Raw genomic sequence first — 98,564 nt, forward strand, 5'->3', positions numbered from 1 at the left:
CCACCCGCAGAGCATAACCTGCTGACTCGAAAGCAGCAAAACCAGTACCAACAGCTGCTCCGAAAAGAAGTCCATTTAAAAGATATCGATACTTAGAAATATTTATGACGAGTATCAGCGCAAATAACTTACCAGGTTCTTCAACAAGACCAGCGACCGAAGCACCAATCCAGTTGAGCGAAAGAGTACCACTAACCTGAAATAAGAATAATGAAAATATCAGCGATAAAATTCCCCCAAGAAAAACCAGCCGTATTACTTGATAAAGAGAAACATTTTTACGGACATTTGTTTCAAAGAAAAAGATTAATGTAGAAAACGGGACTACAAAGGAGCCAACAACAATTAAACCTGGAATAAGATTAATATTTTTAAATTCTTCCCAAGCCTGAATAAAACCTAAATATACAATTAAAGCACCACAAAGCGTCCGAAAAAAAACCCAAGGTTTCGGCCAATTCGTATCTACATCCATAATATTAGGAGTAGTGGTAGAAGTACCAACTGTGAAGTACTCTTCTACTTCATCTTCAGAGTGCTTTTTCAAAACCTCTGAAAACATTTGTTTCAGACTGAAACCTTTTATTTGTTCAACACCTGCTACCTTTGCAACTCCTTCAGCAACGCTTCCTATAAGATTGTTTGAATCTAATTTCTGATTTTTAACACCAGATTGAGATACTTTTTTACGACCTTGTTTATTTTTGCTAAGGTCGTCTTCTCTATAACCTTTTGGCTGTGGTTCCTGCTCATTCATAGAATGCTGACATTAATATTCTTATACCAACTATTTTGACTTTCAATTACTGACATAACACACCGAAATTTCTCTAATAAATTGGTCTTTAAGTAAAAGTATTTATGTGACTATTACTTTTCGAGAAATCTTACTCGAGCAGAAATATAATTATTGTTATGTAATAATTTCAGCTAAACAAGGATTATTTTACCAACAATGTTAAAAAATAAATCTTGAAATTCAATAAATTTGCTAATCTAAAATAAATTCTAATTTCAAAATCAATAACCAATAATCCAAAAACCCAGACATAATGACTGGGTTTTGATAACTATAGGTGGTTGGGAATATATTTCCCGTGGGTTAAATATAGAGCTTAAATATAAGTAGCTTACGCTGATATTGACTACATAGTCCTTCCCAATAGTTCCAGAAAATATCGAAAAATTTTTAATGGGTACTTACCTAAAAATAATGACAAAATCTTAAAAAAACAAAAACCCAGTCATAATGACCGGGATTTTGGGATGACTATAGGGGGTGGGAATATATTTCCCGTGGGTTAAATATAGAGCTTAAATATAAGTTGCTTACGCTGATATTGACTACATAGTCCTTCCTAATAGTTCCAGAAAATATCAAAAAATTTTTTCTAGTAATTTTTCTAACAAAATAAAAATTAAGAATTCAGTTAATAGTTCCAAAAAACCTTCAACAAGCAAGCTTTTAGGTGTTTGGTATACATCAAGGAGACGCCAAATTATTGTATCTTATGTGTTCAGGATTATTTCTTGTAGATCGTCAGGTGTGCATTTACCACAACATTTATCAGTCCGAGTTTCTATTTAGATGGGCATAGAAAGAGGAGTACTATGACTAGCAGTGGCGATCGCGAATCAAACACAAAAGACTTTCTCATGCAAATGCTGGAAGTTGAGCAGCAGATACAACAAGCTATTTCAGGTATTTCTAACCAAGAAGCGATTTTTGAGGATATTTCTCAGGAAATTCAGTCATCTTTAGGCTTTGACTTGACTAGTATATGGTTAATCGACCCAGAAAATAATATAATCGCTCGAAAATACGAAAATAACATTTCAACTCAAAAACTTACATTTAATTTTAGTAGTAAGTATTACCTGGAAATAAACTCTCATATACAAGATATTCTAGTAGACGTAGTTCAAAACCATCGCACTGAAATTATATGTGGATGGGATAAACGATTTGATAAATGGGTTTACGAAGAGTATAAGCATGAAGAATTAACCCGTATTTTTACTCCCATACTATTAGTACAGGATAAAAATGGAAATATTATTGAAGACTGGTTTAAACACTATAAATGGAAATTTACTAGCGAAGAAAAAACTGGTGATGGTTATCGTGCTGTTATTGATATGTTCCTAATAACTCAAAATAATCAAAATTTGGGTAATATTCGGGTAATTGGTGCTGTAATCTCAGGTTATGCAAAGCGTAATAAACAAATCACTCTAAAACAAGCAGAAGACTTGATCAAACTTGTTGCTCAGCACGCTCTAAGAATCCGTCGTACGCAACTATCTTACATTTTAGAAGTTATTACAGAAAATGCTTATCGTATTTTACAGGCTGATATAGCAGCACTAGATTTTATGTATGAACCGAATCATCAGGATTATGTTTACCAAGTTGGGAAAGGTAAAATAAATGAGAATTATTGGGAAAATTTCACTTATTCTAAACAAGCACTAAGACAAAAAGCCCTAAAAGATAGAAAGACAATATTTACACCAAATATTTATCAAAATCATCCTAATAATTTAGCAAAAATTTTTGAAAAAAAAAGTCAAGCAACAGTGGCTTGTCCACTTTTAATTGATAATAAAGAAGGTCTTTTATACTTAGAATTTAATGATAAGTATGGGTTTACTGAAGATGAAGTATCTTTATTAAATATATTTGGTTATCGTGCAAATAGTGCTATTTTGCACGCTATATCTGAAGCTAAAAATAATTTAAAAAACTCTCAACTTGTTAATCTTCATTTATTTACTCAATCTCTTATCAATGAAACCGAAAAAGAATTTTTAATAAGGCGTATTACATGGAGTATTGGAAATATTATGGGGGCGGATATTGTTATTTTTTATGAGTATATACAGCCTGAAAATAAAGTAATAATACCACCGGAAATTACAGGGCGATTGATCAAAGATAAGAGTAAGTATACAGAGCTTTATCAAAATGATAACTCATTAATGCTTATTAATAATACGACCAACATTTATGAATCATCATTAAATATAAGCAAATTTTTTAAAAATTCAGATTTTGTAAAAAAAGAAGAAATTAAGTCTATTGCTAGTATTTTACTAAAAATTAGAGAAGAAGTTGTTGGTGTCATGTTTATTGCATACCGACGAATTTACAATTTTTCAGAGAATGAGCAAAAGCAAATTGAAACGTTGGCTTCTTCTGCTGCTTATGCTATTAAAAATCAGCGATGGCTGAATTCATGGTTACAAACTTTAAGTGATATTGATCGCAAACTAATTACTACTTTAGAGCAGGAAAAACTTCTCAATCTGATTGTGCAACGAGCAGTAGAGAAAACAAAAGCTGATTTTGGAAGTATAGCTTTGCTACAACCTAACAATTGGGAATTAGAAACAAAAGCCTTATATCCCAAAAATTCAAAGAAAGAAGAAATTGGGATGCGTAAAAAAGTAGAACATGGAATTACTGGGCAAGTGGCAAAAAATCGCCGCGCCGAATTAGTAAATGATGTTCGTCAAGATCCAAACTACAGAGAACTTTTTCCGAATGTACGTTCAGAATTATGTGTACCACTTTTAGATAAAGAAGATAATCTAATTGGGGTACTGAATGTAGAAAGTAGTAAAGTCAATGCATTTGAAGCTAGAGATTTACGATTACTTCAAGAAGTTGCGAACTTAGCCGTAATTGGGATCCGAAACGCAAAGAAGCAGGAACAACTCGCCAAAGCCGAAGTAATGGCTGCTCTTGGGGATATAGCAGGTCCATTAGTACATCGAACAAATAATAACGTTGGTGCTATCCGTGTATTAGCGCAGGATATTTGCGAGGAAGCAGATGATAATATTAAAAGCTTCGCAACTGAGATTTTGTCAAATGCTGAGGAAATTCTCGAATATTCACAGCGTATGAGAAGTTGGATGAAAGATCAGCCTCAAATAATTAGTCTTCGCGACATAATTCAAGAGGCATTGGCTAAAGTTCAGATACCCGACAATATTGAACAAGATATTAATATCGATCTTGATTTATCTCAGGTATATGCAGGGAAACAACAATTAATTAATGTTTTTGATAATCTCATCCAAAATGCCATAAACGCAATGCCTAATGGAGGAAAACTATACATTCAAGGTAGTCATTTAGAAACAGATGCGGGAAACAAGATTAAAGTTGTTATTTGTGATACGGGTGTGGGTATTGCAACAAAAAATCTCCAAAAGATTTTTGAGCCTGGTTACTCAACTAAAGATACTAATAAAAACATGGGTTTTGGATTGTGGTGGACTAAATTCTACATCGAACGTTTAGAAGGAAATGTAGAAGTTGAGAGCGAAGTTGGTAAAGGAAGCCAGTTCACTCTGATACTACCTGTTCACAAACCTCTTGCTTGACGATACATATAAATACCAGGTTTAAAAGATGATAATGAGAGTGATTATAAAATGGCAATTTTAAAAATTCTGCTAGTAGAAGACAATCCATCTTGGCAAAAAATTCTCAAAAGTAGAATTCGTCGTGCTTTAGAAGGTTTAGGCTATAAGGATTCAGATTACACAATAAAAGTTGTTGACACCTTTGATGAGGCTTATCAAGCTCTTCAAGAAAATGATTGGCATTTATTAGTCACTGATATTGAACTTAAAGATTCTCATACGGCAAACGGAAATAAATTAGGAACAGAATTAGTTCCTATTGCTCATAATCAAAATATTCCTACTCTTACAGTCACAGGAGCAACACCATTAATATATCCAAATGAAGGTTATTTTCCTAAAGAAGACTTTGATGGTAAAAAATTTATCAGTCAAGTTCAAGTTCTTTTAAAATAGTAATTATTCGTTCATAGAACAATTATAAATTAGGTACTTAATATAATGTTTCGAATTCTTCTAGTTGAAGATAATGAATCTTGGCAAAATATTCTTAAATTAAAAATAAATAATACCTTAGAAAAAATTAACCATATAAATTACAAAACTCAAGTCATTAATAATTTTCAAGAAGCATTTAAAGCTCTTCAAGAAAGCTCTTGGAATTTAGTAGTAACTGATATTGGTTTGGGAAATGATGACATGAAACCACAGAAATTGGGTAAACAAATAGTTGAACTAGCTCATGAAGAAAAAATTCCAACTATCGTAGTTAGTGCTTATTTAGATCCTCAAGAAGTTGGAAGTCTATTTGAAAATTATAAAATATCAGGTTTTTTCTGGAAAGAAACATTTGATGGGATATATTTTATCAATAAAGTCCAAGAGATATTGCAAAGTCAGCAACAACCAGAAGAAGAAATTTCATCACCAAGTAATAGTTATCAGTTAAGCGATAATGATAAAGAATATCTAATCACAACTATATCTCGCTTGGCGACAAATTCAACCACTTCATCGAAAGAATACTTCAAGGCTTTAGTCAATCAACTGAACTTACCAGAAAAATGGAGAAATAGTATCGCTGATATCTGGACAGGAGATACAAATACAGATACAAGTAAATTGGTGAACTGGGTTGAGCAAAAAAAATCGTATCCAAATGAAAGTGAAAAACCTGGCTATACAGTTTTAGGTAGCCTCATTGAAAAATTACTAGAAGAAACTGGTGACCGCCATTTTCTCGAAATGATTATCAGCTATGAGTTAATTACTGATAAAAGTGTTCTAGATAACCTAAGAAATAATTATTTTGAACAGTAAATAAATAACAGCAGACAAATAACTATAATCTAATTCTAAAATTATATATATATTTATAATTATTATGTCAATTACTATTAAACAAGCTGATATTGATAAGCTTGTAAATGTTTTAGCAGGTTTAGCAGCTACCTCTTTTACTAGTCCCCAAGATTTTTTTCGCGACCTTGTAAGTAGAGCTAATTTACGTCAACAATTGGTTTATAGTCTTGCAGGGGTTTGGACTGGAAACCCAATTCATGATGCACGTAGACTTATCAATTGGGCTTTAGTTAGAGATATAAATCCTAATGATCAACGTTTTACAACTTTAGGTAGTATCCTTCAACCTTTACTCTCAGAAGCAGGATTTAATGATGCTAAACTAATCGTTTCTCTAATTATTATTTATAAGCTTTATAGAGATATAAAACTATTAGAAAACTTACGAATTACTTATCAAGTTCCCCTTTCTGCTACCGATATCACCTCAACAATATCAGACTTTGGACCTGAAATTGATTGGCAAGAACCAGATGAAACAGAACTGCAAAGTTGGTTTAAACCCGAACCTAATTTTCTTGATGTTGGTTTTTTAATGCAGACTATTCAACATGCTACCTCAGTATGTCGTATTGAAATCTCCAACCAAAAAATACTTGGAACTGGTTTTTTAATTGCTTCAAATCTAGTTTTAACTAACTACCACGTTCTTCACTCAGCAACTGCAGATATTCAAATAAATCCCAGCGATATTATTCTCCGCTTTGGTTGTTTTACATCAGCTACCGGTAATGAAAGCGAGGGACAAGTTTTTAAATTAGTTAGCGACCGACCAATTCTGGAATCAAGTCCTACGAACAAGCTTGATTACGTACTGCTTCAGGTAGAAGAAAGCATTACACAAATAGCAGATATTACCCCAGCAAATTGTGATTTTGAAAATCTACCGGCTAAAGGAACGGCTTTGAATATCTTGCAACATCCCGAAGGGTCTTCGATGAAAATAGCCATGAGCAGCAATGCGATCGCAAATATTTCTCCTAATACTGGATTGATGCAATACATCACAAGAACATCGCCAGGTTCAAGCGGTTCACCCTGCTTCAATGAAGATTGGAAGGTAGTTGCATTACACCACGCACAAAAAGCAACGCATTTCGGAAGTATTCGAGAAGGGATTTTGTTGAGTTCAATCTACCAAGAAATCCAACAACATCTACCATCCTCCCTTGGGGGAGGCTAGGAGGGGGTTTACCTTGGGGGAGGCTAGGAGGGGGTTTACCTTGGGGAAGGGAAGGCTAGGAGGGGTTTTGAGGAGTTTTCCCTTGGATTATCAAAGAAAATTTTCTGCTTTTAAAAAACGAAATTTTCAAATGGGAAGAAGGTCAAAATGAGCCGTAGAATCACAACTACACAATATCAGTCTGCATTACCAGCAAAACAAATTGATACTTATTTCGATAAAGTTATCAAATATATTCCAGCAGATATAGTAGGTGCTTGGGTCGCTGTTAATGGATTAATCAAAGGTGCAGATATTACTGAAGTCTCAAAGAATATAGTATTGTGGACAGCTTTTGTAATTGGCATAGTTATCACAGCCCTTTGGACTCACAAACAGACTCAAGAACCTAAAAAAGTAACAGCAATTACCCAAATAGTCATTTCAACTGGTGCATTTATAGTTTGGGTATATGCTTCAGGAGGACCATTTACAACCGCACATTTGTACAATCCTACTTATGGTTCAATTTTGCTCATCTTTTACAGCTTGATTGTGGCACTTATCAATCCTACTGAAGGATAGATTGACATATTTCCCAGCGTAGGTTCAACAATAAGATTAGGATATTTAACCATCCACTGTTCACTGTTCACTGTTCACTGTTCACTGTTCACTGTTCACTGTGAAAAATCAATCATAGTTTGTCGGTAAGCGTTTGGCATACCCGTATCAAAGCTTTTACCTTTAACAACATAACCGGTCATCCCCTCAGCAACTCGCACTCGATCCAAACAGGACGTCAGCTGAAATTCACCCCGTTCTCGAAAATTGTTCTTGATGTGTTCTTCCAAAAAATTAAAGATTTTCGGGGTTAGTGCATATAAACCAAAAATACAAAGAAATTCATCTTCTTTCATTCCTTCCACTCGTAAATTTTGACGAGCATATTCGACAGTTGGTTTTTCGTACACCTGAGTAATTTCAAGGACAGACTTGAACTCTCGCCATGTACCAGTAATGCAACCAGCTTTTTGAATCGTTGGTACTGACATGGTGTCTAAACCAATTACACTGCAGTCACTTTGCTCGTAAACATCCAAAATTTGACGCGCACAAGATTTTTCAGTATTTGAAGCATAAACATGATCCCCCAACATTAATAAAAATGGTTGACTATTAACCCATTCCTTGGCACAAAACACAGCATGACCGTAACCCTCTTGCTCGGATTGCGTTAGAACCGTTATCTTATCACCTAATTCTTGAATATATTCACTGTATTCTCGATTTTGGGGTGACAACTTTTGATAAAGTTCCTTGCTGGGAGGCTTTTGAAAAAAATCTTTAAAGACACCCGTATCTTCTGGTTGGGTGACAATACCAATTTCTTCAACCCCAGCAGCGATCACTTCTTCTACGATCACCTGAATGACCGGTTTAACCTTACCATCCCGATCCATAATCGGAAAAAGTTCTTTCTTCACGACTTTAGTGGCAGGATATAAACGGGTACCAAAACCTGCAGCTGGAATTACGGCTTTTGTGATTTTAGTGTTGGGCATGAATTGTTAATTTCAAACACTGCATTTGAGGGAAATCTCGCTCGATGACTTCAATTAATTTTTGTTGACTTTCTTCATCTTTAACAACAAATTGTGCTGCACCATCTCCTTGAGAACCAACGCCCTTACCACCCCAAATATAGGGTTGAATTGGTTTATGTTTGAGCAATTCATGTAGTTTTGGTGCAGTTAGTTCCTCCGGACAAACAGGGATGAGATATTTATCAAACTTAGCCTGGGCTTTTTGCATCAAATCACCAATTTTTTCCGCATCTCCTTGTTCCAGAGCCTCAATTGCTGCTTGGGTAATTTTATGGTTCATGGAACCGAGGTACTTTTGTACGTCTGCTTGTATTTTGTTTTCAGGGGTAGGATAGCAGTCATTGAGTCGAGCAAGGATTTTTTGCGTGTTTTTCTGAGTTCCCAAATCCACTATTACAAAAAATAAATCTTGGGGTACCTTCAACTCTAAAACATCAAGGTGCTCTCCATCAAATACCATTGCAATTGGATTATTGCCATAAGCACAAGCTTGATCCATTCGTCCGCAGCGAGAAGGAGTAGTAATCTCTCCAAGATAGGCAAATTCCATTTCTCCCCGCAGGGTCATCTTTAAGTCATAAATTTGATTAAATGCCCTTGCAACCAAAACACAGATTGCAGCACTGGAGGATAAGCCCTTTTTGATTGGCAAATCTGTTAAATAATTGTTAATTTCCAGCCCACCCACATGAAACTGGGTCAAGATTTGGTACGCGACTCCAGCTGCATAGCTAAAAAACCCTCCCTTCTGAGCCACAGCCAATAAAACAGGTCTAGACATGGGTAAAGTCAAAATTTGGGGCGTCTGCGTGCCTTGAGATACCCGGAGAATGAATTGTTCGGGATGGGGTGTGACCTCAGCATACAACCCTTGATTGATACCTACCATTAGGGTCAATCCTTTTCCTATTTTTGGATTAACGCGACGGTAGCTACTAGCCCAATCGCTATGTTCGCCAAACAAACATAAACGTCCCGGAAGGAATATTTCCATAATTCTCACCCACTATTATGCCGATATTTTACAGGGAGGATGGGGGTCGGAGATTCGCGACTGGGGATTGGGGATTGGGGATTAGGGATTGGGGATTAGTGATTAGGGGTAAGGATTGAAGTTAGAGATTAAAATGTTATCTTTCCAGTCCTCAGTCGCCAGTCGCCAGTCGCCAGTCGCCAGTCGCCAGTCCCTAGTCGCCAGTCCCCAATTCCCAGTCAGTCACTCTAGTAATTTATTACTAAAACTATTGGCATGCTGTTATACCCTATTGCCACTAGGGTAAAGTAGAATTTCACCGTAAATTAGGTAGATTTCACAAAAAATCTTCATCGCTTTTACTAGTGTCAGTTGACAAACTGTCACTCACCCGATTCCCCGTTATAACCCAGAAAAGATATTCTGTATTTGTGCAAGGAGTGATACCACTTCACCATATGTTTGCCACAGATTAATTTCGCAATTCCTTTGTATAAGGGAAAACAGCGATTATCAAATGTTGCATCAAACTAGTGACTTGGTATACATATATACGGGGGAGCGCTTGGGTGAGCAAAAATCTCAAGCGCTTTTTTGTGTTCGTAATGAGTCATCGGTAGTAGTCAATTACCGTCCCCACTTCGAAAAAAAATATTTAATTAAGAATAATTGTAATTATTGTTACTAATCGCTTTAAAAATATACTTTTCATGAGATAGAAAAATATATCTCAAGTGGATAGATTTCGGTGTTTTGTGGGTGGATTATTGAATGAGGATATTTCGCCCTATAAGTTTGAAGGGCTTTATTCATCTAACGCTGTAATAGCTACCCTGCGTTCGAAGGATAGAGATCTATTTGCCTTAACCTTTATATAAATAATGCTCTCGGATAAAATCCAAAATTCACGCGAAAAGCTGTTATACATTCCGCGATTTATCGGTTAAGAAGCGAATTAAAAATGTAATCCACGCACAAACTAATTTGCGCGAAGCTCAAATTATGCGATTAATGTCAACTAATTATCCGTAACCAGGAGGTCCTCCTCTGCCGTGACCACCCAATATGTGGCTTACTGCGCGCCACAGGTAAGGAGCCAGGAGAGGAAAATCCGGAGGGGGTTCTTCAGGTTGTACGGATAATTTAGTGGACATCGTATTAGTGTGTTTATGTGAGAAAGTGTGATTCGGGGTAATTTAACCAACGACAAAGTTAACTAGTTTGCCGGGAACAACAATTACCTTTTTAATTTGTTTGTCTTCGATATACCGCCTAGCAACTTCTGATTCCCGGGCGTATTTCTCCAAGCCAGCTTTATCGAGTTGTGCTGATACTTGTAATTCACCACGTTTTTTACCATTGATCTGAATTACCAAGGTTATTTCATCAACAACTAAGGCTTTAGGATCGACAGTTGGCCAGCTTTGATCTCCAACAGAAGCAGTATACCCTAATTGATGCCATAATTCTTCTGCAATATGTGGTGCAAATGGTGTTAGTAATTTAACTAAAATACGAACGCCTTCTGCATAAACAAAAGAATCTTTACAACCAGCATCGCTCAGAGCGTTACTTAACTTCATCAATTCCGAAATCGCGGTATTGAATTGGTAATCACCAACCAAATCCTCTGTGACTTCTTTAATGGCAGTGTGAATTGCCCGTCGCAAGTCTTTTTCGGGTTTAGTTAATTTCCCTTGCTTGCTTGCCAACGAAGGATATTTGGGAGCAAAATCTGTGACTACGCGCCAGACTCGGTTCAAGAAGCGGAATTGTCCTTCCACATCTGTATCTTCCCATTCTAAGTCTTTTTCTGGAGGAGCTTTAAACAGAATGAACATTCTTGCTGTATCTGCCCCATATTTGCTAATCACCTCCTCTGGTTTGATGCCGTTGTATTTTGACTTGGACATCTTTTCGTAAAAGACTTGCAGGGATTCGCCGGTGTCTGGATCCTTCGGTTCGCTTGGATCTATCTTAGAAGCAGGAACGTATTTATTAGTTACGGGGTTTTTATAAGTTAAACTTTGTACCATTCCTTGAGTCAAAAGACGTTGGAAGGGTTCGTCAAAGTTCAGTAAACCGCGATCGCGCAATACTTTGGTAAAAAATCGCGAATACAGTAGGTGCAAAATAGCATGTTCAATCCCACCAACATATTGATCTACCGGCATCCAGTCGTTGGTTTTGGCTGAGTCAAAGACTTTCTGCTCGTTTTTGGCGTCAGGATAGCGCAAGAAATACCACGAGGAATCAATAAAGGTATCCATGGTATCTGTTTCTCTTTTCGCTGGAGTAGAACAATTCGGACAAGGTACATTGACCCAGTCTTCCAGCTTGGCTAATGGTGATGGACCACGTCCAGAAAAATCAACGTTTTCTGGTAACTGCACCGGTAAATCTTCATCTGGTACTGGAACTACACCACAATCAGGACAGTGAATTATTGGAATTGGCGTACCCCAATATCTTTGTCGAGAAATTAGCCAATCCCGCAAGCGATATTGTACTCGTGCTTTACCAAAACCTTTATCTTCGGCGTACTCAATAATTGCTTGTTTTGCTGATTCGGACGACATCCCAGTAAATTGACCGGAATTTATGACTATTCCAGCTTCGGTATAGGCTTCGGTGGATTCTACCTGGATCACTTGTTCGCCATCATCTGCTGATGGAGAAATATCTTGCTCGCCAACTGCTTTGGGGTCTGCGATTACGAACTCAATTGGTAAATCATAATTATTGGCAAACTTAAAATCTCGAGCATCATGTGCTGGTACTCCCATTACTGCGCCAGTACCATATTCGTAAAGCACGTAGTCAGCAATCCAAATGGGTACTTCTTCCCCGTTAAATGGGTTAATAGCTTTACCGCCAGTGGCAATTCCTTTTTTCGGTTTGTCTTCAGCAGTACGTTCCAACTCACTTTGGTTGGCAACTTCTTGGACAAATGTTTCTACCGCAGGTCTTCTTTCTTGAGTTGTAACCTTCTCGGTCAAAGGATGTTCTGGTGCGAGTACGACATAGCTAACCCCATAAACCGTATCTGGTCGGGTTGTATAAACACCGATTTTTTCTTCCATTCCCACAATGGGAAATTCCAAATACGCCCCTGTTGATTTACCAATCCAGTTTGCCTGCATCAATTTGACCCGTTCGGGCCATCCTGTTAATTTATCAAGATCGTTAAGTAACTCCTCTGCATAGTCAGTAATCTTGAAAAACCACTGTCGCAATAATTTTCTTTCTACTTGGGCTCCGCTACGCCAAGAACGACCTTGATTATCTACTTGTTCATTCGCCAATACTGTTTGGTCGATTGGATCCCAATTAACTGCTGATTCTTTCTGGTAAGCTAAACCTGCTTCTAAAAATTGCAAAAATATCCATTGGGTCCATTTGTAGTAATCCGGGGAGCAGGTAGCGACCTCACAATCCCAATCAATGGATAAACCCAAAGGTTCCAGTTGCGAGCGCATCTGGACAATATTTTGATAAGTCCACTTCGAAGGATGAACGCCTCGATCTATCGCAGCATTTTCAGCAGGCAAACCAAAAGCATCCCATCCCATCGGATGTAATACTCGATATCCTTGCATGCGTTTGAAACGAGCAATCACATCAGTAATTGTATAGTTACGGACATGACCCATATGTAGGTTACCCGATGGATAAGGAAACATAGAGGTGGCGTAAAACTTTGGCTTATTAAGGTCTGTATCAGTTTTATGTAAGCCAGTTTCTACCCATTTCTTCTGCCACTTTGCCTCAATTTCTGCTGGTCTGTATCGGGAATCCACCAAAAAACTCCTACTGGATATATAATTTTGATTTTGCCTGCCTAAATATTCTAAACGCTAGGCAAAGTAATGTGCTGACTAAACAACTCATGCCTGAATCAGAAGCAAAAATTATATCATCCATCAGAGTTTTTGTCTACGGCACCCTTAAGCCTGGTGAAGGTAACTATCCCAAGTATTGTGCGGGTAAATTAGATAATTGTAATGGTGGAGTGTTACCGGCTTACACTATCGGGGAATTGTTCGACCTAGGTGTAGGTTATCCTGGTATGGCTGTGGGGTCGCGCTTAGTTTATGGCTATTTATTGAGTTTCCAGCAATTGAGGATCTTATCTAAATTGGATGAGTTGGAAGATTATCTTCCTGGGCGAACTCCTTCCGAAAATCTTTATAACCGCCACCAAGTTGAAATTTTTGCTCCCCAAGGAGAAAGTCTCGGTTTAGCTTGGGTTTATTTTATGAGTCTAGATAAAATAGCTAGTTTTAACGGCGTACTGTTACCTGATGGATGGTGGAGTGGATGCGGTTTAAAAATGGAAGATTGTTTTGTTATCTCTTGATGTTGAAATCAGGAGCTAGGAGTTACACTAAACCGTTAATTAACCTCCTTTTAAGAATGAGACGAAGGAGTGTGGGGAGTGTGGGAAGTGTGGGGAGTGTGGGAAGTGTGGGGAGTGTGGGGGGAAATCCCAAAAAATATAAAGTAGTTTTAAAAATTGGATTTGGTATTAGGAGTTGCATACTTTGCAATACTCTTTCTTCACACCTGCTTCAGCCAGGATACAAGAAGGACACAGAAGAGACCCGCAAAAAATCGAAGAGGCGCTGCATTACAACGCCTCCACTAGTTTATAAAAATGTTGATTATTGATTTGCCGATTTAAAAGTCGATCCCCATTGAAATTTTTAACGATAACATGAGAAATTTTCGACCGATTTAATTAAAACCATTGTCGTTAACATCCACATCCCAACCTGGGTTTCCTATTTCTCCTACTGCTTTATCTGGAGATATTTCCGTTTTCGGTATGGGGAAAACCGGTGAGTTGATTGCAACCATTAACGAAGTATCGTTTGGTGATGAAGGTTGCTGCTGTGGTTCCCGGATTGCCATTTGCACGAGCGCACCTTCTCCACCGGAAAGCAAATTGCCCATAGCGCCAATTACACAGGCAGCAATTGCCGCACCACCATAAATTATCGCTTGACGATAGCCACGACTTATACGCTTTGTTACCTGCTTAATAGTCTCTTCTACAGGCTGCTGCTCTGGTACTGGTAGCGTCCGCAAACCTTTTCTCAGTTTAAGCAGACGGACATATAAACGTTGAACCTCAGGTTCATTATCCAACCATTGCTCGATTAATCGACGTTCTGCTGCAGTTACTTCACCGTCGAGGTAAGCACTCAATAGTTCGAAGCGATCGCGCTTCAATATATCCATAGCGCCTGTTGATTGATTGGTGTGTTCTTCCATTCCCTCTGACAATCCTTGAGATCGTGGCAAATTGGAACGGTCTTCAAACTGATACTCTGTAGTCATATTAACATTATTACAAATTCATATACGGGTATAGATACCCAAAAGCATCAGAACTTAATCAATCTTTAGATGCATTCCTGGAAGCACTCCAATTTACTAGGAACAATTCTTAACTTAAATATTTACTTTGCTTACAATTAGAAAATCAAATAATCAGGAAATCAAATTGTTTGCAAATACAAATTAAATTGCTTGCAGTAAAGATTCTTAAACATAATCCACATCGACAACTAGACAAAATATCCTGGGGACAAAGTATCTAGGCATCCAAGTATTTTTGTAATTGTGTTTGTAATCTAGCTCTGGCTCTAGCAATTCTTGATTTTACAGTTCCTAGAGAAACCCCGGTAATTTCTGCGATTTCTTCATATGGCATGCCTTCAATTTCTCGCAGGACAATAGTAGTTCTGAACACTTCTGGCAAATCGGAGATTGCATCCCGTAGTTGCTCATAAAATTCGCGTGTGGTCAATGCTTCTTCTGGACCGGGGGTATCACCTGCGATTTCCCAATCCATTTCACCATCATCCACGGTGCGACGTGCATCCAAGGATAAGGGACTAACGACACGCTTCCGTTTGCGTAGCTCATCATAAAATAGATTAGTCGCAATTCGACTTAACCACCCCCGGAACTTAGCTGGTTCTTGTAAGCGATTAATATTGCGATACACTCTAATCCACACTTCTTGAGCTAAATCAGCCCTGTCAGACCAGTCTGGGGCCAAGTGGTATAAAACTCGATCTACTTGAGATTGATAGCGTTTTAACAACTCTGCAAAAGCAACACGGTCGGGGCGCAGTCCTGTTTGACAACGCAGGATTAGATCGTGGTTTGAGAGTTGGTCAACTTGCACTGAGTTTTCCGGAACTTTGACGCCAACAGTTGACCAGGATACAGGAATTGATTGACTCATAGATTGCACTGGCTTTAAATCATCCCTATCAATTAGACACGTTATTTCTGAAGAAGTTCCAAGCAAAAGTGACGGATTAATTACTGTAACACCGAAGTATATAAGTGTGATTATACTTTGCGTAAATCTTATATAAGAAATATGGCTTTATCCTTCAATAATCAGGACTTTAAGGCTGAATTTCCCTAACTGTATCTTCACCTTGATGCTACTTACGAATATGCAATACTAATAACTGACCATTACCCATTGACATTTACGTGACTACTTAGTAGCTGTATCAATTTTTTTAAGTCTTTGTACAAAAACATTTTCGTTAAAGGGTACCCCAGAAGGCTCATCAGCACCAGTATTGTTTTTGTTAAACGTAGAAAGGTCAATCACAAAATTTAGAGAAAGTGTAATTATAAAAGCTAGAAACAGTTTTTCAAACATGATTTTTCTCACCCACACCACAAAAATACGATCGCGATAGCTTTACCTAAGTTTTAATAGTCCCGAAAATTAGTAGTTCCGAAAATCAATACCCCTGAAAACAGAAAGAACATTTATATTAAATTCAGGTAAGTTCGCAATATCTACATCACTAGTGTGCCCACCCATATCGGCAAATCCGTAAAAAAAATGATAAAAGAATGTAAAATTTCGATATATTATCCTTCAGTAAATATAATCAAATATTAAATTAGATTGACAATTTTCAATAACAGGGATCGCACTGGCAAAGTAAAGAAGTAAGTAAAGGTCGCGCAAATATTTGGATTTTGGGAAATCAAACTGGTAATACTGATGGTAAGAAACGGATATATAGCTAAAACCTTAGTGTTCTTCTGTTTTGGAACTGCAATTTTGTCTTTAATAACAAAATGGTACGTTGACAGTTCGGCGCAATCCAAAACAGCTATGAATCGTCCCCATGAAACATCATCACGGGTCAAGACTTCTGAAGCAAGAACAACAGGAATCGCACGAATCTCACCACAAAACCGGACAGTAGATAACCTGTTTGATTTATTTTCAATCCAAACAGTTCCCCAAAAATCAATAAAATCTAACCCTGCTTCCGGACCTATCAAAGTAACAGTTGATTTAAGCGATCGTCGGGTTTACGTATATCGTGGAAATACAACAATTGCGAGTTATCCCACCGGAATAGGTAAAAAAGGTTGGGAAACTCCTACAGGTTCTTTTCAAGTAAATCAGAAAGTTGTCAATCCTTCCTGGCGTCATCCAATTACTGATAAGGTCTTTCCTCCTGGACCTGATAGCCCTTTGGGACTGAGGTGGATTGGGTTTTGGTCAGATGGTCGAAACTACATAGGTTTCCACGGTACGCCGAATTATGATGTGGTTGGTACGGCTGTATCCCATGGCTGTTTGAGAATGCGTAATGTGGATGTGTTAATGCTTTATAAGCAAGTTACTATGGGTACCCCCGTAGAAGTACGCCAGTGATTCCTGAACTTAAGGAAATTTCTAATAGAAAAAACTATCAACTAAAAATATCACCACAATTTCTACAGGCGCACTTCGGTGCGCCCTAAAAGTAACAATAAAAAACTTTGGGCATGAGTTATTGTTTGGACATACCTAATATTTATACAGGATGCATAGGAAATCATTTTCTCTATGCTCCTGGTTAGTATATTGTGACCTCTGAATCCCAAGTAAATGTTTATTTCTGTTCAAAGTGGGGAGCATAGGCTTGAAGTAAAGTACTAACTTGACGCAGGACTTCATTCCCACTGCTTTTAGCCATTACTGGGGTTCGATCATCGTTTGGTCGATCCAGGTTTCGAGCAATTGCTTCACCGATTTGCTGGAGGATTAGCTCTTGTAATTGCTCCTTTGCATGCTGACGTTGGTAATTAGCACCTTCCTCGGTTGTTGCATACAGAGGTGGTAATCGATTCAGAGCATAAGCCGCAATATCACCCACATCTAAACTGCGCTCGCTAGTGGCTTCGATTTCAGCAACCCGCGCGATCGCCTCGGTCAAAACCAATTCTTCCATAACATTAATAAACTGTTTGCGAGGTACCGCCACTACCTCACCAGTTAGGAGCGCTCCCATTAATCTGTCCAGCGCCATATACTCTTCAATAGAAAGTTCCGAAGCATGGTCGCAAATGCGTCCGACCTCAGCTTCCATGACTGGGGTCAGATAACCATCCTGGAGAGCTTGTTCAACAATTTTTTCGATACTCATAACACTCATATTTTTAAGCCACCCGGGTAAGGAAAGGACGGTACCTATAGCTTGATTTTGCCTGCATAGTCTCCTTAAAAGGAGACTGTAACACAACAGACGTATTAATTACATCTGTATCATTTTATTGCATTATTTCGCCAGGTTACTGGATCTATAGCTTGTCCGTTTACATACAAACCCCAGTGTAAGTGGGGACCAGTAGAAGCGCCAGTAGAACCGATGGTACCAATCAGTTGACCTGGTTTTACCATGTCACCTTCTTTTACTTTTATGCCATTCAAATGCATAAAAATACTGGTTAAACCTTGACCATGGTCGATGCCTACAACATTTCCATGAACTAGGAAACCTGCGGCTTCTTTACCAACCAAAGCGACGCGACCGCCAGCTGGGGCAACTACGGGAGAACCCTGTGCACCTGCGTAGTCAACGCCACGGTGGTAGTAATTATGTGCAAATTTGCCATTGTAGTAGCGACGTACACCATAGATAGTAGAAATACGTGCTTTACTTGGCCTGATAAAAGCACCATCCCAAAATTTATCTGGTGTTGTCAGTGATTTGAATTCTTTAACTCGCTGAAGTTCCATTTTTGTTGCTCTGGTACCTGCTTTTTTCTTTGGTAACCAAATACGTTGGGTGGGAAATCTACGATCACCTATCCATACGGCAAGATTTCGTGTCGGTCCATCACCGTAAACCCGAACAACTCTTCTCCCAGGTTTTTGTAATGGGGTAGTGGGAATAAAAGCCCGGTATTTATTAGGGGCGATAGGAAATACTGGGTAGGTTTCCCCATTACTAACTACCTTTAAATTTCCACCATTAGCTGAATTATCAGGAGTAATTTCAACAGAAATAGACTGACCCAATTTGGGCGAACTAGGGATAATTTCCACCTGCGCAGCTTGAACAGATGAAGCGAAGGCTACAGGTAAAGCAGCAAAGATTCCTATGGCTGCACCTGTTAAAAATTCAAATTTCTTATTATTATTTGGTTGTTTGTTTATTTTTTTGTGACATGAAGTAAATAAATGTTTCAAATAATTACTTGTGTGACTTTCAGCACTCATCGCTTGTGTTGGTTTATTTGTCATTACTTAGATTGTTTTAACCTGGAACTGGAAAAAATTTTCATGCTTTAAATTTTAAAGATTAAAAGTTAAGATTTTTTGTTTCAAGTATGAATATGTCTTTGACAAATATTTTTTTAAGAATAACCACCAGAATAGTAGAAGTAATTCTAGTATTCTGATGGCTGTAAGTTTTATGTGATATGAGTATGTCGCCTTTTTTGGAAGTAGGCAGTAATAAAAGTGGAAAAATTCTGTGATTTCTTTCAATTTGGATAAATCCAAAAAATTGATTTCTAGAAAATTGGCTTACAGAACATTAGGTTGATTAATTTTTTAGTTTTATTAATTTTTTTGATTCTATAAGCAATCTTACTTAACCAACCTGACTCAAATCGGGTGTATTTGCGAGTTTTCCATCTTCCATATGAATAATGCGATCGGCAACATCAAGAATGCGGTTATCATGAGTCACTAGCAAGATTGTACAACCCTGTTCCTTTGCCAGTTTTTGCATCAGGTGAACCACATCTCGACCAGTTTTACTATCAAGAGCTGCGGTTGGTTCGTCTGCAAGTACTATTTTCGGATGACTTACCAAAGCACGAGCGATCGCTACCCGTTGTTTTTGTCCTCCGGATAGGTTTTCGGGATAGTAGTTGATACGTTCTCCTAGTCCCACCATTTCTAACATTTCGATTGATCTCTTTTTTATTTCTTCTGGTGAAATGTTTTCGTGTAATTCCAAGCCCATCTTCACATTTTGGAGTGCAGTCAAACTTTCATGTAAATTATGTGCCTGAAAAATATAGCCATTGTTACGCCGCGCTAAAGTTAATTGCGTTGATGTTGCACCGCATAGTTCTTTTCCCAATACCTGCAAACTACCAGACTGAGCAGAACGCAAACCACCAACTAAAGTTAAAAGCGTAGTTTTACCGGAACCGGAAGGTCCCGTCATAATAATAATTTCACCAGCATTAATATTTAAATTAATATCAAATAATACCTGTTTTTGTAATTGACCTTTACCAAAAAAGTGATTGAGATTTTTAACCGATATTACAGTTTTTATCATTGCTTATTTTTCCCATGCGCTTTTTTGCACAAACTACACCTGTATCTTAATTTGTATTTTGCAAATCTCTATATTCCCATAACGCCATATGCTGTAGGGCGGCGCGTAATGCTTATGGTTAATACCATACTACTGCTAAGGCTAATTCCCAAGACCCAAATCTAAAACATATCTGCGGGGTCAGCTGATTGAACTTTACGAGTAGCAATCATTCCAGAAATCATACACATTACAAAAGTTAATATTAGTACTTGTATCGCCCGTAAAACGGTCATAAATACAGGCAAGTTTGTGGCTTGACGGGTTAAAGCATAAAGCCCGATAGATACACTCATACCCGGTATAAAGCCAGATATAACCAAAATTAAGACTTCTTCAAAGATGACTCCTAGCAAATAGAGATTTCGGTACCCCATTGCCTTGAAGGTAGCGTATTCTTTGATGTGAGCATTCACATCGGTAGAAAGGACTTGGTAAACGATAATTACACCAACTGTGAATCCCATGGCTGTACCTAAGCCAAAGACAAAGCCAATAGGTGAAGCTTTTTGCCAATAATTTTTCTCAAAGACAATAAATTCTTCTTTGGTTAAAACTTGAACGTCACTCTGTGTTAGGTGAGTTTTCAACGCATCCGCAATAACTTTAGGGTCTTTTCCTGGTTTGACCTTGACTACACCCAAACTAACGCTAGCGGCTTCTCTTCTTGGAAATAATCGTAGAAAATTCTGTTCGCTAGTCATTATGTGACCATCAGAACCAAAGGAAGAACCAATGGTGAATAGACCACTGATTGTAACAGTTCGTCTTTCTACTTCAGTAGTAACGCTTTTTCCTTGTTTTACTTGAGAAATAATTTCAGCATATTCACCTTTAGTTTTGGTATCAAATAATAGATTATCTGGTAGTTTCGTCTTGTGTATTTGACTATTAACTGCGGGAATATCAAATATTTTTTGGTCTGGATTAAAGCCAACAATTAATAAATTATTTCTATTTTTAGTTTGGGGGTTTCTCCACTTGATTGTATTTGCATAAACAGCATCTACAGATTTTACTCCTGGTACATTCATTGCTTGATAAAGTCTTCGCCGGGTAAAAGTGGACATATCAGTAAAGTTTCGAGCTTGAGTACTAAAAATTACTATGTCACCCTGTAAAGATTTATGTAGGCGAGTGGCGCTGTTAAATAAAGCAGATTGGAAGCCTAATTGCATAAACATTAGTAAGTCTGCAAAGGCGACTCCAGAAATTGCAACTAAAAAACGACCTTTATGATGAGATAGTTGCAACCATCCGAGGGGTATTCTGCGCCTAATTTTTCCAATAAATCCAATCATAGCTGAATCTCCACTCTGACTTGTAGATTGGTAAAGTTAGCGACTTTCTTACTGGATTCTTCATCGAGTCTGACTCGAGTTTCCACAATTCTGGAATCAATATTGCTGGAAGGATCGGCGTTTATTACATCCTGGCGTTTGACCTGCAAGCCGACTAGTTCTACGGTTCCGGCTAATTCACTATTGAGAGAGTCACTAAAAATTTTTACTTTTTGTCCTGGACGAATTTTTCTAATATCACTTTGATATATTTCTGCTACAGCATACATTTGACTGTTTTGCCCAATTTCAATAATTCCATCGTTTGATACAATTTCTCCAGGGCGGGTATAAATTTCAAATACCTGACCGTCTTGGGGAGAACGGATATAGGATTGCTTTAAATTAGCTTTTGCCCTTATCAGAGAAGCTTTTACACGGTTGAGTTCTGCTTGGGCTGCAGCTACATCTACAGGACGAACTTCCGCAATTCTATCTAACGTTGCCCGACTTTCTATGACTTGTTGCTTCCGTGATGTTTGAATGCGTTTTAAGTTAGCTTGGGCTTCGGTGAGTTGTTGTTGTTTGGATGACTTGATTCGTCTCAAGTTGGCTTTGGCTTCAGCTACTTGCTTTTGGACGGTTGCGTATTCTAAACGTTTGCTGTCACGGGAAGATGCTGATAATGCTCCCTGTTGGTAAAGGTATTGATTGCGTTGATATTCTGTTTTAGCATTGGCTAGCTGTGCTTCTAATCTTTCAATAGTTGCTTGTTGGGCTTGAATTTCTGTTTCTCTTTCGGCTTGAAGTCGATTAATAGTTGCTTGTTGGGCTTGAATTTCTGTTTCTCTTTCGGCTTGAAGTCGATTGATAGTTGCTTGTTGGGCTTGAATTTCACCTTTTTTTGCACCAAGCTTTACTTTTTCCAGGTTTGCTTGGGCGATCGCCACCTGATGTTTGGCTTCTTCTACTGTTGCTGCAAGTTGGTCCCGACTATCTAAAATTGCAACCACTTGTCCTGCTTTAATGCGATCGCCCCGTTTAACTAACAATTGCTCGACCCGATTTCCTTCAAATGATGCAGGTGCAGAAAGTTTAATTGCTTCTCCCTCTGGCTCTAATCTTCCCAAAGCATTAACTGTTGTAATTTCTACTTGAGTTGAAACAGATTCCGAAGACATAGATGTATTAGAAGCACGAAAACGCCCAATCGCATATATGCTTACCCCACCTGCAATTAAGACAGCTATCACGCTTGCGAGTATTGGTATATTTAATACCTTCCTAGTTGAAGAACTTTCGACATTTGAGTTTTGCAACATTAATTATTCCACCCTTCCAACTAAACGGTTTAGTTTCATATATAATATAACTAAACTAAACTGACTAGTTCAAGTTCACTCTTAGCAGTTTCAATTTGTGTAAAAATTTTGGGGCGCTTATGTGGTGTCCCCATTTTCCTTGACAGTTACCAATGCTGAGAATGAGTAATTTATACAAACATAATTAGAGTAAATTTAGTTGTGCTGCATCTTAAGTTTTTGTTGGAAAAGTATTTAGAACAAAATAAGTTGTTCGGAATCCAGTTGTCTTTAATATGCTTTAAGAAGAAAGTTAAATAAAACATAATGGCACATATTCGAGTTCAAGACGTTGAAACAATAGGCTTAAGTAATAAATCTGTAAAAATTCTTCAAGGGGCGATGCAAGAATTTTTAGCCCATGGTTATACTGGTGCAAGCATGGATCGGATTGCTTCTTCTGCTGGTGTTTCAAAGGCGACGGTATACAGTCACTTTCAAGGAAAAGAAGGTTTATTTAAAGCTTTAATAGAAAAAATGACGCGAGAAAAGTTTGTATCAGTGTTTGGTACAGAACCTTTAGAAGGGGAACCAAAAATTGTCTTACGTCAGCTTGCGATCAAAGCATTAGAAGAAATGACATCTAATGATAAATATCGGGATTTTAAGCGATTATTAATTGGAGAATCTGGTCGCTTTCCAGAACTAGCTAAGGTTTGTATTAATTGCATGGTTAAACCGGTATTTGAGACACTGACAAAATACCTGGCTTCCCACCCTGAATTGGACATTCCCGATCCGGAAGCAACAGCAAGAATTATGATTGGTACTCTTGTGCACTATGTAATGACCCAAGAGATGATGCATGCAAAGGATATTATTCCCATGGAAAAAGAACGTATCGTTGATGCTTTAATGCACCTTATTATTAAGTAATAAGTAATGAGTAATAAGTAACAAGTAACAAGTAAAATCCCATCAGCATTATCTGTGAACGGGTGTAAAGTTAATACATGCTCACCTATGATTAAAATATAAAAAATCGGTTCAATTAATAAATCCTCTAACTTAGGACAGAGGTATTACTCACTACTCACTACTCACTCATTACTGTGCGCTTAAGCGCCCCGCTTTGCTAACATTACTCGTTACTTATTACTCATTACTCATCAATCATGGGATACTGTTAACAGCATAATATTTTTTCAACACTAAAAATAAATTAACTATTAACGATCGCAAGATATTGTGTTGACTCGGTGTGTGGAGTGTTCGTATTGCTTGCGTAACAGTAACCGGGGTGGGAAGAAGGCTAATGAGTTCGAATAATAGAGATTTGGTAGCAGAAAATCCTTCTGTTTCGTTTGTCTTACAAGAAGATAGAGATATTTTGATCACCAACGTGGGATCGGTTACGGGACAAGGGGATCTCGCGATGCGTGCAGATGAAGCACGAAATACGTTTAATGTAGATGGTAGTGGTGTAACCATAGGAGTATTGTCCGACAGTTTTAATACCTTAGGTGGAGCCAATGATGATATCGCTAGTGGCGATCTTCCCGGTGCTGGTAATCCTCTAGGTAATACGATTCCAGTAAATGTACTTGAGGAATCAGCTATCATTGCTTCTGATGAAGGACGAGCAATGATTCAGTTAATTCATGATGTCGCTCCTGGTGCTGATTTTATTTTTCATACAGGAGTCTCTAGCCAAGCTGGTTTCGCCGATGCTGTTACTGAATTAGCAGAAGCTGGAGCCGATATCATAGTTGATGACATTCTTTATTTACGGGAACCGATGTTCCAAGATGGAGTAATTGCTCAGGCTGTAGATAAAGTGGTGGCTGATGGGGTATCATACTTTGCTGCAGCGGGAAGCACTGGTCGCGGTTCCTATGAAAGTGCTTTTAACCCTAGCGGTCAGTTTGAAGCAACATCGGGTGGTGAATTTCATGATTTCCAGTCGGGAGCGGTAGTAGATACTTTCCAAAGCATTAATGTTTTTGAGGGTCAAACAATTCGTATTTCCTTTCAATGGGATTCGCCATTTTTCTCAGTAAGTGGTGGATCTGGCTCTCCAAATGACTTGAATATTTTTCTGTATGACAGCACTGGTACCAATATATTAGCTTCAAGTACAGATAGTAATGTTGGTGGCGATCCCGTAGAAGTATTTACCTTCACCAATGATGGTAGTTTTGGTACGAATCAGTTCAATCTTGCTATTACCAAATCGGACGGTCCCAATCCCGAATTAATGAAATATGTCCTGTTTGGGGGTGTGGCAATTGATGAATTTGATACAAATAGCAGCACGGTATACGGACATGCTAATGCTGCTGGAGCGGAAGCTGTGGGGGTCGCATTATACGATCAAACCCCGGAGTTTGGAGTCGTACCACCAAATTTACAATCTTTTTCTTCTGCTGGTCCGACCCCGATTTTATTTGAAACCGATGGAACGCGGACTTTTGAACTGCGTCAGAAACCGGAAATTATTGCTCCCCACGGGACTAACAATACCTTTTTTGGTAACGATACTGACGGTGATGGCTTACCTAATTTCTTCGGAACATCAGCTGGCGCTCCCCATGCAGCTGGAGTTGCGGCTTTGATGTTGGATGCAGTTCCCGATGCAACTCCTGCAGAAATTTATCAAGCTTTGGAAAGTACTGCTTTGGATATGGACGATCCATTTACTCCTGAGTTTGATTCTGGTTTTGATGATGGAAGTGGATTTGGTTTTATTCAAGCAGATTTAGCGATCGCTGAATTATTGGGAAGTGGAGAAGTAAGAAACGGGGGATTTGAGAATGGTGACTTTAATAGCTGGAAAGCTATTGGTAATGCTAGTACCCAAACGGCAGAATTTGGCAGTATTCCAACAGAAGGAAATTTTCAAGCCTTAATAACTACTGCTTTGGGTATTGTCAGCGATACTGAAATCGAAGCTTTTTTGGATTTAAATCTTGGAGCGATCGATTTAATCGATAATGGAGATACAACTGAAGGTTCTGCTTTACAAAAACAAGTTGTGGTTGAAGCTGGAGATATTTTAAGTTTTGATTTTAGTCTATTGACAAATGAAACTGTTTCTGAAGGTGACTCCGGTACATTTAATGATTTTGCTTTTGTTTCTGTCATCCCAAATACTAATCTTGAATCTGGTACTAATATTAAGATTGCAGACATCAGCAGCGCTTCGGTTGTATCTCCAACAAGATTTGAGCTAGAAACTGGCTACGATAATTTTACTTATGAGTTTACAGAAGCTGGTACCTACAAGGTGGGAATTGGGATTGTGGATGCTGGAGATGAAGCTTTTGAGTCGGGTTTGTTGGTGGATGATTTTAAAGTAATTTCACAGGATGGTGGGGTTTTATTTCCTACGGATATGATGACTGTTTCAAGCTGATAATTTACTTTTGACTCTTTTTTATCATAGCCAAGAGGCAGAGCCTCTAAATTGTGATTCCCAGACTGAGTCTGGGAATCAAGTTAATATGCCCTATATATGATGAGATTGTGGATGTTGGAGATGAAGCTTTTGAGTCAGATTTTTTAGTGGATAATTTTAAAGTAATTTCACATGATAAAGGAATTTCAAGAACAAGTATCGCCCGCACCAATAATTTTGAATTACCCCAAATAATCTTTGATTTTTCTGGTATTTACTGAATAAATACAATCTAACTTTTCGACCTATAATAAGGATTAACTTATTAAAAAATTGACAACATCAGATTATCATATACTTTCCATAAAGTGATTTAAAAATATAGTTACAGAAAATATTTCGTAATTTTTGTTTAATTCAAATAATAATAAGAATAAAAAAGTTCGCAAATATTTAGAACCTTGTAGAAGTAATTTGTATTACACTAGTATTAACCAAATAAAAACTGTATATATTAACATTAGGTAATTGTATAGTTCTCTAAGGCTTGCTGATTACTGATATAAATCAATACTACTATTTATAGTCTTCAGTAGAGAAGTATTGCTGATTTCGCAGATATAAAATATATAGGGATTTATGAAGTGTTAATAAAAAATATTTCCCAATATCTAGTAATTATTACAACTATTGTCCTGGTTAATTTAATAATTACATCTTGTCAAAGCAAATGTGAATTTGCGGCGAACCAAGATGCCCAAAAAGAGAGCGTACAATTAAATGATTTTATTTTTAGCCGTGTCTTTGGAAGTAATAGTTGTTCACCTAAAAAGTTATTTCTGAGATTACCAGTCAACGTCAATGTAGAGCTATTAAATAAAGAAAATTTATTATCTGGCAAAGAGTATACACCTAAGATTACAAGTTTTGTTACATTTTCAAGTCAACCTAATACTTTTACAATCAGTCGTATAGATGAATTTAAAAACGGTTTTTTTTACACAAAAAAAGATACTTGTCTAGCCTGGAAATGGTTGAAAATTAAGGGTCAAAATTCGGTTTTAACATTGAGTATGGAAAGAAATTTAAAGATACATGACCAAAATATAAAAAGCGTTATATTTTTAATCTCTCTACCAGTGGAAATGAGAGATGCTAGGAGCGATATAAGTATTGAACGATATGTATGGGAAAAAGAAACATCTAAGGTTGGAAGAATAGAATTTTTCAACTTTAATCAAAAATATCCTATATTGAGAAATTTATTTAGACAAAGAGATAGAGGAAGACTTCAAACAGTGGATGCGTTTAGTGAGGGAAAATCAGTTGACGGAAAGATAATAGAAGAAATTTCAGAGATAAGTGATAGGGGAGGATTACATGTCGACCGCGAGATTGAAGAATTAATAATTTCCAAGTATGAAAAAACGTATTTAGACACAGCAGATTATCCTCCATGTAAGATACCTGAAGATTTGAAAAAATAAAACTTACAAGTATTTACAATATGGAACACTCCATTAAAATGCTAAATTTGTGACCTTAAATGTGGTGCAAAGTTATTTATTAATGATTTTTGATCAATTATAAGAGCTTCAAAGTTTGATTAAAAATTCATCTTATAAATTTTGACTAATTACTTACATGTAGCAATTAGCACCAAGTTGATAAACGTTGGAAATTATTTCTTTAATATTTGTTATTGAGAATTAAATTTATGAACGAAAATAATTATAGTCAGATACAACTGGTTGAACAGGTATATAAAAATTATGTTGAAAATTCACTATATCGCCAAAAACTAGAAAAATGGTACCAACAGCAAAAACTATATCAGTTCACAATTTTTTCGATGTTAGTGTTATTTTTAATCTTGCAAAGTTTTGGACAACTAGCAATATTAGAATATTCTTTCGGCGAAAGATTCGGACTCTCTGTTACTGATAAATTATGGGGATTTCCAATTAAAACTTTAATTGGCTTACTTGTAACAGCATCTCTACCTTTGACTACGTTAATAGATGAATCAGAATTATTAAATAAGAAAATAAAAATATCATTAATTGGTATCAAATTTTCACCAATTGTTTGGATACTACTTCCTGGAGATTTATTATTGACATTTCAAGCTGTCTTGTCAGGAAATCAAAATTTTAATCAAAACTTTATTTTTGTACGTGATTTAATTCCAATCCCTGTTATTGCTTTTAGTGTAGCTGCTGTATCTTCAACTTTTTCATTTTGTCTAAGTAAAGGTATAATTGCTGCTTTCAGTAAATATGTGAAAGCACGCGAAGAATTACAGACGATAAGCATCTATGGTATCAATCCAAGACCATTCTATAAAAATGCAGAACAAATACGCTTAAGAGAAGAATATGAAGAAAAAAGTCAACAAGCGGAAGATGCAAATCGCCAATTGGAAGAAGCTAATCAAAATTTACAATATATAATAAGTGAAAAACAAAATTTAGAAGAACAAAATATACAAGATAGAGAACAGCTTGAGCAACTTGAAATATTAAAAGAAGAACAGCTTCAACTAATACAAAATTTGGAACAACAAAATAATGATTATAAAAACTATTTAACTTCGATAAAACAACTCAAAACTAAATTTAATAATAGTAGAAGACCCATTAAAGACTTAGTAAATAAAGTAAAAGATTTAGCTGGGAAAGATTTCGCTGGTATTGATGAATTTATTAATAACTTCAGCTTCCCTAAACTTGATATGACTCCAAAGAGTAACGACAAAACCGTAGAAATACCAACTTATTACTGGAAATGGCAAAATCCTGACTTCAGTTGGCAAGATATACAATTACCTTCTGAGTTATCTTTTGTTGCTCGTAGACTTCTTAGTATAATGGAGCAGCAAAATGATTTACCTGTACCTCATCATATAACCGGCTACGCACCAAGAAATGATTTAGCACAATGTTTAGTCCTGTATTTTCAACCTTATAGAGTAACTGTATATTGTCGCGATGAACAATTTAAGAGTGATGCTAAAAAGTGGGATAAGGAAGCTGAGAGTATTTTTAAAAACAAGTTAGTTGAAGAGCAGATTAGTGGTTACTGTGTACTTGAAATTACAACAGAAGAAATTATGAGTCATCCTTTGGATGTATTAGAGAGAATAAAAAATGCAATTAGTTCTACTATGCAATGGGAATCTAATTAGTCATGAAAATCAATTTTGCAATTACACCTAAACACAGAAGTGTTTTTCCACCAGAAGAGTTAAATATTAGTTTTGAGCATAACGCTCATGTTTGCAGTTTGGTCGTACATGGAGACCTTCAAAATCCTCAAGTGTACATCATACCTACAGCGCTATTTTCAACCATACCAACTTCAAAATGCTGGTTTTTCATGGATATATCTTGGTCAAAGTTAAATGGCTTTGAGTTTAACCAGTATAGTGACTCAGAAATTAGGGTTCATATTAACTCTACTCCTCTAAGTTCTAGTACGGGTAAATTAAAAGGTGCAGACAAGATACGGATTAATAATGATTTAATTTCTATTACCTTTAAAGCCGAAGTAAATCAGATAGACTTAAGTAATAAAGATCCAAGAATATTTTTAGAAAAATGTAGTGAATATGGAATTAAAATTATTGATGTTGATTTTTCAGAACTTATTAATTTAAATAATATCTGCTGTTCGAATAGTTATTTTTATAATGTTAATTTTCTTGGGTGCAATTTGGAAAATTCTGATTTCAGTAATTCTAATTTTTATCATTTAAGATTTGTTGATTCTAATCTTGAAAGTGTTATTTTTAATAAGTCTTATTTTTCTGATGTAGGATTTTTGCATGTAGTTTTAAAAAAAGCGAGATTTGAGCAATGTCATGTCTATCGTAGTAGAATAAGAATTGAAGAAGATCGAACCCTAATTTTTAATGACTGTGATTTAAGATATTCTAGCTTTATAAAATGTGATATAAGTAGTAAGTTGTATAATTGCGATTTAACAAACGCAGATTTTTCTGAAGGAAAGATTTCAGCAACTAACTTTTATAATTGTCGTTTAAATCAAACAATATTTACTAAGTCTAAATTTGTTTCATTATTAGATGAGATTAACAAATCAAAAGTTAATAAGATAAAAGATTTAGAAGCCGACCAAACTTTGCTGATTCGTTGTTGTATTGGAAATAAATCTGAATTTATAAAGGGTGAACAATATATTAATAATAAAGGAAAAATTCTAAACTGCAAATTCAACAGTGCATTAATGAGTTTTGTTGATATTAGTAATAACATCATTCAAAATACAGACTTTGAAGCAACTGATTTATCGAGAGCAAAGCTTTACAATTGTGAATTTATTAGAAGTAGCTTTCACGGGAGAGAAAATAAAGCTGCTAATCTTTCATTAGCGGATATTTCTTTTAGTAAGTTTCGAGAAGAATGTAATTTAAGTGAAGTAAATTTAACAAAAGCAAGACTAGTAAAAATAAATATAGATAGATGTAATTTTGTGAAAAGTGTTTTCTGCGAAGCTAAACTAATAAATAGTAACTTTAGTCTTAGCGATATGACTGGTTCAGATTTTAGAAGTGCAGACTTAACTGCAGTAAGCATGGATAGATGCAAGCTTCACAGTGCTAATTTTTATAACACTCAAAGAGGAAGCTTTAATTTAAATATAACAAGTGAGCAAAAAAATAGTGAAGAAAAAAAATTAATAAGTAATTGCGATATTGACTTCATTGAGTGGAGTCCGAGCCCAGAGAAATATGGAGAAATTCAAATAACTAAACAAGATTTTTTAAAGATAGTTACGGGACAAATATCTCCGATTGCTGTTATATCTAATCTTTCTAAAGAAAGTGCTTCAATTGTATCGTACATATATAATGATACAAAGGCTGAAGCTACTGCTAAAAGCGCTGCTCAAGATTTAAATGATGCTTCAATCGAGATAGGTGGTGATGTGAATGATAGTGAAATGGACGGAGCCACTATTGAAACTAAAGCTTATGAAGGTTCTGATTCGGATGAAGAAGATATCTCAACAAATGACGAATCTAATACAGATGAATCTTCTACTGAAGAAGATGAACAAGACTAAATTTTATTAATTGAAACGCAGTTGATAAATGAGGTAAAAGCATGGCTAATGAAAATGACGCATCGCTAAAAATTGGTGGTAATGTGAATCACTCAAAAGTTAGAAGTGGAAAAATTAAGACTGTCCAAGGGAAAGATACAGCAAAAAATAATGCCTCTGTGTCTATTGACAAAGATGTAACTGATTCTTCTGAAATAGAAGGTGGTCAAATTGAAATTTCTCAATCAATCGATATCGCTAAATTGAAAGCTGAACTTCGGAAAGAAATTCAGCCATTTATAGAAAAACTCGCTGAATCTTCTATCACTCGAAGCGAAGCTGTAGCCACTGAAGCTATCAAAGAAGAGATTAAGAGTAAACCAACTCTCAAGAAACGATTTCTGAGTGCATTGGAAGCAGGTGGTACGGAAATATTAAAGGAAATATTCAAGCATCCTGTTATTACTATTTCTATTGAGACAGTGAAGGGATTTTTGAAAAGTAGTTAATCTAGTTTGGCATAGATAAAAAATATTAACATTTACCACTACTCCACACCATCGCACAAATGCCTATCTTCCTCACTGAGACTAGCATTATATTTGAGATAATCCCGCGCCCAATTACAACCACTGCTCAGTAAATCATTTAATTCAACATCCTGTGCTTTCATCTTCTCAACATTCCATAGCTTCACCGTCTTATCGTAACTACCAGAGACGATGGTTTTCCCGTCAGGACTAAATGCTACCCCAATGACCTCTGCATCATGTCCCCTGAGGGTTGCAATCAACTGTCCCTGAATATTCCATAATCTTACCGTCCCATCGTTACTTCCAGATGCAACTATTTTCCCGTTGGGACTAAATGCGACACCCCAGACTTCTGCATCATTTTCCTTAAGAATAGTCTCTATCGGTTCGCCTTGACTATTCCACAGCTTCACGGTTCCATCGTTACCAGCAGAAGCAATTGTTGTACCGTCAGGGCTAAATGCTACACCCCATACCCCTGCATTATGTCCCCTCAGAGTTTTAAGCTCAATACCCTGAATATTCCACAGCTTTACGGTTCCATCGTTGCTTGCAGAAGCGATAGTTTTACCGTCAGGACTAAATGCTACACCCCAGACTGGACCGTCATGTCCCTTCAAAGTTTTTAGTAACTGTCCTTCAATACTCCAGAGCTTTACTGTTTTATCGTTACTTACTGAGGCAATAATTTTACCGTCAGGGCTAAATGCTACACCCCAGACTAAATCGTCATGTCCTTCAAGGGTTTTGATTAATTCTCCTTGCATGTTCCACAATTTCACGGTTCTGTCCGAACTGGTAGAAGCAATAATTTTACTGTCAGGACTAAATGCTACGCCCCACACTAAATTGCCATGTCCTTTCAGAGTTGCAATGTTCTGTCCCTGGGTATTCCATAAGTTTACTGTTTTATCATTACTAGCAGAAGCAATGGTTTTGCCGTCAGGGCTAAATGCTACCCCGATCACTGATGCTTGATGTCCCTTGAAAGTTTTACTTTCCTGCTCTTGAATATTCCACAGTTTTATTGTTTTATCATAACTGGTAGAAGCGATGGTCTTCCCATCGGGGCTAAATACTACCCCAATTACACCTCCATCATGCCCTTCAAAAGTTTTAATCTCAATACCTTGCAGATTCCATAATTTCACTGTCCTATCCGAACTACCTGAAGCAATAGTTTTACCGTCGGGGCTAAATGACACATTCCGAACTCTTCCATCGTGACCCCTGAAAGTTCTGATTAGTTCTCCTTGAATATTCCATAATTTTACTGTCTTATCTCTACTACCCGAAGCAATAGTTTTGCCATCGGGACTAAATGCGACTCCTACAACTCCTGCATCATGTCCCCTAAGGGTTTGAATTTCCTGTCCCTGGATATTCCATAGTTTGACGGTTTTATCCGAACTAGCAGAGGCTATGCTATTCCCGTCAGGGCTAAACGCCACTCCAATTACCTCTAATTCATGTCCTCTAAGAGTTTTAAGTAATTCTCCCTGAATATTCCAAAGTTTTATTGTTCTATCTCTACTAGTTGAGGCGATAGTTTCACTGTCGGGGCTGAATACCACCCTAAGAACCGGTGCAGTATGTCCCTTAAGAGTTCTAAGCAATTTTCCCTGGGTATTCCACAACTTTACTGTATTATCTCTACTGGTGGAGGCGATGGTCTTTCCGTCTGAGCTAAATGCTACTCCACTGACTGGTCCCTTATGTCCCCTCAGAGTTCTAATCAATTTTCCTTGATTATTCCACAGCTTCACCGTACTATCGTAACTACTAGAAGCAATGATTTTACCGTCAGGACTAAATGCTACATCTATGACCGGCGCGCTATGCTTTGCTAACCGATTGCGTTCCTCTACTGCATATACGGATGTCTCTAAAGCTGTAAGCTGTCTGGAAGTATTAGCTGTTTTATTTTGTAGTGGTTTTGCCGCTCGTAAACCTTCTATTAGGGCATCTAAATATTTTCCTTGATTGGAAAGTTCTAGTGAATAGTTTGCAAGAGCATTACTTTGTTTGAGCAAGGTCATTTCAGATTGTTGCCATTGTAACCAAGCAAATCCAGAAAGACCTAAAGCTAATACAAAACCACTAGCCAAACTGAAAACAGTCAGCTTTCTTCTACGTTTTTCCTGATTTTTTTGTTGCAGGCGCAATCTTGTACTACTTTTAATAAAGTCTTGTTCGGAAGATGCAAGGTCAAATGGTCGCTGTTTAAGCCTTTCTTGGGCGTCTAACAACATTGCACCTCGTAACAATGCTTCTTCATCCCGCCCACTCTGCTCCCATTGATACATTGCAACACGCAAACGTTCTTGCCAAGCCCGGAAGTTACGGTCAAAATCGATCCATTGTCGCAGTTGACCCCATTCCCGAATTAAGGCTTCATGGACAATTTCTACCGTCTCAACTCGATCGCCTTCATCCCAAGCCGTGACTACCAAACGATAATCAGCTAGACGTTTGACTAGATCCCAATTATATGCATCTACCTCATGACGATTTGCGACCCGTTTAGTGTCTTCCGTACCTTCTCCTGGGCGTACTAGTTGAATAAATATCCGTTCGGCTTGTTGTTTTTCTGTAACGGACAAGATATTTAGGACGGAATCTGCATATTTGGCTAAAGCTTTCTCTAAACCGCCAATTTCTCCATAAGCTTGGTGTGTAAGGTACCATTTATTTGGTTTGTCCCATAGTTGGGTCAGGGTAAACTCTAGTAAAGGTAAACGCCCTGGTTGTTTGCCTAGATCGTCAATTAATTTTGCCGTTAAACCTTTTTCTAATTCCACCTTCATTTTTTCGGCAGGTTTTTCTATTGCTTGGGCTAATTCCTCCCGGTTCATTGAGGTGAGTAATATTGGTGGATATTTCTGCAAGGTTTCACCCATTGGTTGATAATCCAAGGCTTTTCCCATAAAGTCAGCCCTGAGTGTGATAACCAAAGTGAAGAAATTCGGGGCGAATTTTACAGCATATAATAATGCATCTAGAAAAGGTTGACGCTGTGATTCAGTCGCCAAAGTATAAAGTTCTTCAAACTGATCGGCAATTAGTACAAAACTTCCGTGGAGTTTTTGCCCAGCGGAAATAATAATATCTTTAATGAACCCACACAAAGCTTGCTGGTCATATTGCAAATCTACTTCTAATTCCAGTTCCTGCAATCTGCGGCTGTTAGTTTCTATTTCTTTGTCCCTTTGAAACTCAATCAAGGATTGCACGTGGGAATTTAAAGCTATTGCTAAAGCATCAAAGGGATTTTTTCCCGGACGGAAGGATACTATGTGCTCAGTACCAGCAGTTCTCAAACGAGGAACCAAACCAGCAAATACCAAAGAAGATTTTCCACTTCCAGAAGCACCAACCACAGCAGCTAATGGTTTAGTATTTACAGCATCGACCAAATCTGCAATGTATTTATCTCTACCAAAGAACATCGATGTATCTTCTTCCCTGAATGGGGATAACCCTTTGTAAGGAGAATCGGGAAGTTTTCCTGTTAGTCCTCCCAAATCTTCCCAATTGGGAGCTGGATCTGAAGTATTTTGACAAATAATTGGTAACCAATTGACCCCTGGTATTTGCTTTTGAGAATCTTCTTTATTTGTAAGTTCTTGGAGTTTAACCCTTGCATCTCGTACAGAAGCAAATAAAGATTTTCCTTGAGAAAAAGAATGTAAAAAATACTTGAGAAAATCTTGGGCGATTTTATCCGGTACTGGTTCTCGCCAGACAATAACATATGGCAAACCCAAATTTGCTAGTTGTTGTGCTAAACCCAAACCATCGCAAGAATTGAAGATAGCTAACCTTAAACCTTTAACAATCGCCTCGCGGAAAGTATTCCTAATTTCCTCTGGATTTAAGCGATCGCTAGGACTTATTTGTAATGAACCTATTTGACTGTTGCGATCGCTTTCACTGTGACCGCTATAAAACAAGATGTCACAAGGTTCATCCCATAACTTGATAAAGTCTGAGCGCTGTGGTTGGGAGAGAAAAGTTAATTCTGCTCCCTGTTGCTTTAATTTTTCGATTAATTCTCGATCTGTTTCAATATCTATATTTTGGCTGTCACCAAATATACTAGTTATTTTAACTCGCCGAAATACTTGATTTTCAATTGGTTTGACTTTTAATTGAGACTTATTTAAGGATAATCCAACCTCTACACTGGAATTGTCGGGGAAGTAATTCCATTCTCGCCAAGGGAGACGATGTAAAATATCTGACGTCGATTGAGATTTAATTTCCTGAGTATCAACAATAAATATTATTTCAGGATTGGAATCTGATATTACTAATGGTTTTAATTGTGATTTAACGCTATCAAGCCAAGAGTTTAATTGGTTTTGCAAACTTTGAGCAGAATTTTCACATTCCTGATAGCATTCAGACCAGGAAAAATTAGTAGTTTGTTTTTTTTTGAATCCCAATCTCAAAGGACCAACTAAATTGATATACGTACTTTGCCATGTTTGATATAAGGTTGGAATTTCTGGTGCGGGTGGAAGTTGGACTTCTAGTTCTGTAGGTTTCCTCTCAGCACTGATGAAGTGTACTGTGCTTTGATTTCGACTAAATCCTTCCTGAAAGTTACCATCACCAAACTTTAAGCTTACCAGAATCTGCATCTTTACTTATTGGAATTACTTAAGGATATAAGTTCATCAGGTTTTGTAGTCGATTGGATTGAAGAGCATGAGCCCATACTGTGCGACGATGCATAACCCAACAAAGCTCAATAATTTAGGTCACTAGGGTCGTGGAAAAATCGGAAATACTATAAGTTAATACAATAAATTTAGGTTTTTGTTGTTGAACTTATGCATAAAGGATGATGTTGCACTTAATAGGCAAAATGAGCAAATATATACTTGTTGAACATATAACATAATGGTTATAATCGAGATTTTAGCGCTTATACACACTATCGCCTACAAATAATCCGTACGTGATTCCAAATTTCCAATCAATAATGTGATGCGAATAGACTATTGATTGGATTATTAGACTTTCTTGAAAGAAATTAAAAAAGGTTAATCAACTGAATTAAACAACTATCCAGCCTAGGGTTGGGGATTAATTTCACAGAGTCAAGCAAAATAAATAAATAAATATAAAGATAATTAGTGACTCTAAAATAACTGCATAAGAAATATTAGTATCTGTCAAGCAAAAATATTTTTTGTTTTGTTGAGTATAATTCTGTAGATAAAAATTTGCTGACCTCGACAATTCAATTCCATATTAAATTACCGTAATTTAACCAAAATCAGAGAGAATCGGTCAACCATATGAGGATAAAGCTGGAATCAGCTTATAGTATTAAATACATAGTAAAAATATAATTTTGTATAACAAAACAAACTTTAATATAAACAACAAGGTTCAATATAATTATAGATTGGTAACATTTATTTCCCGAACCCTATCCTTAATATCTCATTCCCTATTCCCTAGCATCCACCTTTCAAGGTATATTAAGCTATATTTCAGATGAGTGACAAATTTTCTATCTGGTATCAATTTCTCCGAATTCTACACAGGAGTACATAAAAGTTTGTAGAGTAAGGTTAATACCTCTTAACAGTTCTTAATTAAAATTGTCTTGTGCAGGAAGATTTTAGATTAATAGTCGATCTAGTCTCGGTGCTAGCTGTGGCGGCTAGTGGCGGACTTTTAGCGTCACTGTTGAAACAACCAGTGTTGCTCGGGTATCTCATTGGCGGGATGATTGTGGGACCATCCGGCTTGGGATTAATTAAAGAAGTAATTCAAGTAGAGACATTAGCACAGTTTGGTGTCGCTTTTTTATTATTTGCTCTGGGAGTAGAATTTTCCCTGGCAGAATTGAAAAAAGTCAAAACAATTAGTTTGGGTGGTGGTGGACTACAAATAGTTTTAACAATCCTAGTTACGACCCTGATTTCCGTCGCGGTGGGATGGGTTGAATCCCCAGCCCAAGGTGTATTTTTGGGTTCAATTTTGTCTTTGTCTTCAACTGCGGTTGTTCTCAAATGTTTGATGGAACGCAATGAGACGGAAACTCCCCACGGACAGGTAATGTTGGGGATTTTGGTGGTACAGGATTTAGCATTGGGATTGATGCTAGCAGTGTTACCTGCTCTGAACCAACCAGCGGAGACTATTTGGATCGCGGTATTGTATGCGCTGTTGCGAATAGGTTTATTTGCTGCAGGTGCAGTTGCTGCAGGAATTTGGTTGATACCACCTTTATTGCGGTTATTAGCCCGGACGGAAAGTCGAGAGTTATTTTTGTTGGGAGTTGTGGCGCTGTGTTTGGGAATTGCGCTTCTCACCGAGAGATTGGGACTTTCGATTGAAATGGGGGCTTTTGTCGCCGGTTTGATGATTTCTGAGGTGGAATATGCAGATCAAACTCTAAGCTATGTGGAACCATTACGAGATATTTTCGCTAGTTTGTTTTTCGCTGCGATCGGGATGCTAATCGACCCGTTATTTTTATGGCAAAATCTTGAATTAATTCTGGGGTTAGTAGCGTTAGTACTCGTGGGTAAATTCTTGATTGTTACCCCACTAGTAAAATTATTTCGTTATTCATTAAAAACTTCTTTAATAGTTGGTTTGGGGTTAGCTCAGATTGGGGAATTTTCCTTTGTTCTCGCCAGTGAAGGACAAGTTTTAGGGTTAGTTTCGCGCCGAGTATATTTACTTATTTTAGGAACAACAGCGGTGACATTGGTGGTAACACCCTTCGTACTGCGTTTAATACCATTTTTATTTAACATCATTGAATCAATGCCGTGGCTCAAACCTTATTTTGATGGGGATGGAATGCCACAGGAAATGTCCGAAGAACTACCGATAAGGGACCATGTGGTGGTTTGTGGTTACGGGCGAGTTGGTAAAAATTTAGTTAAATTGTTACTCGCTCATAATTTACCACTAGTTGTAATCGATCAGTCCGAAAGTAGAATTCAACAATTAAGAGACGCGGGAATACCCTACATATACGGTAATTGTGTCAGTTTCCACGTTTTGGAAGCAGCAGGAATTACTAATGCAAAAGGAATGGCGATCGCGCTTCCCGATCCAATGAGTACCCGTCTTAGTTTGAAGCGTGCTTTGGAATTGGATCCAGATTTAAATGTGGTAGTACGGTCTAATAACAATAGAAATATTGAAACTTTCTACCAACTAGGAGCGCGGGAGGTAGTACAACCGGAATTTGAAGCAAGTCTGGAAATGGTAACTTACCTATTAAATGATGTAGGTATATCACCTAATTTAGTACGACGGGAAATTAAGCAAATTCGTAGTCGTCATTATTTAGATTTGCGACCGGAACAATCTCCATCTGAGGTTTCTCGGGAGTTACGACAAGCGACCAGAGAAATGAACTCAAAATGGTATCCCCTCCCTGCAGGTTCACCTCTGATTGGTATGAGTTTAGAACAAGCAGATATGCGCTATGTCACTGGAGTCAGTGTAATGGCTATTCGCCGTAAAGGAGGAGAGGAAATAGACTTTCCCATACCACAAACTAGACTACAAGAAGGTGACAAACTATTAGTGGTGGGTTCTTCCCGAGAAATTGCAGGTTTTAATGAATTTGCAAAAGGTCAAGCGACTATTCCGGGGGAAAATAGTGCTTGTCAGTGGGTAATTGTGAGTGAGAATTGTCCTGTGACAGAAAAAACTTTAAATCATTTAGATCTGCGCAATCGATATAGCGTGGAAATACAAGCTATACGTCGCGGAAGCAAATTTATTCGCTTTCCCCACAGCAATACCAAGTTAAAAGAAAATGACCAAGTGTTACTGTGTGGTAATTTATCGAGTCTGAGTCAGTTGGAAGAGTTACTTTCTCCTACCAGTCAACCGGAGTTGGTATCTATACCAATAGTCCAAGCGGGAGAAGCTGAAGCATTGCGGGATTATTTACCTTTGGATGATTTGCGGGAATAATTGGTAATTGGTAATTGGTAATTGGTAATTGGTAATTGGTAATTGGTAATTGATAATTGGTAATTGGTAATTGGTAATTGGTAATCGTAATATTTTTTTGATTGCTGCTTCTAACCTCCAAATCGCCAATACCCAATCCCTGATCGCCCCTACCTAACCTTCCTTCATATAAACAATTGACTGTTTCCAGATCATAGTTTTTTGTGTATTTTCGCTGGCGAGAAAAACACAATATTGATCTTGCCATAATATTTTTCCGGCTAGTAAGTCTCCTGTCACTAGCTTTAACTCTACTTGTTTTGCTTCTTTGATCGAATTCTGGAGTTGCTTAACGCTTGGTAATGAAGTATCTAATTCAGTAAGCATATTGGTAATGATATATGTATGTGGTTGGTTTATATGGTTAGTGTTTCGGGATTGCTAATCAACTAATAATTAACGATTAACAATCAGTCACTAAAAATCAACAACTAACAATTTCACTACTGTGATAATTCATTAAAACGATAAATGGCAATCGAATTTACTAAGTATCAAGGATTAGGTAACGACTTTATTCTGGTTGATAACCGTTCAAATCCAGAACCTGTAGTAACTCCAGAGCAAGCAGTTAAGATGTGCGATCGCCATTTTGGCATTGGCGCTGATGGTGTAATTTTTGCTCTGCCGGGTGAAAATGTTAGTGATTACACTATGCGGATTTTTAATTCCGATGGTTCGGAACCGGAAATGTGTGGTAATGGTATTCGCTGTCTGGCTGCTTTTCTAGTGGATTTGGAAGGGGATAACAGCAAAAGTAAATATCACATTAATACCTTAGCTGGGGAAATTATTCCTGAAATTATGCCCGACGGTCAAATCAAAGTAGATATGGGTTTTCCTCGATTACTTGCGGGTGAAATTCCTACTACTCTGGCTCCCAAAGATGAGAAGGTTGTGAATCGACCTTTGGAAGTTGCAGGAAAATCTTGGGATGTTACCTGTGTGAGTATGGGTAATCCCCACTGTATTACTTTTGTTGATGATGTTGCGGCGATTGAGTTAGAAAAAATTGGACCTCAATTTGAAACTCACTCGGCTTTTCCCCAGAAAACCAATACCGAATTTATTCAGGTGGTAAGTTCTGACTACGTGAAAATGCGAGTATGGGAACGAGGTGCAGGTATTACTTTAGCTTGTGGTACTGGTGCATGTGCCACATTAGTTGCTGGAGTTTTAGCAGGAAAGTGTGGACGTAAAGCGACGGTAGAACTTCCGGGGGGATGTTTGCAAATTGAATGGTCGGAAGTGGACCAAAAAGTTTATATGACCGGACCCGCGCAAAAGGTGTTTGCTGGGAATATCTAAGGATTTTTTGCTACCTGAAGTTCAATCTAGAGACGTATTATAGTACGTCTCTAATGTGTCAACATCATAGCCGATCATTTCTGATTCTTTTGGAATTCGATAAAATATGCTGTAGAAAACAGTATGATTCCTAACTCAGGAATTTTAGCTCAGAAATTTTTAAGTTGTAAAAGTGGTGAATCCTGAAGCCTATCTGCGATCGCTATGTAAAACTTACGCCCAATGGTGGGATTATTATACCCTCACGGATGTAGTGGGGAAAAAACAGCACGAACGGAAACTGCAATCCCCATTGTTAGACATTGGGTTGATGGTAGAGACGATTGAAGAGCAGAAGGAAAGCAAGGAAAAAAAATCAGAACAAACCGAACGGTTAACTGTTCTAGATGGTCTGCGTAAATATGCTGCTGACCACGTTTTACTGGTAGGTCGTCCGGGTTCGGGAAAATCGACGGCTTTAGTACGGTTGTTGCTCGAAGAAGCACAAAATTATCAAGAAAATAAACAAATCCCCATCCTCGTAGAACTCCGCTTTTACCAAAGCTCAATTATCGACTTAATTCACGATTTCCTCCTACGTCACGATCCTAATTTACCCATCGATGGTAGAGACGTTACATGTAACGTCTCTACATTGTTGCGACAAGGAAAATTTCTGCTGTTAATGGATGGGGTCAACGAATTACCATCAGAAGCAGCGCGACGGGATTTATATAAATTTCGCCAAGACTACCAAAACACTACCCCGATGGTTTTCACCACGCGAGACTTGGGGGTTGGTGGGGATTTGGGTCTTGAGAAAAAGCTGCAAATGCAACCCCTGACTGAAAAACAGATGCGGGAATTTGTATGTGCGTATTTACCACAACAAGGGGAAGATATGCTCAAGCAGTTGGAAGGACGTTTGCGGGAATTTGGAGAAACACCTTTACTGTTATGGATGCTTTGTTCAGTTTTTACTAACAACCAAAATAAAGTACCTGCTAACTTGGGTTCGGTATTTCGTCGTTTCACAGAGATTTATGATAAAAAACTAAAGCAAGATATTCCCGTAACAGATGAATCTCGACGTTGGTGGAAACGGTTACTACAGCATTTAGCTTGGGTGATGACCCAGGGAGAATCAAAAACAGAAATTCTTGTTGCGATTCCTCGACAACAAGCTGAAACGATACTGGCGGAATTTCTCCGACAGCAAGGATATCATCAACATTGGAAAGCAGAAAAATGGTTAGATGATTTACTCAAACATCACCTGATTCAATTAGGAGCAGAAAATCAGATTCAGTTTCGCCACCAACTGCTGCAAGAATATTACACTGCAGAAAGATTATTAGAAGAAATATCTAATTTAAGTGATGATGAATTGCAGTGGGATTATTTGAATTATTTGAAGTGGACTGAACCCATTGCATTGATGATGCAGTTGCTAGATGTAGAGACGCAAAATTTTGCGTCTTTACGTTTGGTGAAATTAGCTTTAGAGGTAGATTTACAATTAGGTGCAAGGTTAGCAGGGGAAGTTAAAGCAGAATTACAAGAAAAGACTGTTAGTTTAGTTGAAAGCTTAGAAATTCCTCCTTTACTCAAAATTCGACTTTTAGAAAAAACAAAGTCTCATACTGTAGTTCCGGAATTAATCAAACTTCTCGAAAATGAACATTCAGATGTACGTTATGGCGCGGCATATGCATTGGGAGAAATCAAATCTGAAACTGCTATTCCAGGATTAATAAAACTTCTCGAACATGAAGACTCAAATGTACGTTATGGCGCGGAATATGCACTGGGAAAAATCAAGTCTGAAGCAGCGATACCAGGTTTACTTAAACTTCTCGAATATGAAGACTCAGACGTACGTTATAGGGTGGGATATATACTGGGAAAAATCAAGTCTGAAACAGTAATACCAGGGTTAATTAAACTTCTTGAATATAAAGACTCAGATGTACGTTATAGAGCGGCGGAAGCACTAGGAAAAATCAAGTCTGAAACAGTAATACCAGGGTTAATTAAACTTCTCGAAGATGAAGACATACATGTACGTTATAGGGCAGTGGAAGCATTGGGAGAGATCAAATACGATGCAGTGCATATAGAGTTAATTAAACTTATTGAGAATCAAAAACCTCATATGCGTTCTAGAACTGCAAATATGCTGGGTAAAACTAAATTGCAAAATTTAGTTTCAGTACTAATTAAGCTTCTAAAAGATGAAGAATCATATGTACGCTATTGTGCTATACATGCACTGGGACAGATGAAATCACATGTAGCGACTCTGGAGTTAATTAAACTTCTCAAAGATCCTGTTCCAGATATACGTTATGTTACTGCTGATAGTTTAGGAAAAATAAAATCAAATACTACAACTCAAGAGTTAATAAAACTGTTAATAGATAAAGAATCATATGTACGTTCCAGTGCAGCATATGCATTAGGAGAAATCAAATCTGAAGCTGCTATTCCAGAGTTAATAAAACTTCTCGAAGATGAAGATTCATCTGTACGTTCTAGTGCAGCACATGCACTAGGAGAAATCAAATCTGAAACTGCTATTCCAGAGTTAATAAAACTTCTCGAAGATGAAGACTCATCTGTACGTTCTAGTGCAGCACATGCACTAGGAGAAATCAAATCTGAAACTGCTATTCCAGAGTTAATAAAACTTCTCGAAGATGAAGACTCATCTGTACGTTCTAGTACGGCATATGCACTAGGAGAAATCAAATCTGAAACTGCTACTCCAGGATTAATAAAGCTTCTCGAACATCAAGATTCATTTGTACGTTTTAGGGCGGCAACGGCACTGGGAAAAATCAAATCTGAAACTGCTATTCCAGGATTAATAAAGCTTCTCGAACATCAAGATTCATTTGTACGTTCTATAGCAGCACATTCACTGGGAGAAATCAAATCTGAAACTTCTATACCAGAATTAATAAAAATTCTCGAACATCAAGATTTGGATGTACGTTCTAGTGCGGCGACAGCACTGGGAGAAATAAAATCTGAAACTGCTATTCCAGGATTAATAAAACTTCTCGAAAATCGAGATTCAGATGTACGTTATAGTGCGGCATATGCATTGGGAAAAATCAAATCTGAAACCGCTATTCCAGGATTAATAAAACTTCTCGAACATCAAGATTCAGATGTACGTTGTACGGCGGTGATAGCACTGGGAGAAATCAAATCTAAAACCGCTATTATAGGATTAACAAGACTTATCGAAGACGAACATTCAGATGTACGTTGTACGGCGGCAATAGCACTGGGAGAAATCAAATCTGAAACCGCTATTCCAGGGTTAATAAGACTTATCGAAGATGAACAAACACCTTTCTTTGATTTCGCAACCGAAGATTTTCCCGTAGCTTTGTTGCGTGGTGGTAAGGGTTTACCGGAACAAGGATATGAAAGCGTCAAAGCAGAAGCTGAAGAAAAAATCCGTAGTATCAGCAATCAAGTTCAAGATGGTGTGGGAATAGTTGGCGATGGTAATATTGGTGTCAATATAGGTCAAGCAGGGAATATAACTTTTGGTAATATTTCCTCTGGTAATGCAGACAAATGATGGGTTTCCTCTTGATTTAGAAGTTTGAATATCGCAATACTATTTCTGCAATATTGTATCCCAAATTGTTCGAGTATCTGCAAACATCCGAAAACCACAAACTTTTCCATCACACAAGTCGTAGATATGTGCAACAGCGTTCGTAGACTTACCAAAAATGCGATTATCGCTCTTAATTCTTAACTGGGAACTCTTAACTGGGAATATAGCTCGATATTGAATATGTAAATAATTTTATTGCTTATTTATTTGTGCGATCGCGTAATGGTGTATTTATGAACCATCGGTTTCTACTACGACTTGTTACAAATTTTACGGTTTATCTATTAACCTTGTCTTGCTTTGCCATAGTGCTGTGGGTAATTGACGAGGTTTTGAGGTGGGATATTTTACCAGATGCCTGGAGTTTGTTAGTACGAGCCCTGTTAGTGGCGGGGGGTATTATTGCCTTTGTATTAGTGGTGATGAATGTGATACTGAGTTTAGCTTTGCTGGCGGAGGCTAACGCTAGTCGGGCGCTGTTACCAAACTATCATATTTCTGCACGCCTGAAGCGTCGTATAGGCAAAATTATGCTGGCTGCGGTTCTTGCAATCGCGTTGTTGTTTGGGGGATTAGAGGTAATAACTCAAGTCCGTACCCAGTCATCTATCCAAACGGCTCAAGCCGAATTTAACCAGACCCAAAATACTATGGATAGAAGCGCTAAACAAGTCTTAGGACTATTTACTCAACAGTTGTTAGAGGCAATTGATACCAACACACTAGCTGAAAAAGGAGAACTCGGCAATCTACGCAAACTGCTTAATTCAATTCAAGCATCTTTCCCTAATCAACCCTCAACAACGGTGGTTATTAAAGCTACCCAAGCTCCTTATGAATATGCCAGTATTAACGCTAACTCGATAAAGTCCAATAAGCAAGGACAGCTTTTTCTTTCTCCACAACTTTATACGGGCTTTCCAACCAAGCAAGAAACCCAAATAATTAAGCAGTTATTTTCAGGTAAGTTAGTAGCACCCAAAGATCCTTTAAAGGGTAGTGTTATTAAAAATACGATTCCTAGTTCTTGGGGACTACTTAAACGTAATAATCGAGCGATTGCAGTTGTCTATCTGGAAGCTAAATATTCCCCCAATGGCGACCCAAATTTATTCAATCAAGATTTTCACCACAATGGACCTGCAAGCTTATTGACGAACTGAACTTTGATATTTGATATTTGATATTTGGTTAGAATTATTCTTCTGTAAAATCCGACTGAAAGCTGTTTATTGTCTAATTCGATCTACGTCAAACTTCCTTCGCGGTCGCATTCCAAATAGTTTTTGTATCTGCAAACATCCGAAAGCGACAAACTTTTCCATCGCGCAGGTCGTAGATATGTGCAGCAGCGCTACTCATAGAATTACCGGAAATTCGGTTACGCCCAGTATAACTTCCAATTACAACTATTGAGTTACCTGCATCTAAAAATTCTTCAATATGATAAGCAAAGTTTTCCCAGTTGTTGTCGTTAGCTTTGAAAACTCCCTCAATAACTTCTGATGCACCTTGATATGTCGCACCACCCGGAAAACCTTTATTTTGAATCCATTCAATATCCTCGGTGCAAATTTCCAGAAATGCTTGGTAATCCTTTTCGCGGAATGCTCGATATAGTTCTTGAATGACTTCAATATTACTCATTATTTTTAATCACTCATCTTCTTACCAACTAATGACTAGTTCCTGAATCTTCTCCCTTGCATCACTCAATGCTCGTTCCCGTGCTTCATTTCTTTAAATCCAAGCCATTCGCATGGACGAACTTAATATCTATGACATCAATAAAATGAACTGTAAAGATAAGACTCTCTGATTCTCAAGAGTTGAGATGTTTATCCATTAAAAATGTACCACCTTTATCACTAATTACTTCAAAAACACGTTTATCGTTATAAGTAAAATTGCTATACATTGCTTTACAACGTGGTATCAAACCAGCTTTTCCAAATATATGCTGTGAGGTTTGGTTTGCAGCCTCTGTCACTGCAAATTTATAACCTTCTTTCTTCCCATACTCCAGGGTCGTTGAGACAAGATTTTGAGCTATACCTTTACCTCGGTGCTGAGGAGACACAGCTAGCATGTATAAATGTAGATATTTACCAAATTGAATTTGCTTATCTTGTTTATAAGTATTGTCCAAAGACTCAAACATATGAAAGATAGGTGCAAATTTATCACTAATTTTTCCCATTTCCAAAGGTGGTTCAGAAGCGAAATCAGCAGCAATTAAAGCACCAATTACCTGTTCGGATTCCTTATCCTTGGCGATGATAGAAAGTCCTAATTCAGCAAGCCATTCTCCCAACAAGAGAATATATTCATAAAAATCTTGGACAGATAATTCCTGAACAACTGCTATTGGATCGGAGCCCGAAAATGCTTGACCCACTACAAGTGCTGTTGGTTCCAGAAGATTTATACTGAAAGGCTCATAAGTCACATTATTTGCTTCGAGAAGAGAGGTCACGATCAATCTCCTTTACTAAATTGTAGACTTTTGGTACCGGATAGGTCTTCTTTAAAACCTGTTTTTATCCTGTGGTGACTTTCTTGAGGATTCCGGTATCAGAAAGATTGAACCCACTACAAATAAAATGCTTCCCGATAAATACAGTAAAGACGTAATAGAAAACTCATTGACAACTTGGAAAATTCCATCGATCGCGAAGAAGACTGAGCCAATGATAAATGACCAACTTGTTATCGATACACTCTTTCTCAATAGTTTTATCTCCTGCGTCGATAACTAAAGTTTAAAGAGATACCGGAGCAGAAGTATGTTCGTGGACGATCGCCCATTTCCCATTATGCTTTTCCCATAGGTCTGTTTGACGACCTTCGGTTTCAATGGATTGACCATTTTTTGTTTCTGCAGACAGGTGGTAGGTAAAGGTTACCCAAACCAAATTATCATGTCGGGTAGCATGTAGATCGTCATTAGCAGTCAGTTTAAAATGGTTGAGTTTACCAAACAGATGGGTTTGAATACCTGCTTTAAATTCTTTCCAGCCTTGATATTTTAAAGGGGTTGCATCATAAATAACTAACTTTGGATCGTTGAGATAAAACTCAGCGACTTTATCTGGATTGCAGGTATTCCAAGCCGCATAGGTTGTGTCAGTTAATTGCTTGAAGAAAATATCATCTGCTGATTGGTTCGCAGCGAGTGCAGTAGGTTGTACTTGAATGAATATACTGGAAGTAATTAAGGCGATTGCGATCGCTTTGCGGAACTTCTTCCAGGAGTTTATCGCTCTTTTCAGAAATGCAAGAAACTTCATGGGAAAACCTCGTTTGGGATTGTGAGATGTTTTTACTAAACTGTTCTGAGCAGTTGTTTTTGTTTATTTTTTTGGAATAAATAGAGCTGAAGCAATAGTAAACACACCACTAGCAGTAATGTGAAGTAACACATGGATAGAAAGACCTTCACTAAGTTCGATAAATCCATCCAATAGAAACATCAATGAGCCAATTAGAAATAACCAACTAATGAGGAAAGTGTTGTCGTTATTTTCTTCTGTAGTTTTTGTTGCAATTAACTTCTCTGGATGAATAACTGTAACAAATTTGCTTTTTTGCTTGTGAGTTTCAGTCGCAATCTGTTTTTCTGTCAGCATGTGACATCTCCTAAAATTTGACTTCAATAAAATCCCTAACGCGATTCCCACATTTCCTAGAACCTTTGGGTCATTTATTTTGGATTTATGGCTGGTACATTCACTAGCTTATTAATTTGAGCGCGAGCTGCAGCAATAGAATCAGCAAGTTTTTGACCGCCCAATTCATCATTTTCTACGCTAATAAAGGTGATATCTGTAATTCCAATAAAACCAAACGCTGTTTTTAGGTAAGGAGCTTGATGATTTAACTTTTCCAAGCGACCACCTGGAGCAAATCCTCCAGCCCCATGTGCTGTAATAATGAACATCTTCTTCCCATGCACTAGTGGTTTGTAGGGTGATTCCTTATCCTCGGGTTCAAAAGCATAGGTTCGCCCAATTCTGACAATTTGATCGATATAAGCTTTGAATCCGCTGGGAATATTAAAGTTATACATAGGAACACCGATGACATACACATCTGCAGCCATCAATTCATCTACCAATTGTTCACTCAATTGAATAGCTTCCCACATATCCGATGTTCGTTTTTCTGGTGATGTGAAACAGGCTGCGATCCAAGGTTCATTAACATGAGGAATAGAATTACGTCCTACATCTCGATAGGTAATGCTGTCTTCTAGATGAGAATCTTTCCATGCTTCAACGAAATATTTGCTCAAGGCGCGAGATTGGGAGCGCTCTCCCCTTGGACTAGTATCTATATGTAACAAATTAGCCATAATTTAAGAAATAATTCAAGAAATCTTTGCACTTATTAAGTTTTGTTCAGTAAATCGTTACAATTACAGAATAAGTAACTCAAATCTGAAGAGCTATTTAAATTTTGCGCGATTGTCAAAATCTTGCTGCGAGTTCTTAAAATAAGTAAAGCGTCTATGGTAAGTTTGCCCCATAAACCACTTGTCGAAATCCCATCATCAATTATTTCTAGTCAGGATCTGGGATGGAAATCTATTATTGTTGAAGAATTTCAGCAACCTCCAGGAGCAGAAGAATCTTGCTTTTGGAAAGAGCATGCTATTTGTTTAAGTTTGGCAACTCGCCCCAATCGTCTTTGGCAAACTATAGGCGATCGCTCTTATGTGGGACTTTATAGGAAAGGCGATATTTCCATTACGCCAGCCGAACTTCCTTGTTCCTATAGGGCTTATAATAATGACCATTACTTACAAATAAGAATTCCTCCGCAGTTTGTCAGGAAAGTTGCTACAGAAACCGTTGATTCTGACCCTGAACTCAAACTAATTACAGAATTTCGCTGTCGTAATCCCCAAATTGAACAACTTGCAATGATGTTGCGAACTGAGTTACATCAAGGTGGAGATGGATTTGGACAGCTTTATATAGAATCCTTGGCTAATGCAATGGTTGTGCATTTGCTACGAGATTATTCTGAAACTAAAACTCGCGTATCAGCTTATAAAGGGGGATTGGACGATCGCAAGCTCGTACAAGTTTCAGAGTACATTAACGCACACTTAGATCGAGATATTAAATTAGCCGATCTTGCATCTGTCGCAGGAGTTAGTCAATTTCACTTTAGTCGCCTTTTTAAACAATCAATAGGAATTTCACCCCACAAATATTTACTTAAAGAGCGGGTGGAACGAGCAAAACATTTACTGAAAAATTCTAAATTAGCGATCGCCGAAATTGCATTTCAGTGTGGTTTTAACAGTCAAAGTCATCTTGGGAAATCTTTTCGAGAACTAACGGGAGTAACTCCGGGTGTTTATCGTAGGGGCTAAGGTTGTGAGTACGAGATTGCTCATTTGCAAATGACGTAATTATTACTATTAGTGGCGTTCGACAAGTCATTTCTCTCTAATTCTTCATATAAACATACGAATTTATTCGGTAGCTTTTCCCCAGAAAAACGACGGAAACTTATATTAGTTTTTCTATGGAAACAAATGGATATCATTGCAAATATTAATGAAGCTGCCACATATGCAACAGTAGGTGCTGTCTTGGGCGTAACAGTTTATCACAATATTGGTGGTGGAGGATTGGCAATTGCAGGAGGTGCTTACGGTATTGGTTTAGGTACTTTTGCCACAGGTGGTGCTGTTGCAGGACTAGCAGTTTATGGTGTAAAAAAGTCTGTGTTGTGGTAATTAAATCTAAAGCATGACAAGAATACTCGTAATGAGTTTTAAGAACCCGTTTACTGAAATCTGAAAATTAAATAATAGGGATGAAAATGTACTTAAATCCAACATTCATTTCTATTTGGTATTGAATTATCTTAAGCACTTCATCTGCTGATGAAGTGTTTTTTGATTAGCTGTATTTTAATTAAACTATTAGTATTAATTTATTTTCAAGCCACATCATCCTGGGCAAAATCCCAAATAGTAGATTATATGTCTCAATTTGAAAGTATTCTGGCTGCATACCAAACATTTCCTGAAGAATTCCAAAGCTTAGTAATTTGTACCGTTGATAAAGATGGTATGCCCAATGCAAGTTATACTCCTTTCGTCATGGACGAGGAGAAAAATATTTATATATACGTCAGTGGGCTTTCCAGTCATACGCAAAATTTGCACGCATTACCCAAAGCCAGCATATTATTTGTCGAAGACGAGAGTAAAACACAGCAAATATTTGCCCGTCGTCGTCTCAGTTTTGATTGCGATGCACAATTGATAGAACGAGATACTCAGTTATGGTTGCAAATGGTGTCTCAATTTAAAGCTCGTTTTGGTAACATCATTGAAATGCTCGAACAGTTACCAGACTTCCGGATTTTTCAACTCAAACCCAAATCGGGAAGATTTGTCGTTGGCTTTGGTGCAGCGTACGAAGTAGACCCAAATGATTTTAATAATTTAATTCATGTTAAAGGCAAATAGTTAGGCACTTCCCCTGACAGGTGTAGGTTTTTCATAAATGGGTGATTAAGCACTTGAATCAATTACTAAAACTTCAGTTTTATGTGGTTTTAGGTACGAATAATCATGAAAAATATTTCCCTTATCTGCGTATTTCATGTCTTTTCATCCATAAAAACCATTAAGCATAAAAAACCTACACTTGTGAGGATGTTAGGAGGGAGTTTGCAATCAATGAGGTTATGAGGGTTTCCCCATGAAAAATCCGTAGTCGATCAAAACCAATACAGTTCTACAATAGGAAACCAAGATCTAGATAAAGAATTAATTAGCGATAATTTTTAATTTTATGACTTCTGCTGCTCCAGCCAAAACAGAATATGAGGCAATTATTGGTTTAGAAACTCACTGTCAATTGAGTACCCAAACCAAAATTTTCTCTGACAGTTCGACAAAATTTGGTGCTGACCCCAATACCAACATCGATCCAGTTTGTATGGGTTTACCCGGCGTACTACCAGTATTAAACGAAAAAGTACTGGAATATGCTGTTAAAGCCGGTTTAGCTCTGAATTGTTCTATTGCTAAATATAGCAAGTTTGACCGCAAACAATATTTTTATCCCGATCTACCAAAAAATTATCAAATTTCTCAGTACGATTTGCCTATAGCCGAACATGGTTGGCTAGAAATTGAGTTAATTGATGGAGATGGTAATCCCATTCGTAAAAAAATTGGTATTACTCGCCTGCATATGGAAGAAGATGCAGGTAAATTAGTTCACGCAGGTAGCGATCGCCTATCGGGTTCCACCTATTCTCTAGTAGATTACAACCGCGCAGGTGTACCACTAGTTGAAATTGTTTCCGAACCAGATTTACGTTCGGGACAAGAAGCAGCCGAATACGCTCAAGAATTACGCCGAATTATGCGTTATTTGGGTGTAAGTGATGGCAACATGCAAGAAGGTTCCCTCCGTTGCGACGTAAACATTTCTGTCCGTCCCATAGGACAAAAAGAATTTGGTACTAAAGTCGAAATCAAAAATATGAATTCCTTTAGTGCAATTCAAAAAGCGATCGAATACGAAATTGAGCGACAAATCGCTGCGGTTGAAGCTGGCGAAAAAATCATCCAAGAAACTCGTTTATGGGAAGAAGGTTCCCAAAAAACATTTAGTATGCGGGTTAAGGAAGGCTCTAGCGACTACCGTTATTTCCCCGAACCCGATTTAGGACCAATTGAGGTTTCTGAAGAACAAATGAGTTCTTGGCGTAGCGAACTTCCCGAACTTCCCGCAGATAAGCGTCACCGTTATGAAGAAGAATTAGATCTTTCTGCTTATGATGCTCGTGTATTAACAGAAGAAGTCGCCACTTCTAAGTATTTTGAAGCAACTATCGCTGCTGGTGCAAGTGCTAAAGGTGCTGCTAATTGGATTATGGGTGACATCGCAGCTTACCTAAACAAACAAAAACTCAATATCGCTGAAATTGCTCTAACCCCAGAAAACCTTGCTAAAACCATTTCTCTGATTGAGAAAGGAACTATTAGCGGTAAAAAAGTTAAAGATAAGTTGACAGATTTATTAGCGGGTAAATCCCCCGATGATGTATTCAAAGGACAGGAGCAAATTTCTGATCCAGCTGTATTGATACCAATAGTAGAACAAGCGATCGCTAACAACCCCAAAGAATTAGAAAAGTATCGTAGTGGTAAAACCAAATTATTGGGCTTTTTCGTCGGTCAAGTTTTAAAACAAACAGGAGGGCGTGCTGACCCCAAATTGACAAATAAACTAGTCACCGAAAAACTAAATGGATAATATTACACATTGTTACAAGTACAGTGTAATTTAAACTACTCGGCTTCTTTATTGTTTATATTTTTAAAGCTATTTATTTAAAGCTAAAATTTCCAACTTACAAACAATAAAGAAGTCGGTTTTTCCTTTAACTACGAGCAATCCCTGAATTTAACCGAGCAAAATTTAAGTGATAAGTATATTCTCTTAAAGTTCTTAATAATACATTCACAAAAAATATTTTATTGAGGGGTATTGCCCCTCATCCCAAAAGTGCTATACTATGCTTAGTAGATGCACCCTGATGATCTGGAGAGTTGCCCCAAGCGGCTCTCCATTTTTTTATTTTCAGTGTGTACGTGTAAAATCTTTATTAGTTGAACGTGAATATCACTGTAAAATCAACAATACCGCTACGATGGTGCTATTCTTAAAGGTAGAAAATAATAGTAAACAGCATGAAAAGTGTACACTAGAAGCTCAATCTGTGCTCATCACCAGTTAAATTATTAACCAGGGCAGATGTTATGACTTGCACATTCTCAACCTTCTGGTTTGCTCGTCAGCATCCGTCTGGATTTCAAATAGTAGGAGATAACTGTCGATGACTCGTGTCATCATCGTCCGTCACGGTCAAAGCACTTATAACATTGTTAGACGAATTCAAGGACGTACCGATGCATCCGAATTAACACAAAAGGGCTGTAATGATGCTGCCAAAGTAGGTAAAGCTCTAAGTAATATTTATTTTGATGCGATTTATCATAGTTCCCTGACAAGAGCTACGCAGACAGCAGAGATTATTAAATCTCAACTAGTTACAGCAAATAAAGAACCAAAGAAAATTTGTAGTCATGAAAAATTAATTGAGGTTCATTTACCTCTTTGGGAGGGGATGCTCAATAGTGAAGTGAGGGAAATTTTTGCCGAAGAATATCGCATCTGGAAAGAAACTCCTCATAAACTGCTAATGCGAATTCAAAAAGCAGGAAAAGAAGAAGAATATTTTCCCGTTTTAGCTTTATACGAGCAAGCAAAGAAATTTTGGCAAGATATTCTCCCATTGTATCGGGGCGACCGAAACTTAATGATAGTTGCTCACAATGGAATCAATCGTGCTTTGATAAGCACTGCTCTGGGAATTTCTCCAGAACTTTACCACTCCATTCAACAATCAAACTGTGGTTTTAGCGTACTTAATTTTGCTGAGGGTTTGGAAGGCTCTGTAGAACTAGAATCTTTAAATCAAACTCAGCATTTGGGAGAAGTTTGTCCTTCCTTACGACCCAATCATCAAGGTGTAAGGTTATTTTTAGTGCGTCATGGGGAAACCCAATGGAATAATCTCAACAAATTTCAGGGACAAATTGATGTACCTTTAAATGATGTGGGAAAATCGCAGGCTGAAAAAACAGCAGCATTTTTACAAACAGAAAATATTGATTTTGCCTGTAGCAGTTCCATGGAAAGAGCCAGGGAAACTGCAGAAATTATTTTGCAGCATCACCAAAATGTAAAATTGGAATTACTCCAAAATTTACAAGAGATTAATCATGGTTTGTGGCAAGGAAAAACTGAAGTAGAAATCGACCGAGAATACCCAGGAGAGTTACAACGCTGGCGAACAGTTCCAGCAGAAGTACAAATGCCACAAGGAGAGAATCTGCAACAATTATGGGAACGCAGTCATAACTGCTGGCTCTCAATCGTAAAAACAGCATTAGAAAAACAATATTCGACTGGAATTGTATTTGCCCACGGTGATATCAATCAAGCCTTAATTTGTCATATTCTAGGACTATCACCGGAGAAATTTTGGTCTATCAAAAATGACAATGCTGCTTTGACTGTTATAGATTACCCTCGTGGATTAAGTGGATTGCCGGTATTGCAAGCCATGAATATTAACGCTCATTTTGCTGAAGAAATCTAGTTATAAAAACTACATATTTTTTGTGGTTGCGATAGGCTACGCTGCTTGCGGAGCAGACCGCTTATGATACCAAAAATTACAACATCAAATATGGCTACACAGCGTTCAGACTCGAGCCTTTAATAATCTGGCAATAATCTGTCAATCATCCTGTAACCCAGAAAAAAAGTACAATTACTTACACAAAAGCCGAACTCTGAGCTGCTGATAGCCAAAATGACAACAGAATTACTTCAACAAGTAAGGATTATAGATCCTGTTTCTCAAACTGATAAAGTTGCAGATGTATTGATCGTCGATGGTTATATTGAAACGATTTCTGAAATTATTTCAGATATTGCAATTGATACGAAAATACATGATGCTCGCGGATTAATTCTTGGTACGGGTTTAATAGATTTATATAGCCATTCTGGGGAGCCTGGACGGGAACAAAGAGATACCCTAAATTCACTTTTACTGGCTGCTGCTGCTGGGGGTTTTACCAGAGTTAGCATTTTACCGGATACATCTCCTCCCATTGATAATTCTGCTTTGGTGGGTCAGCTACTGCAAAAAAGTAATGATTTGAACAGCCCCTTAAGTAGGAATCAATTGGAAAACAGATTTGTTGCTTCTTCCTTACTTACCATGACCTCATTTCCTCGTCTGAATATTTGGGGCGCTTTAACTTTGGATGTCGCGGGTAAGCAAATGGTGGAAGTTGCAGATTTAGCTGCTGTGGGGGTGGTAGGTTTTGCCGATGGTAAACCCTTAGAAAATCTAGGTTTACTACGAAGAATCCTAGAATACCTCAAGCCTATGAATAAACCGATTGCAATTTGGCCTTGCGATCGCAATTTAGCATCTAGTGGGGTAATGCGGGAAGGAAAATATTCTATTCGTTTTGGTTTACCAGGAAACCCAGCAATTTCAGAAACTACTGCTTTAGCAGCTTTATTGGAATTAGTCGCTACAACGGAAACTCCGGTACATTTGATGCGCATATCAACAGCCCGAAGTGTTGAATTAATAGCTGCAGCGAAGCAAAAAGGCTTACCAGTTACTGCTAGTACAACTTGGATGCATCTTTTGCTCGATACATCATCTATTGAAAGTTATAATCAAAACTTACATTTAGAACCACCTTTAGGTAACCCAGAGGATTTAATTGCTTTAAGGCAGGGAGTAAGAACAGGTATCATTGATGGAATTGCGATCGACCATAGCCCTTACAGTTACGAAGAAAAAACTGTATCATTTTCTGAAGCGCCTCCAGGAGCTATTGGTTTGGAATTAGTGTTAGCTTTACTCTGGGAAAATTTAGTAGAAACTAATAAATTCACAGCCTTGGAATTATGGAAAGCACTTTCTAAGGGTCCTGCAGAATGCTTAAATCAAGATTCTCCAGCAATATTTCCCGGTCAAAAAGCTGAATTAACCTTATTTAATCCAGAAAAAATTTGGAAAGTAGATACTCAAAATCTTTATACTCTTTCTAAGAATACCCCTTGGCTCGGACAAAAATTGAAAGGAAAGGTGATGAGAACTTGGTGTTAAGGTTTCAGAAGTCAGGAATCAGGAGTCAGGAGTCAGAAGTCAGAAGTCAGAGGTCAGAGGTCAGGAGTTAAGAGTCACTAATCACTAGACTTCCCACACTTCCCACACTTCCCACACTTCCCACACTTCCCTAAAACGGGAGTCAAAATAAACAATCATTACTAATCTAGGGTTGTCCTACTGGAACAGTAAAGTGAATTTGGGTTCCTTTATGCTTCCCTTCCGAAGAAGCCCAAATCTCTCCTCCTAAACTGTGTACTATGTAGCGACAAATTGCTAAACCAATACCAGTACCGCCAACACTACGCCTTAAAGAATCTTCTTCTTGGTAAAAGTGATTAAATACGGCTTCTAAATTATCGGGTGCAATTCCTCTACCAGTGTCAGCTACAACTACTTCTAACACGATCTTGGAATCATTTGAGATGGATTTCTCATTATCAACTTTTGCTTGATTTATTTTGACTTGAATGTTGATAGTTCCATCAATATCTGTAAATTTATAAGCATTGTCAATCAATTTAATTAACGCTTCAACGAGTCTGTCCCCATCAACTTGAATTTTTGGTAAGTTTGGTGGAATGTCTGCTGTAACTTGAGGTAGATGACACTCTTTGACATTTGCTCTCAAGCTGCTTAAAGCAATATCTATAACTTCTTGGAATTCAATAAAATCTGGACGGTGGTAAAGTTGTCCATTTTCTAATCGTAGAAGAAGAAAAAAATCTTGAATTAACTGTCTTAAGCGTTCTATATCTCCAAGTGCAATTTCCAGCATTACTTGCTGATACTCTGGAGCCATGGTCGGTTCTCTAATCAAACTTTCCAAGCAAATTTGAATAGTACATAAAGGAGTACGCAATTCATGACCGACAATTGCAATCAGATTTTTTCGAGTATGCTCTAAAATCTCTAAATCATCGCAGGGATTGGAGTCTTGAAGCTCAGCAGACGATTTATCCTCACTCAAGCCGGAGCATAACTCGATGTTTTGTTCTGGGGTTATAAATAGTTTACACGGGTTTTGCTGTAATACTCTTGGTTGAGTGCGATAAACGCCTCTTAGGCGTTCCGCGTTCCCTGAAAGCGTCTCGAAGCGATCGAGAATATCAGCTAGTGCTATGGTTTTCCAGCATGCAGAAGCATCTGCAAACTGTTCGCCTTGGTTATGTTGCTCGATTGATTTTGGTTCAAATTCAGAATCTAATTCAAATTCAGGATCCTGCTTAGATTCCTCCGACTCAGAATCTTGTTCGGAATTTAAGTCGGAAATGGAAAGAGTTGTTTGGATCAGATGACGCAAGCGCTCTACATCCTTAAATGCAGTTTCTAATATGATCTGTCTACAATCAGAAGGTATCAATTGCTCTTCAGCCAAACTTTCCAAACAAACTTGACTGGTTGATAAGGGAGTCCAAAACTCGTGACCAATAATGGTTAACAGATGACTCCTAATTCTTTGCAAAACTTCTAGCTTCTGACTTAGCCCTACATCACAAACTTTTTGATTTGTCATGGGGAAAATACTTCTGTTGTTTAAACAATCATCTGTCTCGACATTTACTGATAGTGATTTTGTATTTCCACTTACAGAAAAGTCTTTTTAAAGTTAAATATTTTTCTTTAATTATCTTGAATTACTGATAATAAATTTAGAAAGTCATAAATCAAACTCGAATATCCTTGAAATTCCCCAAGCCCAATCAAAAAGAGTTTTACCCTCCATACCTAAAACATAAGGAATACATATTGATCGCATCAATACCGCAAAAAGTAACCTTAGGCTGAGGCATTTGCCAAAATGCCATGAAATTTATATCTTTCTAATGCTTCTAGAAAGAAGCAGACTTTACCAAGCCGATTTATTAAGAGCTTCGATCAAGTTTAAGAAATTCTTAAACTCAACCTCATGAAATAATATTACACCAAAATTAATAAAAATTAATAATTTATTTTGTATATTGTAAACTAGTAGTCCTCCACATTAATTTTGATGGGTTTGTAGTTGGGCTATGTCCTGATGGACACGCTAACGCTAATAGCCCCGGTAAAGTCTTGATATTAAAGCGCTAAAGCGCTACTACGAACCTTAATTTTGGCAGTTAATTTATTTATCTGTATAAGGTTGAAGCCCTATTTAATATATGTTCTATGCGCTAAAGCGCAATTACAAACCTGTTTGATTATTTTTAATGGACGAACAAAGTTGGTAGTAGGGCTTTAGATTTGCACTCAAGCGCTACTACCTATGAACTTCTAATAATTCACGCTTTTTAATATATCTAGTGTCTGTTGGGGCTTTACTAGGGTGTTAGCACACATAATCCCTGAAGCGGCGACAGCTGGAACTCCAATACCCGGCATTGTACTATCACCGACTCGATATAAACCTTTGATGGGGGTTTGATTTCCAGGAAATGTTCCTTTTCCCGCAGAAATCGCCGGTCCATATGTTCCTTGATATCTTCTTAAGTAATGGGCGTGGGTCAGAGGGGTACCAATTAACTTCAAAACTACGCGATCGCGGATATCCGGTATTACTCGTTCGATTGCGCGATAAAGAGTTTGGGCTTTTTCCTGTTTTCGAGTTTGGTAATCTTGATCGCGTTGCCAATCGGTGTAGGGTTCCAAGGTATATGCATGAACGACGTGATATCCTTCTGGTGCTAGCTCGGCATCCCAAACACTGGGAATTGATATCATACAAGTATTTCCCGGCGTACTTATATCTTGATTGGGATCGTGGACTACTACATGATGTCCAGTTAAATTTTCTAAACCTTGGGCGCGAATACCCAAGTGTAAATGCATAAAGCTTTCAACTGCTGGTGTTGCTAAAGCAGTTTTTCGGAAAGAATCAGGTAAATCTTCAGGATCTAATAACTTAGTATAGGTATCCCAAATACTGGCATTGGAAATTACTATCGGTGCTAAGAGAACTTCACCATTTTTTAAGCGTACCCCTGAGGCTTTACCATTTTCCACTAAAATCTGTTCCACGTGGCTTCCCAAACGTAACTGACCGCCCCAACGTTCGAGACCTCGTACCAAAGCGTTTATAATTGCCTCACTCCCACCTACAGGGTATTCCACCCCAACCCGGGAACGCTCTCCCAGCATAAATGCGACCTCTGGAGCAATGGTCCCGCGAGCTTTTAGACCTGATAACAGAAAACACTCCAAATCAATTAGTGTTCTTACCCATGGGTCTTTAATTGTCCCGTCCATTACATTACCCACAGAGGCTCTAACTAAAGATAGATGGGGCAGCATTTTAAACATGTATTCTGGATAACGTCCAAATAAAATTAAAAATGACTGCCAATCTGAGCGTAATGCTAAGGCTGGAATTCCTTTCATCGCATCATATAAAGGTAAAAGACGATGTTGAAAGTACTTTAATTCTTTTGCTCCTGAAGTAGTAATTTTAGCAACTTCTTCAAGGTAAATATCTGAATCGCTGTATACAGGAAAAGTGCGATCGCCTAGGTGATAATGTCCCAAAGGATCGTAACTTACAGCAGTAAATGATTCTCCTAAAACATCAAGTATTTGTTTTACGGGGTTCAAACTTTTGGCGGTAGTTAAACCACAATAGAATGAAGGTCCGGAATCAAATTTAAATCCTTTTCGTCCGAAACAATGGGCTGCTCCACCAGCAATGTTATGGCTTTCACACACTATTGTTTTTTTGCCATATCTAGCTAGTAGGGACCCAGCACATAAACCACCAATTCCACTACCAATAACTATGACATCGAAGTTTTGCATTTTTTACCTTTTTATTATCTAGTCAGTTATTAGCTTTTCACTGTTAATTATGGTTTGAATAGCTACCATAAATTACATACACCGGTACCAACAAAATTTATTTTCCCAATCTTCGATTTTTATTGCTAATTTTGGATTCAATCCAATACATGAAGGTTACAAGTAATGGGTAATGGGTAATGGGTAATGGGTAATGGGTAATGGGTAATGGGTAATTGGTTAAAAAACCATTCATTTTATGGCGCTACGCGCCAGTAATCAGCCTAACAAAAGTTAAAAGCTTACAAATCTAGCTTTTGGGATTTACCGATTTCCTAACTTTAATTATGTAGTGCTACAAATCCAAAAACACTTAGAAAGCAGGGGGAATTAATCGTTTTTGTATCTTGAAGTCATTTTTGCAGTATTATTCGCAGAAGCCTGCTCGTTCGCAGCTAAACCAGTATACGGAAAATGCTACTTCCATCACGTAGAACTAAACTGAGTCAGATTTGCCATCGATCCGACTTTCCGTAGAAAATTTACTGTTGAATAAATAAATGCTAACCGCCATTAACTACTAACCGATGAACGAACCGCTAATTGAATTAAAAGGTGTTTCTAAATCCTTTGGTAGCAATAAAGTTTTAGACCGTTTGGATTTAAAAATTTACCGAGGAGAAGCGCTAGGAATTATCGGTCCTAGTGGTACTGGTAAATCTACTATATTAAGATTGATTGCTGGACTCACAAATGTTGATGAAGGTGAAATCTATGTTCAAGGCGTTCGACGCCAAGGGTTGATAGAAGACACAAAAGATGATCCAGTTGGTATCGGGATGGTCTTTCAACAAGCAGCATTATTTGATTCCCTAACGGTGGAAGAAAATATTGGATTTTTGCTATATCAGCATTCTCAGTTATCGCCCGAACGTATTCGTCAGTTGGTAAATAAAAAACTCGAAATGGTTGGCTTACCTGGAATAGGTAACCTTTATCCAGCCGAACTTTCCGGTGGGATGCGAAAGCGAGTCAGTTTTGCTCGCGCCATTATGTCTAATCCAGATGCTCCCAAAGAAGGAGCGGAAGTTTTACTTTATGATGAGCCGACAGCTGGACTTGACCCAATTGCTTCAACAGTGATAGAAGATTTAATTCGGGATCTACAATCAATGCAAGGGGTTTGCAGCACTTATGCCATTGTGACCCACCAAGAAAGTACTATTCGTCGTACAGCCGATAGAATTATATTTTTATATCAGGGTAAAGTACAGTGGCAAGGTTCGGTTAGTGAAATCGATACAACTGATCATCCTTATATGAAGCAGTTTATGAGTGGAAATATTGATGGTCCAATTCAAGTTGCAGGATAACTAACAATTTCGAAAAACGATTAAAAATTTTAGTTTTCGGAATTTTAGATTTGGAACTTTGAGATTTAGAACTTTGAGATTTAAGACTTTTAGGTTTAGAGGTTTTAGATTTGAAAATTCTAGATTTAGAAACTTTAGAATCAAATCTAGAATCAAATCTAGAATCGAAAATTTTAGAATTGCATTTTTGGATTTAGGTTTAGGATTGAAGAAATGAAACCTAGCTGATATTTATTTTCATAAGAAATCTATTTTTATAAATAATCTACTTTTATAAATCAATTTGGATAAGTCAATTTGAATGATATGTAAATCTTAGGGCTTTAGAGTCTGAAATCTAAAATCCCAGATCTTGAGGGGAGGAAAAATGCGAGGTAGTTCAATTAACAGCTTCGCTTCTACGCGAGCATTTCGAGAAGGTTCTGTAGGCTTGTTGCTCCTACTAGGACTAGGTGTATTTGGGATAGTTATCTTATGGCTGAACAGGTTAACTGCTGCTGGTAATTCTTACAAAGCAATTGTGGAATTTAAAAATGCTGGTGGAATGCAAAAAGGAGCCGTAGTTCGTTATCGGGGTGTCAAGGTTGGTAACATTGCTCAAGTACGTCCCAGACCAAATAATGTTGAAGTCGAAATTGAAATTAACGATCCAAATTTAATTATCCCCAAAAATTCTAAGATAGAAGCCAATCAGTCAGGGTTAATTAGCGAAAGCATTATAGACATAACACCTAACGCATCGCTACCCGCAAATCAAAAGTTTGGTAAACCTTCAGAGGAAAGTTGTAATAAAAAACTTATTGTTTGTAATGGTTCCCGTTTAAAAGGTGAAATTGGCGTTAATATTGACGAACTCATTCGTTCTAGTAGCGCGTTCACAAAGCTTTATTCCCAGCCGGGTGTTTATGCTAACGTCAATGATGCGTTACAAAATACTTCTAAAGCTGCAGAACAATTAACGTTACTCAGTAAAGATGTTTCTAAATTAGTTAGAGAAAGCCAAAAGGATCTAAATACTTTTTCCTCTGCTGCAAGTTCGGTTGCAACTGCTTCCAAACAGGTTACTGCATCAACCAATGAAGCGATCGAGCAATTTGGGTCTACAGCTAATGAAATTGGTGCTGTTGCAAAAGAATTTCGTAACACCGCTAAAGATATTAGTTTGACAACAAAACAGGTTAATAATTTGTTGGCTAATGTGGATGATTTAGTGACAAATAATCGTTCCTCTTTAGTAACAGCGTTAGATAATGTGACCCAAACCAGTCAGCAGCTACGTCAAACAGTTGAGAGTCTTTCACCGACTATTAACCGTTTAACTGAAGGGGAATTGGTACAAAACTTAGAAAGTCTTTCTGCTAATGCTAGCCAAGCCTCAGCAAATTTACGTGATGTTACTAAAACACTTAATGAACCAAATAATCTGTTAGTTTTACAACAAACCTTAGATTCAGCACGAGTTACATTTGAAAATACTCAGAAAATCACTTCTGATTTGGATGAATTGACGGGCGACCCAAAGTTTAGACAAAATCTCAAAGAACTCGTTGGTGGTTTAAGTGGCTTGGTGTCCTCCACACAAACAATAGAGAAACAGGTTCAAGTGGCGTCACAATTGGAATCGGTGAAAACGACGTTGCAAAATTCTCAAAGTACTGTTTCTAGGATTGCATTAGAACAAAATAAAGAGTTATCAGCCCCGTCAAAGTCAAAAATTCCTACTAAAACAATTAAGCCCCAAACAAAAAGTAAAGATAAAAATTCTACACCAGAAATTTCTCCATCTTCCTTAAATTCGGAAAAATCAGAGAATTTAAGGCAAAAACTCAAAAAATATCGGGAAACAGGCAATAAACAGGAGAATTAGATTTTATGGAATTGGCAAATTGTTAACTGTCAATTGTAGCCCGTAAGGGCGTGGTGTTAGCCATAAACTGCTAACTGTTAACTGATAACTGACCCCTAATTCCAATCCTCCTCTTTCTTTTTCCCGCGAAGTTCATATATTCCGGCTTTTTGATGAATAATATGAGTTTTTTCAAAAAGTTCCTCTTCTGTTAACCCCCACTGTTTCATGATCCCGTCTAATTTTTCTTGAACATCCCTCGCGCCAGGAAAACCACAATAACGAATTCTTAACCTTGCCAACTCTGCTAAATTGTAGTCGGTTGCCTCTTGATTGAGTAAACTATCAACCAAGGGACGTTCGCGATTATAAAGTGGATGTTGCTGGTCTTTATTAGTTTCGCTCATATTTAATTTTGGATTGTATACTTAAAAATTACCGTTGGGGATATGTTGTTAATTTATTGATTCTAAGCTGCGAAGTAGCGATTCAAGGGCTATTTATGCCCAAAAGACGGCTACCACACCTGGGTGCTTACGGCTCTCCCCACTGTCAGCTTACTTTTAATAAAGTTACATTATCCTTAAGAAAATACACAAACACAAATATTCAAGGTGAGGGTCAATTTCTCTCATCCAGCTCGTTCAGCAAGGGAGCAAGAACCCAATATGTTTGAACATTTCACTTCCGAAGCTATTAAAGTAGTTATGCTCGCCCAGGAAGAAGCACGTCGACTGGGACACAACTTCGTTGGAACAGAACAAATTCTCCTGGGTTTGATGGGAGAAGGAAATGGGGTTGCTGCAAAAGTGCTGACCGACTTGGGGGTAACCCTCAAAGATTCCCGACTTGAGGTAGAAAAAATCATTGGTCGGGGTTCTGGTTTTATTCCACCGGAAATTCCTTTTACTCCTAAAGTCAAGAGTTTGTTTGAGCAGTCATTTAAGGAAGCTCGGACTCTGGGACATAATTACATTAGTACAGAACATTTACTTTTAGGTTTAACTGAAGCAGGAGAAGGTGTCGCTGCAAAGGTTTTACAAAACTTAGGTGTAGACCTTCAAGATATCCGCACTGCTGTAATTCGTTATTTGGGTGAAGAAGCACCAGTATCGGTTACCCCGGGTAGTGGGGGATCGAGACGAAATAAAAAGCTAACCTTAGAAGATTTTGGTCGAAATCTCACCAAACTAGCCCAAGAAGGTAAGCTCGACCCCGTTGTTGGTCGCCAAAAAGAAATTCAACGCACGATTCAAATTCTCGGTCGTCGAACCAAAAACAATCCCGTCTTAATCGGCGAACCAGGGGTTGGTAAAACTGCGATCGCTGAAGGTTTAGCCCAGCGGATTGTCAATCAAGATGTTCCTGAAGTTTTGTTTGACAGACAGGTATTTAACCTTGATATGGGGTTATTAGTGGCTGGTACCCGCTTCCGTGGTGATTTTGAGGAACGCCTAAAGAAAATCATGGAAGAAATTCGTTCTGAGGGGAACATCATTCTCGTTATTGACGAAATTCATACCGTGGTCGGTGCTGGTGGAATTGAAGGTAGCATGGATGCTGCGAATATTCTCAAACCCGCTTTAGCTCGGGGAGAACTCCAATGTTTGGGAGCAACTACCCTTGATGAGTACCGGAAGCATGTTGAAGGCGATGCAGCCCTGGAAAGACGTTTCCAACCAATTATGATTGGCGAACCGTCTGTTGAAGATACCATTCAAATTCTCCAAGGTCTGCGCGGTGCTTACGAGCAACATCATAAGGTCACTATTACTGATGACGCTTTGGTCGCAGCTGCAGAATTATCAGACCGTTACATTAGCGATCGCTTCTTACCGGATAAAGCAATCGACTTGATTGATGAGGCTGGTTCTCGGGTCAGATTGCGTAATTCCATGAATTCTACCAATCGGGAATTAAAGCGCGAACTGAGAACTGTTGCAAAAGCCAAACATGAAGCGGTTCAAATCCAGGATTTTGATAAGGCTGGTAAGTTACGCGATCGCGAATTAGATTTGGAAACCAAGCTGCAATCAGAATCAGAAAATCAGCAGTTTGTTAGCACTCCTAATGTCAGTGAAGAAGATATTGCTCAAATCGTAGCTTCATGGACCGGGGTACCTGTCAATAAGTTGACAGAATCTGAGTCGGAGATGTTACTCCACCTCGAAGATACATTGCACGAACGACTAATCGGTCAAGACCAGGCTGTTACCGCTGTTTCTCGAGCAGTTCGACGCGCTCGTGTCGGTTTAAAAAATCCCAACCGACCCATTGCGAGTTTTATTTTCTCTGGTCCAACGGGTGTTGGTAAAACAGAATTAGCGAAATCTTTAGCTGCTTATTTCTTCGGTGCGGAAGATGCGATGATTCGCTTGGATATGTCCGAGTATATGGAACGTCATACCGTTTCCAAATTAATCGGTTCCCCTCCTGGTTTTGTGGGATACGATGAAGGCGGACAATTGACAGAAGCTGTACGGCGCAAACCTTATACCGTGTTGCTCTTCGACGAAATCGAAAAAGCGCATCCCGATATATTCAACATGTTGCTACAGATTTTGGATGACGGACATCTTACCGACGCCAAAGGACGCAAAGTGGACTTCAAGAATACTTTGATTATCTTGACTTCTAATATTGGTTCCAAAGTGATCGAAAAAGGTGGTGGTGGTTTGGGCTTCGAGTTAGATTCAGAAGTCGATGCAAGCTACAACCGAATTAAAACTTTGGTGAACGAAGAACTTAAAGGTTTCTTCCGTCCAGAATTCCTCAACAGACTTGATGAAGTTATCGTCTTTACTCAACTTAATAAGGATGAAGTCAAGCAAATTGCTGACATCTTACTGAAAGATATTATTAACCGTCTCACAGAGAAGGAAATTACTCTGGAGGTTACCGAACGCTTCAAGGAACGTGTTGTTCAAGAAGGTTACGATCCTAGTTACGGTGCAAGACCTTTACGTCGGGCGATTATGCGACTGTTAGAAGATTCGTTAGCGGAAGCAATTCTCGGCGGTGAAGTTGGAGCCGGTGACACAGCAATCATTGATGTTGATGATGACGGTCAAGTAGTTATCAATAAGTCAGAAAAAGCCGAGTTACTTTTAGCTGGAGTTAGCTAAGAGTTAGCTAATATTTATACCAAATCACCATTTTTGCGCTAAAATGCAATCGTTACTCAAAACACTTTTCCCCTAGGGGAAAAATCTGTAGGATTTAATGTCCTTTGGCAAACATCAGGTGAAATGGTAATAATTAATTTTGCCCCTGGTAGTGGTACCGGGGGTTTTTTGTTTGGGCGTTCTTGCACTCAGCAGCCCAAGGAAAATTTATGGTATTACATCTTTTCCCACAAGATTTTTAACCCCCTCCTAACCTCCAAGGTGCAACCCCCTCCTAACCTCCCCCAAGGGAGGATTTTTTCAATGAGGTCTCCCTTAACTAGCATAATGAGTGAATAGCAAAGATAAAAAATAATGGGTCATATTACCCAACCTAATGGTGAATTTATTTATACTTTTAGGCTTTTTTGGGTATTGTTGTAATTTGTACATCTCAGTCAACGATTCACAGCAATATTGCTTTGGTAAATTGCAGGTGAGAGCAACGCGCAGCACAGAATAACAATGGGAAAAATAGGTGCGATCGCGAACGCGGAACGCCTCGCGTTTATCGGGGACGACTTGCGTTAGTAATTTGTTAACTCCTGCATGTGGTACTAAATTTTTGGGTTAGGAGATGTTTTTTCCCATTCTCTGCTTACTTTTTCACAAAATATAATATCTGAACATAGATACTTACTGCGATGTAAGACTATTTTTTGTACTTTTGTAATTTGTCTATATGAGTAAATAAATTCCAGAAATATTCCTCTGTTAAAACACAGGTGAGGGGCGAGCAACAAAACGTTTAAAAATGAACCAGGAAATAATATCCTTGTGTTCCTATTTATGTAGCCTATGGTGTTCAAATCCTAAAAACAAAAACATGAGGAGTTAATCTTCTTATAATATTGCTCTTCACATGGGAAGAAAGATATTTTGTTACGCGTAAGATAAAATACATTGTAAAACACTGCTCCTAGAAAAATGCCCTTAGATTTAGGAACGATCAGCACTGTACTCAAGGTAGTAATTCCAGTAGCAAAACCACTCATTGCTAAAGTTAACAGTGTTTTCAATCCTTCTGATTTTGAAAAAGCTTTAAAAGCCGGGATTATCGCTGCTCATGAATGGGACGAACAGCAACCCTACGAACAAAAATTGTTTTTTTACTGCGATGATAAGCAACAACGAGATGTTTTAACTGCTTTTTTTCAAAAAACATCGGTTCTGGAAGAATTACAAAAACCACTGCGGGAGAAAACATCTCCTAACTTAGATTTATTAATTGAAATTTGGGAAGGGATAGAAAAAGAGAATAATCGATGGAAATTCCCCCCAAAAAGCATTAACAATTGGCTAAAAAAATTTATAGATACTTATTTTGCTAAGACTACTGCCTATTTAAACATTAAAATTGCCAAAGTAAATTATCTTCAACAAATATCTTATTACTTTGATGACGTTAAATTTGCGGGTATCGGTGTAGAAGGACAGGAAACAGATAAGACAGGGATTAAGTTACCACAAATCTTTGTGATGCCTGATGTTGTAGAGATTTCATCTACAAGATTGCGACGGGATTTAGTATTTGTGGAAGAAGCTTCACGCTCTCAAGATATTAATCAACGTCAAACAGAATTAATACAAGAACAACGACAACTCATAAAGCTGGAAGAAGGTGGACTCAGAAAGTTTTCTGCGCAAGAATTATTGACTAAAAGTAAGTCCCATAAATTTGTTTTGCTGGGCGCACCTGGCTCAGGTAAAACCACTTTGATGAGCTACTTTGCTGTCATGTTGGCTCAAAGTAAACTTCAGTGGGAAGAAGATTTCGAGACTGAAGAAAATTTGTTACCAATTTTAATTCGAATTCGGGATTTAGCTAGACATGCAGATAATCTCAGTATTTTAGAATTTATCCGCCAATTTGCTATCAGTAATTTGCAGGTTAAACAACCACCACCACCGGGATTTTTTGAATATTGGCTAGAAGACGGTAAAGCATTAATTTTACTCGATGGTTTGGATGAGGTTGCAAACCCTGGAAAACGATATGAAATTGTTAACCGGATTGAATGTTTTTTAGAGCAATTTCCATCAAATAAAACAATCATTACCTCTCGTCCAGCAGGGTATCGCCAAGACTTTTTCCACACAGACGAGTTTCCCCACTATCAATTGCAGTTGTTTGACGAACGCAAAATCAAGGAATTCACTCAGAAGTGGTATCAAAGCCGCTTTCAAGATCCAACGGAAGCAACTAGAAGGCAAGAAAGTTTACAAAAAGCTTTAGCAGAACAAAAGCGCATCCAAGAATTAGCCCGCAATCCACTGCTGTTAACTATTATTGCCCTAATTCATCGTTATGAAGCCCATCTTCCCAGACAACGCTACAAACTTTACGACCGGGCGGTTAATACCCTGTTAACCAATTGGGACGCAGATAAAGATCTGAATTATCAATTACCTTTTGAATATCTGAATCGGGATGATATTCCCCGCTTGATGGAACAACTTGCTTACTGGATTCAAACCCAAGGAGGTACGGCAGATACAGAAGGGGGGACACTAATTGATAAAGATCAATTAATTAGTCAATTGAGCAAGTTTATTGCCAAACAAAAACGCTTAGAGCAATATCGAGCTAAATCAGAAGCACAAAGGTTTGTAGAACATATTCGGGAACGGACAGGTTTGTTAAACGAACAAGGGCAAGACTGTTATGCTTTTGTCCATAAGACGTTTCAGGAATATTTAGCAGCAGAAGATATCCGCTACCGTCAGGAAGATGAAGAATTTGAGGTGGTGTTGGAACATATTGAAAACTATCTTTGTGACTCTCATTGGCGAGAGGTATTGCTGCTGTTAATTGCTCAGCAAAAGCCAAGAAAAGCTGCTAAAGCTATTAAGCATATTCTGGAGCAACCTGTACCTCACGACCAATGGCTGCATCAAAAGCTATTTTTTGCAAGCAGCTGTTTAGCGGAAGATTTAGAAGTTGCAGATGATGCTTTGGTGACGGATATTTTGCAGCAATTAGTTAATTTGGAAATTAGTGGTGATGAGCAGGTAGGTAGAAAAATCCGCGCACAGGTTTTCAAAAGCCTTCGCAGTTTAAATGAAGGTAAGTTTGAAGCTGAAGCACTACAACTTTTGAAAGATTCAGAAGAACAGATGGAAAAAGTGCGGTTCCAGGAATATCGTGCAGCTTTGGGGGAAAAAGAAGAGGCAGTAGAAACACTATGGGTGCTATTTGTGGATGATTATTCTGATGTGTGTCAGAGCGCTGCTATTGCCTTGGGTAAATTGAGTAACGAGGTACCTGAGGTGGTATCAATACTGTTAGCAGCGTTAAAATGTGAGGATTCTGGTCTGCTGCGCGAGTATGCTGCTATTGCCTTAGGCGAATTAGGTGATGGGGCACCTCACGTCGTAGAACCACTGTTAGCACAGCTAGATGATGAGGATCCTGATGTGCGTAGACGTGTTGTTAATGCTTTGGGCAATTTAGGTAATAGGTCGCCCGAAGTGGTATCAGCACTGTTAGCACGGCTAAGGGATGAGCATTCTATTGTGCGCATGTATGCTGCTAATGCCTTGGGCAATTTGGGTAATAGCTCGCCCGAGGTGATATCAGCCTTGTTAACACAACTAGGAGATGGGAATCCTAGTGTGCGTGTTTATGCTGCGATTGCCTTGGGTTGGTTGGGTAATGGGTCACCTCAGATAGTAGAACAACTGTTAGCAAGACTAGGGGATGAGTATTGCGATGTGCGTATAGGTACTGCTATTGCCTTGAGCCACTTGGGTTATGGTACACCCCAGATAATAAAACAACTGTTAGCAGGACTAAAAGATGAGCATTCCGTTGTGCGTATGTATGTTGCTTATTTCTTGGGGAATTTGGCTAATGAAGTGCCCCAGATATTGGAACTAATGTTAGCACGGCTAGAGGATAAGAATTTTAGTGTGCGTGTGGGTGCTGCTATTGGTTTAGGTAATTCAGGCAATGGTGCACCTCAGATAGTACAACCACTGTTAACAAGACTAGGGGACGAGCATTTTAGCGTGCGGGAGAGTGCTGCTGATGCCTTGGCTAACTTGGGTAAAAACTGTAACTATATTAAACCTGCTGTGATTGAATGGATTTTCCAGCACCAAGATACCGAATATGTAGGCAATGGTATTGATGCGCTGTGGATGTTGGTGGGAACAGATAATATAAATTCCGTTTGAATAGTTAAGTAGGTCGGCGTTAAAAAACTAAGGTATGTCATTGCGAGTGGAACGCAGTGAAACGTTAGCGTAGCGTCTCCCTTTGGGAGAAAGCAATCGCAAGGACTTCAGACTTGTTTACCTTTTGTTATATAGTTAGGTTTATTTTTGCCTACTTACTTATCATAATTATTAATTTTATAAACAAATATGACTACTACTTTTAGTTTCCATCCCCTCGAGATATTCATATTACAGAAAAGTATATTTTGCAAGCAGAAAAGCATTAAGTTAATTCGTGATTATTTTGGGTGTGTAGAGACGTTGCATGCAACGTCTCTACAACTGGATAACTGTATTGGGATATCAAACTATTATTGCTACATTGCAATTGGTACATCTTAGTAAATAAATTCCAGCAATATTCCTCTGGTAATCCACAGGTGAGAGCACCACGTAACACAACATTAAAATAGGTATCATCGGGAGCAACTTCCGTTGGTGATTTGTTAACTACAACGTAAGTGCGAACCTGACGGTAGATTTTTTCTGAAGTATTTTCTAGATTATTTCCTGGAAAGCAAATATCTACAAATTCTTGTTTATAAGCATGGGGAGAACCTTCCCTTCGATCCAAGCGATCGCTCAATCTTTGGGGTAAATGATAAAGTACTCCATGAACCGTACTATTTGCGTCTGGAACTACATCAAGTACACCACATTTACGGGTTGGAGAATAACGATAAAACCCCAATCTATAATTCTTCAGAATTCCCGTACCCACCACATAAGGATGTATTTTTTCTCCCATTGTCCGTTTTAGATCCACAGGACACATGCAGGAACCGTAAGCAAAATAATAGAAGTGGGAATTGGTCATGGGTAAGGAGTCAGGAGTCAGAAGTCAGGAGTCAGGAGTCAGGAGTTATTTCTCATTATGTTATTCTCAATATCTAATCCCTAAACTTACACTACTTTCCAAGCCTCCCATACTTCCCACACTTCTCATACTTTCACCAATCCCCTATCAAAGCGGTAACGTGACAATAAAACTGGTTCCTTTTCCTAGTTCGCTTTTGGCGGTAATCTTACCCTTATGACGTTCGACAATTTTCCGACAAATAGCTAAACCCATTCCCGTACCTTCATATTCACTGCGACCGTGCAAACGTTGAAACACATTAAAAATTCGGTCGAGATATTTTTCGTTAAAACCAATTCCATTATCTTTTATAACAATCTCACACCAGCGTGAATCTTCTTCGGTTTCTATTTCTTGGGAATATATATTGATTAAAGGTGGAACGGAATCGCGATGAAATTTTAAAGCATTACCAATCAAATTTTGTAGCAACTGACGAATTTGCAAAGGATCTGCGTTAATTGTGCTCAATTCTCCAATTTCTATCTTTGCTTGGGTCTGTTGAGTCCTAATTTCTAAATCCGATAAAACTCCTTCAACAATTTGAGTTAAATCTACTGCTATAAAAGGTTGTGCTCTTGTGGTGATACGGGATAAATCTAACAAATCTTCGATTAGGTTTTGCATTCTCCCAGCAGCATTTTGCATTCTTTGTAAGTAGTCTAATCCTTGAGGAGAAAGGGATTCATGACAACTTACTTGCAAGCGATCGCCAAAAGCTTTGATTTTTCGGAGTGGTTCTTGTAAATCGTGGGAAGCAATAAAAGCAAATTGCTGTAATTCTTCGTTTGAACGTGCGAGTTCTTGACGTTGACGGGTTTCTTGCTCGAGTAATTTAGCTTGGGAAATAGCTATTCCGATTTGGTCTGCAAGCTGACGCAGGAGTTCAGTTTCCCAATCCGTCCATTCGCGAGGATTTGCACATTGATGAGCAACTAGTAAACCCCAAATTCCGTCAGGTAAAAGTATTGGTACTACTAAGTTTGCTTTAACACCAAACTGCTGCAAAAATTTGACGTGACATGGTTTAATATTTGATTTTTCTATATTTGCGATTGCACTTATTCGCCCTTGACTATATTTTTCAATATACTTTTCGCCAAAACAGGGGTCATTAATATCTTGATCTAATACCTCGGGTAAACCAGGAACTACAGCTTCCTTGACTACCAAAATTGAATTATCACTAAGCAAGCGTAAAATCAATACTCTATCGGCATAAAGTAATTTTTGTACCTCTGTTACTGTGGTTTGTAAAATTTCATCTACTTGTAAAGACTGACGAATTTTTAAAGTGACATTTGCAAATAGTTTTGAACGCAAATTTTGACGCTGTAATTCCTCTTGAATCCGTTTGCGATCGCCAATGTCCATCATGGCTCCAATCATACGCAAAGGTTCGCCGTTGCGATCGCGAACGACATAACCGCGATCAAAAATATAAGCATAGGAGCCATCAGCACAGCGAAAGCGATATTCATTTGACCAATCCTGTAGGTCGCTATCAATAAAAGCATGAATATCGCGAATTATTTTATTTCTATCTTCTGGATGGATATGTGCATACCACAAATCGGCGTCACCTTCTAACTGTTCGGGTGAATAGCCAAACATCTTTCTTACGCTTTCATTCCAGGAAATTTGATTTGTCTGTAAATCCCAATCCCAAACAGTATCATTGGTCGCACGAGCAATGATTTGAAAACGTCTTTCACTTTGACGCAATTTTTCTTCGGTACCTTTGCGTTCAATCGCTGTTGCTAATAAATTTGCGGTTGCTTGTAAGAAATAAATATCATCTTTGCTAAAACTACGGCTTCCCGACGTGTATGTTCCTAAAACACCAAAGGGAGTTCCCCTACTTTTAATTGCTACACATACACTACTAGTAACTTGATGATTAATAAGCAATTGTGGGATTGTAAATCGTATTTCCCTATTAATATCTTCACTTATTACTGCTTCTTCACTAGATAAAGTATACCCAGATTGAGATTCCTTCTCATTTTTGATTGTTGTGTGACCCACAACCCCTTTGTCCCAACCCACACCGGCTCTTAAAATAAAAGCACTTCTATCATCGAGCAATTCCAATACTTGACAATACTCAACGTTCAAGCACTGAGCTACCAATTTAGTGGCTTTCTGCATGAGAGCACCTAATTGTACTCCGGCTAACGCCATTTGACTCAACTCAGCCAAAAGTGCTTGTCGATTTGCATATGCTTCTAAGGCTGATTCAGCTTGTTTGCGAACGGTAATATCTACATCTACCCCAGACATTCTTTCTGCTACACCCAAGCGATCACGAAATACCACCCCTTTGCTGAATACCCAACGAATATTACCATCCGGCAAAACCATACGATATTCCAGATCGTAATCGGTACCCTTTTCTATTGCTCGACGAATTGCATCATTGACCCGTTCGCGATCTTCAGGATAAATACAGCACAAAAAAGTTTCGTAAGAGCCATCAAAACTACCTTTTTCTAAACCAGACAATGCTTCTCTGTTACCTGACCAGGTAATCTTATTACGGAGGATATTCCAATCCCAGGTTCCCATAGATGCGGCAGATAAAGCCATTTTTAGCTTAACTTCTCGCGCCTTAGCCTGCTGAGTTTGTTGTCGTAATTCTTGCATCATTAGACTTGCATCTAATAAACGGCGAACTCGCTGGCGCAGTACTGACCATTGAATTGGCTTGGTAATGTAATCTGTGGCTCCAACAGCAAAAGCTTTTTCTACAGATTTTTCGTCATACATCGCCGTTATAATTAGTACAGGGGTGTTTGCTCCCCCTGGAAGATTATGTAAGCGCTCGCAACAGGTTAAGCCATCCATCACTGGCATGAGCGCATCCAATAAAATTAGATTGGGTTTTAATTGGTTATAAATAACTAAGGCTTGCTCGCCATCATTAGCTTCTACTACTTGATAACCTGCATATTCTAGTAGTTCGCGTAGATGTATTCTTGTTAAAACATCATCATCAGCAACTAAAATTAAATTATTCATGTAAAAAGAATTGGGAGCAAAATATAAGAAACACAACTTAAGTAAGATACTCTCATTTCATTTATATTAACTTTTTTATATTTCTTAATAATTATTTATATATCATCTAATACCAATTCGATAAATCATTGCAACAGATTCTCCGGTAGAGACGTTGCAGAGCCTGCGTCGGCGTTAGCCTCTGCAACGTCTCTACAGAAATCTATTTGTTTAATTATTTTTCCAAATTGGTATTATATCGTGTCCGATAAAACACTTGCGATAAGGTTCGTAGTAGCGCTTTAGCGCCAATATCTTTGCTATGGCGCTAAAGCGCTACTACAAACAAGTTATGATTTTTCTTACCAACATACTTGGATTAGTTTTCAGGCAAAACTTTATGAAGTTTTTGTAGTAATGCTTGAGTAGTATAAGGTTTCTGAAGAAAAGTTACAGCATTGTCTGTATTTTTACCAGGGAGATTTTCACTGTTCATTAAACCACTCACAGCAACGATTCGCACAGTAGGATTCATTTTTCTGAGCGTACTAATAGTTGTTGCTCCATCCATATTTGGCATCATCATATCAATGATGGCAGCACTGATTTTACTTCTATACTGAGCATAGATCGCAACTGCTTCTATCCCATCGCTAGCAGTCATAACTTGATAATTATGATGTTCCAAAGAATTTTTAGTAATTTCTCTAATTGCTGGTTCATCATCAACCACCAAAATCAATTCTCCACAACCCGAAGGGGTAGCTGCAATATCTTCTACCAATTGTTCCAGGGAAACATTACTTGCTGGTAAATAGACATGAAAACTTGTTTCCTGACCTACACGACTAGAAACACTAATAAAACCACCATGACCTTTAATAATACCCATCACAGTTGAAAGTCCCAATCCGGTACCCTGACCAAATTCTTTGGTGGTGAAAAATGGTTCGAAAATTCTTCCTAATAAATCATTTGGAATGCCGATTCCAGTATCCTCAACCTTGAGAAGCACATAAGAACCAACCTTTGCTTCCAGATTCATTTGGGCGTAATTCTCATCGATAAAAATATTCTCGACCGATATCCTCAGGGTTCCATATTCTGAAATCGCATCGCGAGCATTGAGACATAAATTCATCAGTACTTGGTGAACTTGGGTATTGTCACCGTAAACATCCCATAAATCAGGCTGAATATCGATTTCTGTACGAATTGATTTGGGAAAAGTTTGGTCGATAATTTGCTGCATTTCCAAAATCAAATGCTTCATCTGCAACAATGTGCGATCGCCTTCTATCCCTCTTGCATAGGAAAGTACCTGTTTAACTAGGTTCGCGCCACGCTTAGCATTTTTTTCAACGATTGATAACATTTCAATTATACTTTCATCTTGAGATTTAAGCTTCAATAGCTGTGCTGACATCAAGATTGGCGAAAGTACATTATTTAAATCGTGAGCAATTCCACTAGCTAAAGTCCCAATACTTTCCATTCGTTGGGCGCGTAGAAATTGAGTTTCTAGTTGTTTTTTCTGAGTAATGTCAGTGTCAACAACCATAATAGATTTTGCTTTACGGTTTTCATCTTTTACCAAGGTCCAACAACTATCAACAATAATTTCCTTGCCAAATTTACTAATTTTCTTTAATTCTCCTTGCCAAATTCCTTTTTTTAATACACTACTTAAAATTTTTTCTGAATGTTTAAATTCTGTTTTTAATAATTGATTAGCATTTTTGCCAATAACTTCTTCTTCTTTCCAGCCATAGAGTTTTTCGGCACTCTTATTCCAAAGTAAAATATGGTTAGATAAATCTCTCAGAACAATTGCATCTGTTGTTAAATCTAATAACGCTGCTTGTTCTCTTATTTGTTGTTCTACCTGTTTGCGTGCTGTAATATCTTCTAAAATATACAAACGCCCGAAATCTAATCCATCATTTAAAATTTGTCGAGAAAAACGCCGAATTGTTCGACCATCAGGTAAAAATATCTCATCTTCACAGATGCATTTCTCCATTGATTCTGGCAAGCAAGTGTCAAATGGAATGATTCCCATTGATTTTTGGCACGCTTTCATCACATCTGCATGTTTCAGCGTACTACTTTCCATTGCTTCTTTGAGTTGTTCAATTCCCCAAAGTTCCCGGAAACGTTCATTTGCAAATAAAATATTTTCTGTCGTATGATCAACCACATAAAAAGCAAGTGGCGATACGCTGTTCATAGAACGTAATAAAGCTTCTTTCCACCGTAAATTTTCTTCGTAATTTTTCCTTTCAGTAATATCTTGAAAATAAATCGATAATCCTTCTTTAGATGGATAAGCATGAACGGAAAACCATATATTAAGTGGAGCATAAAACTCCTCAAATTCAACACTGACTTGTGCTGATAATGCATGGTTATATTCTTTATTGAACTTAGATCGTAATGACTCGGGAAATTCCTCCCAGATACTCTTTCCTAAAAGTTGTTTTCTTGTTCTTTGTAAAAGTAATTCTGCTTGTTGATTAACATAGGTAAAACACCACTGACGGTCTAATGCAACAAAACCGTCGGTAATACTTTCAAAAATATTTGTAATTCTATTTCGTGCAGCTTGTTCGTTAACTAATAACTGTAATCGCTCTGATTCTACCCGTTTGCGCTCGGTAATATCTTCAACAAAATAAGCAAATCTTTGACGATTATTATCACAAGGAATTGGCGAAACTGTTATTTTGAGCCATATTTTTCCCGTAGGTTTATCATAGGAATCTTCAAAGGTGAAGGGTAAGTTTTCGCTGCAACTTTCTAAATATCTTTGAACCCACGCTTGCAAATATTGTTGTGGTAGGTTCATTTCACTCAGTAAGCGATTCCCCATTTCTTCCGGGGTCATCTCAAATAATTCTGCAGCAGCAGCATTACCAGAAATATGTAAGATATCATCATCAACAATTTCGATTATCCCCATCATCATTGGGGCACTCTCAAAAAAGCTATTAATAATACCTTGACTATCTCTTAATGCTACCTGTGCTTGTTGGTATTCTTTCTTAATATCTACCAGTTCAGATAAATTTCTTTTAATTTCCAACTGTTTAATTATCTGACGACTGATAGCTTGTAATGATTTTATTTGTTGCTCGCTAATCTCTCTTGGTTCAGTGTCAACAACACATAAAGTTCCAATATCATGTCCTTGGTAAGTAATTAGAGGTACGCCAGCATAAAATCTAGCAAAAGGATAAGATTGAACAACAGGAGAATTCGCAAATCGTTCGTCAGCTAAAGTGTCGGGGATAATTAGAACATCATTTTGTTCTATGCATAAAGGACAAAACCCCATACTTCGGGGCATTTCTTCTACATCTAAACCTACTTTAGCTTTAAACCACTGGCGGTTGATGTCAATCAGATTAATCAGTGCTATTGGTGTTTGGCAAATTTGCGCTGCTAAAAAAGCCAAATCATCAAATTCTTCTTCTGGAGAAGTATCAAGAATTCGATATTGATACAATGCCTCAATCCTTGCTAACTCTTTTTTAGACAATAGAGAGTTCATCAAATTTTCCTACTATTGCTGTCATTATAATTTTCTTGAACCTGGCTGGCAGATATTTCATTACTAAAGCAGGAAATCAATATGAGTTACAGCTTATAAGGCTATAACTGCTATATATTTAGCCGCAAAAGACATCTTTATTCCTATCGGTTAATGAGTAAGATTCTCATACCATTTGCAATTAGCGTATTTCAGAGCAGATAATTTTTGTTGTGCAGAAAATTAAAACTAGCCTTCAAGCTCTAGAAATAAAACGATAACCGCAAGGTTGTGTTTCTATTGATTCATTTTTTAATGTTTTCAATTAATTTCAGCTATTTTTATCACCTTAATTATAGTAATATGCCCTATAAATTACCATTAATTGTGATTTATCTATATGGATGTTTTTAGTTATACATTTTAGAGACTACGTAATTATTAGCATTTTTGTCAAGAGTAAGTTTTTACCGAACAGTTAGATTCACAACATTTTAAAATGTTGTAATTTTAAAATCACAACATTTTGAAGCTTATATTTCAAAATAGATATTCGCAATAAATGTTGGAAAATTTTGTTATAACTTTGACTTCGCATTATAAATATTCCTTACAAGCGAACAAAAGACTGTTGAATACAATACGAAAGTTTATATGTGAAGAATATATTAAACTTTTTTTGTATGATGAAGCAAAAATAAAAGGGAAAATGTTTAGTTTTTACTTAACATTTTTAACCTTTGAGCCCATGCTTAAAATCGTTTAATAATTTGCCTAAACTAATTTATTTAAATAACTTGTTTAAAATGTTTGTGCAAAAAAATAGTTTCCACAAATAAATATATTTCCTATATAAGTCCCTAGTTTGTACTACCAGAAATCTTAAATTTGTCAAATATGTCTGCTTTAGCGATATGGGTTAAACTAATTACCTATAGGATTTTTTGGATGTTATTGCTCTGATGATTGCAAATAAGAGTAATTTCATGGGTTTTGGTCAATGCAAGCCATTAGGCGTTAACCAACATCATTTAATGAATATTTCTGCTTTTTAGGAATCACCTTTAGTTTCAAGACTGATGCACTGAGTGCGATTTTGCCATACAAAATGTAACAATATTTAAAACGTCTTGAATAACAGACTCGTAGCCAATGGATCTAATTTTCAAAAACCCCGGAAGTACGCCTATTAAGCCGAATGCTGAAGATAGCTTCGGTATTAGTTTTGCGCCGTTGTCACCAGATGAAGCTTATGTCAAAGCTGATGACCATGCTAATGGTGCTGTAGTAATGATGAGCGGTATGGTTCGTAATCAGACTGATGGTAAAGCCGTTATTGCACTGGAATATCAGGCTTATGAACCAATGGCGTTACAAATTTTTTATCAAATTGCTGCTCACATCCGACAACAATGGACTGATGTTAAGCGAATAGTAATCCAACACCGGATAGGACGTTTACAAATAGGTGAAATTAGTGTGTTAGTCGCTATTGGCTGTCCCCATCGTTCTGAAGCCTTCGAAGCTTGTCGTTATGCGATCGATACTCTCAAGCATAACGCTCCAATTTGGAAAAAAGAATTTTGGGCTGATGGTTCTAGTACCTGGGTAAGCATTGGTGCTTGCGAGCAAAATTGCTAATGAATCTTGAAGTATTTGAGTTTTGAAGTTTTGAAGTTTTGATATTTTGATATTTTGAAAGTAGAGGTAGTAAACTTTGTAAACTTCTATACTTGACACCTTGTGATAACTGGTTTTTATTTCACTAGAATCTCTACGAAGAAACTTGAAAATTAAAAACATCCCATCATTCATTTGCTGAAGCCTGACTATTATGTGTCCAGCAAAATAATAATGATGGGATAATTTATTTCTGAGAGTTAATTAATTTTTCTTTTCTAAATTTCCTGGACTAGTCTGGTTCAAAAAAGAAAAAGTGTAATTACTTAGCTAGCCACTGGAGTAGTTGCGTAAACACTGATTTTTTTACGACTTTTACCTTTTCTTTCGAAGGCTACCACTCCATCGATGAGGGCAAAAATTGTGTCATCTTTACCGATACCAACGTTGTTTCCAGGATGGTACTTGGTACCGCGCTGACGCACAATAATATTTCCTGCACGAACAGCTTGACCGCCATAACGCTTCACACCTAGTCTCTGAGCATTTGAGTCGCGACCGTTACGGGTACTACCCGTTCCTTTCTTATGAGCCATGGTTTTCTCCTGTGTTTGATTTTAAAGTTGAGGATAAGGGTTTTCTGTACTTATCTCTTGGCAAATTTTTTCTCGGTGAATATTCTTACCTTACCAAGCCTTTTAGAGTAATAAGTAAGAAGTAATAAGTAATAAGTAATTAAGCAAAAGCCTATTATCATCAAGCAACTTAAAGTTTTGCTTAATTTACGCTGTGAGTGCGTACATTTTTTTGTAAGCAGGAGCAAAATTGACAATATCTAAGATGACAAGGATATATCCTTATTCATAAAGAAGATAAACAATCAATTGAATAGTTGAGTTTTCTTACTTCAAGCAGAAGTCTTATTCACTACTCGTTACTCATTACTGTGCGCAATACCTACGGTACGCTTACGCGCTTCTACGCGCCCCGCAATACCTATAGCTGCGCTACCTTGCGGATCCGGTACGCTACCGCTAGGCGCTAACATTACTCATTACTCATTACCTATTATTCTGCAGCAGCTTCTGCAGGTGCAGCACTGCTTTCTTCAGTCGCTGCTTCTATCAAGGTTGAGCCATTCAAACTGATAGAATCAATCATCAATCTGGTAATTTCCTGACGATGACCGCGCTTTTTGCGGGTTTTCTTCTTGGGCTTCATTTTGTAGACCAGTACTTTACGATCCCTGAAGTGTCGCATTACGGTCCCTTCTACTGTCGCACCACTTACCAATGGTTGTCCTATATTTACTTCACCGTTGTGCTGTACAAGTAAGACTGAGTCAATGGTAACTTTTTCATTTTCGCCCGCAGAAAGTCGCTCGATGTCGTAAAAACGACCTGCTTCGACTCTAATCTGTTTGCCGCCAGTTTCAATAATTGCGTAGGTCATGGATATTTTATTTAAAGTTGCCGTACAGGTAGCTGGAATATTTCAATTCCCAGCATTTGCCGTCTGTTTACCTGATCCGAGCAGGAGTAAGACAGTAAGTAGTTTAGCATTCTAACAAAATTTCGGAGCGACAATATTATTTTGATGCAGATTAATCTAAGTCTGACCCAGGAAAATTTAACTGAGGTAGTTATCACCAATAAGTCATCGGAAGAAATAGCATTTAAGCGAAAGAACTGGTGCAAGAAGTTTTAGAGCTTATCAAAGTATTCTCCGCACGTCTTTGTGGTTCTAGAAGTAAGAAAAATGAAAATAATAAATTAATTGATGGGAGACGTAAATACTAAGCGCAATCGCAATATATGGAAAGCTATTTTTGCTGCTATAAACTCATGGAAACAAGTAAAAAAAATACTATTTGTTGCTGTTTAACACTTGATTTACTGTAGTTAAATTAGCTCCAAGTGTTGTGAGAAATTTGTTAACACCCGATTGAGGGTCAGTGTGTACAAAAATACATGCAAAGTTGTAATTGTTTCATATAATACTGACATAAAAAATATGCAAATATTTATTTGAGAGAAATAGCTATGTCTAACAATGCTTATAGTACCGCAAGCAGTGTTGATGAATTCCAAGAAAGAATTTCAGCAAGATGGGATGAAGGATATGACTTAGTAGATATTGAATACACTGACGGTATATGGTTTGGGGTTTTTCAAGATCTTCCTGGCGGTAATGCTTATAGCACCGCAAACAGTATTGGTGAATTCCAAGAAAAAATTAAAGCAAGATGGGATGAAAAATATGACTTAGTCAATGTTGAACATGTTGATGGTATCTGGTTTGGAATTTTTCAAGAAGATTTTGGTGCTAATGCTTATAGCACCGCAAGCAGTGTTGATGAATTCCAAGAAAGAATTTCAGCAAGATGGGATGAAGGATATGACTTAGTAGATATTGAATACACTGACGGTATATGGTTTGGGGTTTTTCAAGATCTTCCTGGCGGTAATGCTTATAGCACCGCAAACAGTATTGGTGAATTCCAAGAAAAAATTAAAGCAAGATGGGATGAAAAATATGACTTAGTCAATGTTGAACATGTTGATGGTATCTGGTTTGGAATTTTTCAAGATGATTCTAGTATTACTAGCGCTTATCACACCGCAAGCACTTTTGATGAACTTATAGAAAGTAGTCAAACATTGTGGGATAAGCAATACGAGTTAGTTGATGTAGAATATGCTGATGGTATATGGTTTGGGACCTTTGAAAAGGAAATTTATACGCCTACCTTGAATGACTATGTCAACCAAATGTCACAATACAATGACCTACTATTTTCCCAATCAATGGCATTGGATGCAGTAAATATGGCAATCGATAATAGCATTATCTTTTAGAACTTATATACAGGTAGGACTATTTCATTCCTTAAAAGGTTTTATTTTGAAACTCTGTTGTGCTATAGGGACGTAGATTCTTGGTTCGACAAGTCCACTTAAACGATCATTCCTTACGGTATCTAGTCCAGAGATGGTTCTTATGGTTGCGTGTTAACCCATTATAGAAAAGGTCATACATTGAGAGATAGTGGCTCCGTAGTAGTGCAGCTATAGCTAGAGACTAGAGAGGGGCTATGACTAAGTCATCTATCGCTGCGCTACGTTCCAAACGGATCCGCCGACGCCGCAGGCTAAACTCGTGTCCGTAGGACAAACAGGATTAACCGATATCCTAACCTTATTACGTAGTACCAAAATAGTACTTAATTACTATTTCTTCTGATTTCTATGTATTTTTGCTGAAACAGATAATTACTCACAAAAAATTTATGTTGGTTTCCGAAATGATAACTAAGGCTCTGTAGTTAATAGGGACACAACACAGGACAGCACCAAAATTTCTGGGTAGCATCAGCCGCCCAGATTTTTTCTTTCTTATTTGTCTTTATTTCCGATTGTTGGTCAGCATCTACCGCAAATGCTAGCGCTACAATGGCTTGAACTGTTACACTCAGCGAATTAAAATCCATAAATCATTTGGATTAATAAATCATTTAGATTAATAAATAAATTAATAAACTAATAAATTAATAAATTAATTAATAAACTATAGTAATCATATTTGATTTATGAATAGATCAATCACGTAGAGACGTTGCATGCAACGTCTCTAGAATATCGATTCTCACGAGTGATTTAGGATTGCTATATCACTTCGTTTCTATCTTAATCTTTGAAGTAAATCCCAAACACTACTGATTACCATTTACAATTATCCGAGCTTCATGAAAAGAATTGATGTTGAAAAAAGAACTATTTTTATTGGCTTAGCAGGTAGTCATGGATATGGATTAAACCGTCCAGATTCAGATTATGATTACCGAGGAGCATTTATTGCACCAAAAAGATATTATTTGGGTTTCGACCGAGTAGAACAAAAAGATTCTGGTTGGAATGAGGAAGGGATATTTCCATTTTTAGATGGAGCAACAGATACGGTTATTTATGAGATTAGAAAATTAATCCAGTTATTATCTGGTGCAAATCCCAATGTTCTAGAATTATTGTGGTTGACACAATATCCTGTTTTGACATCGGTGGGACGACTGTTAATCGAGAATCGTCAGTTATTTTTAAGTAAAAAGGTTAAACATACCTATTCTGGCTATGCGTCAGCCCAAATCAAAAAGATGGAAACCCATCGTAAGTGGTTGTTAAATCCTCCCCAAAAAAAGCCGCTTCCGACTGATTTTGGAATTGAAGACGAACCCCTGCTGACAAAAGAAGAACTGAATACTTTTTTGGAATATCTTTATCTATTAATTAGAGGTAAGGTTGAGTTTTTAGAAGAAGCGGAGCAATTATATAAGTTATTGACTGCGGAAGTTGATTTTAAAAGTTTGCTGAAACAGTATGTTTTACCAGATGAGACTTTAGAGTATACTCAAAATTTAACTAACAGTCGCAAAGATTTTATTCGTTTACTCAAGAAAAGCCAAAGGTATCAGGTTGCTCTACGAGAATGGAAAGCTTATCAAGCTTGGAAAGAAAATCGAAATCCTGTGAGAGCCGAAATGGAGAGAAAGTCCGGTTTTGACCTCAAGCATGGAATGCATTGCATTCGATTGCTTCGCAGTGGATTAGAAATATTACGCACTGGAGAACTAATTGTCGATCGTACAGTTGCTGGTGATGCAGAAGATTTGAGAGCCATTCTCCAAGGTAAATATACTTACGAACAAGTCATGAAAATGGCTGATGATGTTGTTGTGGAGATGGATGAAGTTTACGAAGGTTCTAATTTACCAAATAAACCTGACTTAGAAAAAATCAATGAGCTATGTATAGAAATCGTTGAGATGCAAGGGTTTTGAGAACTTAGGCGTTAGGACAAAATAAGTCAGGAGTCAAGTAAGAAGTAAGAAGTGAAAAGTTTGCACATCATAGCTTTTCCGGATTTACCGATGTCCTAATCTTATTCCGTGGTGCGATACCTGGCTGCTTGATATTTAACAATTGACAATAAAAAATCTTGCGGACTCAATGTTATGTAAACCCACAAGATAAGTTGCTTGTTTAATAAAGAACCGACAAACGACAAGAATTAACATTCATATGGAACGTTGATTTGAATGAGTATCGCCTATAGAAGAGTAAAAAACTATCTGTATGGAAAAGCCATATCAGTAGATAATCAAAATCAAATCAAACAAAATACACCTGATGACAGTAATAAGAAGAATTTTTACTTAGAAAAAACGTGAGATTTTTGATATATGAATTCTGATGAAACTATAAAATAATTGCGTATATTTGTCAATAGACAAGATAATATATTAACTGTATGGAATACTTGTATTGTAACTATAATTTCTATGATTTACGGTAAATGAGCAGCACTCTGATCGAATAAAAAATTAAAATAGTAACTAATTTGGCTTTTTATTGAAAAGATTTAGCGATAAATTACTAATATATATTTTAACAAAATTGAGTTTTGAGAGTAGAGTTCTACGAATAAATTGGCAACTTAAATAAATCAATCAATAAAATAAGTAATGGAGGTCAGCCTTGAAAAATAGTGACAATGCCGATAATAACTTCAATTCGCCAGAGACTGGAAAATGGGCTGGATTCCAGTTTTTTTGTGGCGCTCAATCTCGAAAAATTAACTTGAACTCTCGTGCAAATTTGATATCACTATCTGAGACTCAACTGGGAGATGTTGTTTGTATTATCGAAATCGATCCTATAGACTGCATTGATTACTTACTGAATATGGGATTTACGATTGGAACTGAATTACAGGTCATTAGTGTGACCAAAACCGGTTCTGTAGTTGTCAACTTAAATGATAAATGCTTAGGGCTAGGCGCAGACATGGCTAGTAGTATTTTTGTGAAAAGGTTTTCATAGGTACATCGGCTATTTTTCCTCTCTACTCCCTTCTCCAACAAAGTTTTTAATCAATTTTACTCAAGTACTTACAGCATACTTCAAGTTGATGAGTTAGATTCAGACACACACTAATGCTCAAATAAAACAAGTTTGAGGATATAGTTTTGTACCTCATTTACTTGTGAAGTACTGTATTTTCAAGACTTATTTCAGCTACTCATAAAGTTACCCAGAATAATTTCATGGTCTTGTTTAGGACGCGCAAGTTTCAAATCATCTAGCGTGGATTGTGATTTGTGATACAAATTAATTATTTTTTCACTATTGACAATTTATATCAAATAAATCAAGATATAATCATAAGTATCACTAATCAAAAGATTAATTAACCAAAACTAATTTTATCTAATTGCGAACGGAATAACACTTTCAGATATTTTTTTCTGCTGTAAAGGTTACATATCGGGAATAGCGGCATGATTGGATTTGCTAGAGCATCAGATGTGTCAGAGCAAAAGTTGCAAATTAATTTCAAGAATTGCTTGAGACCGACTTTTTCTCCAGAGCATGGAGTTTTACTGGTTTTGTTGGGTTCCGTTGTGACCGGATCTGCTTTAGCCCAAGCCTGGAATTATTGCACAACATTAGCATTTATTTGTGCGTTTTTTGCTCTGCAAGCAGAGCATCCTTTAGTGGTTCAAATTAAACAGAGGAGCACTTGGAAACCGAGATTTTTAATTTGGAGTGGGATTTACGGGACAGTCGCAATTGCGATCGCTATTTGGTTGTGGTTTCAGTCTCCGGTTTTAGTCTGGATTTATGCTTTAGCATTGATAGCATTCATTGCTGATGTTGTTGCTGTATTGCAGAAAAAACATAAGTCAATTCTCAATGAACTGGTGACATTTGCAGGGATTTGTTTATCAACTCCTTTGGCTTATGCAGCAACTACACATAGCCTTTGTGTAGAAGTAATAGCGATTTGGTTGTTGAACACATTGTTTTTTGGTAGTGCGATTTTCAGCATCAAATTACGACGGAAGAAGACAAGTTCTCCAATCTTGGGGGTGACTTATCACGTTATTGCAAGCACAATAGTCGCTGGGTTTTATTTACTGGGTTGGTTGAATATATTTACAGCTTTAGCATTCGTTGTGGCTTTAATTAAATTTGCTGTAGCGGTCGGGCTTCGTAGTTGGTATTGTAAAGCTCGATTTCAATATATCGCTATATTTGAAACCCGTTTTGCCTTAATCTATGTGGCTATAGCAGCAATTAGTGTTTTACCAGCCCATTTACCGGTTGTTTCTTGAAAAACATGAATAGGTGTTATGTATATGGGTAGTTCGGGAACAGGAGTTGTAGAGACAATAGTCCTTTTTGTGAAAACGTCTCTATGGGAGTTGTACAGCAGAATTCAGGAGTCAGAAGACAGGAGTCAGGAGTAGAATCTTCTTTATAACTGACTTTCAGTTTTTGAACTGTACCTCACTTAGTTGCAATCCGCTATAAGACAGAATACAAGAGTCACTAAAAATTAGTTAAATACTGGTATTTCTAGTAGTCACGAGCTCGGTTGTTCTCATACAATTGGGCTTATTTGTTATTCTTGTTCTGCTAGTCAATACTTTTGCGTTTATTTACTACAGGTTTCTGTAAGATAAATTTTGTGTCGATTTATTTACCTAAAAAATACGTAAATAAAGACTTTTGGTCTGAAGAATTAACTAGAAAATACAAAAAATCTTTCACACAGATCAGAAAAAATAAACTGATGCAAATTCCCAATCAACAAATAATATCAGAATTTCCACAAATAAAATTACATCATAATGCTTGGAAAAGTATACTGATGCAAATTTTGAATAAACAAGCAATCCCAAAATTTCCAAGAGCAAAAGTATCTTATGACCCCCAGGAGAATATATGGACTTTGCAAGAAAAATATTCTTATCGAGATGAAATTAAAAAATCTACAATTATTCTAGATAAGGGTTTTGAGTTCGATCTCTCTTCGATTCCCAGATTATTTTGGATCGTAATTGGAACTCATGAGCTTTCACTGGAAGCACCATTAATTCATGATTTCATGTATATGAGTAGGGGAGGGACCCGAGAGTACTTCCAGCAAAAACCAATATTGGGTAGTATTAAAACTAAAGGTGTATACTATTCTCGCAAAGAAGTCGACGATCTATTTCTTCGAATGATGCAACAAGCAGGTGTAAGCAGATGGCGTAGATTGTTGGGATATATAGGTGTTAAGTTTTGTGGTGGATGGTACTGGAATTCCAATGAGAAAAAATTTGAGGAAAATCCTGCACTGAAATCATGATTTATTGGATAACTTAAAAAATCTATATATGTCGTCAAAAAAAATTGACTTTAGTTTGAGGATTTTCAAAGTGAAATTAACCAAATAAAATTTTGCAAATATTTAATTTATTTTATTGTATTTTATTTTATTTAAAGCTTTAGTTGGAATCATCTTTGTCACGCTCTAAATCGTAAATTACTGTTTCCAGATACCATTCTTCAGACATCCCTGGATAGTAATGCTTAGCTTGTTCGATTAATCTTTCTGCGATCGCCCAATGTCCCCCAACTAGTCTTAAAAGACGCTGTCGCAGAACTTCATCGTTTGTTTTTTGAATTTCGGGACTGGGAGATTTAAATTTTTTCATATGATTTAAGACTGTTTGGTAATTTTCCCAGTCTTCTTTTTCGCAAAATATGCTGATAGCGCGTTGACAGTCATCTACAGCGCGTTGTACTTCTTCAATGTAGGTGTAAGCAATACCGCGATTATAATAAGCGTGAGCATTCTTGGAATCGTATTCAATGGCCTTGGTATAATCCTCTATAGCTCCGATGTAATTTCCCATTTCTCGGTAAGTATTACCTCTACCAACATAAACTGAGGTATTTTCTGGATCCATGCTAATGGCAGAATTGAAATCCTTAATTGCTCCTTGAAAATCTCCTAAATGGGAACGTACCTTACCACGACTCCGGTAAACTATTGCATCCCGAAAATCTAATCCCAAAGCTTGGTTAAAATCTGAGATTGCTTCTTGGTATTTACCTTGTTTGAAGCGGACTATACCTCGACAACAATAAGCTTTACCATCTTGGGGATCTGTTAAGAGTAACCAGTTCAAGTCTTCTAATGCTTCTGGGGTATCCCCACGTTCGGCTTTATCTAATAATTCAGTAAAATAATCATCTTCGGATACTATCGGTAAGTTCTGATTTTTAGATTGCTGATGTCTAGATTCTTGAGTAACCTGTCCTATTGCTGTTTGATATTCTTTTGGCTGTAACTGTTTAATCTTTTCTAAACAAAGTCGACAATTTTCTTTATCTTTCTGTCGCAGATATAAATCTGCTGCTTTTTTAAAGTTTGCGATCGCATCTGTGGTGTAACCTTGTTTACGCCGAACTATCCCCCTTAAATCGTAGGCTGCGGCATAATTGATATTGATATTAATAGCTTTTTCAATATCATCTAAGCTTCCAGGTAAATTTTTCAATTCTAACCTTGTCAGTGCGCGACAATAATAAGCTTCTCCATTCCTGGGATTTAATTTTAGACACTCACTATAATCGGAAATTGCTTGGTATATGTCTCCTGATTCATAGTATGCTAAACCCCGATAGCGATAAGCATCGGCAAAGTAAGGATTTTCCTGCAAAGCATGAGTAAATTGTTCGATTGCTGCTTTGTAGTTTTTTTGCTTTAATTTTTCTAAGCCTTGATTGTAGTATTCTTGACTCATAATCTTTTTGGTGAACTCAGGAAAGTTGTTTTAAGAATGGGTTACGCTAGCTTTTATGCTTACTTATTGTTAATTTAGTCGTTAAGTTACAAATAAGTTCATAAATACCCATTCTAACTAACCCATTTCAGCAACCGACCAAGTACAAATGTTAAATTTGCTTGAGTGTTGTAATAAATTATAGTTACCAATAGATTATCTATTCACCCACAGACCAGATAGCAACACTACCTCCATTATCTGCACCACTACTTACAAGTACAAGGGTTTTTCCAACTGAACTGAGATTCAAAGAGTAGACATGACCGGTTTGACACTCCCCATGCCTAAAGGCTAGGGGATTCTTGGTTCTTAGAGGATACTTGCTCAACCAGGTTTACACCAGACTGAGTAGAGGTTTCATCTCCCCAAGCGTTGCTTGCGTCTAACGCAAAAGTTCCGGTGTGCCCCACCGTACTCAATCCTCGACGAAGGATATTTCTAGCTGCATTCTCATCTCTATCCATCACACAACCACATGCACAAACATGAGTCCTAGTAGATAGGGTTTTCTTTACAACTTGTTCACAGCTAGAGCATTCTTGGCTTGTGTATTGGGGAGGTACCGCAACTGTTACCCGCCCAAATACTCTTCCAAAGTACTCAACCCAGACACGGAATTGATACCAAGATGCATCATTAATGGATTTAGCCAGACAATGATTTTTCACCAAATTTTTGATCCTCAAATCTTCATAAGCGATCAAGTCGTTAGACTGAACTACGCACCGCGCTAACTTCACAGCATGGTCTTTACGTTGCCTACTTATTTTGAGGTGACGTTTACCTAAAATCTGTCTAGCTTTTCTCCTGTTGTTTGAACCTTTAACTTTTTTAGATACTCTACGTTGAGAGCGCTTGAGAACTTTTTCACCTTTGCGGAGAAACTTAGGATTTTCAACAATCTCACCATGAGAATTGGTGTAGTAATATGCAATTCCAACATCTAACCCAATAGTGCAATTAGTTGCCTCAATATTCTCAGAACGCTTTACATCAATACAGAATTGCACATAAATGCCATCTACTCGTTTAACTAAGCGTACTCGTTTAATCTGCTTTATTTGATAGAAATGCAAATCACGAGTACCTTTTAGTTTTAACCGCCCAATACCTTTTTTGTCGGTGAAAGTTATGTATTTGCGATTGTCAGCAAGCTTCCATCCTGAGGTTTTGTATTCAACAGAGCGACAATCTTTCTGGAATCTAGGATATCCTTTCTTCCCTGGCTTGCCTTTTTTGCAGTTGTCATAAAACCGAAAAATCGATGACCATGCTCGTTCTGCACTTGCTTGTCTTGCCATTGAATTGAGTTCGTTAGCAAAAGGGAATCGAGACGCCAATACAGCACAATATTTCTGCAAATCGTTTTTACCAGTCTTGGGTTTATCCATCCATAACCGAATGCAGCTATTACGGATAAACTTGGCTGTACGAATTGCTTCCTCTACTGCTTTGTATTGACTTTCTTTCCCGTATGCTTTGAGCTCAAAAACCAACATAATTTTAAAACACCTCTTATCTTATACTAACATATTGAGTATAAGATTGCCAGATAAATTAAGAAGGGGAATCAATTCCCCTGCGCCCTACATCCCCACAATTAAAATTAGGGGCTTTGGTCGCATCTTGGTAAGGTAAACTAGGTGTAACTTGGACATTTCCCCTACTTTTAGGTGCAGACATACCCAAGTCTGAATTTATAAACCAAAACCACCGACTACAAGGGTTTTCCCAATCCCCTGCGGGGACGCTGCGCTAACGGGACTAAAAGCTACTGTATGGAGTCTGTTCATCTTTACATCGAAAGTATCAAAAACTTCTCCTGTCTCTAACCCCCATATTATTACTGCTCCGTGGGAGTAAATATCTCCTTTCATACGGAAATAACCAGCAAGAAACTTACCATTAGGATCGATCACCAGAGAATTTACCCCACCTACGGAGCCATCAGTCAAACTACGAACTAATTTATTCGTTATTATAATATTCCAAAGCTTTATTTCTTTATAGCCAAAACTCCTACTAGAGCACCAGTCCAGTAGAAGATATTGACAAAAGGTACAGTTTTTGCAGAGGCTAATATTGGAGAACTGTGGTATCAGGAGTGCATACAGATGCGTCCAGAAATTTGGAAGCCTCCAGTAGAATTGTCAGTAGCAGAACAAAAAGTAGCCAAACGTATACGCAAAGCAAAGTTGTTCGTATTTTTGAGAAAAATACGTCACGAGTTATTCGACCCAGATTTTCAAAGGGAATTAGGGACAATTTTCAAAGATAGTAGTGTAGGATTGTGCCCAATAGCACCAGCACAATTGTCACTGGCAATCATTCTCCAAGCATATACTGGAGTTTCAGACGAAGAAGCAATAGAAGCAATTGAAATGGACAGACGGTGGCAGCTAGTTTTAGATTGCCTCGATTGCGAGAAAGCACCATTTGGAAAAGGAACACTGGTAAGATTTCGAGCACTCTTAATAGCAAATTCTTTTGACCGACGGTTAATTGAAAAAACAATTGAAATGGCACAAAGTTCGGGAGAATATAACTCACGTTCATTAAGAGTAGCCCTTGATTCGAGTCCACTATGGGGAGCCGCACGAGTCGAAGATACGTATAATCTATTAGGTCATGCACTACGAAAAGCGTTGGAGGTAATATCTCAGAATTATCAACAGGACTTAGTAACTGTTGCTACAAGTGCAGGAGCAGAAGTAGTGACAGGAACAAGCCTCAAAGCAGCTCTGGATTTAGATTGGGATGACCCACAAGCGCGAAATTTAGCACTGTCAACAATTTTACAAGCTTTGAATTCAGTTGAGTCCTGGGTAGAAGAAAAAACMGATTTGGATCACAAAACAATCAGTCAGGTCAAMAAAAGCCTTAAAGATGCACGACAGATTGAAACACAAGATGTAGAGGAGACATCAGATGGCTCCCCAAAGCTCCGTAAGGGCGTTGCCAAAAATAGACGTATTTCAATTCAGGATGAGGAAATGCGTCATGGACGTAAAAGCCGCAATAAACGTGTTGATGGTTACAAACGCCATGTTTTAAAGGATTTAGAACTACAAATGGTACGGGCTGTTGGCGTTACACCTGCAAATGCACCTGAAGCATCAGTAACTCCAGACATCGAAGAAGACTTAAACTCTCAGCAAGTAATAATTCAAGAGTTACAGATTGACCGCGCATATTTGACCAGCCATTGGGTCAAACAGCGTACACCTACAATGACTATTATTTGTAAGCCATGGAAGGTCAGAAATGGTCATTTTTTTGATAAAAATGCCTTTGTTCTTGATTGGGAACAGCATTTGATTCGCTGTCCAAATGGAGTCAGTTTACCATTTACTGAGGGGAGTGTTGTCCGCTTCCCCAAACATGAATGTGACAGTTGTCCAAAACGTTCTCAATGTACCCAAAGCAAGCATGGTCGTAGCATCTCAATTCACCCAGATGAATCTTTACTTGCAGAATTACGGGAACGTCAAACTAGTAACACAGGACGTGCTAAACTCCGCGAACGTGTTAGTGTTGAACATACTCTAGCCCATATTGGTCAATGGCAGGGAGATAAAGCTCGCTATCTTGGATTACGCAAAAACCTTTTTGACCTCCGACGTATGGCTGTTGTACACAATCTGCACGTTCTTGCTCGCATGTGTAAAACTAATGATACTGTTGGCGAACTTGAAAATTCAACGAAAAGGAGAATAAGTACAGGCTAATTAAAGCAGCAAAAATTTAATTCACAAAGAATATTAAAACTCCCGTTTGCGTCTAATACATGGAAAGAGGGATTAAAGCACGTATTACACGGAAAGTTGTTTTTGGTGTAGAAACCAATTCAATTAATCGCAAGCTTTCCCTGAATATCTCGCTTCACTACTGCAATTCCCGTGTATTACATGGTTGATTTTAACTGATTTTACCGCGTAATACATGGGGCAAGCATGCTCCCAAATAAAATGCAAGCACCCGATAAGCCTGTGAATGCTCGTGTTTAGGCAACAAAAGCGGATGTTTGTTGATGTGGCTGTGTCTCATGGTAAACCCAAATCTCTATTTAACTTCTATTTTCCATGTATTACATGGGAAGGGGAGTTTTATTTCCCTACGCTTCTTCTGTTTTCCGGTAAATTGTGAAGTCCCCGCTACAGTGTCAACTATTGTTGGAGAAATTCCTAATTTTCTACCACATAATCTACTTAATTTGTCAACAGCTTCTACTGGACTGGTGTTCTAGCAAGGAACTTACCATTAGGAGCAAAGGCAATGGATACAATATTACCGTTAGTATCCCCACTGACAAGGATTTTCCCGTCTGGACTCCAAGCGATTGAATATACCGCCCGAGAGTTTTGCAAGTTTAGGAGTAATTTCCCATCTGGCTGCCACAGCTTAATTGTACCATCAACGCTAGCACTCGCGATAATTTTACCATCGGGGGCGATCGCCACTTTATTTTTATTTTTATGTTTATTTTTGTCTCTTATTTTCCAATCCTTTTAGTGCGATCGTAAGTAAAGCTATAATATATGAAATTTTAGCTGAAACGCAGTAGACCCCACGTCTCTTCTATGGAAAGCATGAGCGTGGGATTAAGGATTTGCAGCCAAACAGCAAAGCCAACTTTACCTCTGTTAAAAAAATCTAGAGTTATGAAAGAGTTATGAATTTGAAATTTTTTCTTTTTCAGTTATTTTTTCTGTTTCAGATACTTCTTCATCAGTAGTTTTATTCGCCGGACCTTGTACAACTAGTACAGAACAACATGCATGATGTAATACATAATTGCTAACACTACCAAGGAAAAATTCACTTAAGCCGCGACGACCGCGACGACCCATAATAATTATATCTGCACCCCAGCTAAGTGCAGTATCACAAATGGTTCGACCCGCTTCACCAACATATTGGTTAAATTCAGTTACAATACCTAAGTTTTTCGCTTCTTCGTACCGAGCATGTAGCCATTTCAACCTATCTTCCTTAAGCTTTTTCCAGTCTTTGAGGTGTATCTCATTCCTTTGAGCTTGGTACTCTGGATAAAGAATGGTTGGTTGAACAAATACGGGATCGATATATTGTTCGTCTAATGGATTTAAGATATGAAGCAACAGCAAGCGTGCATCATTTATTTTTGCTAAAGATACAGCTTCATCAAAAACGTACTGACTTATGTCGGAAGTATCGATTGCAACCAAAACGTTGTGAAACATATTTTACTCCTTGAAGATTGGGAAATAGGATGAATGATTGAATTGGTTATTTCTGACTTCTTACTTTTGATTTTCTCCCCACAGGGTGCGAATACATTTCATTTCAAACACTATTTTCAGTTTCAGTTTTAGTGTCAGTTTCAGTTTTCAACTTTTGTGTTTGAGATACTTTTCGAGCGTCGGTCTCAGTAACTGGACCTTGTACAATTAACACCGAACAATGGGCATGATGAAGTACATAATTACTAACGCTGCCAAGAAAAAATTCACTGAAACCGCGAAGACCGCGACGACCGATCACAATTAGATCTGCATCCCAACTATAAGCGACATCACAAATTATTCGGCTTGGTTCGCCAATGTGTTGATTAGATTCAGTGACTATACCTAATTTTTCTGCTCGCTCGCACTTGGATTTGAGCCACTTTAACCTTTGTTCTTCAAGCCTTTCCCAATCAATACATTTTTTATTACTTTCGCCTTGGTGTTCTAAATAAAAAATAGTTGGTTCTATAACCATACCATTAATATATTGCTCATCTAAGGGATTTAAGACATGAAGCAACATTAAGTTTGCATTATTTGTTTTTGCTAAAGATACTGCTTCATCAAAAACGTACTGACTCATATCAGAATTATCGATTGCAACAAGAAGCCTGTGAAACATAGGTTAACTCCTTGGATGTTGGGAATTTTAGGAGGTATTGGGAGTGTTAGATGTTTGGAAGGTAGGGAGTTCAAGAATTTAGAGATGAATTTGAATTGAATTTGAATTTGAATTTGAGCGTAAATAGGAATATGAATTTCTAATCTTGTATTCCTTACTTTATCTCTCCCTGTTCTCTTCCAAGTAAATATGTAAATACAATTTTAACTTTTCTGTTCGACAGCGGCGACTTTCAACATGGTCTTCAATACTGAATCAGGATTGAGACTTATAGAATCAATACCTTGTTGGACTAAGAAACGAGCAAATTCTGGATAATCACTGGGTGCTTGTCCGCAGATACCAATTTTACGTCCGTGTAGTTTGACAGTAGTTATAGCTTTAGCTATTGTTCGCTTAACTGCTTCATTGCGCTCGTCAAATAAATGTGCAATCAATCCTGAATCCCGATCCAAACCAAGTGTTAACTGGGTCAAATCGTTAGAACCAATGGAGAATCCATCGAAAATTTTGCTAAATTCATCGGCTAATTGAACATTAGATGGTAGTTCGCACATTACATAGACTTGTAGGTTATTTTCACCCTTAACTAAGCCATTTTTCGCCATCTCTGCTAAAACACGGTTACCTTCTTCTGGAGTACGACAAAATGGAACCATCAAAATTACGTTGGTTAAACCCATTTCATCTCGTACTCTTTTCATGGCTTGACATTCTAGAGCAAAGCCCTGACGATAACGTTCATCATAATAGCGAGAAGCACCGCGCCATCCCAGCATTGGGTTTTCTTCTTTGGGTTCAAATTCCCTTCCACCTAAAAGGTTTGCATATTCGTTACTCTTAAAATCACTCAGACGAACTATGACAGGCTTGGGATAGAATGCTGCAGCAATGGTACCTATACCCTGGGCTAATCTATCTACAAAGAATTGAGGTTTATCTTGGTATTGTTTGGTTAATTCTGCAATTTTGGATTTAGCGAGTTTGTCTTCTAATCTATCAAAGTTAATTAATGCTAATGGGTGGGCTTTTATGTGGTTGGCGATAATAAATTCCATCCTTGCAAGTCCTACCCCATCATTAGGTATAGCACTCAAGCCAAAAGCTTCTTCTGGATTACCCACATTCATCATAATTTTAGTTTGAGTGTGAGGTAATTTCTCCAACCTTACTTCTTCGACTTCGTAAGGTAATAATCCTTGATAAACTTTACCTGTTTCTCCTTCTGCACAAGAAACAGTAATATTTTGTCCAGTTTTTAACACAGTAGTAGCATTACCGCAGCCAACTATTGCAGGAATTCCCATTTCTCTAGCAATGATTGCTGCATGACAGGTGCGTCCTCCTGAATTTGTTACTATTGCACCAGCTTTTTTCATTATTGGTTCCCAATCAGGATCGGTACGGTTAGTTACCAATACTTCTCCTGGTTGGAACAAGTTAAGATTATGTACGTCTAGAATAATTTTGGCTTTACCTTGTCCGATCGTTTCGCCAACACTGCGACCTGTGACCAATAAAGATTCTTTCTTGGCTATGTTTGCATTATCTTTGAGGCGATATGTCCGGAGGATATTATTTAGCTTTTGCGATTGGACTGTTTCTGGACGAGCTTGGACAATAAATAATTCATTAGTAATCCCATCTTTTGCCCACTCAATATCCATGGGGGTATAAGTACCCCGTGCTTGGGAATAGTGTTCTTCAATTATGTAAGCCCAGTGTGCCAATTGTAAAATTTCATCGTTATTCAAAGCAAATTTCTGACGCTGGCTTGAAGATACAGGAATATTCTTAGTCAACTTAGAACCGCCTAAATCGTACACCATTTTAATTTCTTTGGTGCCGAGGCGTTTATCTAAAATTGGGCGATACCCTTGTTTTAGTGTAGGTTTGAATACCAAGTACTCATCTGGATTTACTGCCCCTTGAACTACATTTTCACCTAAACCATAGGCAGCTGTAATTAACACCGCATCTTTAAAACCACTTTCGGTATCGATAGAAAACATCACACCGGAAGCTGCTAAATCAGAACGTACCATTTTTTGTACGCCCACTGACAAAGCCACATTGAGATGATCGAAGCCTTTAAGTTGTCGATAAGAAATTGCACGGTCTGTAAAAATAGATGCAAAGCACTTATGACAAGCTTGTAAAACAGCGGATAGACCGTGAACATTTAAATAAGTTTCTTGCTGTCCAGCAAAGCTCGCGTCGGGTAGGTCTTCCGCTGTAGCGCTGGAGCGAACTGCTACGTCAATATCAGGACCATACTCAGAGCAAAGATTTTTATAAGCTGTTGCAATCGATTTTTGTAATTCCTGTGGAAAGGGGGTTTGTAGGATCAAATTCCTGGCTTTTTTGCCACACTTGCGCAGACTATCAATGTCTTCTACATCTAACGAAGCAAAAATATCTCTCAGTTGGGTTTCTAATCCCCCTGCTTCGATAAAACGACGATAAGCCTCAGCGGTAGTTGCAAATCCTGTGGGGACTTTGACGCCTTTAGGTATGAGTCGCTGGATCATTTCCCCCAAAGAAGCATTTTTACCACCCACTAGAGAAATATCTGCAATTCCTACTTCATGAAAAGATAATACTAGACATTGTTCTTTAGATTGTTGGTGGGTATTAATTACTTTGTTTAACATAGTAAAGCTTCCTATCAAAGGTATTGCACAACAAAAGAAAGTACTGATTTAAGCTCTTTTATCCTCTTCGCTCGATATTCACTGTTATACAAAGATAATTTGAGGAATTTGTGAGGATGGGAAGTGTGGGGAGTGTGGGGAGTGTGGGGAGTTTGGGGAGTGTGGGGAGTGTGGGAGGTGTGGGGAGTGTGGGGAGAAAATAAATTTTTATCCTTATTATTAACTCCTCAGAATAAAACCCTCATAACTTGTGTTGTCGAGTAACGCTCTTCCATCACTCTCATCAAAGTTAAAAAGTAAAATCCTTGCTGGATAAGACTTTTAGCCAAAAGTGATGATTTTATTCATAGTGTTAGAAAATAAAGCTCCAAACTCAATCCCTGTTTGAGGTTAAAAAATGGTCTGAGATTTTTACTTCCCCATTTGGATGGAAGAGCGATGATAGTATGACCTATGTCTTGACCATCTTTTAGCTTTTCAATTAAGAAATTTCCTTAATTATAAGTACTTCTAAAAGCAACACCATTACAATTGAGCAAGAATTTTCTTAACTCTTTGTAAGTCAGAAGTCAGGAGTT

Annotated in this window: 74 protein-coding genes (1 of these 74 running past the window's edge); 36 read left to right on the forward strand and 38 right to left on the reverse strand. The window is 37.7% G+C overall.

The annotated features are described in order from the left end of the window. Positions 1–757: the 5' portion of a PrsW family intramembrane metalloprotease gene (locus BC008_RS26075; protein WP_082650603.1), read on the reverse strand. Its footprint begins 389 nt before the window's first position; 757 of the gene's 1,146 nt are visible here — the first part of the coding sequence; it begins with the start codon at positions 755–757; the stop codon falls past the left edge of the window. An 854-nt stretch (positions 758–1,611) separates the two neighbouring features. Here BC008_RS26075 and BC008_RS26080 point away from each other — a divergent pair. From BC008_RS26080 to BC008_RS26100, 5 genes are all read left to right on the forward strand, one after another. Next, on the forward strand, positions 1,612–4,395 hold the full coding sequence (locus BC008_RS26080; RefSeq protein WP_027846147.1) for a GAF domain-containing protein: 2,784 nt from the start codon (positions 1,612–1,614) through the stop codon (positions 4,393–4,395). A 51-nt stretch (positions 4,396–4,446) separates the two neighbouring features. Continuing rightward, positions 4,447–4,833, forward strand: a complete 387-nt coding sequence (locus tag BC008_RS26085) for a response regulator (protein ID WP_027846148.1) — start codon at positions 4,447–4,449, stop codon at positions 4,831–4,833. 45 nt (positions 4,834–4,878) lie between these two features. Continuing rightward, positions 4,879–5,697 (forward strand): response regulator, encoded by an 819-nt coding sequence (locus tag BC008_RS26090; RefSeq protein WP_027846149.1) that lies wholly within the window; start codon positions 4,879–4,881, stop codon positions 5,695–5,697. 64 nt (positions 5,698–5,761) lie between these two features. Beyond that, entirely contained in the window at positions 5,762–6,922 is a 1,161-nt protein-coding gene (locus BC008_RS26095; protein WP_027846150.1) for a trypsin-like peptidase domain-containing protein, read from the forward strand. 147 nt (positions 6,923–7,069) lie between these two features. After that, positions 7,070–7,486, forward strand: a complete 417-nt coding sequence (locus tag BC008_RS26100; protein ID WP_027844512.1) for a hypothetical protein — start codon at positions 7,070–7,072, stop codon at positions 7,484–7,486. A gap of 95 nt (positions 7,487–7,581) precedes the next feature. Here the strand turns inward: BC008_RS26100 and BC008_RS26105 are convergent, their stop codons facing one another. The 4 genes from BC008_RS26105 to leuS form a co-directional block, all read right to left on the reverse strand. Beyond that, positions 7,582–8,466 carry a UTP--glucose-1-phosphate uridylyltransferase gene (locus tag BC008_RS26105; RefSeq protein WP_027844511.1) on the reverse strand — a complete coding sequence of 295 codons (885 nt, stop codon included), beginning with the start codon at positions 8,464–8,466 and terminating at the stop codon, positions 7,582–7,584. Further along, complete coding sequence (locus BC008_RS26110) at positions 8,453–9,502, reverse strand: GHMP family kinase ATP-binding protein (RefSeq protein WP_027844510.1); 1,050 nt, start codon at positions 9,500–9,502, stop codon at positions 8,453–8,455. The genes BC008_RS26105 and BC008_RS26110 overlap by 14 nt, the downstream gene beginning before the upstream one ends. Before the next feature lie 1,001 nt (positions 9,503–10,503). After that, positions 10,504–10,635, reverse strand: a complete 132-nt coding sequence (locus BC008_RS52185) for a hypothetical protein (protein ID WP_268768243.1) — start codon at positions 10,633–10,635, stop codon at positions 10,504–10,506. Between the two features lie 42 nt (positions 10,636–10,677). Continuing rightward, the gene (gene leuS / locus BC008_RS26115; RefSeq protein WP_027844509.1) at positions 10,678–13,281 is read right to left on the reverse strand and encodes a leucine--tRNA ligase; all 2,604 of its coding nucleotides are present in this window, start codon (positions 13,279–13,281) and stop codon (positions 10,678–10,680) included. A gap of 89 nt (positions 13,282–13,370) precedes the next feature. Between leuS and BC008_RS26120 the strand changes: the two genes are divergently transcribed. Both BC008_RS26120 and BC008_RS50755 read left to right on the forward strand, forming a co-directional pair. Next, positions 13,371–13,841 (forward strand): gamma-glutamylcyclotransferase family protein, encoded by a 471-nt coding sequence (locus BC008_RS26120; RefSeq protein ID WP_027844508.1) that lies wholly within the window; start codon positions 13,371–13,373, stop codon positions 13,839–13,841. A 56-nt stretch (positions 13,842–13,897) separates the two neighbouring features. After that, positions 13,898–14,152: a hypothetical protein gene (locus BC008_RS50755; protein WP_201026182.1), complete on the forward strand. Its 255-nt coding sequence runs from the start codon at positions 13,898–13,900 to the stop codon at positions 14,150–14,152. A gap of 66 nt (positions 14,153–14,218) precedes the next feature. Here the strand turns inward: BC008_RS50755 and BC008_RS26130 are convergent, their stop codons facing one another. The 3 genes from BC008_RS26130 to BC008_RS50760 all read right to left on the reverse strand — a co-directional run bounded on the left by BC008_RS26130 (position 14,219) and on the right by BC008_RS50760 (position 16,175). After that, a complete protein-coding gene (locus tag BC008_RS26130; RefSeq protein WP_058183899.1) occupies positions 14,219–14,824 on the reverse strand; it encodes an anti-sigma factor family protein in 606 nt (201 codons plus the stop codon). 259 nt (positions 14,825–15,083) lie between these two features. Further along, entirely contained in the window at positions 15,084–15,740 is a 657-nt protein-coding gene (locus tag BC008_RS26135) for a sigma-70 family RNA polymerase sigma factor (RefSeq protein WP_027844507.1), read from the reverse strand. A 264-nt stretch (positions 15,741–16,004) separates the two neighbouring features. Next, the gene (locus BC008_RS50760; RefSeq protein WP_201026161.1) at positions 16,005–16,175 is read right to left on the reverse strand and encodes a hypothetical protein; all 171 of its coding nucleotides are present in this window, start codon (positions 16,173–16,175) and stop codon (positions 16,005–16,007) included. A 348-nt stretch (positions 16,176–16,523) separates the two neighbouring features. Between BC008_RS50760 and BC008_RS26145 the strand changes: the two genes are divergently transcribed. Further along, entirely contained in the window at positions 16,524–17,195 is a 672-nt protein-coding gene (locus BC008_RS26145; protein WP_058183897.1) for a L,D-transpeptidase, read from the forward strand. 220 nt (positions 17,196–17,415) lie between these two features. Here BC008_RS26145 and BC008_RS26150 read toward each other — a convergent pair whose 3' ends face one another. The 5 genes from BC008_RS26150 to BC008_RS26170 form a co-directional block, all read right to left on the reverse strand. Next, entirely contained in the window at positions 17,416–17,949 is a 534-nt protein-coding gene (locus BC008_RS26150; protein WP_027844506.1) for a late competence development ComFB family protein, read from the reverse strand. A gap of 119 nt (positions 17,950–18,068) precedes the next feature. Then, the gene (locus BC008_RS26155) at positions 18,069–19,049 is read right to left on the reverse strand and encodes a M23 family metallopeptidase (RefSeq protein ID WP_235595914.1); all 981 of its coding nucleotides are present in this window, start codon (positions 19,047–19,049) and stop codon (positions 18,069–18,071) included. Between the two features lie 352 nt (positions 19,050–19,401). Next, complete coding sequence (locus BC008_RS26160) at positions 19,402–20,103, reverse strand: DevA family ABC transporter ATP-binding protein (RefSeq protein ID WP_036266404.1); 702 nt, start codon at positions 20,101–20,103, stop codon at positions 19,402–19,404. A 161-nt stretch (positions 20,104–20,264) separates the two neighbouring features. Further along, the gene (gene devC, locus BC008_RS26165; RefSeq protein ID WP_027844503.1) at positions 20,265–21,443 is read right to left on the reverse strand and encodes an ABC transporter permease DevC; all 1,179 of its coding nucleotides are present in this window, start codon (positions 21,441–21,443) and stop codon (positions 20,265–20,267) included. Further along, positions 21,440–22,744, reverse strand: a complete 1,305-nt coding sequence (locus tag BC008_RS26170; protein ID WP_058183895.1) for an HlyD family efflux transporter periplasmic adaptor subunit — start codon at positions 22,742–22,744, stop codon at positions 21,440–21,442. Before BC008_RS26170 ends, devC begins: the two co-directional genes overlap by 4 nt. Positions 22,745–23,050: 306 nt before the next feature. Between BC008_RS26170 and BC008_RS26175 the strand changes: the two genes are divergently transcribed. The 7 genes from BC008_RS26175 (at position 23,051) to BC008_RS26200 (ending at position 31,696) form a co-directional block, all read left to right on the forward strand. After that, a complete protein-coding gene (locus BC008_RS26175) occupies positions 23,051–23,659 on the forward strand; it encodes a TetR/AcrR family transcriptional regulator (protein ID WP_027845479.1) in 609 nt (202 codons plus the stop codon). A gap of 379 nt (positions 23,660–24,038) precedes the next feature. After that, positions 24,039–26,138 (forward strand): S8 family serine peptidase, encoded by a 2,100-nt coding sequence (locus BC008_RS26180; protein ID WP_058183893.1) that lies wholly within the window; start codon positions 24,039–24,041, stop codon positions 26,136–26,138. A gap of 53 nt (positions 26,139–26,191) precedes the next feature. Continuing rightward, positions 26,192–26,401 carry a hypothetical protein gene (locus BC008_RS49685; protein WP_161938147.1) on the forward strand — a complete coding sequence of 70 codons (210 nt, stop codon included), beginning with the start codon at positions 26,192–26,194 and terminating at the stop codon, positions 26,399–26,401. 363 nt (positions 26,402–26,764) lie between these two features. Further along, the gene (locus BC008_RS26185; protein WP_027845480.1) at positions 26,765–27,607 is read left to right on the forward strand and encodes a hypothetical protein; all 843 of its coding nucleotides are present in this window, start codon (positions 26,765–26,767) and stop codon (positions 27,605–27,607) included. 230 nt (positions 27,608–27,837) lie between these two features. Then, entirely contained in the window at positions 27,838–29,307 is a 1,470-nt protein-coding gene (locus BC008_RS26190; protein ID WP_027845481.1) for a hypothetical protein, read from the forward strand. Positions 29,308–29,309: 2 nt separating this feature from the next. Next, entirely contained in the window at positions 29,310–31,208 is a 1,899-nt protein-coding gene (locus BC008_RS26195) for a pentapeptide repeat-containing protein (protein ID WP_027845482.1), read from the forward strand. 41 nt (positions 31,209–31,249) lie between these two features. Continuing rightward, positions 31,250–31,696 (forward strand): hypothetical protein, encoded by a 447-nt coding sequence (locus tag BC008_RS26200; protein WP_036267348.1) that lies wholly within the window; start codon positions 31,250–31,252, stop codon positions 31,694–31,696. Positions 31,697–31,734: 38 nt separating this feature from the next. Here the strand turns inward: BC008_RS26200 and BC008_RS26205 are convergent, their stop codons facing one another. Next, the gene (locus BC008_RS26205) at positions 31,735–36,366 is read right to left on the reverse strand and encodes an nSTAND1 domain-containing NTPase (protein ID WP_058183891.1); all 4,632 of its coding nucleotides are present in this window, start codon (positions 36,364–36,366) and stop codon (positions 31,735–31,737) included. A gap of 979 nt (positions 36,367–37,345) precedes the next feature. On the opposite strand from BC008_RS26205, the gene BC008_RS26210 reads away from it, so the two are divergent. After that, entirely contained in the window at positions 37,346–39,685 is a 2,340-nt protein-coding gene (locus BC008_RS26210; protein ID WP_027846758.1) for a cation:proton antiporter domain-containing protein, read from the forward strand. Here BC008_RS26210 and BC008_RS50765 read toward each other — a convergent pair. Together BC008_RS50765 and BC008_RS26220 are read right to left on the reverse strand one after the other, a co-directional pair. Next, complete coding sequence (locus BC008_RS50765) at positions 39,659–39,814, reverse strand: hypothetical protein (protein WP_201026159.1); 156 nt, start codon at positions 39,812–39,814, stop codon at positions 39,659–39,661. The genes BC008_RS26210 and BC008_RS50765 overlap by 27 nt on opposite strands. 24 nt (positions 39,815–39,838) lie before the next feature. Beyond that, positions 39,839–40,051, reverse strand: a complete 213-nt coding sequence (locus tag BC008_RS26220) for an Hfq-related RNA-binding protein (protein ID WP_027846804.1) — start codon at positions 40,049–40,051, stop codon at positions 39,839–39,841. Between the two features lie 144 nt (positions 40,052–40,195). Here BC008_RS26220 and dapF point away from each other — a divergent pair, with 144 nt between their 5' ends. The 3 genes from dapF (at position 40,196) to BC008_RS26235 (ending at position 45,814) form a co-directional block, all read left to right on the forward strand. Further along, entirely contained in the window at positions 40,196–41,032 is an 837-nt protein-coding gene (gene dapF, locus BC008_RS26225) for a diaminopimelate epimerase (RefSeq protein ID WP_027846803.1), read from the forward strand. A gap of 172 nt (positions 41,033–41,204) precedes the next feature. Continuing rightward, positions 41,205–44,609, forward strand: a complete 3,405-nt coding sequence (locus BC008_RS26230) for a HEAT repeat domain-containing protein (RefSeq protein ID WP_063800818.1) — start codon at positions 41,205–41,207, stop codon at positions 44,607–44,609. A 275-nt stretch (positions 44,610–44,884) separates the two neighbouring features. Then, positions 44,885–45,814: a hypothetical protein gene (locus BC008_RS26235; protein ID WP_027845081.1), complete on the forward strand. Its 930-nt coding sequence runs from the start codon at positions 44,885–44,887 to the stop codon at positions 45,812–45,814. An 88-nt stretch (positions 45,815–45,902) separates the two neighbouring features. On the opposite strand, the gene BC008_RS26240 is transcribed toward BC008_RS26235, so the two are convergent. From BC008_RS26240 to BC008_RS26260, 5 genes are all read right to left on the reverse strand, one after another. After that, positions 45,903–46,298 carry a nuclear transport factor 2 family protein gene (locus BC008_RS26240; RefSeq protein ID WP_036266932.1) on the reverse strand — a complete coding sequence of 132 codons (396 nt, stop codon included), beginning with the start codon at positions 46,296–46,298 and terminating at the stop codon, positions 45,903–45,905. Between the two features lie 175 nt (positions 46,299–46,473). Further along, complete coding sequence (locus tag BC008_RS26245) at positions 46,474–47,127, reverse strand: GNAT family N-acetyltransferase (RefSeq protein ID WP_027845083.1); 654 nt, start codon at positions 47,125–47,127, stop codon at positions 46,474–46,476. Positions 47,128–47,413: 286 nt separating this feature from the next. Further along, positions 47,414–47,941 carry a YybH family protein gene (locus BC008_RS26250; RefSeq protein WP_027845084.1) on the reverse strand — a complete coding sequence of 176 codons (528 nt, stop codon included), beginning with the start codon at positions 47,939–47,941 and terminating at the stop codon, positions 47,414–47,416. Between the two features lie 63 nt (positions 47,942–48,004). Continuing rightward, positions 48,005–48,280, reverse strand: a complete 276-nt coding sequence (locus BC008_RS26255; RefSeq protein ID WP_027845085.1) for a hypothetical protein — start codon at positions 48,278–48,280, stop codon at positions 48,005–48,007. A gap of 74 nt (positions 48,281–48,354) precedes the next feature. Further along, positions 48,355–49,005 (reverse strand): FMN-dependent NADH-azoreductase, encoded by a 651-nt coding sequence (locus BC008_RS26260; RefSeq protein ID WP_027845086.1) that lies wholly within the window; start codon positions 49,003–49,005, stop codon positions 48,355–48,357. Between the two features lie 156 nt (positions 49,006–49,161). On the opposite strand from BC008_RS26260, the gene BC008_RS26265 reads away from it, so the two are divergent. The 6 genes from BC008_RS26265 (at position 49,162) to BC008_RS26290 (ending at position 56,399) form a co-directional block, all read left to right on the forward strand. Beyond that, on the forward strand, positions 49,162–50,034 hold the full coding sequence (locus tag BC008_RS26265) for a helix-turn-helix domain-containing protein (RefSeq protein WP_058183887.1): 873 nt from the start codon (positions 49,162–49,164) through the stop codon (positions 50,032–50,034). A 51-nt stretch (positions 50,035–50,085) separates the two neighbouring features. Next, complete coding sequence (locus BC008_RS49690; RefSeq protein WP_036266934.1) at positions 50,086–50,403, forward strand: hypothetical protein; 318 nt, start codon at positions 50,086–50,088, stop codon at positions 50,401–50,403. Between the two features lie 249 nt (positions 50,404–50,652). After that, entirely contained in the window at positions 50,653–51,144 is a 492-nt protein-coding gene (locus BC008_RS26275) for a HugZ family pyridoxamine 5'-phosphate oxidase (protein WP_027845089.1), read from the forward strand. 328 nt (positions 51,145–51,472) lie between these two features. After that, positions 51,473–52,948 (forward strand): Asp-tRNA(Asn)/Glu-tRNA(Gln) amidotransferase subunit GatB, encoded by a 1,476-nt coding sequence (gatB, locus tag BC008_RS26280; protein ID WP_027845090.1) that lies wholly within the window; start codon positions 51,473–51,475, stop codon positions 52,946–52,948. A 583-nt stretch (positions 52,949–53,531) separates the two neighbouring features. Then, on the forward strand, positions 53,532–54,860 hold the full coding sequence (locus BC008_RS26285; protein WP_027845091.1) for a histidine phosphatase family protein: 1,329 nt from the start codon (positions 53,532–53,534) through the stop codon (positions 54,858–54,860). Between the two features lie 216 nt (positions 54,861–55,076). Then, complete coding sequence (locus BC008_RS26290) at positions 55,077–56,399, forward strand: dihydroorotase (protein ID WP_027845092.1); 1,323 nt, start codon at positions 55,077–55,079, stop codon at positions 56,397–56,399. A gap of 166 nt (positions 56,400–56,565) precedes the next feature. Here BC008_RS26290 and BC008_RS26295 read toward each other — a convergent pair whose 3' ends face one another. Both BC008_RS26295 and BC008_RS26300 read right to left on the reverse strand, forming a co-directional pair. Continuing rightward, complete coding sequence (locus tag BC008_RS26295) at positions 56,566–57,915, reverse strand: ATP-binding protein (RefSeq protein WP_058183885.1); 1,350 nt, start codon at positions 57,913–57,915, stop codon at positions 56,566–56,568. A gap of 740 nt (positions 57,916–58,655) precedes the next feature. Beyond that, the gene (locus BC008_RS26300) at positions 58,656–60,170 is read right to left on the reverse strand and encodes a phytoene desaturase family protein (RefSeq protein WP_027846963.1); all 1,515 of its coding nucleotides are present in this window, start codon (positions 60,168–60,170) and stop codon (positions 58,656–58,658) included. 566 nt (positions 60,171–60,736) lie between these two features. Between BC008_RS26300 and BC008_RS26305 the strand changes: the two genes are divergently transcribed. Both BC008_RS26305 and BC008_RS26310 read left to right on the forward strand, forming a co-directional pair. Further along, entirely contained in the window at positions 60,737–61,522 is a 786-nt protein-coding gene (locus tag BC008_RS26305) for an ABC transporter ATP-binding protein (RefSeq protein ID WP_027845318.1), read from the forward strand. A gap of 367 nt (positions 61,523–61,889) precedes the next feature. Next, the gene (locus BC008_RS26310) at positions 61,890–63,389 is read left to right on the forward strand and encodes an MlaD family protein (protein WP_027845317.1); all 1,500 of its coding nucleotides are present in this window, start codon (positions 61,890–61,892) and stop codon (positions 63,387–63,389) included. Between the two features lie 95 nt (positions 63,390–63,484). Here the strand turns inward: BC008_RS26310 and BC008_RS26315 are convergent, their stop codons facing one another. Beyond that, the gene (locus BC008_RS26315) at positions 63,485–63,775 is read right to left on the reverse strand and encodes a DUF3288 family protein (protein ID WP_027845316.1); all 291 of its coding nucleotides are present in this window, start codon (positions 63,773–63,775) and stop codon (positions 63,485–63,487) included. Positions 63,776–64,036: 261 nt separating this feature from the next. Here BC008_RS26315 and BC008_RS26320 point away from each other — a divergent pair, with 261 nt between their 5' ends. Beyond that, positions 64,037–66,493: an ATP-dependent Clp protease ATP-binding subunit gene (locus BC008_RS26320; RefSeq protein ID WP_027845315.1), complete on the forward strand. Its 2,457-nt coding sequence runs from the start codon at positions 64,037–64,039 to the stop codon at positions 66,491–66,493. A 966-nt stretch (positions 66,494–67,459) separates the two neighbouring features. Next, positions 67,460–70,711, forward strand: a complete 3,252-nt coding sequence (locus BC008_RS26325) for a HEAT repeat domain-containing protein (RefSeq protein ID WP_027845314.1) — start codon at positions 67,460–67,462, stop codon at positions 70,709–70,711. Positions 70,712–70,976: 265 nt separating this feature from the next. Here BC008_RS26325 and BC008_RS26330 read toward each other — a convergent pair whose 3' ends face one another. The 3 genes from BC008_RS26330 to BC008_RS26340 form a co-directional block, all read right to left on the reverse strand. Next, positions 70,977–71,570 (reverse strand): gamma-glutamylcyclotransferase, encoded by a 594-nt coding sequence (locus tag BC008_RS26330; protein WP_072207751.1) that lies wholly within the window; start codon positions 71,568–71,570, stop codon positions 70,977–70,979. Positions 71,571–71,717: 147 nt separating this feature from the next. After that, positions 71,718–74,633 (reverse strand): PAS domain-containing protein, encoded by a 2,916-nt coding sequence (locus BC008_RS26335; protein WP_027845679.1) that lies wholly within the window; start codon positions 74,631–74,633, stop codon positions 71,718–71,720. Positions 74,634–74,991: 358 nt separating this feature from the next. Continuing rightward, a complete protein-coding gene (locus BC008_RS26340; RefSeq protein ID WP_058183882.1) occupies positions 74,992–78,165 on the reverse strand; it encodes a hybrid sensor histidine kinase/response regulator in 3,174 nt (1,057 codons plus the stop codon). 1,131 nt (positions 78,166–79,296) lie between these two features. Here BC008_RS26340 and BC008_RS26350 point away from each other — a divergent pair. After that, positions 79,297–79,785, forward strand: a complete 489-nt coding sequence (locus BC008_RS26350) for a molybdenum cofactor biosynthesis protein MoaE (RefSeq protein WP_027845677.1) — start codon at positions 79,297–79,299, stop codon at positions 79,783–79,785. A 305-nt stretch (positions 79,786–80,090) separates the two neighbouring features. Here the strand turns inward: BC008_RS26350 and rpmA are convergent, their stop codons facing one another. Beyond that, positions 80,091–80,360: a 50S ribosomal protein L27 gene (gene rpmA, locus BC008_RS26355; protein ID WP_027845676.1), complete on the reverse strand. Its 270-nt coding sequence runs from the start codon at positions 80,358–80,360 to the stop codon at positions 80,091–80,093. A 472-nt stretch (positions 80,361–80,832) separates the two neighbouring features. Continuing rightward, the gene (rplU, locus tag BC008_RS26360; protein ID WP_058183881.1) at positions 80,833–81,216 is read right to left on the reverse strand and encodes a 50S ribosomal protein L21; all 384 of its coding nucleotides are present in this window, start codon (positions 81,214–81,216) and stop codon (positions 80,833–80,835) included. Positions 81,217–81,806: 590 nt separating this feature from the next. On the opposite strand from rplU, the gene BC008_RS26365 reads away from it, so the two are divergent. Beyond that, positions 81,807–82,622 carry a hypothetical protein gene (locus tag BC008_RS26365; protein WP_058183879.1) on the forward strand — a complete coding sequence of 272 codons (816 nt, stop codon included), beginning with the start codon at positions 81,807–81,809 and terminating at the stop codon, positions 82,620–82,622. Positions 82,623–83,089: 467 nt separating this feature from the next. Here BC008_RS26365 and BC008_RS49695 read toward each other — a convergent pair whose 3' ends face one another. Further along, complete coding sequence (locus BC008_RS49695; protein ID WP_161938146.1) at positions 83,090–83,254, reverse strand: hypothetical protein; 165 nt, start codon at positions 83,252–83,254, stop codon at positions 83,090–83,092. Positions 83,255–83,509: 255 nt separating this feature from the next. Here BC008_RS49695 and BC008_RS26370 point away from each other — a divergent pair, with 255 nt between their 5' ends. The 4 genes from BC008_RS26370 to BC008_RS26385 all read left to right on the forward strand — a co-directional run bounded on the left by BC008_RS26370 (position 83,510) and on the right by BC008_RS26385 (position 87,957). Next, on the forward strand, positions 83,510–84,598 hold the full coding sequence (locus BC008_RS26370; protein WP_027846524.1) for a nucleotidyltransferase domain-containing protein: 1,089 nt from the start codon (positions 83,510–83,512) through the stop codon (positions 84,596–84,598). Between the two features lie 697 nt (positions 84,599–85,295). Beyond that, a complete protein-coding gene (locus BC008_RS26375; RefSeq protein WP_027846525.1) occupies positions 85,296–85,640 on the forward strand; it encodes a FeoA family protein in 345 nt (114 codons plus the stop codon). A 458-nt stretch (positions 85,641–86,098) separates the two neighbouring features. Further along, the gene (locus BC008_RS26380) at positions 86,099–86,935 is read left to right on the forward strand and encodes a YwiC-like family protein (protein ID WP_027846526.1); all 837 of its coding nucleotides are present in this window, start codon (positions 86,099–86,101) and stop codon (positions 86,933–86,935) included. 461 nt (positions 86,936–87,396) lie between these two features. Continuing rightward, positions 87,397–87,957 (forward strand): DUF1353 domain-containing protein, encoded by a 561-nt coding sequence (locus BC008_RS26385; RefSeq protein ID WP_036266095.1) that lies wholly within the window; start codon positions 87,397–87,399, stop codon positions 87,955–87,957. A gap of 139 nt (positions 87,958–88,096) precedes the next feature. Here the strand turns inward: BC008_RS26385 and BC008_RS26390 are convergent, their stop codons facing one another. The 4 genes from BC008_RS26390 to BC008_RS26400 all read right to left on the reverse strand — a co-directional run bounded on the left by BC008_RS26390 (position 88,097) and on the right by BC008_RS26400 (position 91,398). Beyond that, a complete protein-coding gene (locus tag BC008_RS26390) occupies positions 88,097–89,401 on the reverse strand; it encodes a tetratricopeptide repeat protein (RefSeq protein WP_027844189.1) in 1,305 nt (434 codons plus the stop codon). A 326-nt stretch (positions 89,402–89,727) separates the two neighbouring features. After that, positions 89,728–90,942, reverse strand: coding sequence for an RNA-guided endonuclease InsQ/TnpB family protein (locus tag BC008_RS26395; RefSeq protein WP_027844188.1), 1,215 nt, complete (start codon positions 90,940–90,942; stop codon positions 89,728–89,730). A 58-nt stretch (positions 90,943–91,000) separates the two neighbouring features. Next, positions 91,001–91,126 carry a hypothetical protein gene (locus tag BC008_RS52190; RefSeq protein WP_268768242.1) on the reverse strand — a complete coding sequence of 42 codons (126 nt, stop codon included), beginning with the start codon at positions 91,124–91,126 and terminating at the stop codon, positions 91,001–91,003. 14 nt (positions 91,127–91,140) lie between these two features. Continuing rightward, a complete protein-coding gene (locus tag BC008_RS26400; RefSeq protein WP_058183877.1) occupies positions 91,141–91,398 on the reverse strand; it encodes a hypothetical protein in 258 nt (85 codons plus the stop codon). A 159-nt stretch (positions 91,399–91,557) separates the two neighbouring features. Here BC008_RS26400 and BC008_RS26405 point away from each other — a divergent pair, with 159 nt between their 5' ends. Beyond that, the gene (locus BC008_RS26405) at positions 91,558–93,171 is read left to right on the forward strand and encodes an IS1182 family transposase (protein ID WP_058184037.1); all 1,614 of its coding nucleotides are present in this window, start codon (positions 91,558–91,560) and stop codon (positions 93,169–93,171) included. A gap of 498 nt (positions 93,172–93,669) precedes the next feature. Here the strand turns inward: BC008_RS26405 and BC008_RS26410 are convergent, their stop codons facing one another. The 4 genes from BC008_RS26410 to ppsA all read right to left on the reverse strand — a co-directional run bounded on the left by BC008_RS26410 (position 93,670) and on the right by ppsA (position 97,986). Then, positions 93,670–93,903, reverse strand: a complete 234-nt coding sequence (locus BC008_RS26410; protein WP_027844185.1) for a WD40 repeat domain-containing protein — start codon at positions 93,901–93,903, stop codon at positions 93,670–93,672. Between the two features lie 210 nt (positions 93,904–94,113). Further along, positions 94,114–94,665 carry a universal stress protein gene (locus BC008_RS26415; RefSeq protein ID WP_027844184.1) on the reverse strand — a complete coding sequence of 184 codons (552 nt, stop codon included), beginning with the start codon at positions 94,663–94,665 and terminating at the stop codon, positions 94,114–94,116. 103 nt (positions 94,666–94,768) lie between these two features. Further along, positions 94,769–95,332 (reverse strand): universal stress protein, encoded by a 564-nt coding sequence (locus BC008_RS26420; RefSeq protein WP_058183875.1) that lies wholly within the window; start codon positions 95,330–95,332, stop codon positions 94,769–94,771. Between the two features lie 203 nt (positions 95,333–95,535). Next, complete coding sequence (gene ppsA / locus BC008_RS26425; protein WP_027844183.1) at positions 95,536–97,986, reverse strand: phosphoenolpyruvate synthase; 2,451 nt, start codon at positions 97,984–97,986, stop codon at positions 95,536–95,538. Between the last annotated feature and the right edge of the window lie 578 nt (positions 97,987–98,564).

Source organism: Mastigocoleus testarum BC008 (assembly GCF_001456025.1).
GTDB classification, from domain to species: domain Bacteria; phylum Cyanobacteriota; class Cyanobacteriia; order Cyanobacteriales; family Nostocaceae; genus Mastigocoleus; species Mastigocoleus testarum.

What these genes read in the sequence shown, in the direction of transcription:
- BC008_RS26170 (WP_058183895.1), bottom strand. Translation starts at nt 22,744, where the DNA reads ATGTTGCAAAACTCAAATGTCGAAAGTTCTTCAACTAGGAAGGTATTA.
- BC008_RS49695 (WP_161938146.1), bottom strand. Translation starts at nt 83,254, where the DNA reads ATGGATTTTAATTCGCTGAGTGTAACAGTTCAAGCCATTGTAGCGCTA.
- BC008_RS26330 (WP_072207751.1), bottom strand. Translation starts at nt 71,570, where the DNA reads ATGACCAATTCCCACTTCTATTATTTTGCTTACGGTTCCTGCATGTGT.
- BC008_RS26350 (WP_027845677.1), top strand. Translation starts at nt 79,297, where the DNA reads ATGGATCTAATTTTCAAAAACCCCGGAAGTACGCCTATTAAGCCGAAT.
- BC008_RS26340 (WP_058183882.1), bottom strand. Translation starts at nt 78,165, where the DNA reads ATGAACTCTCTATTGTCTAAAAAAGAGTTAGCAAGGATTGAGGCATTG.
- BC008_RS26160 (WP_036266404.1), bottom strand. Translation starts at nt 20,103, where the DNA reads ATGATAAAAACTGTAATATCGGTTAAAAATCTCAATCACTTTTTTGGT.
- BC008_RS26295 (WP_058183885.1), bottom strand. Translation starts at nt 57,915, where the DNA reads ATGACAAATCAAAAAGTTTGTGATGTAGGGCTAAGTCAGAAGCTAGAA.
- BC008_RS26415 (WP_027844184.1), bottom strand. Translation starts at nt 94,665, where the DNA reads ATGTTTCACAACGTTTTGGTTGCAATCGATACTTCCGACATAAGTCAG.
- BC008_RS26390 (WP_027844189.1), bottom strand. Translation starts at nt 89,401, where the DNA reads ATGAGTCAAGAATACTACAATCAAGGCTTAGAAAAATTAAAGCAAAAA.
- BC008_RS26190 (WP_027845481.1), top strand. Translation starts at nt 27,838, where the DNA reads ATGAACGAAAATAATTATAGTCAGATACAACTGGTTGAACAGGTATAT.
- BC008_RS26335 (WP_027845679.1), bottom strand. Translation starts at nt 74,633, where the DNA reads ATGAATAATTTAATTTTAGTTGCTGATGATGATGTTTTAACAAGAATA.
- BC008_RS26235 (WP_027845081.1), top strand. Translation starts at nt 44,885, where the DNA reads ATGAACCATCGGTTTCTACTACGACTTGTTACAAATTTTACGGTTTAT.
- BC008_RS26195 (WP_027845482.1), top strand. Translation starts at nt 29,310, where the DNA reads ATGAAAATCAATTTTGCAATTACACCTAAACACAGAAGTGTTTTTCCA.
- BC008_RS26175 (WP_027845479.1), top strand. Translation starts at nt 23,051, where the DNA reads ATGGCACATATTCGAGTTCAAGACGTTGAAACAATAGGCTTAAGTAAT.
- BC008_RS26365 (WP_058183879.1), top strand. Translation starts at nt 81,807, where the DNA reads ATGTCTAACAATGCTTATAGTACCGCAAGCAGTGTTGATGAATTCCAA.
- BC008_RS26265 (WP_058183887.1), top strand. Translation starts at nt 49,162, where the DNA reads ATGGTAAGTTTGCCCCATAAACCACTTGTCGAAATCCCATCATCAATT.
- BC008_RS26290 (WP_027845092.1), top strand. Translation starts at nt 55,077, where the DNA reads ATGACAACAGAATTACTTCAACAAGTAAGGATTATAGATCCTGTTTCT.
- BC008_RS26370 (WP_027846524.1), top strand. Translation starts at nt 83,510, where the DNA reads ATGAAAAGAATTGATGTTGAAAAAAGAACTATTTTTATTGGCTTAGCA.
- BC008_RS26150 (WP_027844506.1), bottom strand. Translation starts at nt 17,949, where the DNA reads ATGAGTATCGAAAAAATTGTTGAACAAGCTCTCCAGGATGGTTATCTG.
- BC008_RS26385 (WP_036266095.1), top strand. Translation starts at nt 87,397, where the DNA reads ATGCAAATTCCCAATCAACAAATAATATCAGAATTTCCACAAATAAAA.
- BC008_RS26130 (WP_058183899.1), bottom strand. Translation starts at nt 14,824, where the DNA reads ATGACTACAGAGTATCAGTTTGAAGACCGTTCCAATTTGCCACGATCT.
- BC008_RS26380 (WP_027846526.1), top strand. Translation starts at nt 86,099, where the DNA reads ATGATTGGATTTGCTAGAGCATCAGATGTGTCAGAGCAAAAGTTGCAA.
- BC008_RS26285 (WP_027845091.1), top strand. Translation starts at nt 53,532, where the DNA reads ATGACTCGTGTCATCATCGTCCGTCACGGTCAAAGCACTTATAACATT.
- BC008_RS26420 (WP_058183875.1), bottom strand. Translation starts at nt 95,332, where the DNA reads ATGTTTCACAGGCTTCTTGTTGCAATCGATAATTCTGATATGAGTCAG.
- BC008_RS26275 (WP_027845089.1), top strand. Translation starts at nt 50,653, where the DNA reads ATGTCTCAATTTGAAAGTATTCTGGCTGCATACCAAACATTTCCTGAA.
- BC008_RS26315 (WP_027845316.1), bottom strand. Translation starts at nt 63,775, where the DNA reads ATGAGCGAAACTAATAAAGACCAGCAACATCCACTTTATAATCGCGAA.
- BC008_RS26110 (WP_027844510.1), bottom strand. Translation starts at nt 9,502, where the DNA reads ATGGAAATATTCCTTCCGGGACGTTTATGTTTGTTTGGCGAACATAGC.
- BC008_RS26095 (WP_027846150.1), top strand. Translation starts at nt 5,762, where the DNA reads ATGTCAATTACTATTAAACAAGCTGATATTGATAAGCTTGTAAATGTT.
- ppsA (WP_027844183.1), bottom strand. Translation starts at nt 97,986, where the DNA reads ATGTTAAACAAAGTAATTAATACCCACCAACAATCTAAAGAACAATGT.
- BC008_RS26255 (WP_027845085.1), bottom strand. Translation starts at nt 48,280, where the DNA reads ATGCTGACAGAAAAACAGATTGCGACTGAAACTCACAAGCAAAAAAGC.
- BC008_RS52185 (WP_268768243.1), bottom strand. Translation starts at nt 10,635, where the DNA reads ATGTCCACTAAATTATCCGTACAACCTGAAGAACCCCCTCCGGATTTT.
- BC008_RS26135 (WP_027844507.1), bottom strand. Translation starts at nt 15,740, where the DNA reads ATGAGTCAATCAATTCCTGTATCCTGGTCAACTGTTGGCGTCAAAGTT.
- rpmA (WP_027845676.1), bottom strand. Translation starts at nt 80,360, where the DNA reads ATGGCTCATAAGAAAGGAACGGGTAGTACCCGTAACGGTCGCGACTCA.
- BC008_RS26200 (WP_036267348.1), top strand. Translation starts at nt 31,250, where the DNA reads ATGGCTAATGAAAATGACGCATCGCTAAAAATTGGTGGTAATGTGAAT.
- BC008_RS26300 (WP_027846963.1), bottom strand. Translation starts at nt 60,170, where the DNA reads ATGCAAAACTTCGATGTCATAGTTATTGGTAGTGGAATTGGTGGTTTA.
- rplU (WP_058183881.1), bottom strand. Translation starts at nt 81,216, where the DNA reads ATGACCTACGCAATTATTGAAACTGGCGGCAAACAGATTAGAGTCGAA.
- dapF (WP_027846803.1), top strand. Translation starts at nt 40,196, where the DNA reads ATGGCAATCGAATTTACTAAGTATCAAGGATTAGGTAACGACTTTATT.
- BC008_RS26090 (WP_027846149.1), top strand. Translation starts at nt 4,879, where the DNA reads ATGTTTCGAATTCTTCTAGTTGAAGATAATGAATCTTGGCAAAATATT.
- BC008_RS26310 (WP_027845317.1), top strand. Translation starts at nt 61,890, where the DNA reads ATGCGAGGTAGTTCAATTAACAGCTTCGCTTCTACGCGAGCATTTCGA.
- BC008_RS26320 (WP_027845315.1), top strand. Translation starts at nt 64,037, where the DNA reads ATGTTTGAACATTTCACTTCCGAAGCTATTAAAGTAGTTATGCTCGCC.
- BC008_RS26105 (WP_027844511.1), bottom strand. Translation starts at nt 8,466, where the DNA reads ATGCCCAACACTAAAATCACAAAAGCCGTAATTCCAGCTGCAGGTTTT.
- BC008_RS26180 (WP_058183893.1), top strand. Translation starts at nt 24,039, where the DNA reads ATGAGTTCGAATAATAGAGATTTGGTAGCAGAAAATCCTTCTGTTTCG.
- gatB (WP_027845090.1), top strand. Translation starts at nt 51,473, where the DNA reads ATGACTTCTGCTGCTCCAGCCAAAACAGAATATGAGGCAATTATTGGT.
- BC008_RS50755 (WP_201026182.1), top strand. Translation starts at nt 13,898, where the DNA reads ATGAGACGAAGGAGTGTGGGGAGTGTGGGAAGTGTGGGGAGTGTGGGA.
- BC008_RS26250 (WP_027845084.1), bottom strand. Translation starts at nt 47,941, where the DNA reads ATGAAGTTTCTTGCATTTCTGAAAAGAGCGATAAACTCCTGGAAGAAG.
- BC008_RS26395 (WP_027844188.1), bottom strand. Translation starts at nt 90,942, where the DNA reads ATGTTGGTTTTTGAGCTCAAAGCATACGGGAAAGAAAGTCAATACAAA.
- devC (WP_027844503.1), bottom strand. Translation starts at nt 21,443, where the DNA reads ATGATTGGATTTATTGGAAAAATTAGGCGCAGAATACCCCTCGGATGG.
- BC008_RS26120 (WP_027844508.1), top strand. Translation starts at nt 13,371, where the DNA reads ATGCCTGAATCAGAAGCAAAAATTATATCATCCATCAGAGTTTTTGTC.
- BC008_RS50760 (WP_201026161.1), bottom strand. Translation starts at nt 16,175, where the DNA reads ATGTTTGAAAAACTGTTTCTAGCTTTTATAATTACACTTTCTCTAAAT.
- BC008_RS26220 (WP_027846804.1), bottom strand. Translation starts at nt 40,051, where the DNA reads ATGCTTACTGAATTAGATACTTCATTACCAAGCGTTAAGCAACTCCAG.
- BC008_RS26085 (WP_027846148.1), top strand. Translation starts at nt 4,447, where the DNA reads ATGGCAATTTTAAAAATTCTGCTAGTAGAAGACAATCCATCTTGGCAA.
- BC008_RS26100 (WP_027844512.1), top strand. Translation starts at nt 7,070, where the DNA reads ATGAGCCGTAGAATCACAACTACACAATATCAGTCTGCATTACCAGCA.
- BC008_RS26205 (WP_058183891.1), bottom strand. Translation starts at nt 36,366, where the DNA reads ATGCAGATTCTGGTAAGCTTAAAGTTTGGTGATGGTAACTTTCAGGAA.
- BC008_RS26240 (WP_036266932.1), bottom strand. Translation starts at nt 46,298, where the DNA reads ATGAGTAATATTGAAGTCATTCAAGAACTATATCGAGCATTCCGCGAA.
- BC008_RS26325 (WP_027845314.1), top strand. Translation starts at nt 67,460, where the DNA reads ATGCCCTTAGATTTAGGAACGATCAGCACTGTACTCAAGGTAGTAATT.
- BC008_RS26155 (WP_235595914.1), bottom strand. Translation starts at nt 19,049, where the DNA reads ATGACAAATAAACCAACACAAGCGATGAGTGCTGAAAGTCACACAAGT.
- BC008_RS52190 (WP_268768242.1), bottom strand. Translation starts at nt 91,126, where the DNA reads ATGTCTGCACCTAAAAGTAGGGGAAATGTCCAAGTTACACCTAGTTTA.
- BC008_RS26305 (WP_027845318.1), top strand. Translation starts at nt 60,737, where the DNA reads ATGAACGAACCGCTAATTGAATTAAAAGGTGTTTCTAAATCCTTTGGT.
- BC008_RS26260 (WP_027845086.1), bottom strand. Translation starts at nt 49,005, where the DNA reads ATGGCTAATTTGTTACATATAGATACTAGTCCAAGGGGAGAGCGCTCC.
- BC008_RS26080 (WP_027846147.1), top strand. Translation starts at nt 1,612, where the DNA reads ATGACTAGCAGTGGCGATCGCGAATCAAACACAAAAGACTTTCTCATG.